This window comes from Nonomuraea roseola, assembly GCF_039535395.1.
In the GTDB taxonomy this organism is placed as follows: Bacteria; Actinomycetota; Actinomycetes; order Streptosporangiales; family Streptosporangiaceae; genus Nonomuraea; species Nonomuraea roseola.
Genome location: NZ_BAAAXC010000014.1, coordinates 615,103 through 727,222 on the forward strand (window position 1 = coordinate 615,103; position 112,120 = coordinate 727,222).

Here is a 112,120-nt window from a genome sequence, read left to right on the forward strand (position 1 = left end):
ACGCGATCTACGGCGCGGTCAAGTACCTGTGCGCCTCCGGCGCCCCCAGCGACGCGCGCCAGGCATTACACGCCTACAACCACTCCTGGGCCTACGTCGAGGACGTACTCGCCCAGGCCGAGCGCTACCGCCAGGTCGCCACGACCAAGCCGCAGGCCCGCCAGGCCTTCGCCCCCGAGCAGCAGGGCGGCGGGGACATGCTCACCCCGCGCACCCGCCGCATCCGGGACCTGATCAAGCAGCAGTTCGGCGTGCCTACGGCATCGGCTGTTACAGAGCGATCGAAGACGGAGGAGAGCATCCCCGAGGCCGCGCCTGCGACTTCATGCTGTCGACTCAAGGCCGGATGCCCTCCCCCGGCGAGTTGGCCCGCGGCGACGCGATTGCCGCATGGGCGCAAGCCAACGCCGACACCTTGGGCGTCCTGTACGTCATCTGGCGACAGCGAATCTGGAACTCAGGCATGGCCGACAAGGGTTGGCGGCCTATGAGCGACCGCGGCTCCATCAACGAGAACCATATCAATCACGTACACATCAGCATGCGCTAGGAGCCCTTTACAGGGTTCCATGCGGTGAGTCAGGGAACATTGTTGCCTTGTGTGATGGTTGATTCTATGCTCGCCCGATCTGCGGGATGATCAGCATGGACATCACGCCGACAGGCCCCCAGTGTCGGGGCCTGCGGCGCTGACGCACCTGTCAGGTCGGCAGCCGCTCGACGAGCCGTTCGAGCACACGGGATGGCCACACCCAACGCAGGAAGCCGACGAGTCCAGCCACCACACCACGGACTCCGATCAGGCTGACGGCGAGGTGGAACGAGGCTTCTTAGCCGAGGTTTCACCCGACCGGGAATTCTGGTCCGACAGCGAAGAGGACGACGAAGTCGAGAACGAGGAACCGTGGGACGATCTGTCCTCCCATCGGCGGTGTGGCCCTACTGATCGGCATCTGGTTCATGGCCAGTACTGGCAATGACCGCCCTGCCGAGTCAGCCGCGACTTCGTCTTCCTCCTCCGGCCCGTCCATCCTGGATTCGCCGCCGCTTCCCGAAGGTGAGCCAACCGAACCGATCAGGACCCTTTAACCCAGCCGTGAACCGGTCGTCTCACCCACGACCAAGGCGGCGACGCCACTCGAGACCAAAGCCGCCCGGCCGACTCACAAGCTCACCGCTAAGCCCTCGGTCAGGCGCAGCCCAACGGCCCGGCCGACCGCACTCAAGGACACGGTGGAGCCGGCGGGCCCAACGGAAGCACCTCCCCCGCCCACCGGCGAGCAGGACGACGAGCCGTCGCAGACCGGCCCCACTGAGATACCAGCCCCACCAGGAGGGTAAAGCGCGGCGGCAGTGTCGTGGGCCCCCAGCCCATTCCTCCGCCTAGCGCGCCAGCTGGGTCTGCTCGGCACCGGTCCTCAACATCCGGTTCCTTAGGACCCCGTGGCCTATCCATGCGCCGCGGTCGACGCGGTGAGGTTACCTTTGGTAAGAAGGTGCCGATCAGGAACCATCTGGGTGGGAGATCACCATGGACGCTCTCGGCCATACCCCTGCGGCATGCCGGGCTCGCGAGATTCTCGACCGTGTGGGCGGCAAGTGGTCGCTGTCCGTGATCTCCCAGCTCGGCGCGGACACCAAGCGATTCACCGAGCTCCACCGCGGCATCGACGGCATCAGCCATCGCATGCTGACCGTCACCCTCCGCGATCTGGAGCGAGACGGCATCGTCTCCAGGACGGTGTATCCGGTCATGCCGCCCCGCGTCGAGTACACGCTCACCCCGCTGGGCCACACCCTGTTCGACCTCGTCAGCGGCCTGGTCACCTGGGCGGAGGGCCACCTCGACGACATCGACGCCGCCCGCGCCGCCTACGACGCCCGCGCCGAGTGAGTCAGCCCTCCACGAAGGCACGGAAGTCGATGATGGACGGCGGCGGCACCGGCTCCTCCTCGGTGCCGGGCGCCGGGCTCCGCTCCAGCAGCCGAGTGCCGACCACGGATCCCGCGAACACCGCGTGCAGCCGTACCTTCCTGCCCGACCTGTTGCGGAACCCGTGGGAGACACCCGGTGGCACCAGGATCACCGCCCCTGGCCCCACCGGCTGCCATTGTCCGTCGTAGAACGCCTCGGCCTCGCCCTCGTCGATGATGAGAACCTCCTCGTTGGTGTGCACGTGCACCGGGATGATCTCGTCTGGCGCGAGATGCTCGAAGTTCAGGACCAGGTTCTTGACGTGGCGGCCGTCGGGGCGAGCGGGGTCCAGCACCAGGGAGTGGAGCGAGTTCGGCTTGTAGTTGTGCGGATCTTCGGGAAAGGGCCTGTAGTCCACGCGAGTGACGATGCTCATGGCAGCAGTCTGAGCGTGGATGCTTCCCGCAGGTAGATCGCACTTTTTCGTAACCTTCTCACACCGGTGTAACCGCCACGGTGCTCCAGTCGTCCAGCCCGTGCCCCGGGTCACCCAGCTCGGTCTGGAACCACGGAAGGCAGCCCATAAGAGGGCTAAGGACCATCATGTCGTAGCTCGATCGTCACCGCCGGGGAACCTGACGAACGGCCAGCCTCCGAACCCGGGCCCTGTGCCGGCATCGGAGGGGGACACAAACCCGTCCGGCGCGGCACCGTGTCCGATCGTGCGGGGGGTGAGGTGGCGGCTCGGGCTGGTCATAGGGATCGCCGTGGGGCTGATTGTGGGGTCTGCCCTGCTGCGGCTCTGCCAGCCTGGGCCGCCTCCGATCACTGAGGCCCCGCTCCGTGCCGCATCAGCAGCCCAGGAGAAGGGGCACACGCCATGACGATGTATCGAGCCAACGGCACCCAGATCAACAAGACCACCGCGGCGACCCTCGTCACGGCCGTCTCGGTCCCCGACCCTCTGGTGAGGGTGACCGAGCATCTGTGGGAGGGCGTCAGGGCGGAAGGCACCACCTTCCCGCCCGCGCGGCTGCGGCTGAAGTACCGCAAGGACCCCGTAAGGCAGCCTCGGCGAGGTCGTCCCGCTCATCCGAGACTTCCTGGACCGCGTCACCCGAACTTCACGTTCTGCTGCTGCCCCACGATCCGGCCCGCCGCGTCATGGACGGTCACGGTGACGGGAGGGGAGTCGATATATCGTGCGGCCCGTCGCCTGGGTCCTTGCTCCGAACGGTCTTGGCGGGCGTCCTGGCTATGAAGAAGCCGCCCGTCACCACAGCGTCCGTGCGCCGCCCAGAGGACCAGTCGATCGTCACCCGGCGCACGTCGGAGGCGACCCGACCAGCGACGACGCGCACGTAGTTGTCGTGTGACTCGCCCTGGCCGGACCAGTAGTGCACCGCGTAGACGTCCACGCTGAACTTGCCGGAGAACCCGGCCAGATTCCCCGGCGCCTTGACCGCCTCAAGATCTGGGACGCCGCCGTCGTCGGCCACGATTTCGGCGCCGCAGTAGCATTCCAGTACGCCAGCCAGTTCCCCGACGACACCGCACACCTCGGCTACCTCGACCTGCCGCTGCCAGGGCCCGCCGTCGATGCGGCCACATACCGCTCACTGAGCTGGCACATCGCCTTCCACTCCCAGCGACGGGTCCCCGAGGCGGTCGTGGGCGACGACGTCCGCGAGTACCTGGCTCTGTTCTACCCCCAGGTCTCGTACGGCGGAACGGCGTTCGGCGGTACCTCAGACCGCTCGCCGTTCACCGACACCGAGATCAACGAGTACGCCCGGACCTACAGCCGGCCAGAGGCCCTGTCTGGTGGCTTCGAGCTCTACCGCGCGCTCGACAAAGACGTCCTTGACACCGCGGCGGCGGCGCCGGTACGTGTCCCTGCCCTGCTCATGACCGCCCAGGGTCAGCTCGAAGCGATCCGGGCCACAGTGGCCCCGCGCATGACCAAGATCGTGCGCGCGGTGGACGTGCCGCACGCAGGGCACTGGCTCGTCGAGGAGAACCCCCGGTTCGTCACTACGGAGCTCATGCGCTTCCTCGTCGGATGAGTTCGGTGGGCCGGCGGCAACCGTGGCGCCTCCGCCAACGGTCCACAGCGCGATGGCCGTGCCCGTTCGGCCGCGTCGGGAAGGGCTGCCGGACGAGGGCCGGCGAGAAGGGCAGCATGATCGTCGCCGCGCTCCCCTGGAGCAGGCCGGCGGCGATCAGCTCGCCCAGCACCGGCGCCAGTGTGCAGGCCGTCGAGGCGAGCGTGAAGACCGCGACGTCGGCGCCGAACGCGCGGTGCGGTCGGAGAACGCGCCCGCGGAGAGCAGGAGCGCGGCGAACATCAGCGTGTAGGCGTCCACGTTGGGGGACGGGGAACAGAAGGCCAAGGGCGCGTGGCCCCCTTGCGGGCCATCGCCGGCACCGATCCGGATGCCCCGGATCTCGCCTCACTCGCGCGGGCGGGCGTCAACCGCGGGAACGCAAGGTAACCGTCACGCTACTGATCACTGACTCGTGTTGTTTGCGGATCACAACGGATGTTGGATGAGATCACTTGTCACTCCTCCCCCAAAGGGGTCAAATGACGCCAAACCTCCCCTCATTCCCTGCCGCTGACGAGAACCTTCTCGATACCTGCATCCGGTTACGGGAGATCGCTCCCGTGGTGGAGGTGGAATTCCCCGGGGGTGTGCCTGCCTACCTGGCACTGACCCACAAGGCCGTACGCGAGATCCTCGCCGGGGACAACAAGACCTTCCTCAGGGATCCCCGGCACTGGCCCGCTCTGCACGACGGATCAATCCCCGAGGACTGGCCGCTTCGCGCCATCGTTCAGGGCGGTCACCTGTCGACCATGGACCGTGGCGATCACAGGCGGCTGCGCGGCCTGGTCGGCAGGGCGTTCACCCCGGCCCGGGTGCAGGCATTGGAGCCGCGGATCCAGCAGATCATCGATGGCCTCCTGGATGACGTGGTGGCCGCCGGTGACGGCGTCGACCTGGTTCCCACCTTCACAGAGGCGCTGCCGATGTGGGTGATCTGCGAGTTGTTCGGTGTGCCCGCCGAGGACCGGCTCCGGCTGCGAAACTGGACCGGCGCGCTGCTGGCGCACACCACTCCGCCGGATGTGGCGTTCACGACGCAGAACAACCTGCAGACCTTCCTGCACGAACTGGTGGAGCGCAAGCAGCGCGAACCGGGCGACGACCTCACCTCCGGCCTGGTTCAGGCCCGTGACGAAGGTGACAGGCTCACCACCGACGAACTGGTCGGCGTGCTGTGGCTCATGCTCGTCGCCGGCCACGAGACCACCGTCCATCTGCTCGGGCACGCTGTCGTGGCACTGGCCCAGAACCCTGACCAGCTCGGGTTGGCGAAGGCCGAGGACCGGTGGGCCGACGTGGTGGAGGAGACCTTGCGCTACCGCCACTCGGTGATGATGACCAGCTTCCGCTTCACGGCGGAGGACGTGACCATCGCTGGGGTGCACATCCCCAAGGGCAGTGCGGTGGGTGTGGTCTACCAGGCGAGCGGCGTCGATCCGGCGGAGTACGGCACCAGCGCGGACCAGTTCGACATCACCCGCGAGCAGGCCGGACGCCTCGGCTTCGGCCACGGCCCGCGGTATTGCATCGGGGCGCCGCTGGCCCGGCTGGAGAGTCGGCTGGCGCTCGCCTCGCTGTACCGGCGGCTGCCGGAGCTCAGCCTCGCGATCGACCCCGACGACATCCCGTACTCCCCGTCGTTCTTCACGGTCGGCCCGATGTCCTTGCCGGTCAACCTCGGTATCGCCAAGCCCTGACGTGGCATCGGATGGCCCTGCAGCCCACGGTTGCCGGGCCGAACCGGTTCCCGCGCGTCCCGCTCACCGGGTCAGCTCTTGACCGGCATGGAGCGGGTGGGCCGACCGGCCTCACGCTCGGCCAAGTGAAGCCAAGATCCACCTCTGCGATGCCGGCTCATCGTCGTTCAGCGGCTTTCTGCAGAAGCGAGAGCAGGCCGCCCACGCGTCGACTCGACCTTCAAGCACATCCGGGGCCGCTGGAGCGACAGCTACTGGAGCCGGGCCCCGATGACGACCTTGCCCGCGGCGTGGCCCTCTTCCTGGTAGGCGATGGCCGCCGGGATCTCCTCGAACGGGTAGCTGCGGTCGATGACCGGCATGACCCTGCCGTCCTCGATGAGTTCGGTCAGCGTCATCAGATTGCGCTTGTTCGCGGTGCAGCGGACCACGTCCGTCAGGACCGTGCGCTGCGACGCGACCAGCGATGCCGCGAGCGTCGCGACCATGCGGCCGGCGGGTTGCAGCCACCGGCCGCCCGGTCCGCCGACGAGGACGTGGATTCCCTTGCGGGTCAGCGCCCGGCGGCAGGCGCGTCCGGAGCGGCTGCCCGCGATGTCCACCAGGAGGTCGTGGCGCCGGCCGGTCCGGGTGAAGTCCTCCTTGGTGTAGTCGACGACCTCGTCCGCGCCGAGCGACCGGACCAGGTCCACGTTGCGGGGGCCGCAGACGCCGGTGACCTCCGCGCCGAACGCCTTGGCGAGTTGCACGGCGAATGTGCCCACGCCTCCCGAGGCCCCGTTGACCAGCACCCTCTGCCCCGGCTGGACCCCTCCCTGGTCGCGCAGCGCCAGCAGGGCGGTGCCGGCCGCCAACGGCACCGCCGCCGCCTGCTCGAAGGTCAGGTTCTTCGGCTTGGGCGCGAGCTCCGCCGCCGCGACGAGGGCGTACTCGGCGAAGCCGCCCTGCTTGGGCATGGCGAACACCTCGTCGCCGGGGCGGAAGTCCGTCACGTTCCGGCCGACCGCCTCGACGTGACCCGCGACGTCGGCACCCAGAACGGCGAACTTGGGCTTTCGGAGCCCGGGCCCGCCGCCCATCAGGCGCGCGATGTACGGCTGCCCTCTCATGAAGTGCCAGTCGTACGGTTGGACGGAAGTGGCCCGCACCCGGACGAGCACCTCGTCGTCGCCGGGCAGGGGTTTGTCGATCTCGGCCAACCGGAGAGAACCGTACGAGCGCAGAACGAACGCCTTCATCACCGTCTCCTCATTCACTGCGGAGCATCAGCGTAGATTGGCCGTCCGCACGGCTCATCAGCCGAAAGTACGCCGGTTCGGCGGCCGATCGGCCGGCTGGACGCGGTCGGTCTCGTAGGCCCACATGGCGAGCTCGACGCGGTTGCGGGCGCCGAGCTTGGCCATGAGGCTCGCGATGTGCGACTTGACGGTGCTGAGCGAGATGCGCAGCTCGTCGGCGATCTCGCTGTTGGTGCGGCCCAGCGCCAGGGCGGCGAGCACCTGTTCTTCTCGGTACGTGAGCGCCTCGACCGGGTGGACCGAGGGCGTGGCGCGTCCGGTGCGGGCGAAGGCGCCGAGCAGCCGCGCGGTGATGCTCGGCGCGATGAGCGCGTCGCCACTGGCCGCGGCGTGGACGGCCTGGGAGAGCAGTGCGGCGCCGGAGTTCTTCAGCAGGAAACCCCGGGCGCCTGCCCGCAGGGCGGCGTACACGTACTCATCGAGGTCGAACGTGGTGATGACGACGACGGCGAGAGGATCGGCGACGGCCGGCCCGGCGAGGGACCGGGTGGCCTCGATACCGTCGAGGCCGGGCATGCGGATGTCGAACAGGCACACGTCGGGGCGCAGGCGGCGGGCGAGCTCGACGGCCCGCCGCCCGTCGGCGGCCTCGCCGACGACCTCGATGTCCGGCTGGGCGCCGAGGATCATCGAGAGCCCCGTGCGGACGATCTCCTGGTCGTCGGCGACGACCACCCGGATGGTCATGTCGCCGTCCCGGCGCGGGGCAGCACGGCGGTCACCGTCCAGCCCCGATCGGGATCGGGGCCGGCCACGCAGGTGCCGCCGAGCAGGCCCGCGCGTTCGATCATGCCGATGAGTCCGTACCCGGACGACCCGCTCTGGCGGCCCGCGTCGTCGCCGTCGTCGCTCACGCGCAGGCGCACCGACGTGGCGTCGGCGGCGACGCGCACCTCGACGCGGGTGGCGTGCCGCGCGTGCCGCCGGGCGTTGGTGACCGACTCCTGGGCGACCCGGTAGATCGCCGCGGCGACCGACGGAGGGAGATCGTCGAGGTCGCCCGAGAGCTCCACGTCGACGGTCAGGCCGGAAGGGTCACGGCCGGCGAGTCGCGGGAGGTCGCCGATGCCCCGGCCGGGTGCCAGGTCCACCGGCTCGTTCCGGCGCAGGACGCGGACCATGGCGTTCATCTCGGTGAGGGCGCGCGCCGCCTCGGCCTCGATCACGCGCAGCGCCTCGATCGCGGAGTCCGGCCGCGACGCCGCGGTGGCCAGGCCCGCCTGCGCGCGGATCGCCATGGCCGAGACGTGATGCGCGACGGTGTCGTGCAGGTCGCGGGCGAGTTGCTCGCGCTCGAGCAGTTTGACCTGGTCGAGCTCGCGCTGCCGTGCCCTGGCCCGGTAGCGGAACGCGGTGCCCAGGGCGATGGCAGCCACCATGACGGCGCCCGCCCCGACCGCGTCGGCGGGGCCGATCCGGCCGACGGCGATCGACAGGCCGAGCGAGACGAGCATCAGGGCCAGCCCGGTCACGGCCGCGCGCCCGGACCCCCACCGGAACAGCGCGTACACCAGCAGCAGCAGGTACGCCAGCGTGTACGTCTCTCCGGCGTCGCCGCCGGTCAGCAGCGCGACCACGCTCGTGACGCCGAAGGCGATCGCGAGCATCGGCAGCGGCCGGGTCCGGCGCCACAGCAGGGTGGGCACCAGCGCGACGGTGACGGCCACCGCGAGGACCCGCCAGGGCAGGTCGGGCCGCAGGAATCCTTCCAGCACCGCGACCGGCACGAGCACGCCCGCGAGCGCCCAGTCGCGCCCCACCCGCGCCGGCGGATCGGGGGGAGGCGGCTCGTTCCACACGGAGCGCATGAGGCCGTGCACGCCCTCATGGTACGGGGGCGTCTGCCGTTCAGCCGGTGGTCAGGTCCCCGAACTACGGCTTCATCGCGGGGCTGCGCCGCACTGAGGTGTGACCTGCTCCATGCCCGTGGGGGCACAGCACACCGGACAAGTCCGGTGCCTCACACAGGTTCGTCCCTGCTCAGTGCGCCAGCAGGTCGTCCAGTTCGGCTGCGAAGAGCAAGGCAGGGTCGAAGCCCATTCCGGTGAAGTGGCCGGCGAGTTCCAGGGACAGGACACCGTGCAGCCGGGTCCAGAAGCTCAGGGCCTGGTGCAGGACCGCGGGCGGGGCGGGGTGGCTGCCCGCCCACTCCCGGTGGTGCTCCAGATGGCTGTCGAACGGCGTGGCGGGGCGTTCCCGGGCTGACGCCGAGCCGGCGTCGAGCAGCATCGCCATGATCTCGGATGAGATGAGCGTGATGTCCTCGGGCGCTTGGTAGCCGGGGACGGGGGTGCCGTAGATGAGGAGGTACCGCTGGGGCAGCACGGTCAACTCCTCCTCGGCCACCCTCGTCACCACCTGCGCCCGAGTGCGGTGCAGCTCCAGGTCGTCCGCCTTGGTCGCAACGTTCGCACCGAAGGTGGATCGGCTCGCGGCCGGTTCTGGCCGTATCTCGGCCGGACCCGGTCTCCAGGCCGTGACCGCCCGCGGCGCGGGCCGCGGCCGTGTGAGGAGGTCGTGGCGGCAGCCCTCCGAGGTCGCCGGCGAGCCGCGAGACCCCGCTGATCACGCACCCGGTGGGGGCAGTTGCGTCGGGTCGTCGCCGTTCAGGATCTGCGTCATTCGATGCTCGACATGCTCCGTCCATTCCGGATGCGTCAGGACGTAGAAGCGCTCCTCGCGAATGGCCTGCAACACCCGCTCGCCGACGGTTCGCGGGCTGAGGCCGAGCTTGAACGCCTGCCGGGCGGCGTCGACGGACCAGCCAGCCGGAGTCGGGCCCGCGTCGGGAAAACGGGCCGGCCGATTGCGCTGGGAATGGAAGATGTTCGTGTCGACCAGACCGGGGCACAGCACGGAGATCCGCGGCTTGAGACCGCCGCCGACGAGTTCGAGATGAACGGTCTCCGACAGTGAGACGACGGCCGACTTCGTCGCCCCGTACAGCGAGCCACCCGTGATCAGACCCGCAATCGACGCGGTGTTGACGATGTGCGCGTCCTCGTCCTGCTCGATCATGGTCGGCAGGAAGGCGCGGATGCCGTGGACGACGCCCATCAGGTTCACCTCGAGGATCCAGTGCCAGTCGTCGAGCGTGCTCTCCCAGCTCGGCCTGCTGCCGGTGTGGACGCCCGCGTTGTTGCACAGCACGTGTACGGCGCCGTACTTCTTGAGCGTCGATTCGGCGAGCGCGGTGACGTCCTCCGCCTTCGACACGTCGGTCACGACGGCGTGGACGTCCGCGCCACTCTCACGGAGATCGGCCGTCGTGGAATGGAGCGCGGCCTCCTCCACGTCGCTCAGCACCACGCGCATCCCCGCGTCGGCGAACGTCTCGGCCATTCCGCGGCCGATACCGCTCGCCGCGCCGGTGATGACGGCGACCTTGTTCTCCAGGTCGTGCATGTTCCCTCCCCATCGCGCCGGGTCAGGGTCACAGGTTAGGGAGCCGACAGCCGCGCGACATCGGCCTGCGGGCCGATGTTTTCCGGCCCCCGCTCGGTTACTGTGAGAATGGCGGAGGAACGCGATGCGCCTGCTGGAGGCCGTAGATCGAGGCTGGAGCAGGGAATCGATGTGGTGGCAACTGTGGCCGAGGTACGGTCGGCGCGAACTCGCCGCTACGTGCGGGAGCGGATGGCGCAGCGCCTTGCATATGAGAACGACCCGCTGGTGCAGTGAGTTTCGGGCATTCGCAGGCGGGCGGCTCGCTTGGTAGCAGGCGGAGCTGGTGACGCATCAGGCCGCGCTTGACGGTCCGTCTCCGCCAGCGTGTCTCCGCCGTGGGGCGCGTTAGGTGATCTAGCGTGAGACTGATCAATTAATTACTGCGCAGGCGCGAAAGTGAAGCCAGACCATGTACATGATGCGCGAGGTCTTCCAAGCTGAACGTGGGAAGGCGCCGGAGATCGTGGCAGCGTTCAAGACCCTCACCAGTGCGTTTGAAGAGGCGGGGTACACGAATCTGCGAATCTACGTGGATTATGCGGGCCCTATGGATACGGTCGTCTGTCAATGGGAGTTCGACAGTCTGGACCAATACTTCGCCATGGAGCGCCAGGCCTTTGTGAATCCAGACGAGAACACGCAGGCAATGATCGACACCATGAACAACAACGCAAAATCCGGCTACAAAGAGATCTATGAGGTCATCCAGTAGCGGACGAGCCCTGCAGGCGTACCGCCGCCGCATCAAGCCACGTTCGCCCAGTTGACGACACTCCGCACTCGTTGATCAACCTGTCGTAGGTCCCCCACTCGGGTCGGCGCCCGGCTGCTGCAGTCCTGCCTGGTCTACGTCAGCGCCCGGCTGATCACCCAGGAAGCCGCACGCCGCACCGCTGCCGGCCGGGCCCCTGACTTTGCCGCCTACCTGCGCGAGCTGAACCTGGAGGTGGATGTCGCAGCGGCGACGGAGGCCGACGTCGACCGGATCTCCCAACTGGCCGCACGTACGACACAGTTCAATCTCCTCTTGCGCCGCCACACCCCGGCCACGGTGAGCCAGCTCCTCACCAGGTCAGGCACCGCGATCACCGTCCGCGTGCGCGACCGGTTCGGCGACTATGGGCTGGTCGGGTTCGCCTTCGCCGACGCTGATTCCGACGCCGGGATCCTGCGGGTCAGAGACTTCTTTCTCAGCTGCCGGGCCCTTGGCCGCAACGTGGAGTGGCGCCTGCTGCAGGCCCTGGGGGAACGAGCGGCCGCCGCGGGCCTGAGCGCGGTCGAGCTGCGCGCCGCGTCGGGTCCCCGCAACCAGCCGGGGCGCATGTTCGTCGGCAGCGCACGAACGCACTTCGCCGCGACGTCGCGGCCTGCCGGCGCCCTGCTCGACCCGGCACGCCTGACACGCGCGGATTGGCGGGAGATCGAGGCACCGCGACAGCATCCACCCCGCCATCAATCGGCCCCTGCCCATGCTCATGACCGCCAGCACGTTCGCTGGCCGGCGTCCCTCGACGCCGCGCACCGCGCGGCCGCCGCCATCCGGCCAACCGAGCAGGGCACCGCGCTGTCCACCGTCTTCGTCGCCCCGGAGACCGCCACCGAGCGCCAGATCACCGCCGTGTGGGAGGAAACCCTCGGGGTTCGGCCCATCGGTGTCATGGACGACCTTTTTGCCCTGGGCGGCGACTCGCTCACCGCGGCATTGATCTGCGTGAGGCTGCGCGACGCCGATCTGCACCTCACCATCAGCGACCTGTTGCAGCAGCCGACCATTCGGGGCTGCGCCCGCCTGTCGCGCCCTGCCGAACCAGCCGGCGCGCCCGCCGCTGTTGTCGCCGATCTCGGCGAGCAGCCGCCCGCGTCCCTTGGGCAGGCGCGGATCTGGGTAGCCGAGAACATCCAGGTGCACAGCAACAACCAGATCATCCCCACCGCCCACCGCATCACCGGACCCCTCGACCTCGGACGTCTTCGCCAGGCGCTCCAAACTGTCGTAGCACGGCATCCGGCGCTGCGCACGGCGCTGGATGACCGTCACGCGGATGCCCCGACGATCCGACTGGACCACTTCGACGGTCCCTGAGTCGGCTTCGACGTGCAGCGCCGCCACCTTGTCGGTGACGTCGTACGACACGACCTCCTCATCCAGCGAGCCGCCGGCGTCGCATCCTGCCAACACCGCCACGAGCCCGAGAAGGCCCGCGGTCACCGCCGTTCTCTGCGTCTTCATGATGTCCAATTCTGAGTGATCCGGCCTGGTCGCCTGGAACGGCTCCTGCGGTGACCCCGCCGCACCGGGCATGGGACCGGTGCGCCGGGAGTCGTGCCTCCATCAGGCGGCGGCGAACTCCTCGGCCACCTGCGGCAGAGCCTTGCGCACCGACAGGTTGTGGTCGACGTCGCCGACGTCGGTGAGGCTCTGGGTGGCGCCCCTGGCCTTCAGCTGCCGCTGGCAGTACAGCGCGTTGTCGAAGGAGACGTCGGCGTCGCCCTTGCCGTGGAAGATGTGCACCGGCACGGCCGGCTTCCAGTTGCAGGTGGAGTCGAGCGCGGTGAGCAGCTGCTTGAGCTTCCCGTCGGCTCGCGCACCTTCTGCAGGAACTCCTCGGTGAACAGCTTCGCCCACGTGGGCGGCAGCGCCTGGGCGATCTCCTGCGGCTTGTGGTCGCCGTCGAAGAGCTCCTCGACCTGCTTGTCGTACGGCTCGCGAAACGCCTCCGCCGAGGCGTCGTAGATGCCGGTGAACCGGTCGGCGGCGATGTCGGGCGCCGACACCGCCTGCCCGGTCGAGGCGAACAGCAACGCCGCGGCCCGGTCGGTGGCGGCCGGGTTCATCGAGGCCACGTCGCCCCGGTAGACCGTGGTGCCGTGCAGCCAGGAGACGACCCGCAGGTTGCGCTTGCCGTTGTCAGGAAGGGCGACAAGCTGGCTGGCCGTGGTCGGCCTGCCGTACGGATCAATGGTGGTGTAAACGACCCGGTAGGCCCGCACGCCGTGCGTGGCCTGAGCCGGGTCCAGGCCGGCCGCCTTGAGCCGCTCGGCCACCTGCTTCTTGTCGAGCTTCTCCACCTGGGTGGCGGAGACCACCGTGCCGCGGGCCGAAGGCGCGGCCTGGGCCGAGGCGCTCGCGGCCATCGCGGTGGTCGAAAGGCAACCAAGCGCCAGCGCGCCGGACATCATCAGCGTGCGAAGTTCATGGGGAAGACTCTAGAAACCGTTGTGAGCGGCGACATTGCCGTTGGCGGGCCACCCGTTGGTAGTGCCTGCCCCACCCTTACGGGAAGCTGGTGGCTCCCCTGTGGTACCGGCTGCTGGTCAGCAACCAGCCGATCAGCCCCGAGTACGGCGACGCCGTGCTCGACACGATCCTGCGCTGAACGACGATTTCTTGAACGGCCCGACGACCCCGCCGCCCGAACCTTCCGCCCATCGACAGGAGCATCCGATGACCGGCACCATCGACAAGATCGCGTGGATCCACCTGGCAGACGGCAAGATCCTCAGTACCCGCTCACGCGGCAAAGACGTCTATTACATCCCCGGCGGCAAGCGCGAACCCGGCGAAAGCGACCTCGACACCCTCACCCGTGAGATCGACGAGGAGCTCGCGATCACCATCATCCCCGCCACCGCCAGGCACATGGGCACCTACCAGGCCCAGGCACACGGTCACACCGACGGCGTCACCGTGCGGATGACCTGCTACACCGCCGAGTACCACGGAACACCCACACCCAGCGCCGAGATCGAGGAACTCATCTGGCTGTCCTACACCGACCGCGGGCGCGTGTCCCCTGTCGACCAGATCATCTTCGACCACCTGCACCAGACCGGACAGCTCCACTGACTCCGCTGCCGGTCCGCCTCCCAGCGCTCGACGCGGCGGATGCGGCGAGGACGGCATGTGCATGGGATGACCGTGCGATCCGCATGGCCGATCGGTGACATCGCGAGGGTGGGGCTTGAACCCGGCCGCCAGCACGCTGGGCGCATGGACAACACCGCTCCCGGCCGCACACGATGGACCGTCGTGCTGCGGCGCTGGCCCACCGCACTGGCCGTCGGAATCGCGATTCTCAGCCTGGGCGGAGGCGGCTCCGACCAGGGCGTCGCCGCGCTCGCGAACGCCCTGATGCTGCTGCCCCTGCTGTACCTGATCGTCGCCAAGGTACGGCGACGCCAGGCGTCATGGCCGGTGCTCGCCGCCCTGATCGTGCCCTTCGTCCTCCTGCGAGCGCTGGACGTGATCGCGCCCTCCGTCTTCTTCTCCGCCGTCGCGCTGGCGGTCCTGGTCTGGGGCGCCGTCGACGGGCAGTTGCACAGGCCAGGGCCGTTCAGGACGCAGGCGCTGGGGATGGCCGGATTCGGCGCGCTCGCGCTGGCCGGGCTGATCGTGGATCCGGACCTTGGCCGCTACCTGGTGGCGGCGGGCTGGCTCTTCCACGGCGTCTGGGATTTCGTCCACCTCAAGCTCGACAAGGTCGTGGCCCGCTCGTACGCCGAGTGGTGCGGCGTCTTCGACGTCCTGATCGCCGTCCAGCTGGTGTTCATGCTGTGACCGCCGCTCCCCCGCCGGTGAACAGCGCCTCGATCTGGCCGGCGCCGCCCCTCCGAAGCCAGGTCTCGAAGTCCAGCAGGCCGGGATGGCGTTCGCGCAGCGCCGCGATGTCGGCTCGCCACAGGCCACGGCCTCCGGGGAAAGTGCGCTCCACCTCGCCCAGGCCGAGGCCGTCGACGGCGACCTGCCGGTAGGTGATCTTCCGCCCGAGGCTCCGGCTGATGAGCTCCACGGCCTGGTCGGGCGTCAGCTCGTCGCCCGCGATCTCGACGGCCTGCCCGATGTAGTCCTGCGGGTGGGTGAAGGCCAGGCGGGAGAAGACGCCGATGTCGGCGACGGCGATGAGCTGCACGGGCGTGTCGGGATCGAACAGGTGCCTGAGCTCGCCGTCGACGATGCCGCCGACAGGCAGCCCCGGAATGGTGTGGTTCTCCATGAACCTGACCGGACGCAGGATCGTCGCGGGCAGGCCGAGCGCGCGAATGTGCTGCTCGATCCGCCACTTGCTCTCCCAGTACGGGATGCCGGTCCCCCGTTCGGCGCCGCCGACCGAGGCGAACACGAAGTGGGAGACGCCGGCCGCCGCGGCGGCGTCGACGAGGGCGCGACCCCTGCGGACCTCCCGCTCGACCTCCAGGTCGTCGGGCGTGACGCCGAAGACGCCGTGGACGCCGGCGACGGCCTCGGCGAGAGAGCCGGGGTCGTCGAGGTTGCCGACGCGCAGTTCCGCGCCTTCCGCCTCCAGCGCCTTGGCCGCCGGAGCGTCGGGGTCGCGAACGAGGGCGCGCACCGGCCAACCCGCCTCCAGGAGCCGGGCGGTGGTGGCGCCGCCCTGGCGGCCGGTCGCACCGGTCACGAGGATGGGCTTGTCGGTGGTGAACACAGGGCTCCTCCTGAGCGCAGAGTAAACTGAGGCTGTCTCGAGAAATATATTGAGACAGCCTCAACTTAGCAATCCCTGGAGCGCCCATGTCGACCACAGGCCCCGCGCCGCAGCGCCGGATGCGCGCCGACGCCCGCCGCAACTACGACCGACTGCTCGCCGAGGCGGCGACGGTCTTCGCCGAGCACGGCGTCGACGCCTCGCTGGAGGACATCGCCAGGCGGGCAGGGGTGGCGAACGGCACGCTCTACGGCCACTTCCCCACCAGGCAGGCCCTTCTGGAGGCGCTGCTGCGCGACCGCATGGACGCGCTGACCGCCACGGCGCGCGACCTGCTCGACCACCCGTCCGCACACGAGGCGCTCGTCATCTGGGCGCGGGCGGCGATGGCACACACCACGACCTACCGGGGGCTGGTCACCGCACTGATGCGCAGCATCGAGGACGAGGGCTCCGAACTGCACGCCGCCTGCCGGGCCGTCCTCGTGGGCGGCGAGCAGCTGCTCACCCGCGCGCAGGCCGCCGGGACCGTACGAGAGGACGCCACGGCCGCGGACCTGTACGCCATGATCAACGCGGTGGCGTGGGCGGGCGAGCAGACCACGCCCGCCCAGGGCGAGCGCCTGCTGACCTTCAGCATCGACGGACTGCACCCCTCCCGCAGCCAGTAGCCACGACCGAGCTGCACTTGATCGATGCACCTGGAGAGCTAACGCCATCAATGTACTTATGCCACCGAGTGGCGCTATATTGGCGACAGGCAACCCGCCCCTTTCGAAAGGTGTACGCCGATGCGTGCTCTGGTCGTCGACCACTCCGCCCCCGCCGGGCTTCGGCTCCAAGAGGTCCCCGATCCCGAACCGGCTCCCCACCAGGCGCTGGTCCGGGTGGCCGCCACCTCGCTGAACTACGGCGAGGTGAGGTACGTCCTCGCGGGCCAGCCCGACGGGGCCGTCCCCGGCTGGGACGCCGCAGGGGTGGTGGAACGCCCCGCCGCAGACGGATCGGGGCCGTCCGCGGGAACGCCGGTGGTCACCCTGGCGGACGGCGGCGCCTGGGCCGAGCTCAGGGCCGTGGACACCTCGCTGATCGGCGAGGTCCCCGCGGGCGCCGACCTCGGCGCCATCGCCACGATCCCGGTCGCGGCAGGCAGCGCGCTGCGCGCCTTGCACAGGATCGGCGCCCTGCCCGGCAAGCGCATCCTGGTCACCGGGGCCACCGGCGGCGTCGGCAGGTTCGCGGTGCAGCTGGCCCACCAGGGCGGCGCGCACGTGGTCGCGGTGACGGGCGACCCCGAAGCGCACGGGGAGAGCCTGCGGCTGCTCGGCGCCGACGAGGTGATCTACGCGCCGGGAGAGCTCGGCGAAGCGGTGGACGGCGTCGTCGATCTGGTAGGCGGCGCCCATCTCGTCGACGCGTACGCCAGGCTCACCGAGCACGGCACCCTGGTCAGCGTCGGTCACGCCGCGCAGGAGGACACGGTCTTCCCCGCGGGATCGTTCCGGGGGAACGAGGGCCTCCACAACCGCACCATCTCCACCTTCTACCTGCTGGCCTGCACCGGCCTCGCCCCCGACCTGACCCACCTCGCGGAGCTGGTCGCCAGGGGCGCGCTCGACCCCGGCATCAGCTGGCGCGGCCCGTGGGACAAGGCCGAGGAGGCCTTCGACGCCCTGCGTGAGCGCCGCCTGCACGGCAAAGCCGTCCTCGACCTGGCCTGACCGACGAACCACACAAGGAGAGACATGCGTGCCATCCGGATCGACCGCTTCGGCGGCCCCGACGTGCTGAACGTGCGGGAGGTCGAGGAACCCACCGGGCCGGGGCCCGGCCAGGTGCTGGTCCGTACCGTCGCGACGAGCATCAACCCCGTCGACGACAAGACCCGCGAGGGCGCCATCGGCGAGGGCACACCACCGCTGCCGATGACGCTCGGCTGGGACCTGGCGGGCGTCGTGGTCGACGGCGGCTCCACGGGCAGGCAGGCCGGAGAGCGCGTGGTCGCGATGTCGCACCAGCTCGGCACGGGCCTGGGGACCTGGGCCGATCTGGTGGTGGTTCCCGCCGGCGCGCTGGCGTCCGCTCCCACGGCGGTCAGCCTCGTCGAAGCGGCGACCCTGCCCCTGCCGGGCCTGGCCGCCCTGCAGACCCTCGACTGGCTGGCCGTCTCGGCGGGCGAAAGGCTGCTCGTCGCGGGAGCGGCGGGCGCGGTCGGCGGCCTGGCCCTCCAGCTGGCCGTGACGCGGAACGTGCGCGTCGACGCCCTCGTCTCCCGCGAGCGCCAGGTCGGCCTCGCCGAGGAGTACGGCGCGGAGTTCGCCACGACCGACAGGTCCGCGCTGAAGAACCGCCACTACGACGCGGTCTTCGACACCTTCGGGGCCTTCGTCACCGACGCCGTGGCCGATCACGGCCGCTACGCCTCCATCGCCACGCAGGCGGGAGAGGTCCCCGATCTGTCCGCACGTGGGGTCCGCACCACCGTCAACCAGGTCCGCGAGGACGGCGCGGGGCTGGAGGAGCTGGTCCGGCTCGTCGACAGGGGCCTCCTGCGGCTTCGCGTCGACTCCACCTTCTCGCTGCACCAGATCCGCGCCGCGCACGAGCACTTCGGCAGGGGCGGCCTCGACGGCAAGGTCACCGTCGCCTTCTGACCTGCCCTTCTCGCCTGGACGGCGAGCCGGGAGCGGTCAGCGAGAGGCGACCGTCGCGGACAGGACGAGGGCGGCGGCCCCGCGGGCGTGGGCGCTGTCGTCCCACGGGCGGACCATGATCTCCAGCCCCGACAGCACGCCGCCCTCCACCGCCGGTCTGAACCCCCTCTCCAGGTACGGCCACAGCACGTGGCTCTCGCCGATCACCGTCAGCGCCCGCACCGCCAGCACGTTCACCACGCCGGCCGCCGCCTGTCCCAGTGCCGCGCCCGCCTCGGCCATCAGGTCGCGGATGCCCGGCGCGTCCACCGCGGCCAGGCGGTGCAGCTCGGCCACCTCCACGACCTCGGAGGTGAGGCCGCGCGCGTGGGCCCGCGCGGCCAGCGCGTAGTCGGCCGCGTACGTCTCCAGGCAGCCGCGCCGCCCGCACACGCACGGCGGCCCCTCCCTGTCGATCGGGACGTGCCCGAACTCCCCCGCCACCCCGTCGGGCCCCCTGTGGATGCGCCTGCCGAGCACGATTCCCATGCCGACGCCGCCGCCCACGGCCAGCACGAGGAAGTCGTCGTGGTCGCGGCCCGTGCCGAACAGCAACTCGGCCATGGTGCTGGCGCGCGTGTCGTTGTCGATCAGCACGGGGACGGGCAGGCGCCCGGCCAGCAGGGGCTGGAGCGGCAGGTCCGACCAGCCGAGGTGGGGCGAGAGCCTGACGACGCCCCTGGCGGGGTCGATCACTCCGGGGACGGCCAGGCCGATGCCGCGGATGCGCTCGCCGGTCCCAGGATCGGCGAGCGCCTGCTCGCACACCGCCACGAGCTGCTCCACCGGTTCGGCGTTCGGGTCGAAGGGCAGCGTGAAGCGGCGCACCTCGCTGCCGTTGAGCCGCATGAGCACGCCGACCAGATGCGTGTGGTGGACCCGCAGCCCGAGCGTGTAGGCGGCGTCCGGCACCACCTCCAGCGGCACCCTGGGCCGTCCCCTTCCCGCCACCTGGGGCGCCAGCTCGCGCAGGTAGCCGAGCTCGATGAGCCGCCGGGTGTGCTCCGAGACCGTCGCCGCCCCGAGCCCGAGCCTGTGGGCGATCTGCGTCCGGTTGAGCGGCTCGGACCCGAGCATGGTCAGGACCTCCGTCCTGACCAAGTCCTCGCGCATGGGCTGCTCCCTCTTGACGGTCTCGCTGATCAAGCCTAGGGTCCGGCATCATAATAATTTCGTCCACGAAATTATAGTTCGTGACGGAGGTACTCGATGAAGGCACTACTGGCCGCGGGACTCGTGATCCTCGTCGGCGCCACCGCGTGCGGAGGCGGCGAGGGCACGGCGGGCGGCGCCAAGCAGGACGACGGCACGGTCACTCTCGACTGGGAGATGTGGGCGGGCAGCGAGGAGGAGAAGGCCCAGCTCGACCATGTGGCGCAGCTGGTCACCCAGCAGCACCCGAACATCAGGATCAAGCTGCGGACCGCGCCGTTCAACGCCTACTTCACCAAGCTGCAGACCGAGTTCGCCGCAGGGAAGCAGGCGTGCGTCGTGTCCATGCAGAGCCTGCGCCTCGGTGCCTACGCCGACCTGCTGGAGCCGCTGACCGCTCCCGAGGGCTTCGCCCCCGCCTCGCTCGACGCGCTGAAGATGGACGGCAAGCAGCTGGCCCTGCCGTACGACCTGTCGCCAATGCTCCTGTACTACAACAAGGACGCCTTCGCGAAGGCCGGGGTGGCCGAGCCGAAGGCGGGCTGGACGATCGCCGACTTCGAGAAGGCCGCCAAGGCGCTGAGCACCGGCGGCAAGTTCGGCTTCGGCATGTCCTTCTCCGACCTGCACACGCTGTCGCTGCTGCTGTCCTACAACGGAGCCAGGCCGGTCACCGACGAGGTGAAGCTGCAGATGGACAGCCAGCCGATGGTCGACGCGGTCACCTGGTACGCCGGCCTCGGCGCCGGCAAGTCGGCCAGCGTGCCCGCCGGCTCGGCCGAGGCGGGCTGGGGCGAGACGCAGTTCATCAACGGCAACGCCATGATGGCCGTCGACGGCTCGTGGAACATCGGCTCCACCATCAAGGACGCCAAGTTCAAGGTGGGCATCGCGCCGCTGCCCGCGGGGTCCGGCGGGTCGAAGACCTACGTGGCAAACTCCGGGTTCGGCGTGGCCAAGGGCTGCGCGTACAAGGAGGAGGCCATCAAGGCGGTCTCCGTGCTCAGCGGCAAGGAGGCCCAGGCCTACCTCGCGGGCCAGGGCCGCGGCTTCCCCGCCAGGACCGAGCAGCAGCCGGTCTACGAGGACTTCCTGGTGAAGCAGAACCAGGACAAGGCCGCCGACGTGCAGGCCGCGATGTCCTCGGTCAAGGAGGGGCTGGCCGGCGGTGTGCCGCTGTTCACCACCAAGAACTGGGACGACGTGAGCAAGCTCATGGCCCAGCACCTGCTCCAGGTCTACACCGGCGCGCAGAGCGCCAAGGAGTCGCTCACCACCATCCAGCAGCAGGGGGCGCGCGGGCAGTGAGATCACGGGAGGAGTGGAGCGCGCTCGGGTTCGCCACCCCGAGCGTGCTCGGGCTCGGGCTGTTCACCCTGTTCCCCGTCGGCATGGCCGTGGTGATGAGTTTCTTCGACTGGCCGATGCTGGGAGAGAGCGAGTTCGTCGGGCTGGAGAACTTCCGCTACCTGTTCGGAGAGGACCCCGACTTCCTGTCCTCGCTGCGCAACACGTTCGTCTTCACCGGCCTGTACGTGCCGCTGAACATCCTCGTGGCGCTCGGGCTGGCCTTCTGGATCAGCAACTCGCGCTGGCAGAACCTGTGGCGGGTGCTGTTCTTCATCCCGGCGATCACCCCGATGGTGGCCAACGCGGTCATCTGGAAGCTGCTCTTCCAGCTCGTCGGGACCGAGCCCAACCTGCTCGCCGACGGCAGCACCGCGCTGCTGTCGGTGGTGGCGATGAGCGTCTGGCAGGGCTTCGGCTACAACATGATCGTGTTCTCGGCGGCGATCAACGAGATGTCGCCCTCCGTCCTCGAGGCGGCCTCGCTGGACGGAGCCACGGGCCTGCGCAGGCTGGTCAGCGTCCAGCTGCCGCTGATCTCGCCCGCGTTGTTCTTCGCCACCACGATGACGGTGATCAGTTCGATGCAGGTGTTCACGCAGCCCTACATCCTCACCGCCGGAGGCCCGGGCAACGCCACCGAGACGCTCGTCATGACCGTCTACCAGGCCGGCTTCCAGTCCCGCGAGCTGGGACTCGCGGCCGCGGGAGCGTGGGTGCTGTTCGCGATCATCCTGGGTGTGACGGCTGTGCAGTTCCTCGGCCAGAAGCGGTGGGTGCACTATGAGAGCTAAGAGCGTCGTCTCCCACGTGCTGCTGGCCGCGGTCACGCTGGCCTTCCTCTACCCGCTGATCTTCGCGGTGGCCACCGCCCTGAAGCCCGCCGGCGAGACGTTCGCCGACCCTGGATCGCTGGTCGGCTCCGAGATCCGCTGGCAGAACTTCGGCGACGTCTTCACCTACGTGCCGTTCCAGCGCTACATCCTCAACGGCGTGCTGGTGGCGGGCGTCGGCACGCTGGTCGTGCTGGCCGCCTCGGCCCTTTCCGCCTACGCCTTCGCCTCCCTGCGCTGGCGCGGCAGGGACGGGATCTTCCTGGTGTTCCTCGCCACCCTGATGGTGCCGCAGGAAGTGCTGGTCGTGCCGATGTTCATCCTCATGCAGGCGTTCGGGTGGGTGGACACCTACCAGTCGCTGATCTTCCCGTGGGCCTTCACCGCGTTCGGGACGTTCCTGCTGCGGCAGTTCTTCCGCGCCGTGCCGCGCGAGCTGCAGGAGGCGGCGCGCATCGACGGCGCGGGCGAGCTCCGGATCTTCCTGCGGATCATGCTGCCGCTGGCCAGGCCCGCGCTCGGGGTGCTGGCCGTCTTCACCTTCATCAACTACTGGAACAGCTTCCTGTGGCCGCTCATCATGATCAACGATGTGACCGCGCGCGGAACCGTGCCGCTCGGCCTCCAACTGTTCTTCGGCCAGAACGGCAACCAGTGGCATCTGGTGATGGCGGCGTCCGTCGTCTCCATTCTGCCGACGCTGCTGCTGCTCATCGCCCTTCAGAAACACCTGGTCAAGGGCATCGCCACCGCCGGTCTGGCCGGCCGCTGAAAGGATCGCAGTGCTGCTTTTCGACCGCCGCGTGGGCCCCGACCTGGGCGCCGACTACCCGGCGAGGGACGTGCCCGACTGGTACAGGGACGCCAAGTTCGGCGTCTTCGTGCACTGGGGGCTGTACTCGGTGTCCGCGTGGGCGACCCCGCGGCTGCCCGGCGAGCACGTGCCGGTGGAGCTGGAGTTCAGCCACCACCAGTACGCCGAATGGCACGCCAACACCGTCCGCATCCCCGGCTCGCCCGCGCGGGCCTTCCACGAGCGGGAGTACGGCGTCGGCACCTCCTACGAGGACCTGGCCGACTCGTGGACGGCGGAGGCGTTCGACCCGCAGGGCTGGATGCGGCTGATCGCCGGCTGCGGCGCGCGCTACGTCGTGCCCACGGCCAAGCACCACGACGGATTCTGCCTGTGGGACACCGCCACCACCGCCTTCAGCAGCGTGCACAGGGGGCCGCGCCGCGACCTGATCGCCGAGATGGCGAGCGCGGCGCGCGAGGAGGGGCTGCGGTTCGGGCTCTACTACTCGGGCGCGCTCGACTGGCACGTCTCCGACTTCCCGCCCATCCAGTCGATGACGGACCTGTTCACGCTGCGCCGTAACGACGAGGCGTTCGCGAGGTACTGCTTCGACCAGGCCATGGAGCTGATCGACGGGCACGCCCCCGACGTGCTCTGGAACGACATCGACTGGCCGGACTCGGCCAAGGCTGCGGGGCCCTACAGCCTGCAGACCCTCTTCGAGCGCTACTACGAGCGCGTCCCCGACGGCATCGTGAACGACCGGTGGGGCGTCCCGCACCTGGGGTCGCGCACCCGTGAGTACGTCTCGGAGGAGCAGACCTCGCCGTGGGTGTGGGAGGCGACGCGCGGGCTCGGCCGCTCGTTCGGCTACAACAGGGCCGAGGACGACAGGCACCTCATGGAGCCGGCCGAGCTGGTCCGCCTGCTGGTCGACACCGTCGCCAAGAACGGCAACCTGCTGCTCAACATCGGCCCTCGCGCCGACGGCTCGCTGCCGGAGTCGCAGGTGGAACGGCTGCGCCACCTGGGCGCCTGGCTCGACGCCCACGGCGGCGCGATCTACGGCACCAGACCGTGGGTACGGCACGCCGAGCCCGCGGGCGACCCCGTCCGCTACACGCTCGCGCAGGACGGCACGCTCCACGTGATCGCCCTCGACCCCGCGGCCGGACGGCTGCGGCTGGCCGAGGACCTGGTGGAGCCGGCGCGCGCCACCGCCTCGTGGGGCGAGGGCCCCGCCGACATCGACGGCTCAGGACAGGTCGTCGTCCCCGAAGGGCTGCGGGGGCTGCCTGCCGCCGTCCTGCGGCTGGAGCCCCGCTCCTGACCCTGCGCGCGGCGAGGCGCGGCATACCGGATCGAGCACGTGCGCGCGTCAGCGGACCGGCGTGCGGGAGGCCACGGTGCCTCCCGCTGGCGTCTGCCATCCCGCCACGACCGTCGGGTGGCCGTCCACGGCGCGGGTCAGGGGCACGCGCACGGTCGAGGTGCCGCGGCTCGCGACGGTGACGACGCGACTGCCCGCCGTTCCCCGCTCATCGCGGACGAACAGGTGCGCCCTGCCCGCCGCGTTGGCGCGCAGCGTCACCTCCACCGCGTTCCTCGTGCTCCTGGCGGAGGTGACCCAGCCGCTCTCGGACCGCTCGGCCGCGGGACCGCCCGCGAGCGGCAGGCCGGTGCGGACCGCCTGCTCCAGCGACTGCGGGGAGTCCAGGCTGGACAGCCCTGTGTCGGGGATCACCGGGTCGGGCGGGGTGGTCGGCCGTCCGGGCGGCGGCTGGTATCCGGGCAGCGTCGCGATGCCCCACCGGTACGGGTCGCCCTGCACGCCGCCCCACGTCGACCAGCCGATCCGGGTCTGGCCGGTCTTGTCCTGGGTGTCGGAGTCGTACACGAGGACGTTCAGCCCGAGGCGTGAGGGGTCGACGGCGCCGGGGAGCGCCTCCATCGGGATGGCCATCTCCACGGTGTACGCCCCCGAGGACAGCGCCGAGGCCACGCGCGTGCCGGGGGCGCCGGGTCCCTGACGGTTGTCGGCGTCGCGCAGGACGCACGGCGGCCCCTCGGCCGTCACGGGCAGCACGGCGGTCTTGAACGTCGTGGAGGTGTTCTCCGACCTCCCTCGCGGGTCGAGCGTCACCTCGACGGAGTCGGTGCGCCAGTGCCGCTTGCAGTCCGACGCCGGCAGGCGGGCGCCGATCACGTCGTCCTTCACCTGGACCAGGACGTACAGCGTGTCGTCACGCCAGGCGAGCTTGGCCGTTCCCGAGCAGTCGGCCGCCGACGAGCAGGCGCCGCCCTCCCACAACCGTGAGATGTCCAGGGAGGGTCCCGGGTACTCGCCCTGGCCCTCGGCGCCGTCGATCGACGGCGCCGAGGCCGCCCGCGCGATGGAGGCGGCGGGGACCAGTTCGAGCGCGGGCCTGCTCACGCTGGAGCCGTCCGCGCTGGTGGTCGTGATGGTGTAGGCGTAGTCGCCGCCCTCGTTCGAGGTCTTCAGCGAGATGTCGGTGTTGGTGACGGTGAACGGCACCGTCGTCGACGCCCCGGCCGCCAGGCCGCTGTAGCCCGCCTCCGCGCGGTCGGCGGTGAAGCCGGCCGGCAGCGCCAGCCCCACGGTCCCCGACTGGGTGGTGTCGCTCACGTTGGTGACCACGACCCCCACCTCGCGCGAACCGCCTGACGGGAGGGTCAGCACGGGCGTGACCAGGCCGCGCAGCTGCGGCACGTCGAGCGCGCCCACCCACATCTCGTACTGCTCGACCTGGGGGAGCGACTGCTGTCCCCCTCGTACGGCGGGGCTGACCTCGACCTGGCGGTCGGTGTAGCCGCCTCCCCTCTCCGTGGTCAGCGTCGCGGCGACGCGCGCCCGATCGCCCGGAGCCCCCGCGGGCGTCACGGTGAAGGTCGCCGAGCCGGTACGGCCCTGCGCCAGCCTGCCGAGGTCGCCTGAGCCGCTGACCTTCCAGCCGTCGGGAACGCGCAGCGCCACGGCCGACCGGCCCAGCGGCTCGCGGGACGGCGCCGTCGCGCTGACCTTGACGGTGAACGCCTTGCCTGGGCGGACGTCGAACGTGCTGGGACGCAGGTCCAGCAGGGTGCCGAGCGGAACGCCGCCGGAGGGTCGCACCAGCGCGCCGTCGAGGATCGCCGTCGGCGCCGCGGCCGCCTCGGTGCCAGGAGCGGGGAACGGCACGCGCGCGTCCACCTGGGTGAAGAAGTCGCAGCCGAGCTGGGCGGGGTCCGTCGGCAGGTCGGGGAAGCCGGCCCAGCCCTGTGAGGCGTACACGCGCTGGGCGTCGCGTTCGATGGCCGCCCAGGTCCTGCCCTGGTTCTCGGAGGCGCGCCCGCTCCACACGCCGTACACGTTCTGTGCGGGGTTGGCGGGGCGGAAGGTCGAGGCGCAGTCGGGGCCGTTCTTGGACGTGCCGCGCGCCCTGCCGAGGAGCACGCGAGCCGGCGCGAAGGGGCGCAGCCCCTCACGGGCGATCTGCTCGGGGAAGGCCTCGGGGTCGGCCGCCGCGTGGAAGGCCTCGACGGCCAGCCGCGCCGCCTGCTGGTGGTTGCCGTGATTGCCAGGAGAGGGCGCGGGGTCCATGGTGAGCAGGATCTCCGGCCTGGTCTGCCGGACGATCCTGACGACCTTCTCCAGCGTGTCGCCGCCCCAGACCGTGTCGGTCAGCGGGGCGCTCACCGTGTAGTAGAAGTCGACGTCGTCGAGGTTGAACACCTCCCGCACGCCCGCCTTGGCGACCGCCGTACGCTCCTCGGCCTCCCTGAGCAGGCCGAGAGCCGGGCCCTCCTCAGGCCCGACCGCGTTCCCCCCGCCCTCGCCCCTGGTGACGGTGACGACGCCGGTGCGGATGTCGTGATCCTCCTTCCACTGCCCCAGCGTCGACAGGGTGAAGGCCTCGTCGTCGGGATGGGCGCCGACGAACAGCGCGTCGAGGTCGGCGGAGGAGCGGTCCGAGGTGGCGGGGGGCGCGGCGGCCGAAGCTGCCTGCGTGGGAGGTACGGCGGCCTTCCCGGCCGGCGCGGGAGGGGCAGCGGCCTTCCCCGCCAGCGCGGGTGCGGAGGGGACGAGGCCGAGGACGACCGCGGCGGCGAGCACCGCCAGGCGTCCGGGCGTACGCGGCACGAGCATGGAACCTCCGGGAGTTACTCGCGAACCGCCCCCTGGAGCAGTCCGCGGATGAAGTGACGCTGGAGGAACAGATAGAAGATCACAACCGGGGTCGCCACGATGACCGACCCCGCCGCGAGGAGGGTGAAGCCCGCGGTGTACTGCCCCTGGAAGAAGGCCAGCCCCAGCGGCGCGGTCCGCAGCGACTCGCTCGTCACCATGATCAGCGGAATGAGGAACTCGTTCCACGTCCACATGAAGACCAGGACGGTCAGGGTGACGATGGCCGGCCTGGCCGGAGGCACCAGCACCTGCCACAGGATGCGCCACGTCGAGGCGCCGTCGATGCGGGCGGCCTCGACGATCGCGCGGCTGCTGGTGCGGAAGTAGGCCCGCATCCAGAAGGTGCCGAAAGCCACCGACATCGCGACCTGCGGCAGCGCGATCGACCAGAACGTGTCCGTCAGGCCGAGACTGCGCAGGTCGAAGTAGAGCGGGACCGCGATGGCCTCGCTGGGCATCATGATCCCGAGCAGGAACAGGTAGAACAGCACCGCCTGTCCGGGGAAGCGCATGGTGCCGAACGCGTAGCCGCTCATGATCGACAAAACGACGCTGACGACCACGACGAACGACGACACCGCCAGGCTGGTCCGCAGGTAGGAGCCGAAGCGCCCGATCTCCCACGCCGCGGCGAAGTTGTCGAGAGGGCCGGATCCGGCGAAGTCGGGACTGTCGTTGGGGCCGAGCGCGGCCGACAGGATCGTCACGATCGGGAACAGCGCGAACGCGGCGAACGCGGTCAGGATGAGGTAGTTGGCCAGGCGCTCGCCTCGAGAGATCACGAGACCTCCCTGTCGGCCACGCGGTTGATCACGAACGAGATCGCGAAGATGACGACGGTGAGGGTGACGCCGACGGCCGCCGCCGAGCCGACCTGGCCGAGCCCGAAGGCGCGGTGGTAGACCTCGTACGACGGCACGGACGTGGAGTTGCCCGGACCGCCCCGCGTGGTGACGTACACCAGGTCGAACGTCCGCAGCGCGGCGATCACGGTCAGCGTCAGCGCGACCGCGATCTCCCCTCGGACGGAGGGCAGCGTGACGGCGAAGAACTCCCTCAGCGCGCCGGCCCCGTCGAGCCGCGCGGCCTCGTACAGCTCCGGCGGGATGCGGCTCATCCCCGCCAGGAGCAGCACGGTCACCAGGCCGGTCTCGAACCAGGTGCCGACCACGCCGACCGCCGGCAGCGCGAAGGTGTGGTCGCCCAGCCAGCCCCTCGTGAGCGAGTCGAGCCCGAGCACGCCGAGCAGGCTGTTCAGCGTGCCGTCGGGGGCGTACACGCGCCGCCAGGCGACGGCCACCACGACCATGGCCACCACCTGCGGCAGGAACACCACCGTCCGGAAGAAGCCGAGCCCGCGCACCTTGGCGTGGTTGAGTATCGCCGCCAGGGTCAGCCCGATGACGAGCGGCCCCACGGCGTAGAACAGGACGAGGACCAGGGCGTGGCCGAAGGCGGCCCGCAGCCCCTCGTCCTCGACGATCGCGAGGTAGTTGTCCAGCCCCGCCCAGGTGCCGAGGCTCAGCCCGTCCCAGTCGAACAGCGACAGGTGCACCGCGCGGCCGATCGGATACAGCAGGAACACCGCGTAGACGGCGAAGGCGGGTAGCAGGTAGAGGAAGGCGACCCGGCGGGGCTCGCCGGGAGGATGGCCTGCCCGCGCCCTCACCGAGGACGAACGGGACCGGATCACCTCGCTCCCCTCATCAGTTGCCCTCGACGAAGGTCTTGTAGTCCTTCTCCAGGGTGGCGAGGAAGTCCTGCGGGGCCGACTTCTTGGCCAGCAGGTCCTGTAGCGCCGCGCCCAGCGTGTCGGCGAAGGTCGGGGTGGCGTAGTCGAGGTAGGGCACCAGGCCGTTCTCCTTGGCCGCTGTGCCGAACGCGGTGAACATGTCCTGCTGAGGGCCCTGCTTCACGTTCTGCTGCTCGGTGTCGGCGATCGGCAGGAGGCCGTTGGCCGTGAGCACCTTCATGGCGTCGGCGTTGGTGATGAAGTCGATGTAGGCCGCCGCCGCGTCGGGGTTGGGGCTCTTGGCCGTGATGGCGAACGGCAGGCCCGTGCCGCCTGTCGCGACGGGCCCAGGGGCCGACCCCGTGCCGGGAGGCAGGACGAAGCCCAGGTCCTTGCCCATGACCTTCTCCAGGTCGGCGATCAGCCAGCTGCCCCCGATCAGGAAGACGCCCTCGCCCTTGCCGAACGCCTGCCAGGAGGCGTCGTAGCCCTGGCCGTTGAAGCCCTTGTTGAAGTAACCCTTGTCGACCCAGCCGACGATCTGCTCGGCGGTCCTGGTGTTCTCCGGCGTGGTCCACGAGGCGCCCTTGCGGCCGAAGCCCAGCGTGGTGATCTGGTCGGCGGGGACGTGCCGTCCCTGCACGGTGCCGAAGACATGGACGGCGGGCCACTTGTCGAGGTTGCCCAGCTGCAGCGGCACCTCGCCCGCGGCCTTGGCCTTGGCGAGCGCGGCCTCGAACTCCTCCCAGGTCTTCGGCGGCCGCAGACCCAGCTCGGTCAGCTTGGCGGCGTTGTACAGGATGCCGACGACCTCGCCGACCTGCGGCAGGCCGTAGACGTTGCCCTGTCCGAAGATTTTGCCGTCCGCGCTGTAGCTGACGTACTGCAGGACCGACTGCGAGTAGCGCTTCTTCCACCCGTAGGCCTCGGCGTAGGCGTCCAGCGGGCGCAGGTGGCCCGCCTTCACGAACGCGCCCATCTGCGGCCTGCCGTTGTTGGCCTGCACCACGTCGGGCGGCTCGTTCCCGCTCAGCGCGAGGCGCAGGGTGGTGTTGAGGTCGTCGAAGGAGCGGGAGACCCGCTTGATCGTGATGTTGGGGTACTTCGCCTCGAAGGCGGCGTTGAGCTGCTTCATCTGGGCGGCCTGCCCGCCGCGTACCTCCTGGTCCCAGATCGTGAGCGTCACGTCGCCGAGGGCCGCGGCGTCGGTGCGCACCGCCGAGGCGCTCGGCTGCGCCGAGGAGGCCACGGGCGGGGCCGAGGAGCCGGGCGCGCACGCGGCCGCGGCGAGTGCCACGACACCGGCTGCGAGTACGGCGCGCGTCCCTGCGCCGCGCGTGTTCCCTGTCCGGACCTCTCGCGTCGAGGCGATCATGGTGTCACTCCTTCTGGGCGGGCACGCGAGGCGACTCGGGGCCTTCGGGCTCGTCGGGACCGGCGTGCGCTCCCTCGGAGGCGGCCTCGGAGCCGGCGCGTGGTTCGTGCGTGGTGGTGTCCCCTGATGCCTCCCCTGTCACCAGGGGCGCCATCTCCAGGTCGGCATGCCTGGCGATGGTGGCGGCGGCCCTGCGCACCGCGCCCACGGGAACGGTGGGCACCAGCCTGTCGAGGAAGGCGTACCTGCGGGCCACCGAGTCGGCGTACGCGCCGCCGTGGCCGGCCTCCGCCCGCACCTCGTGCCACCAGTCGGCGATGTCCCCCCATCCCGGCGCGGCCAGCGATCCGCCGAACTGCTGGACGGCCAGCGCAGCGCAGAGCCCGGCGAAGGCCAGCCGGTCGGCCAGCGGCCAGCGGCACAGGGTGCCGAGCACGAAGCCCGCGCCGAAGACGTCCCCCGCGCCGGTCGGATCGAGCGCCGTGACGCGTGGAGCGGGGACGTACGCCTCCTCGCCGGTGATGGAGTCGATGGCCATGGCGCCGTTGGCGCCGTCGGTGACCACGGCGAGGGGCACCCGGTCGGCGATGGCGTACAGCGCGTCGCGAGGGTTGTCGGTGCCGGTGTAGGCCGTGGCCTCGACCGCGTTGGGCATGAACGCGTGACAGGCCGAGAGCTGTTCGAGGAGCGCGGGCGACCAGGCGCCCGACGGGTCCCAGCCCACGTCGGCGAAGATCAGCGCGCCGTCGCGGTGCGCCAGCTCGGCCCAGGAGCTCGCGCCAGGGACGCCGAGCGGCTCCTCGGCGGAGAGCGCCACGATCACCGCCCTGGAGCGCGGCGGCGATCCGATCATCTCCGACGCCGACATGGGGGCGGCGTGACCGTGGGTGACCATGCTGCGGTCGCGGTCGACGGCCATGGAGACCGTCACAGGCGAGTGCCACTGCTCGAAGCGCCGCGATCTCGACAGGTCGACCGCTTCCTGCTCGGCCAGCGTGCGCCAGCAGAAGTCGCCGTAGTCGTCGTCGCCGAACGCGGCGGCCAGCGAGGTGCGCAGGCCGAGCCTGCTGGTGGCGATGGCGAGGTTGGCGATGCCGCCGGGGCACGAGCCCATGCCCTCGGCCCAGATCTCGGTTCCCGCGGCGGGCATGGCGGGCAGTCCTGTGAAGACGATGTCCAGGAAGACGGTGCCCGCCAAGAAGACGTCGAACTGCGGCGCCTCGGGGGTGCGCTGGTCGGCCAGAGGGTCGTACGCCTGGACAGACACGGGAAGACTCCTCCTCGACAGATCGAGTTGTGCGCAATCTTGCACGATTCGCCGCGCATATCAAGTACTCTGTGCGGGCATTTGCTGAATGATGCTCACTGATGCACGCAAATGACTGATAGGATCCGACCGTGCTTCAGCACCTCAGGCATGCGGAGATCATGCGGCGGGTCCGCCTCTCGGGGGCCACCAGCGTGCGCGACCTCGCCAGGCAGCTCGGTGTGAGCCCGTCGACCATTCGCAGAGACCTCGAGGTGCTCGACCGAGACGGCACGCTGAGGCGCGTGCGCGGTGGCGCGCTCGCCGAGGTCGACGCCGACGACTCCATGCCCTTCGCCGAGGTGGCGGCGCTCGACGAGCGGGACAAGGAGGCGGTGGCCGACCGTGCCGCGCAGGTCGTGCGCGACGGCGACGTGGTCCTGCTCGACATCGGCACGACGACGATGCGCCTGGCCCGCAGGCTCCGCGGCCGCCGCGTCACCGTGGTCACCTCCAGCCTCGCCGTCCTCGACGTGCTGCGCGCCGACCCCGTGGTCGAGCTGCTACTGCTCGGCGGCATGCTGCGCCGGCCGTACCACTCGCTGGTGGGGGTGCTGACCGAGGAGGCGCTGGGCCAGGTCTGCGCCGACAGGGTCTTCCTGGGCGCGAGCGGCGTGCGGCCCGACGGCCAGCTCGTCGACACCACCCTGGCCGAGGTCCCGCTGAAGCGCGCCATGATCGCGGCGGCCGGGCAGGTGGTGCTCCTGGTCGACCGGCAGAAGTTCCCCGGCACCGGCGCCCTGCGGGTGTGCGGCCCCGAGGACATCGACATGATCGTCACCAACGAGGGCGCCGACGAGACGACGCTGCGCAACTGCGCGGCGGCGGGCGCGGAGGTGCTGCTCGCGTGACGGACGCCCGGCGGGCCTGAACGGACGTGGTGCAGGTGAGGGAGGCGCGATGAAACTGGCCGTGGTCGGAGGCGGAGGGTTCAGGGTCCCGCTCGTGTACGGCGCGCTGCTGCGCGACACCGCCAAGCCGCGCGTGGAGGAGGTGGTGCTGCACGACGTGTCAGCCGAGCGGCTGGCGGCCATCGGGAACGTGCTGGACCAGCTCGCCGAGGGGCACGACAGGGCGCCGGAGGTGCGGACCACCACCGACCTCGACGTCGCGCTGCGCGACGCCGACTTCGTCTTCTCCGCGGTCCGCGTCGGGGGCCTGGCAGGCCGCACCGCCGACGAGCGGGTCGCGCTGGAGCTCGGCCTGCTCGGCCAGGAGACCACCGGGCCCGGCGGCATCGCCTTCGGCCTGCGCACCATCCCCGTGGCCGTGCGCCTGGCCGAGAGGGTGGCCGCCGTCGCGCCGAGGGCCTGGGTCATCAACTTCACCAACCCGGCCGGCATGATCACCGAGGCGATGCGGAGCGTGCTCGGCGACCGCGTGGTCGGCATCTGCGATTCGCCGATCGGGCTGATCAGGCGGGCCGCCGCCGCTCTCGGGCTCGACCCCGCGCTCGTCTCGCCCGACTACGTGGGGCTCAACCACCTCGGATGGCTGCGGGGGCTCACCTACCAGGGCCGCGACGTGCTGCCTGGGCTGCTCGCCGACGACGCGGCGTTGCGGCAGGTCGAGGAGGCCCGGATCTTCGGCGACGACTGGGTGCGCACCCTGGGGGCGCTGCCCAACGAGTACCTCTACTACTACTACTTCACCCGCGAGTCCGTCGCCGCGATCGACGGCGCGGGGCGTACCAGGGGCGAGTCCCTTCTCGAGCAGCAGAGCCGCTTCTACGCCGCCGTGCGGGAGCGTCCCCTGCAGGCCCTCGCCGAGTGGGGCAGGGCGCGCAGGGAGCGCGACGCGACGTACATGGCCGAGACCCGCGAGAGCACCGACGCCGGCGAGCGCGAGGCCGCCGACCTGGAGGCGGGCGGGTACGAGGGCATTGCGCTCGCCCTCATGGCCGCCATCGCCAGGGGCGAGCCCTCCACGATGATCCTCAACGTCCGCAACGGCAGCGCGGTGCCCGGCCTGCCCTCGGAGGCGGTGGTCGAGATCCCCTGCGCGGTGAACGGCTCGGGCGTCAGGCCGCTGGCCACCCGCCCGCTCCCCGGCCGTCTGCTGGGGCTCGTGCAGCAGGTCAAGGCCGTCGAGCAGACGACCATCGAGGCCGCGCTGACCGGCTCGGCCCGCCTGGCCGTCGAGGCGTTCGCCCTGCACCCGCTGGTCGACTCGGTCGGCACAGCGCGCAGGCTGCTCGACGGCTACCGCGCCCGCATCCCCGAACTGGCCGCCGTCATCCCGGGCGCCTCGTAGCGCCCGGCTTCGAGGAGCACGGCGGGAGGGCGGGTCGCCGCCCGTCCCGCCGTCCGCGTCAGCTGGTGGCGATGACGCCGGGGAAGCCGTAGTAGGCCTCGTAGACGTCGGTGAAGTACTCACGGCAGGGGTCGAGCGCGCCGCCCCAGCCGTCGGAGCCGCCACCGCCGCCGCCGCTGTGGACGCCCTTGGCCACGACCTTGCCCGCCGAGTTGACGGTGTAGACGGGACCACCGGAGTCGCCGCCCCTGGTGCACTGACCCTGCTTGTAGCCCCTGGTCATGTTCCTGGCGTACTGGCCGCCGCTGTAGCGCACGTTGATCTTCAGGGCGTTGACCTTCCAGCCGCACAGCTCGCCCGCCGTGCTGCCGCCCGTGCAGTACTGGTCGCCGTAGCCGGGACGGCGCGACCACATGCCCGCCACCGCCCTGCTGCTGCCCGAGGTGCTGTTGCCGACGTAGATGCGGGCGGCGCTCTTCTTGCTGCCGCTCAGCCTGATCAGCGACAGGTCGCCGCGGTAGGTGGACTGGCCGTCGATGTAGACGGTGCCCGTGCTGTTGTTCCAGGTGTCCTTGACCACGCTGCCCTGGTACTCGGAGAGCGTGGAGACCGAGCCGTTCAGCGACGTGCAGTGGCCCGCGGTGATCATGGCCTGGTAGCCGCTGTAGCGCCAGGAGAAGGCGTTGGTGCAGGAGCCCACGCTGGTGCTGATGCGGGCGCCGCCGTAGAAGCCGCCGACGCTTGTGTCGTTCCACCTGGCCTGCGCGCCGTCGAACCCTTCGTCGGGCACCTGCCTCACCACAACGGCGTCCGCGCCGTAACGCGTGGCCAGCGCGACGCGGAAGGCCTCCGAGGCGTCGGAGGACTCCACGATGACCCGGTTCTGCTCGGCCTGGATCAGGGCCGCGCTCACCTTCTCCACGCCGGGAAGCACGCCGGGAGAGATCGCGACGATCTCGTCCTTGATGGCGTTCAGCCGGTTCACGCTGTACCTGACCAGCTTCACCTTGGGCTGGACCGTCCAGGTGTCACCCGCGTCCGCGGTGGGCGCGAGGCTCTGCTGGGCGCTCTTGTCGGCGGCCGACAGCTGCTCCTCGGGGGCCGGCGCCTGGGCGGCGATGCCTGCCTCCGGCGGCACCGACTCCTTCTCCTCGGGCGGAGGGACGTTCGAGGGGTCGCCCGTGCCGTCCTCGGGGGGAGTCATCTGGGGCGGTAGCGCGATGAGCGCGCCCGCCTCCGCCTGGACCTCCGCCGCCGTCACCGGCGCGACGATCGTTCCGTAGCTGATGTACGGCGGGCCGTACACGTCGGGCTTCTCCGCGGCGCGCCGCTCGGCCTCCTTGAAGGCGTGGCTCAGCTTGTAGTCGGGGGGCGTCACCTGCGCGTAGGGGTCGTCGGTGATCACCGGAACCGGGGGCACGGGCTCGGCCTGAACCGCCGGCGACGGCACGGCGACGAGCGTCGCGGTGAGCAGGCAGCCCGCCAGTGCGGCGCGCCTGAATAACGTGGGGGGCAAGGCGTTCTCTTCTCGTGTGGGGGGTCATGATCAAGAACCCGCTCAGTGAACCACAGAAGATCACGACATTTCACGCCTCGCCGGAAGATCCCCGCGCATACTGGGACCGTGCCGCTGATCCGACGGTCCGCTCCCCCGACCTCGCCCGGCCTGGTCGTGCCGGCGCTGACGGCAGGGGCGGCCGGACTGGCGCTCGGGGTCGTCGCCGGCCTCCTCCACGACCAGGGCGAGCTGCTGCTGGAGTCGTTGTTCTTCCGCTTCGCCCTGTTCATGGGCGCGGTGGTGTGCGGACGGCCGGCCCGTACGGCCTGGCAGGCGGTCGTGAGCGGGCTGGCGCTGGCCGCCGGAGCCTACGCCGCCATGACGGCGACCGACCTGCTGCGCGGAGCGCCGCCGCCGTACCAGCTGATCCCGCTCGACCCGGTGGGAGGCGCGGCGCACGTCCTGTGGGTGGTCGCGCTTCCCCTGTCCGGTGTGCTGTTGGCCCATCTGACCCGGCGCGAAGGACCGGCGGGGGACCTGGCTGCCGCCGTCCTGGTCCAGGGGCAGTCGTTCCCCGCCGCGCTGGCCCTGCTGCCCTCGGGCCAGGAGGGCTGCTGCGTTCCGGTGGAGGCGGCCCATCCCGGACAGGACTGGGCGGGCCTGGCCCTCGCGGTGGTGCTGGTGGTGCTGCTTCGGCCCACCCCTGCAGGGCGCCTGCGCGCGCTGCTGGGCGGCGTCGTGCTGACGGCGCTGCTGGTGGGCGGGGCGTTGACGACGGGCTGGGCGTGAGCCCACGAGGCCTGGACCCTGCCGCCTTGCGCCGATGTGGATCTTCCCGACTATTGTGATCTCCGTCTGTTGGAGGGGGAAGGCTGACGATGGCGGTGGGCGGAGACGAGGACTCTCTCGGAAGCCGGTACGTCCTTCTGGACGAGATCGGCGCCGGTGCGATGGGAACGGTCTGGAGGGCGCGGCACCGCGACAGCGGGGAGATCGTGGCGGTGAAGCTGCTGCGTGACAGCCTCTCCGGCGACCACGAGCTCGTCCTGAGGTTCGTGCAGGAGCGCAACGTGATGAAGTCACTGCGCCATCCGCACATCGTCGCGGTGCGCGACTTCGTCATCGAGGGCGAGCGCCTCGCTCTGGTGATGGACTTCGTCGAAGGCGGCGATCTGCGTACGCTCCTCCAGCGGCAGGGCACGCTGCCCCCCGCGCAGGCGGCGGGGCTGATGGCCCAGGTCGCCGACGCGCTGGCCGCGGCGCACGCGCTGGACGTCGTGCACCGCGACGTCAAACCGGGCAACGTCCTGATCGACAGGGCCACCGGGCAGGTACGGCTGACCGACTTCGGCGTGGCCCGCATCGTCCACGGCCCCGGGCTGACACAGACCACCTCGGTCATCGGCACGCCCACGTACCTGTCCCCCGAGGTCGCCGACGGCAGCGCGCCCACGGCGGCGGTGGACGTGTACGCCCTGGGCCTGATCCTCTACGAGCTGCTCGCCGGGCGTCCGCCGTTCGTCGGCGACCATCCGATGGCCCTGCTCAGACAGCATGCGACGGCCACGCCCAGGCGACTGCCAGGCATGCCCGACGTCCTGTGGCCTGTCATCTCGGCGTGCACCGCCAAGGATCCGGCTCGGCGTCCGGCCGCCGCGCAGGTGGCTGCGGCGCTGCGCCAGGCGGCTCCTTCGCTGGCGGCCGTGCCTCCGCTGCCTCCCGTCGCCAGAGGAGAGGCGCCCTCCGTCACGTCCGAGCCCCTGCCCACGACGGGCCCCGTCCCTGCGCCCGAGACCGTGGCCTCGGTGGCCTCGGGCCGGCGCCGGTGGCCCAGGCAGCGGCTGGCCGTCGTCGCGGCGGCCGCGGTGGCGCTGGTGCTCAGCGCGGCGGCCGTGGCCGTCGTGGCGCCGTGGCGGGCGCCCGACGCGGGCGCGTCGCCCAGTCTGGCCGTCGCGTCGGCCGAGTCGACCCCGCAGGACCCCAGTCCTCCACAGCCGGCGGCTAGCACGCCGGCCGGCACGGCGGAGAGCACGCCCCCGCCGTCGCCGAAGGAGCGGACGGTGCGCAGGCGTCCGCAGGAGACGACCGTCTCCGAACAGCCCGAGCGACCGGCCACGGCCAAGCAGCCCGTGCCGCGCGTCACGACCCCGCGACCCCGGCGCACGACGGAGGAGCCGGTCGAGCCGCCGCGCGAGAGCAGGCAGGACGACATCGCGGCCGAGGAGACGGAGCCGAACTGGCGCTGCCGTTCGTGGATCACCGCGGGAACCGGCACGGACACGGAGATGTCGCCCTGCATGGCCGTGGTGGGCGAGGTCCTGCACGTCAAGGGGCGGATCAGGGGGTCCACCTCGGTCTCCTCGGACATCCACGTGCAGCTGTTCAACACCGACGCCGACGCCAACGTCTCCCAGCCCTTCATCTGCTCGGGTGTCTCCCCCTCGAGCGCGGGCGAGATCGTCACCTGCGGCCCCTTCACCACCACGGCGGCGCGTACCGGGGCCAAGCTCGACGTACGCCAGCGGTGGAAGAGAACGGGCATGGCCACCTTCGGCGGCGGCGCGGAGAGCCCCTACACCGTCTGGTGAGGGCCGTCCCGGCCGGTGGGGCCTGTCCAAGAAGCGGCAAAGGAGGGCGAGGCGCCCTTCCCGCCGGGTAGGGGCAGCGGCATGGCTCGATGTCTGGTCACCGGCGCGACCGGCTATCTCGGCGGACGGCTCGTGCCCGAACTGCTCGCGGCAGGGCACGACGTCCGCTGCATGGTGCGGTCGGCGGGACGGCTGCGCGACCTGCCGTGGGCCGCGCAGGCCGAGATCGCCGAGGCGGACGCGCGCGACCCCGAGCGCACCGGCGCGGCGCTGAGGGACATCGACGTCGCCTACTACCTGATCCACGGCATGAGCGGAGGACGGGGTTTCGCCGAGGCCGACAGGCAGGCCGCGCACACGTTCGCCGCTGCGGCAGGCCAGGCGGGCGTGCGCCGGATCGTCTACCTAGGCGGGCTCACGCCGGGCGCGCCCGAGGGCCACGGCCTGTCCGCGCACATGAGCTCGAGGGCGGAGGTCGGCGAGATCTTCCTGTCCGCGGGCGTGCCGAGCGTGGTGCTCCGAGCGGCGGTGATCATCGGCTCCGGGTCGGCCTCCTTCGAGATGCTGCGCTACCTGACCGAGCGGCTGCCGGTGATGACGACGCCGCGCTGGGTGCGCAGCCGTACCCAGCCCATCGCCGTCCGCGACGTGCTGCGCTACCTGGTCGCGTGGGCGGGCATCCCCGAGGAGGTCAACAGGGCCTTCGACATCGGCGGGCCCGACGTGCTGACCTACGCCGAGATGATGCGCCGCTACGCGGCCGTCGCGGGGCTGCCGCCACGGCTGATCATTCCGGTGCCGTTGCTGAGCCCGAGGCTGTCCAGCCTCTGGGTGGGGCTCGTCACGCCGGTGCCCGCCGCCATAGCGCGTCCCCTTGTGGAGTCGCTGCGGACTCAGGCCGTCTGCGCCGAACACGACATCGCCCGGTACGTCGCCGACCCGCAGGGCGGCCTGATCGGCTTCGACCTGGCCGTCTCGCTGGCGCTCCAGAGGATCAAGGAGGCCGACGTCGTGACCAGGTGGTCGTCGGCGAGCCTGCCCGGCGCGCCGAGCGACCCGCTGCCCACCGATCCCGACTGGGCGGGCGGCAGTCTCTACATCGATCGGCGCACCGCCACCGTCGCCGCGGGCCCCGAGGACCTGTGGCGGGTCATCGAGGGGATCGGCGGCGAGAACGGCTGGTACTCGCTGCCCATGGCGTGGAGGATCCGCGGCGCGCTCGACAGGCTGGTCGGCGGCGTCGGCCTGCGCCGCGGCCGCCGCGACCCCCTGCGCCTGCGGGTGGGTGACTCCATCGACTTCTGGCGGGTCGAGGAGCTCGAGCGGGGGCGCCTGCTGCGCCTGCGGGCGGAGATGCGCCTGCCCGGTCTGGCCTGGCTGGAGCTGAGCCAGAGCGTCGAGGACGGCCGCACCGTCTACCGCCAGCGAGCCGTCTTCCATCCCCACGGACTGCTCGGCCACCTCTACTGGTGGGCGATCTACCCCTTCCACGGCCTGATCTTCGGCAGGATGCCGAGGAACGTGGCGGCCGCCGCCCGTCGCAGCAGCTCGCGGTAGCGGACTCGACGGTCGCGGTGCAACTTCGCGGGCCTGGAATCCGAAAGAATGACCCGGGGGGTGGCATGGACGACCTGAGCGAGGAGGAGGCGGGCTACGGCATCGGCGCCGTCGCCCGGCGGCTCGGCGTGCCCGCGCCCACCCTCCGCACCTGGAACCTGCGCTACGGCATCGGCCCCAGCCGGCGCAGCCCCGGCGGACACCGGCGTTACGACGCGGGCGACCTGCGCCGCCTGGAGGAGATGAACCGGCTGATCCACGCGGGAGTCGCCCCCGCGGAGGCCGCGCGCGAGGCGCTGAGACTGCGCCCCTCCGAGACAGGCCGCGACGGCATGACCGAGGACGGCGGCCCCGACGTCCGTGCGCCGGTCCGTCAGGTGCCGTCGCCCGCGATGCTGGCGCGGTCGGCGAGCGTGCTCGACTCCCCCACCGTCGCCGACGGCGTGCGCGCCGCGCTCGACCGGTACGGCGTGCGGTGGACCTGGCACCAGCTCGTGTTGCCGGTCTTCGAGGCGATCACCCGCAAGGACCTGGGCATCGATGTCGAGCACCTGTTCTCCAACCAGGTCCTGGCCGCGCTGCAGCCGCTCGTCGAGCCGCCGAGACTGGACACGCCTGCCCGTCCTGTGCTGCTGGCCTGCGCCGAGGACGAGCAGCACAGCCTGCCGATCTACGCCCTGGCCGCCGTCCTGACCGTCGAGCGGGCGGTGGAGACCAGGGTGCTCGGCGCTCGTACCCCCTACTCCGCGCTGGCCGACGCGATGCGCCGCCTCGGTCCCGCGGTGGTCTTCGTCTGGTCGCAGCAGGACTCCACCGGCGACCCCGCCCCGCTGTCCGCGCTGCCGTCGCTGCGCCCCACCGCCCGCGTCGTCGTCGGCGGTCCGGGCTGGTGGGACGGCCTGCCGAGGGGCGTCACCAGGGTGTCCACGCTCGACGCGGCGGTCTCACAGGTCATGGAAGCGCTGGCCTGATCTCCCATGTCTTGGTTGCGCGCCTTCGCACGACCGACTATGAATAGGTTTTGAATAAGTTATCTTCGAGTGGAGGGGATCGCGATGGAGGAGTTCAGCGAGAGCTACCGAGCGCACGCTGCTTCCGTGCGCGCCTACCTGCGGCGGCTGGTGCCCGTGCAGGACCTCGACGACGTGCTGCAGGTCGTCTTCACCGAGGCCTGGCGTTCCCGGCAGCGCTTCGACCCCGACCGGAGCATGCGCGCCTGGCTGCTCGGCATCGCCCACAAGCGGGGCGTCGACCACCTGCGCGCCCGCGCCGCGCCCACCGTGTCGCTGGACGTCGTCGGCGATCCGCCAGGGCACGACGGCCGCATCGACGACCAGGCGCTGGCCGACCGCGACCAGCTCCGCAGGGCGCTGGCCGAACTGCCCGCGCCGCAACGCCAGGCGATCGAGCTGGCCTACTACGGCGACCTGAGCCAACGGGAGATCGCCGAGCGGCTGCACGTGCCGCTGGGCACCGTCAAGGCCAGGACCGCCCGCGGCCTGCACCGCCTGTCCGCCCTGCTGGCCGCGGCATGATCCGCCCCCGCGTCGCCACGTCGAGCTGCCTGCTCGGCGAGCTGGTGCGCTTCAACGGCGGCCACAGCCGCGACCGCTTCCTGAGCGGAGCGCTCGACACCCATGTCGACTGGGTGCGGATCTGCCCCGAGATGGAGGCGGGCCTCGGCACGCCGCGCGAGACGCTCCGCCTGGAGTCCTCGGCGGCGGGGCCTCGCCTGATGACCCGCAAGACCCGCCTCGACCTCACCGACCGCATGACCGCTCTGGCAACCGAGCGCGCCGCGGGCCTCGACGTCGACGGCTACGTGTTCAAGGCCAAGAGCCCCAGCTGCGGCATCCACGGCATCCCGTCCACCGGCGGCGACCGCAGGAACAGGGGCGTGTTCGCCGGGGTCGTCATGGACGCCCACCCGCTGCTGCCCGTCGAGGACGAAGGCCGGCTCCACGACGCGCTGATCCGCGAGACCTTCGTCGAGCGGATCTTCGCCCACGCCAGGCTGCGCACCCTGTTCGCGGCCGGCTGGACACCACGCGACCTCGTCGCCTTCCACGCCAGGCACAAGATGCAGCTGCTCGCCCACGACCCGGTCGGCTATCGCGAGGCGGGCCGCGTGGTGGCCCGCGCGGGCGCGCGGGCGCGCGCGGAGCTGGCCGCCGACTACACCCGGGTGTTCTGTACGACCCTCGCCAGGAAGGCCAGCGTCGGCCGCAACGTCAACGTGCTCCACCACTGCCTCGGCATGATCACTCTGGACGCCGCGCGCAGGGCGGACCTGGTCGAGGTGATCGCCTCCTACCAGGAGGGGCAGGTCGCGCTCAGTGTCCCTGCCACCCTCCTGCGCCACCACGCGCGCGGGGAGGGAGCCTGCTACGTGCGCGACCAGACCTACTTCTCGCCGTATCCCGAGGATCTCGGGCTCCGCAACTACGTCCTGGAACCCGCCTGAGCCGAACCCGGTGTCCCACCCCGCTCCGTAGTCGATGGAGAAGAACATCTCATGAGCGTCACCCTTCCTCCCGTCCGCCGCTGGGCCGCCCTGCCGATGTTCGTCCTCGCCGTCGCCCTGGTGGCCGTCGCGGGCTCGCTGTCGTCGGCCGGCACGGGCAGCCAGTACATCGCCCTGGCCAAACCCACCTTCGCGCCGTCGCCGTGGCTGTTCGGCCCGGTCTGGACGATCCTCTACTGCCTGATCGCCGTCGCCGGCTGGCTGGCGTGGTCGGCGCGCGGCTGGACCCCCGCGATGGGCGTCTACACCGCACAGCTGCTGCTGAACGCGGTCTGGATGCCGCTGTTCTTCACCGCCGACCAGTACGGCCTCGCCTTCGCCGACATCAGCCTGCTGTGGCTGCTGATCGTGGCCAACGTCGTGCTGTTCTGGCCGATCCAGCGCGCCGCGGCGCTGCTCCTGCTCCCCTACCTGTTGTGGGTGACCTACGCCGCGGCACTGAACCTCGCCATCTGGCAGCTCAACTGACGGGCTCCTCCCACCTGCGCCGCTCAGGTCGTCACAGGCCCATGAGCGGGCCGTACTCGTTCATCACCCTGGCGTCGATCGCGGCCTGCCTGGGCGCGTACCGGGCGTAGAACTCCTTGCCGCACTCCAGGTCCTCCAGCGCCGCCTTGATCTCCCGCTCGAGGTACGGCCTGGCCTGCGCGGGTGAGAGGTTCGGCCCGTAGTGGACGCCCGGCTTCGGGTTGTCGAACTCCTTGGCGCCCAGCTTGTCGGACTCCTTCAGGATCTCATCGTGCCCTCTCCTGGCCAGGTCGGTCGGCTTGGTGGAGGAGACCTTGTAGCCCTTGACCGTGAGGCAGTCGGCGAAGCCCGCCGCCAGGCTCACCAGCTCGGAGTCCCCGTCGATCTCGGTGGCCTCCAGCCTGGCCGAGGCCGCGTTGAGCTGCTCGGCCGCGTCCGTCGACGAGCTCGCCTCCTTGCCGAGCACCTCTTTGGCCGCCTGGCGGAAGCAGCCGCTCTCCACCTTCCTGTACGCGGCCAGCTGGGAGGAGTTGAGCTTCATCATGATCGCGTTGTTCGGGTTCTCGACCACGGCGTCGACCCCTCCTGCCAGGCGATCCTTGGGGTAGACGTGGCGCGAGAAGATCCCGAAGCCGTACTTCTGCCGGTATGCCTTCATGCTGTCGTAGCTGGACCGATCGGGCCTTTCCTCACGGGGAAGCACGAAGGGCACGTACTTGAAGCCGCCCTGCTTCATGCAGTCGGCCTTGATCTGCTCCATTCGGGGTCGCGGGTCCTGGCCCCTGCTCGGAGAGGGGGCGGCGGCCTGTTCGGCCGCGCATCCCGAGATCAGGGCAAGCGAAAGCAACCACGTGACACGACGCATAGGGGAACTCCCGATCAGTCGATCGCGCGCGTGCGCGCGCCGTACGGCACCACGGCCGCGAGAAGGGTGAACAAGGCAAGCACGCCCCAGTAGGCCAGGTCCTGGCGCGACTGGTAGAGCAGGTGCTCGCCGAAGGCGGCCGAGGTGGCCGCCAGGTAGAGCGCGGCGGCCAGCGCCCAGCGCAGGTCGCCGGTCAGGCGTCCGGCCCACACGGCTCCTGCCAGCACCGCGGCCTCGGCCGTCACGCGCAGCAGGGGGCCGGGGGCGGCGTCCATCAGCGCCATCCAGGCGGGATCCGCGCCCGCCACCAGCAGGGCGGCGGGCGCCCACCACAGGGATCTGCGCCGCAACGGCCGTCCGCGCCAGGCGAGGATCCCCAGCCCCGCGACGTTCAGCACGGGGCCGGTGGCGGCGCCGAGGAGGCCGCTGTAGCCGTAGAGGGGGTGGTCGAGCAGGAATCCGGGTTCGACGGGCAGCAGGGTGGCGTCGAGGAAGACGGCGCCGGTGCCGATCGCTCCCATCTTGACGGCGGTCAGTGACGCCAGCGGGAGGGCGAGGCGGGCCCGGCCGAGGACGACGAGTGCGAGCGTGAGGGCCGACAGCGCCAGCCATCCGGGGACGGCGGCGGCGAAGGGCAGCAGGGTGGCCAGGTGGGCCGCGCTTAGGGCGGTGACGCCCAGGTGCAGCCCGTCTGTCCAGGCAGGGCCGCGGGCCGCCTGCCAAGCCCGTTCACGCACCCCGTTGACGAGTAGTCCTGCGGCCTCCTTGAGTGGAGGCGTGGTACGCGCCGGGTCGGTGTGGCCGAGCAGGATGTCGAGGAGTTCCTCGCCGTAGGCCGAGCGGTAGGAGCGCGGGTAGGCCCGCATCAGCCGCCGGTAGCGCCGCTCCAGAGGGGTCACGCCGTGCCCAGGTCTGGCCTGGCTCTGACCAGCCCGGCGGCGTGGTGCATGCGCTCGGCCTCCGCGGCGGCGAGGGCCTTGCCGCTGTCGGTGATGCGGAAGTAGCGGCGGTTGCGGCCCTGCACGACCTCTTCGCGGTCGACGGCCAGGATCCCCTGCGCGGTCAGGCGTTCCAGGATGCCGTAGAGAGTGCTGATCGACGGCCTGACCCGTTCGCGGGAGAGCTCGGCGACCTTCCCGACGATGGCGTGGCCGTGCAGCGGGCCGTCGAGCAGCGCGGCGAGCACGAAGTACATCGGCTCGCTGACTTCGGTTGATCTTCGCGGCATGCCGGACAAGATACTCCGTTCAACGGAATCTGGGCAAGTCCGCAGGACCATGGATAATGAAGTCGTTTCTGACGGGAGGTGGCGTTGAATCTGGCCAGCCTCGGGCCGCGGAGCAGGAGCGGGTCTACCGATACTTCCTGCGAGTCCCTCACGCCGATCTCGATGCCGCCGCCGAGGAACTCGGTGTCCACCACCTGTCCGCCGTGGTCGACAGGCTCAAGACGCTGGGCATCATCGACGTCAGCCTGGCCGCGGTCTCGCCCGCGAAAGCCGTCGACCTGCTCATCAGACGCCGCATGGAGCAGACCTCACGCGAGCTCAACCAGCTCAGCGCCGCCTGGGACATCGTGCGCGACCTCGCCGAGGAGCAGCGCAGCGGGCGCCCCGTCGAGCTCGTCGAGCGGATCGAGGGCGTGGAGAACGTCAACCGGCGCATCCGCGAGTTCTCCTCCGCCAAGGAGGTCATGAACATAGCGAACGTGGTGAGAGCCCTGCCGCCCGACGACGAGAAGGTGCGGCGCTTTCGCGGGAGGCTCTCCGCGGGGCTGGTGAGCAGGAGCCTCGTCTCCGAGAAGGCGCTGAGCGTTCCCGGCTGGCTGGAGTCCGCGCGCGAGGGGCACGCCCTGGGGGACCTGTGCCGCGTGAGCCCCGAATGGAGCAGGCAGGTGCTCATCATCAGCAGGTCGGTCGCCTTCGTGCAGATCGACCCCGCCGACAGGACGGTGGGAGCCCTGCTGATCCGCCAGCCCGGCACGGTGGCCATCCTCGTCGACGTGTTCGAGGGCATGTGGGCTCGCGCGCGCGAGCTGAACGAGCCGGAGCTGGCCCCCATCGAACGGCAGGTGCTCCAGTCGCTCGCCCTGCACGACAAGGACGAGACCGCGGCGCGGGCGCTGAACATCTCCGTGCGCAAGTTCCGCACGCACGTGGCCGAGCTGATGGAGCGCCTCGGCGCCGGCAACAGGTTCCAGGCCGCCCTGCTCGCCAAGGAGCGCGGCTGGCTGTAGCCGGGGCCCGGCCCGGCGGCTGAGGGGACGTGAACCTCAGAAGGGCTCGGACGCGACGGGCCCTGACACGACAGGCCCTGACACTACAGGTTTCGACACGACGGGCCCCGGCACGACAGGCTCGGCTTCGGTGCTCGTGAGAGTGGCCTGGTGGGCGACCCTGTAGGCGGCCTTGGTCGCCCTGGCCTCGCGGGCCGTGGCGCACACCGCTCGCAGCGCGGGGCGCAGCCGGTCGCGCGCCAACGGATCGGCGAGCCTGCCGATGATGTCGAACTGCTGGATGCCGGGGCGTACGGGCAGGTCGGCGCGGTGCACGATCGCGCCGCCCGAGGTGAGCAGGCGGTGCAGCTTGGTCTGCGTCCACATCCCCTCATGAGGGCCCACGCAGGAGGTGACCACCGCGGCAGGCTTGCCCACCAGGGCGCCGCCCGCCATGGGCGACGACGCCCAGCCGAGCGCGTGTGCCAGTTGGGGTGGCAGGAGGCTGTGCTCCGGAGCGACGATCACCAGCGCGTCGGCCGCGACCAGCGTCCGGCACAGCTCGGCGGCCTCTGCCGGGAGCGGGCCTCGGCGGAGCGGGGGCATGGCCTCGAGCCCGTCCCATACGTCGATGTCCGCCGGTTCGGGCAACTCCAGCGCCACCGCCTCCAACAGACGGTGGACATACGACCGTCGAAGGAAAACGCCCGCGATTCCTACGATCTTCATCCTGTCCCGTTCGTGCGCCCGCATGGTGTTGAGCCGGTGGTTCCCTGGCCCAGCTGATGAGGAACGCCCGAGCGGGTATCGACTCCGTCGGGAACGGCAATGATGCGGCAAGCCGACGACTCCCCGCCGGTACGGGCCGGTGACCACGTCACCGCCGCGGAGCCGGACAGCCGACGGCCCGGAGCCCCAGCAGGAGTACGGCGGCGCCGCGCGGTCCGAACCCACGATCCGGACCGCGCGGCGCCGGCCGCCTGAGTCAGCGCGTAGGGAGGAGGAGGCCACCGCTCGCGGTGGCGCGTTCGTCACCTGCGCCGGTTCCGGCGACCGTCACCGTGGCGGTTCGGGCTCACCGGCGGATCGCTGGGCGGCGCGGGCCTGCTGCAGTTCGGCGTTGATGCGCAACGCCTCAGCCAGCTGGTCTTCGAGGATGATGATGCGGCAGGCCGCCTCAAGGGCGGTGCCCTGGTCGACCAGCTCGCGCGCTCTGGCCGCCAGACGGAGCTGGTAGCGCGAGTAGCGGCGATGGCCGCCTTCGGAGCGTCGCGGCTCGATCAGCTTGGCGCTGCCCAGAGCCCGGAGGAAAGCGGGGGTGACACCGAGCATCTCCGCGGCCCTGCCCATGCTGTACGCGGGATAGTCCTCGTCGTCGAACTTGTCACCGAACGCGGCACGGGGTGTGCTGCCGATGCCGGTTGAGGACTCCTCGGGCCTGCCGCCCGACGCCTTCACTGCTTGATCCATAAAACCTTCCCACACGCCGACGTGGGCCCCGGCGCCATGCGCCGGGGCCCAAATGAGGTTAAACACCATCTACCGGCCAGTTGGCCGATTTATCTTTTTCCGCCTCGACGCCCACTGCGGGCGAGGACGCGGGGATCGCGGATGTATGACCGTAGACCACCGTCCTGTCTGTGGAACTGCGGTACCCGCGCGGCGCAACCGACCGCGGCGGGCGATCCCAATGGCGTTCAACGCTCCCTTCTCTATCCCTGCATCTGTTCGACTTCATCCGGCAGCGCGCCCACGCGCCAGAGCCCCTTGCGTCCTACTCGGCCCCGGCACGTCCGGCCTTCTGCCCACTTCCTACCTCTACGACAGCGCGTCCACGTTCCGGAGCCCTAACCACTGCCCTGCCCCAGAACGTTCGACCTTCTGTCACCTCTGCGTCAATCCACTGCCTACTGCACTCGTCCACGCTCGTCCGGGCAGGTCGTCGTCCTGCTACCTTCTGCCCTCGTGGATCCGTCCCTTGCGATGTCAGAAACATTAGCGCGATCAACCACGGATGTCTACTCCCGCCACTACAGGTTTTTGGGTGCACGGGAATGAGGGTTCAGCCGGGGTCAGCGGTCGACGGCCAGCCGCACGCCAAGGCCGATGAACAGGCCTCCCGTCGCGACGTCGACGCGACGGCGGACGGCGTGCCGGTGGCGCAGCCATCCCCCGATGCGCCCAGCCAGCACCCCGACCGTGCCGTCCACCACGAACTCCAGCAGGATCAGGATGGCGCCGAGGATCGCGAACTGCAGCCAGACCTGGCCCAGCCGGGGGTCGATGAACTGCGGGAGGAAGGCGATGGTGAAGGTGACCATCTTCGGGTTCAGCAGGTTGGTCACCATGCCGCTGGTGAAGGCCCTGCGCCCCGACATCCTGCCCTCCCCCGCCACGGGCAGCTCGCTCTCCACGCCCTTGCGCTGCCGAATCATCTGCACACCGAGGTAGATCAGGTAGCCGGCCCCGAGGACGCGTACCACCGTGAAGGCCAGCGGCACCGCCTCGAAGAGCGCCGCCAGCCCCGCCGCCGCCACGGCGACGTGGACGGCCTCGCTCGTGGCCACCCCGGCGGTGGCGAGCAGTCCCGCCCGCGGGCCACCCCGCATTCCGCACCCCAGGACGAACAGCATGTCCGGCCCAGGAGTGATCATGGCGACGATCGTGGTCACGGTGAAGAGCATGAGCAGGTTGTGGTCCACAGGCATGGCGAGATCTCCCGGAGGGTCGAAGATGTACCCACCCTGGCACAGAGCCCCGAGGCCCTGGGCAGCCGTCCGCTCGGTGGCTCCGGACCGTCAGTTCCCGCACGCCCAAACGGTCCGGCGCGGGCGTGCAGGTCCACGCCGGAGATTTATCGCGGCACACCCGCCTCGCCGTCGGCCGGTCATACCGTTGCCGTAACTTGACGCAGTGGGTTCGGGGGACGCTCGCCCCGCCGTATCCGCCTCCACCCGCGAATTCTGCGAGGCATCCGAGGGTGTCCGCGCCACCGGTGCGGGCCTGTGGCGGCGGGGCTCGCGGTGAGACCATGGAGGAACCCGTCGCGGAGGGAGCGCGCGTGGTCGATCCGTTCGGTCATCAACCCGAGGGGCCTTCCCCGCCGGGCGGGCTGCTCGACGTGCTGAACGTCGCGGCCGTGGTGGTGGACGCCGGCGGCCGCATCGTGCTGTGGAGTCCGCATGCCGAGCAGTTGTTCGGCTACTCCGCGCGAGAGGCGCTCGGCCAGTACGCCGGCAGGCTCCTGGTCGATCCCGAACACCTGAACCTGGTCATGGAGCTGTTCGACGAGGTGATGCGCAGCGGACGGCCGTGGGTCGGCGTCTTCCCCGTGCGGGTCAAGGACGGCTCCATCCGCCGGATCGAGTTCCGCAACATGCGCCTCCAGGACGACAGGCACAACCTCTACGCGCTCGCGCTGGCCACCGATCAGGCCACCCTGCGCCAGGTGGAGACCGATCTGGCGCTGTCGGACAAGCTGATCGACCAGTCCCCGATCGGGCTGGCCGTCCTGGACACCGAACTGCGTTACGTCATGGTCAACTCGGCGTTGGAGCGCATCAACGGCAGGTCGGCCGCCGAGCACCTCGGCAGGCACGTGCACGAGGTCCTGGTCTTCGTCGACGCGACGGCCGTCGAGGCCGCGATGCGCCAGGTCCTGGCCAGCGGCGTCCCCTTGATCGACATGTACGAGATCGACCTGCGCAACAGGGGGATCGCGTGGTCGACCTCCTACTACCGGCTGGAGGACACCGCCGGTCACGTGCTGGGGGTGGCGGTCTCGGTCGTGGACGTCACCGAACGCCACAGGGCGGCCGTCGAGGCGGCAGGCGCCCGGCGCAGGCTGGCGATGGTCGCCGAGGCGACCGTCCGCATCGGCACCACGCTGGACCTGCAGCGGACGGCGCGCGAACTGGCCGAGGTGGTCGTGCCCGACCTCGCCGACCTGGCCACCGTGGACGTCCTGGAGGAGATCCTGACCAACGGGCGCGCCGAGCCGCAGGCCGGCCACCCCGCTCGCTTCCGCGCGCTGGCGGTGGTGTCGGCCTACCCCACCGAGGCCATCGGCGCCGCCGACCCCGTCGACGAGGTGGTGACCTACGAGGCCGACCGGCTGGCCACCCGGTGCGTGACGTCGGCCGCCCCGATCCTGGTCGAACACGTGGAGGGCGCCGCCCTGCACGACATCGCCAGGGACGCCGGCGCCGCCGCCCACCTCGCGGGGGCCGGGGTGCACTCCTACCTGGCGGTGCCGCTGATCGCGCGCGGCGAGGTCCTCGGCGTGCTGTGCATGGTGCGGGCGCGCAACCCCACCCCGTTCGACGGCGAGGACCTCGTGCTGGCCACCGAACTGGCCGCGCGGGCGGCGGTGTGCGTCGACAACGCCAGGCTGTACCGCAACGAGCGGAACACCGCGCTCACCCTGCAGCGCAGCCTGCTCCCCCAGCCGCCGCCCTACCGGCCTGGGTTGAAGATCGCCTATCGCTACCTGCCCGCCGGCGCGGGCAACGAGGTCGGCGGCGACTGGTTCGACGTCATCCCGCTGGCCGACGGCAAGACCGCGCTCGTCGTGGGCGACGTGATGGGCAGCGGCATCGCCGCCGCGGCCACCATGGGACAGCTGCGCACCGCGACCTCCACCCTGGCCACGCTCGATCTCGACCCCGACGAGGTGCTGCGCCACCTCGACGACATCGCCGCGGGCCTGAGCCGTCCCTTCGTCACCTGCGTCTACGCCGTCTGCGACCCCGCGCGCGGGCAGTGCCGCATCTCCACGGCCGGTCACCTGCCGCCGGTGTTCGTCCCCGCCGACGGCGTCGCCGAGCTCGTGGACATCCCCCCTGGCGCGCCGCTGGGGGTCGGCGGCGTCGACTTCACCACGGTCACGCTCCCGCTGACCCAGGACAGCCTGCTGGTCCTCTACACCGACGGCTTGGTGGAGACCAGGAACGACCCCATCCACCAGCGGCTCGACACCCTTCGCAGGCTGCTGGACGGCCCGCGCCGCCCGCTGGAGGAGACCTGCGACGTGCTCCTTCACGCGCTGCGCCCACCCGACGGCAGCGACGACGTCGTCCTGCTCGTCGCCCACCTGCGCCCCTGCCCCTCGGAGCACCCGCCGGCGTCCGGGTGATCGGCACCCGTCGCCGCGGTGTCGTCGCGACGGTCATCCCGCCCGCCGGTAGACGGCCACGGTCATCGTTCCTGGGCGGCGCCGGTGCTCGTCGATCGTCGCCGTCAGCCGGATCTGGACGGTCACCGTCTTCTCACCGCGCGGCCGCGGCCCGCCCAGTCACCCGGTCCCCTGTCCGCCGTCGGCGTCGTCCGGCAGCCGGGTGCCCTTCTCGTCCCGCACGTCCTCGATCACCTGGAGCCTGCCCACCGGGTTGCCCTGCGGGTCCACCGTCATTCGGTCAGGGCCGCCACCAGGCCCAGCGGTGACCATCCCAGCGGCTCGACCGGGGTGCGCAGCCGCGCGTCCGGCAGCCCGGCGATCTTCCGCATCAGCGCCTCGCGGTACCACTCCAGGTAGCCGAGGAGCAGCTCACGCGGGTCGGAGACCTCGACGCCAGGGCCGTCGAGGGCGGCGGGCGCCTGGTCCTGCCCGCTCAGGGCTTGCCGCTCAGCTGCTGGCGCAGCAGGCAGAACTCGTTGCCCTCAGGGTCGGCGAGCACGTGCCAGGACTCCTCACCCGTCTGCCCCACGTCGGCGGGCCTGGCGCCGATCTTCAGCAGCCGATCCAGTTCAGCGGCCTGGTCCCGGTCGGTGGGGTTCACGTCGATGTGCAGAGGGAGCTTGACCGACTTCGGAGTGTCCGTCGGATTGAACACGATGGTCGGCTGAAGGCCGCCGGATCCCTCCTCCGGGCCGATCTCGACGCCTCCGGCACCGCGGTCGAGCACCACGTAGCCGAGCACTTCACACCAGAAAGCCGCAAGCCGCTCAGGGTCGCGGCTGTCGAGCACCAGTTCGCTGATTCGACATGCCATGAGCTCGCCGTACCCGCCCCGCATCCCGCCACTCCTCACGACCGCGACCCGGGCGACACCCGGACCCATCGGCGCATGGCCTCCCGTCCATGGCGCCTTGAAGATCAGACTCGATCGGCCCTGAACGGGACGCCCAGGGCCCCACCATCGGCTCGACGCAGGCGAGGGGAACGCCCGGCCTCGGCTCAGCCGGTCTCCGCCGCTCGTCGCGCGCGGTAGGCGCTGGCCTTGGCTCGGTTCTGGCAAGAAAGGCCGCAGAACCTTCGGGAGGCGTTCCGCGTGGTGTCGAAGAAGACCGACTCGCAGCCCCCCGCCTCGCAGGATCGGAGCCTGGCGGCCTGGCCCACACCGATGACCATGGCCAGAGCGGTGCCCGCGTCGGAGGTCCAGGCGTCGACCAGGTCGGCGTCGGCGCGGTGGAAGGCCAGGACGGGCTGCCCGTCGGGGTGGCCGTGCAGGTTGGGCACGGCCGCGTGCCGTACCAGCAGCTGATTGAGACCTTCCGCCCTGGACTGGATCCTCTCCCCCAGGTCGAAGACGGGTCGCAGCTGGAGCGCGACGACCGCGAGCCTGTCGGCGTCGGAGTCCGTGAGCGACTGGCTCGTGGGCAGTCCGGCGGTGGCGAGCGCCTGCTGGATGGCCTCACGGCGGTCCTGACCCGTGGCCGGCGGCACGACGTCCCGCCCGCGCGCCCGCGAGATGGCCAGCTCGTTCACCAGAAGCACGGCCCGCCGGACGTGCCGCTCAACGTAACTGTCTATTTGCACTTGACCAGTGATCCGCCAGGCTTCTATAGTCACTGCCATATTCTATCTAGACAGTGAGGCAGCAATGTCGGAGTACGCGGGTCTCTCTCGCAGGATGTGGCACCAGATCGAACCGGTGCACGCCCTGCTGTACTTCTCCCCCCAGGCGTTCGACGAGGCGGCGGGGCTCGGTTACGACATCGGGTCGCGCTGGCCGAGCTACTTCGCCTGGCGCTGGGCTCCGCTGGGCACCCCCGGTGCGCGGCTGGTCACGGGCACCGCCTACAGCTTCAGCCCGACCATGGTCGCTGAACACGTTCCGGCGATCTGGGCGACGGCCGCCCCGGAGAAGGTGCTCGACGCCCGGCTTTCGGCGGTGGACCGCACCTACCGCGACCTGCTCGGCGACAGGCTCGACAGCCCCGACCTCGCCGAGGCGGCGGAGCTGGCCAGGCGGGCGGCGGAGAGCGTGAACGTGGCGCACCGGCCGCTGGCCGCCGCCAATCTGGACCTGCCCTGGCCCGAGGAGGCACACCTGGTGCTCTGGCAGGCGTACACGGTTCTGCGCGAGCATCGCGGCGACGGGCACCTGGCGGCTCTGCTGTCCGCCGGTCTCGACGGCTGCGAGGCGCTCGTCTCCTTCGCCGCGATCGGCGCGGCCCCGGTGGCGAACTTCGCGGGGCGCGGCTGGAGCGAGCAGGAGTGGGCGGCGGCGCGCGACCGGCTGGCCTCGCGCGGACTGCTCGACGACGAAGGGCAGGCGACCGAACAGGGACGGCGACTGCGCGACCAGGTCGAGCGGATGACCGACGAACTGGCGGCGGGCCCGTGGCGGGCGCTCGGGGCCGAGCGCGCCGAACGGCTGGCCCAGCTGAGCCTGCCCCTGCTGGGCGCCGCCTTCGAGTCCGGCCTGCTGCCGATGACCAGCACCCTGGGCATCGGCAAGGTGCAGGCGCCCGCATGACACTCGATCTGCTGACCGGCGCGCAGACGCTCCAGAGGCGGGCCGAGCTGGTGGAGGTCTACCGTGAGGCGTTCACCGGCCCGCCGTGGCACGAGAGCGAGGAGGCGGTCGGGGCCTTCCACGACCGGCTCACCGCCGACTGCGGACGACCGGGTTTCCGCGCCGTCCTGGCCACCGGGGATGCGGGGCTCTGCGGATTCGGGACGGCCTGGCCGACCGCCTCGCCGTTCCCCACCGATCGCAGCTATGGCAAGGTGCTCGCGGCGCTCGGCCAGGACGGGACGGCCCACCACCTCGTCGGCGCGTTGGAGGTGGACGAACTGGCGGTCGCGCCGCACGCGCGCGGGCAGGGGCTGGCCCGTCGCATCCTCGACCTGCTGTGCGATCAGCGCCGCAGCTGGCTGCTGACCTCCCCGAAGGCCCCGGACGCCATCCGGCTGTACGAGCGCTCCGGCTGGCAGCGGGTCGTCGACGATCCCGAACTGGTGGTGTTCGTCAGGCCAGGTCAACACGTTCCCGAGAGCTGAGCGGTGCCGGGGTCAGCCGAGGCCGACGAGCACGAGGGACAAGGCCCCTGCCTGACGCCGACGACGTCAGGGCCTTGCCGTACCACCGATCGATGATCGTGGCCTGCTCCTCCAGTTGAATCCGTCCCCGGACGACCTGGTGATTCTGCGGGACGGCGACCGCCTTCAGCGGGCGCGCAGCTGGCTCAGCAGTTCGGTGGCGGCGTCCGCGATCTCATCGTCCAGGGAGTCGGCCGCCAGTTCCAGCATGGGGACGGCGCCGGCCGCGTCCCCCTCCCGGATCCGCAGGACGCCGAGGTCCAGAGCGGCGGCCTCGCTCACGTCCTCGATCTGGGCCTCCACGAGTTCGACGAGATGGCTCTCCTGCGTGGCTGTGTCGCCTCGCCGTCCCTCCAGGCGTGCGAGTTCCAGCAGCGCCTGCGGGCCGTGCGCGGGGTGGCCGAGGGAGACGGCATCGTCGAACGCCAGCCGGGCCTCCTGGTCATCGCCTCGCTCCTGATACAGGCGGCCGAGGGCCAGCAGGGCCATCGACGCCGACACCAGGTCGGTTCCGGCCGCGACGTCCCGGTAGAGGGGGACGGCCTCGGCTGCGGCCCCGGTGCGATCAAGGAGTGCCGCGAGGTTGTACCTGGCGATGGGCATCGTCCCCGGGGCGGCGTCCCCGATCGCTCGGTGCAGCACCGGCAGCGCCTGCTGCTCGTGGCCGCTGTCGGCGAGGATGGCGCCGAGCCTGCCCAGTTCCTCCGGGCCGAGCGTGTCGTCCGGCTCCGGCAGCGCCTCCCTGCGCTCGGTGACGAAGATCTCGACCAGGTCCTGCGGGTCGTACCGGAGTTCCTGCGACTCCAGCCACTGCTCGAACTGGATGGTCATGGTCTCGCGGTAGAACGACAGCTCCCACGTGGGACCGAGATGGACGATCGCGCGCTCGATCTCGCCGACGAGCATGCCGGCCCTGGCGGCCACGTAGGGATCAGGCAGGATCGGTTGCGACGTGTCACGCACCCGGGCGAACAACGTGGGCGGGCACAGGTCTGCGGGCGGGTCCTCCTCACCGATGTGCGTCCCGGCAGGCAGGAGGACAATCCACACATGGCTGTGGCCGGCTTCCTGGAGCTCCGCCTCGGTCAGCGCCGCCTCGGCGACCTCGTGGTCGCCGGCGGTGTGGGCGTAGCCGCTGAGCTCCCGGAAGAAGTCGGGGTTGTACAGCGCATGGGCGGCGCTGCGCAGGAGCACCTGGTAGGCGTCCGCATCACGGCCGGCGTCGGCGTACTCCTTGGCCACGACGAGCAGATGCAGGTGCGCGCACATCGGGACCACGTACGTCGCGGGGAGCAGCATCTCCATGGTGGCGCCGCCCAGAACCAGATCCAGCAGCCGGTGCAGCCCGTCCAGCCCGACGACAACCTGATACGAGGACGCCAGGATGGTGGCGAACCGTTCTTCGGCGATCTCCTCGGCGAGGTCGTCCAGCAACTCCCTGAACTCCTCCAGCAGAGTCGGGCGATCGGCGTCGGCCACGAAGACCAGCAGGCTGGGCAGCAGATCGACGATCAGAGGCGGCACGATGAGATGCGCGGCGCCGCAGCGGTCGCAGACGACGCGCACCTGGGCCCTGTCCTGCAGCCCGGAGGCGGGAACGTCCTCCTCGAGCGGCAGGTAGCGTCCGCCTTCGAAGAGCTGAGCGTGCCCGCAGCCGGGGCAGGTCCACTCAGTCGTCATCGCTCTCACCGGCCACGGCAGTGCGGCCTCGCCGTACGAGCGCCGTCAGCGCTTCCTCGCTCTTGACGCGGAAGGTCAGCTCGACGGGGCCGAGGGAGGTCTCCTGGGGATCGGCGGAGCCCAGGCGGTGCCAGCCGACCACGAACTCCAGCCGGTACCGCCATCCCTCGGGAGAGGTGACGCGCACCCGGTAGCCCTCGGTCTCGCCGGGGTCCAGGACGTGGTGCACGTCCAGCAGTTCGTAGGAGTCAAGGTGGGGGGTAAGGGCGAGGTCGAGGTCGTACTGTTCGGGGACGCCCTCGGCGAGGCGATGGTGGGGCTTCAGGCTCGGGGACCGGTCGCGTACGAGAGCGCGGACGGAGGTCAGCTTCACCTTCTCGGGGGTCGCGTCGGTGACGGTGAAGAGCACCTCTCCCGGTTTGCCTCCGGGAGACTCCTCCCTGACGCGCCCGAGGTCCACGATCAGCCCTTGCGCGGCGCCAGGGTCATGCCAGCCGGCCCGTTCGGTGTGGAACCGCTCGCTCGCGTCGAAGGCCTCGGGGAAGAGTTGGGCGACGGCGTCCGCCGGGACGCCCCACCCGCCGTGCGGGCTGCCGGGATCGCGGCTGGTTTTGAGTATCCCGCAGACGCCGCCGGTGGCGAGGTTGAGCAGCGGCCCGCCGCTCATGCCGGGCACCGCCTGCCCGCTCGCCAGCTTGAGCAGCGATCCCCCGTCGACCCGGTGCAGCCCTTCGTAGGTGAACGTGGCGGGCTCCGCGCCCGGCAGCCGCGACCAGGTCCTGGTGTGGCCGATGGTGTGAATCCGGTCCTCCACCTGCGGGGGGCCCAGATCGAAACGGACGCAGTCGAGGTCGGCGGGCGCGCCGGGCACCTCGATCAGCGCGAGGTCGGGGAGGGGGAAGGGCTCGCCCGCCGGCGCCTGGGCGGGGTGGCGGGCCGTGACCGTGCCTGCGAACACCTGGCCGCCCATGACGATCCGGACGCTCGAACCGGCCTCATGGCCGATCACATGGGCACAGGTCAGGACCAGGCCTGGGGCCACGAAGAACCCCGTTCCACCGGCGCCCCGCGCCACCACCCGTACGATCGACCCTTCCATGGCGGCGATCAACCGAGCTGCCGTGAAGGGCGGAAGCATGCGAGCGCCCAGGAAGATCACCGCTTTCCGCCTGCCGCAGGGTGTGTGCCGACATGCTAATCGGCCGCGGCACGGCGGCGGGCGATACCCGTGAATAATCGGCGCATGACGAATGAACCCTGGATAGGGCTCGCGGACGCGGTCACCGGCATCCGGCGGGAACTGCAGGCCGCCATGCAGGCCGGAGCCGGTGAGGCACTGCGGTTCGAGGTCGAGGAGGTCGAGATCGACTTCGGTATGGAACTGTCGAAGGAGGCGGGCGGAACGGCGGGCGTCAAGGTCTGGGTGCTGGAGGCGGGCGCCTCGGCGAGCGCCACCAGGGCCACCACTCACCACCTGACCGTGCGGCTCAAGCCGAAGACCGCCGCCGGAGGCCCGGTGGACATCGCCGACTTCGACGAGTGAGGCAGGCCGTCAGGGGCGGGTCCGTCTGAGCCACCACCCGGCCGGGGCCTAAACGAGAGGTTACTATCGCTTGTAGACGCACGGCCGAAGCGACAGTCAGTCCGTCAGGAGATGACATGAGTGAGCCTGTGGCACTGCCCCTGCACATGCGGCGGAACGCGTTCGACCCGGATCCCGAGCTGGCGGCCCTGCGCGACGAGCAGGGCGTCCAGCGGCTGAGCACCCCCTTCGGCATCGACGCCTGGATGGTCACCCGCTTCACCGACGTCCGTGAGGTGCTCGGGGACGCCGAGCGGTTCAGCAACAGCATGCGGGCCGACTTCCGGCCTCCCGGCGCGTCACAGCTCACCGACGAGGAGATCAAGGCCATGCGCGCCGGCAACCTGCTGGCCTTCGATCCGCCCGAACACACCCGGCTGCGGCGGATGCTGACACCGGAGTTCACCATGCGCAGGATGCGCCGCCTGGAGCCGCGCATCCTCGACATCGTCACCGAGCACCTCGACGAGATGGAGCGCGCAGGCTCGCCGGCCGATCTGGTCCCGGCCTTCGCCCTGCCGATCCCGTCGCTGGTGATCTGCGAGCTGCTGGGCGTGCCGTACGAGGACAGAGCCGACTTCCAGCGGCGTACCAGCACGATGCTGGACATCTCCCTGCCCGTGGACGAGCGCCTGGCGGTACAGCTGGAAGCCCGTGCCTACATGGCAGGTCTGGTCGCGCGCTCCCAGGCCGAGCCTGGAGACGACCTGCTCGGCATGCTCGTGCGCGAGCACGGCGACGACCTGTCCACCGACGAGCTCATCGGCATCGCCGGGCTGCTCCTGCTGGCCGGCCACGAGACCACCTCCAACATGCTCGCGCTCGGCACCCTGGCCCTGCTACGCCATCCCGACCAGCTGGAGCTGCTCAGGAAGGAGCCCGAGCGCATCGACTCCGCGGTCGAGGAGCTGCTGCGCTGGCTCAGCATCGTCCACTCCGGCTCGGCCAAGGTGACCACGACCGAGGTCGAGCTGTCCGGCAGGCGCATCCCGGCCGGCGAGCTGGTCATGTGCGTCCTGCCTGCCGCCAACCGCGACCCGGCGCTCGTCCGCGACCCCGACCGGCTGGACATCAGCCGCGGCGACCTGGGCCATGTCGCCTTCGGTCACGGTGTGCACCACTGTCTGGGCGCGCCCCTGGCCCGCATGGAGATGCGCATCGCCTTCCCCGCCCTGCTGGAGCGCTTCCCCGGACTGCGCGAGGCCGGCGCTCCTGCCGCGTTCCGTTCCTTCCACGTCGTGTACGGCCTGAGCACCTTCGAGGTGGCCTGGTAGCCCTTGCCGCGCCGATCCTGGTACGCGCCGCCCGGGGATGCGCCGGGCGAAATGCCCGATGCTAACGTTCCGCCTGTGCAGAGGCAGGGACGGCGGGCTGACGCGCTGCGCAATTCCGACAGGATCGTCAGGGCCGCGATCGTGGTGCTTCGCGACAGCGGCCCCGCGGCGTCCCTGGACGAGATCGCCCGGCGCGCGGGGATCGGCATCGCCACCCTGTACCGCAGGTTCGGCGACCGCGACGGGGTGATCAGAGCCGCCTTCCAGACCTACTTCGCCGAGGAGATCGAGCCGCTGGCGCTGGCCGCCCGTGACGCCCCCGACCCGGGGCGCCGGCTGGTCGACGCGCTCACCGCCACGGTGGACACCCTGGCCGCCCACCACGCGCTGCTGGGCGCGGCCCAGGAGTCAGGCGGGTTCACCGTCGACATCGCCGAGCGGTTCATGGGCCCCCTGGCCGGCGTGCTGGCCGCGGCGCAACGTCGCGGCCAGGTGCGGGCGGACCTGCTCGTTCGCGACCTGGCGGCGATCGTGGTGATGGCGCTGGCCACCGTCCACCCCGGCGACCCCGCTCACGCCGACCCCCGCCGCTACCTGGCCCTCCTGCTTGACGGGCTGCGCCCGTCGGCCGGGACGCTGCCCGCCCCCTCGGACACGCGCCTCCGCGTGGACTCCCCCGATCCCGACCTCGGCGAGGCACGGTCCTCGAGCTAGGCCGAGATCGCCGCCGACGAGGCGGGGCCGCGCCGGCGACGGTCCCGGTCAGCCGTTCAGCTCCGCCATGGCTTCGACGATGTCAGCGTTGTCGGACTGCAGCCGCGGAGACCGGCCCGTCGCGGACGCCGTGCGGGCAGGCGACCTGGTGCTCGACGATCCAGGGGGCCTGGTCGAGCCGCTTCTCCGCCTCTTCCCCCTGCCGGAGCCCGCCGTCCCGCCGAACGACGCGGGGTGACCTTCCAGGCGCTACGAGGTAGGCGGCCAGTTCCTGAGGAGGGCGTCGAGGGCGTCCAGGGCGCTGGACCACGAGGCGTCCACCTCGCGCGCGTGGTGGCGGAAGCCGCCGGCAGTCTCCAGGCTCACGTATCCGAAGAAGGCGCTGTGCAGCAGCCGCACCGCGTCCGTCTGGGCGGGCTCCCGCAGCTCATAGCCACGCAGGATCGCCCGTGTCAGCTCGGAGTGCCGCCGCGCCGCGCTGGCGGCCGCCGTCTCCTGGTCGAGCTCCATGCGCATGGCCGCGTACCTGCCGGGATGCTCCTTCGCGTAGTCCCTGTAGGCGTTCGCGAAGGCCACCAGGGCGTCCTTGCCCGCCCGGCCTGCCAGCGCGGCGGCGGCCCTGTCGGCGAGCTCCGCCAGGGCGAACACCGCCACCCTGACCTTCAACTCGTGCGCGTTCCTGACGTGTGAGTACAGGCTCGCGTCCTTGACGCCGAAGCCGCGCGCGAGCGCCGAGACGGTCACGTTCTCGAAGCCGACCTCGTCGGCCAGGTCCGCTGCCGCCTCGGTCAGGCGTGCGGCGGTCACCCCCGCTCGTGTCATGCGTCGCCCTTCGCCGTTGCCTAGAGACTCTAGGATTCTACTTAATCAGTCGCGATATTGCTCTAGGAAGAGTAGTTTCGTGGCCATGAGAGAGGTTACCGAGCGCGACATCCGCGCGTCATTCGTCAACTGCACCAAGGGGGAGGCGAAGCGTCTCGCCGTCCCCAAGGACCTGGCCGCGCTGCCGTGGGACGACCTGGACTTCCTCGGGTGGCGGGATCCGGGCGCGCCGGAGCGGGCCTACCTGGTCACCGAGTCCGGCGACGGGTTCGTGGGCGTGGCGCTGCGGCTGGCCTCTCCCCATGCCGGGCATGTACGGCGCAGCATGTGCTCGTTGTGCCTGACCATGCACACGGGGGACGGCGTCTCGCTGATGACCGCGCGCAGAGCGGGGAAGAGCGGGCAGCAGGGCAACTCGGTCGGCGCCTACATCTGCACCGACCTGGCCTGCTCGCTCTACCTGCGAGGCAAGAAGGAGGTCGGGCTCGGCGGGCGGCTGCATGAGTCGCTCACGCTGGAGGAGCAGATCGAGAGGACGGCGGGCAACCTGGCCGGGTTCCTGGACAAGGTGGTCGCGTGACGACGTCGAACGAGCCCGCGATGCCCTGCTCGTAGCCGAGGCCGCTACACCGGCCGCGTCGCGGCCTCGGGCAGGACGTCGGGCCTGCGCCGGGCACCGCGCTCGAAGGCAGCGGCGCAAGCCCGCTCACCGAGGGCGAGCCTGACCGTCCGCGTGATGCGGTCCACGTCGCCGCGCTCACCGGGCGGCAGCGGCGCGGACACCGACCGCCTGGCCTGCGCGGCGGTGCCGAGGAGCTCGGCGGCGAGCCTGTGCCGTCCCGCGAGCGCGTGCGCGCCCGCGAGCCCTTCCAGGGCCAGCGCGAGAGCGCGGACGTCGCGCGTCTCCCGCGCGGCGGCATGACCCTCCAGATGTACGGCGAGCGCGGCGTCGGCCTGCCCGCGCAGCTCGTGCACGAACCCGAGCTCGGCCAGGGTCAGCGCGATGCCCGGCTGGTAGCCGATGGCCTGGTTGGCGGCGAGTACCCGGCGCGCGTGCGCCTCGGCGACATCCAGCCGCCCTTGCCGTCGAGCGCCGAGCGCCAGCCCGAACTCGGCGAACTGGACGGCCGGCATGCTGGACTGCTCGGTCGCGAGCCGAAGCGCCTGGGTGTGCAGCCGCTCGGCCGCCTCGTGATCGCCCGTGAGCAGGGCGATCCGGCCCCCGCCTGTTCGCAGGACGCGGATTCACCGTCGCGCTGGTGATCCTCCTGATCGGTCTGGTCACCATCGGCGGCACGTACCTGTTCGTCACGCAGTACGTGCAGACGGTGGCGAACCTGTCGCCCTTCGAGGCGGGCCTGTGGCTGCTGCCCGCCGCCCTCGTGATGATCGTCACCTCGATGCTGGCGCCGATCCTCGTGCGCCGCGTTCGCCCCGCGCACATCGTGGCGGTCGCGCTGGCCGTCTCGGCGCTCGGCTACGGGCTGCTGGCCGTGGCGGGAAACCTGCCCCTGGTGGTGGCGGGATTCGTCGTCGTGTACGCGGGCGTCGGCCCGATGATGGCGCTCGGGACCGACCTGGTCGTGGGAGCAGCGGCTCCCGACAGGGCCGGCGCGGCCGCCGCGCTGTCGGAGACCAGCATGGAGCTGGGCGTGGCGCTCGGCGTGGCCACCCTGGGGACCGTCGGGACGGCGATCTTCCGTGCCGCGGGTGTGGGCGCGACGCTGGAGGAGGCGGTGGCGGCGGCCCGGAGCCTGCAGGGGGTGGCGGGTCAGGAGCTGCTGGAGGCCGCCAGGGCCGCGTTCGGGGCCGGGTTCGGCGCGGTGGCCGCGATCAGCGCCGTCCTGGCCGCGGGGCTGGCCGTGCTGGCGGCGACGGCGCTCAGGCACCTGCCTCCCATCGAGGCGACGCCACCGGCCGAGCGGCAGGACGCCGTGACGGCGGGCCGTCCTGGCGCGTAGGCGGGGGCGGAGGCGCCGTCGACTCAGCCCTTCAGGAAGAGCCGCAGCTTGGCGGCCAGCTGGTCAGGGGCCTCCTCCGCCATGTGGTGCCCGCTCTCGATCGGGCCGCCGTCCACGTTCTCCGCCCAGCCCCGCCAGACGGCGAGCACATCGCCGTAGAGATCTTCCATGTCGTCCCCTGTCGCCCAGAGCGCGAGGAGGGGACAGGTGATCGTGCGGCCGGCGGCGCGGTCGGCGTCGTCAGCGGCCCGGTCGACGCCCAGCCCCGCCCGGTAGTCCTCGCACATGGCGTGGACGGTCTCCGGATCGTGGAGCGCTGCGCGCAGGTCGTCGTACGCCTCCTGCCCCATCACCTCGGGGGTGAGGCCGTACCAGGCGTCCGGGTCGGCGTTGATCACCCGCTCGGCGGGCTTGGCCGTCTGGCCGAGGAAGAACCAGTGCCACCAGGCGCTCGCGAAGCCCGCGTCGCAGCGCGCGAGCGCCTCGCCGATCGGCACCACGTCGAGCACGGCGACGTGGGTCACGGCCGCGGGATGGTCCAGTCCCAGGCGCTGAGCCACATAGGCGCCGCGGTCGTGGCCGACGACGGCGAAGCGCTCATGACCGAGGGCCCGCATCAACCGGACGCAGTCGCCTGCCATGGCCCGCTTGGAGTAGGGCTCGTGGTCGGGGGTGCTGGGCGGCTTGGACGACTGGCCGTAGCCGCGCAGGTCGGGGCAGACGACGGTGAAGTCGGCGGCGAGCAGCGGAGCGACACGGTGCCAGGTGGCGTGGGTGCGGGGATGTCCGTGCAGGAGCAGCACGGGCGTTCCTGAACCGCCGTGCCGTACGCGCAGCCTGGCTTCGCCCACGTCGACGTGCTCGTCGATGAAATCCTCGAACATCCTCTCCGCCGTTCCCCTGAACGGCCGCGCTACTCTCGAAGCTTCGGCGGCGGCGCTCAGCTGAAGTCGGCGAGGTGATCGCGCGCCCATTCGGCGTACGTGCGCGGCGGGCGGCCGGTGACCTGCTCCACGTCCGGCCAGATGCGCATCAGCGCGGACCAGTCCTGCTCGGCGTAGCCGCCGCCCTCGGGCGTGTCGCCGCCGTACTCGACGAAGCCGAGCATGAGGTCGGCCGACTCGGCGGCGAACCCGCCCTGCGCCTTCATCAGCTCCCTCGCCCGCTCGCGCGTGACCTCCTCGTAGCGGACCTCCTCGCCGAGCGCCTGGGCGATGGCCGCGACCTGCTCGCGCACGGTGACCAGGCCGGGCCCCGTCAGGGTGTACGCCCTGCCGTGGTGGCCGTCCTCCAGCAGCGCGGCCACCGCGACGGCGGCGATGTCGGCCTCGTGGATGAGGTTCATCGGCTCGTCGGCGAACGGGTAGCGCACCACCCGCTCGGCGCGGATGGACGGCGCCCAGATCTGCAGCATGTTCGTCATGAACCCGCACGGCCGCACGTGCGTCCACTCCATGCCCGACTCCTCGACCGCCTGCTCCACCGGGTTGGTGTGCAGGCCCGCGGTCACCGACGCCGCCGACAGCACCACGGCGCGCCGTACCCCTGCCCGCTCGGCCAGCGCGACGACAGCACGGGCGCTCTCGTCCACCGAGAACAGATAGACGCGTTCGATCCCCTCCAGCGCCGCCGCCACGGTGGCAGGCTCGGTGAGATCGCCCTGGACGACCTCCACCTCCGGCGGCAGCTTCGCCGCGGCAGGGCGCCGGGTCAGAGCGCGCACGCTCACGCCCGCCCGCACAAGCTGCTCCACCACGTGGCGGCCGACGATCCCCGTCGCCCCACTCACCAGGATCCTCATCCGCGTTCCTTCCGTCGTCTCACTCACGAAGGCCACGCTAGAGTCCCTTCCGGTCACTTTCTGACCGGAAGGAAAGAGATCCTGGAGTCATGGCGAACACGAGCGCGCGCACGCTGCGGCTGCTGTCCCTCCTGCAGACCCATCGGCTCTGGCCGGGACTCGAACTCGCCGAGCGGCTCGGCGTGAGCGAGCGCACCCTGCGCCGCGACATCGACCGCCTCCGCGAGCTCGGCTATCCCGTGCACGCCGGGCGAGGGCTCACCGGCGGCTACCAGCTCCGGTCAGGCGCGGTGATGCCTCCGCTGCTCCTGGACGACGACGAGGCCGTGGCCATCGCCGTCGGCCTGCGCACCGCCGCGGGCGGCACCGTCGGCGGCATCGAGGATACCTCGCTGCGCGCCCTGGCCAAGGTGGTCCAGGTGATGCCGCCGCGCCTGCGCCGCAGGGTCGACGCGTTGCGGGCCTACACCGTCACCTCTCCGCTGGACGGTCCCCGGGTGGACGCGACCGCGCTGACCGTGATCGCCCAGGCGTGCCGCGACGACGAGCGGCTCACGTTCACCTACACCGCCCCCGACGGCGAGCCTGCCACCCGCCTGGTCGAGCCGCACCGGCTGGTCTCGCTGAGGCGCCGCTGGTATCTGGTCGCCTGGGACCTCGACCGCGCCGACTGGCGCGTCTTCAGGCTCGACCGCCTCACGGCGCCGGCCGCCAGGGGAGCCCGGTTCCGCCAGCGCGAGCTGCCCGCCGCCGACGCCGCCGCCTTCGTCGAGGAGCGGCTCGGCTCCCGTCCGACCCTGTGGGACATCACCGTGCGCGTGCACGCTCCCGCCGCCGCCGTCGACCCGGTGGTGGCCGTCACCGGGGGAAGGGTCGAGCCCGTCGACGACCACTCCTGCCTGTTGAGACTGCAGGTGGACGCCTTCGACTGGCCGGTTCTCATCCTCGCCTCCGTGGGGGCGGAGTTCGACGTCGTCCGTCCCGCCGAGTTCCGCGCCTACCTGCGCGACCTCGGCGGGCTCTTCGTCCGGGCCGGTGAAGGCTAGTCGGCCCGCGTCGAGGGGCCCGCCCCGGCCCCCGCCTGCCACAACCCGTCGAACAGGCGCAGCAGGTAGTCGTACATCGCGCTGCCGTTCCTGAAGACCAGACACGGTGAATTACGCCCGTGCGTCTCCTGCAGGTACGGGGTGAAGTACGCCAGCCGGTCGGTGAGGATCACCCGGCAGTTGTGCGGCGCGTCGAACAGACGTAACTCCACCGAGGCGTTCTTGGCGGCCACCGCCGTGACGTAGTCGATGTTCGCCGAGACCTGCTTGGCCAGCAGCCCGCTCTCGATCCCCGGATCCAGGCGCCGCACCTCGTCCTCCCTCGCCCGCAGCCATCCTCCAGGGTCCGCGGGGTCGGGAAGCAGGACGCGGGTCGACTCCAGGCGCGGGTTGCCCGGCCGCCAGGCCTCCTGGAAGCTGTCGCGGGCCAGCTCGTTGCCGCGCCCCGTCAGCACCTTGATCCAGCGGGCCGCGCGCAGGTCGGCCGCCAGGTCGGCGTTGGCCGCCGACTGCTTGGGATAGGAGCGCAGCACGCCCACCCCTGACATCCGTGACAGCAGACGAAGGAGCAGCCGTCGCGGCCAGGACAGGCCGAACCAGCCGGCCGCGACCGTGAGCACGGTCGCGATCAATGAGCTGACGACCCCGATGACCAGTTCCTGCATGTCGCTCCCTCACCCGCCGCCGGTTCCCAGGACATATCGTGATCTGCTGCGCCGTACCAGGTCTAGGGTGGGAACTTATGATCGGCGTCATCACCGCCCTGCCCGTGGAGTCGGTCGCCCTCCTGCACGTGCTGGGTGAGGTGCGGAAGGTCCGGGCGCCTGCCGGTGACCCCAACCAGTACGTGCGGGCCGAGCTGGCGTGCGGCCCTGTGGTGACCACGGTGCTGACCACCACGGGCAACAGCGCGGCGGCCCACGCGTGCGCGCATCTGGTGCGCAGCTTCCCAGGGATCGAGACCGTGATCATGTGCGGGATCGCGCTGGGCGTGCCCAGGCCCGGCGACCCCGAGCGGGACGTCCGGCTCGGTGACGTCGTGGTGGGAAGCGCCGGCGTGGTCCATTACAGCCATGTCAGGGTGACCGACGAGGGCGTCAGGACCAGAGGCGCGACACTGGTGGCGGCGCCCCGGCTGCTGCGCGGGGTGAACGAGCTGCGTGCGGCGTCGTTGCGCGGCCAACACCCTTGGCGCGAGCGGGCGAGCACGCCGCCCTCGCCGCTGTACGAGCGTCCGCCGTCGGAGCGCGACTGGCAGGTCTTCCACGGCAGGATCGGCAGCGGCGACGAGCTGCTGCGCAGCGCGCGGCGCAGGGACGAGCTCGCGCGACGGGAGGACCTGCTCGCCATCGAGATGGAGGCGGCGGGCGTGGCCGTCGGCGCGGCGCTCGACGGCCGCGAGTGCCTGGCGGTGCGAGGCGTCAGCGACTATGGCGACGCCGCCAAATCCGACCTGTGGCACCCCGCCGCGTCGCTGGCGGCCGCCGCGTACGTGCGGGCTCTGCTGGACGTGCTGCCCCCTTCCTCCGCGCCTGAGAGGACGGAGCACCGCCCGCTTTCGCTCCTGGACCTCGTGACGGCGATGGAACGAGTCTCGTCGTTGCAGACCCCGCAGGACCGCGACGAGGTCCTGCGGCTGCTCGGCCCGCCCGTGGAGGGGTTGGTGAAGCGTGACACACGGACGCGCCACGCCCTGCTGAGCCTGGCGAGCGTCTGCGGCACCTACCCCACGGGACTGGCCGACCTGCTGGACGTCCTGGAGCGGCTGGAGGGCCCGGACTCCTCCCCCTTACGTGCTCTGGCGGAGGCGATCGAGCACTACCGCCCCTGACCGTCGTAGTCGAACTCGCCGTCGAGGGCGCCGGCGACGAAGGCGTCCCATTCGGCCTGGGTGAAGACCAGGATCGTGCTGTCCTTGTCGCCACCGTTGCGCATAAGGATATTTTCCCCAACGAAGGCGATTTCTACCGGATCCTCAATTGTCTGCCCGGCTTCGCTCCTCATCCATACAACAGACGAAAGGTCGAAATCTGCCGCTTTCGGCTTGCTTGGCAACATAGTCGCATCTTATGACAAAGATCCTGATTTATATGGAAATGCCATGCCGCCAACCGGCGCACTTTCTCTCTGTAGAGTAGCCAAGTAATCACGTTCCGGAGTTACGGAGGGAGCAACATGCACGACGCACCCGCATGGCGCAAGAGCAGCTACAGCACCGAACAGGAGTTCGGCACCTGTGTCGAGGTGGCGGAGCTCGGCGACCGGATGGGGGTCCGCGACTCCAAGAACCCCGGCGGTCCGCACCTCAGCTTCTCCCGTGAAGCCTGGGCCGCCTTCGTGGGCTCGATCGGCTCACGCCCCATCTGAGCGGAGGGGGCGCTGTGGCGGCGCCCCGTCCTTTACCGGCTCGAACTGCCCCCGTCTGATCCCCTCGATGAAGGCCCGCCACGAACCTAACGACACCAGAAGGTAGGGGCCGGGATCCTTGCTGTCCCTGATCGCGCAGCCGTTGCCGAGATGGGCGACGCTCACGCACCCACCGCCTGTCCCATCGCTCCACGTGCTTTTACGCCAGGGGAACTCAGCACTCTCACTCACGTCGCAATACTCCCGGGTTCTTTGTGGAACCTGTTGGCAACGGGACCACGCTGTCCGCTTTTGGCTCTTACAGCACCCGCTACACGGAGATTGGGTAGATATCGCAGTTTGCCCGCTTTCCTTGGCCACGAGACTTGATCGCGGGATGGTCTTCGCCCAGCACCCGCCGATAGCCGGCCAGCGTCTCGGACAACAGCGTGGCCGCCTCCGCCTCCCTGCCGACCGCCTGCAGGTCCATGCTGAGATTGAAAGCGCAGGCCAGCGCGGTCGGATGGTCGGCGCCCTGTCCCTCACGCAGCTGCTCGAGGGTGCGCTGGTCCAGCTCCAGCGCGTGCTCGTGCTCGCCCAGCTCGTACAGGTCGCTGGCGTAGTTGATCGCGCAGATGAGCGTGCGCGGATGCTCGTCGCCCAGCAGCCTGGTGAGGTCCTCCAGGGCCTGGCGATCCAGATCCCTCGCCTCCTCCACCCGGCCCATGAGCCGCAGGCCGACCGCGACGTTGACCGCCGCGGTGGGCGAGTTGGCGTGGTCGGGCCCGAAGATCTCCTCGTAGAGCTGCTTGGCCCGCAGGCCGAGCTCGACCGACTGGGTCAGGTCGCCGATGTGGCGCAGGTTGATCGCGTGGTTGAGGGTGATGGCCACCGTGGTCTGGGCCTTCTCGCCGTAGCGGGCCCTGAACAGCGACATCGCCTCCTCCGAGAGCTTGAGCGCCTCGTCCTGTCTGCCCGCCTTGCGGCTCATCACCGACAGCAGTCCGATGGCGTCCATGGTGCCGGGGTGGGAGTTCTGGAAGCGGCGGCGCATCTCGTTGGTGTGGATCTCCTGGAGATTGCGCGCCTCCAGGTAGTGGCCGCACTCCATGATGTCGACCGTCAGGGCGACGCGCGAGCTGATGGTGCTGAGGTTGTCGGGCCCGAGCACCTCCTGCTTCCTGCGATAGGTGTCCTCGTCCAGTTCCCTCGCCCTGACGGGGTCACCGGTCAGCCGGTAGTCGATGGCCAGCAGGTGAGCCTGCTCGAGGGTGAGCGGGTCGTCGGGGCCGAAACGGCGGCGCAGCGTCTCGTACGCCTGGCGGTCGATCTCCAGCGCCTCGTCGAAGCGGCCCAGGTAGCGCAGGTCCGCGCCCAGATAGCCCTGCGCCTCCAGCGTGCGCTCATGGTCGGGGCCGAGCCTGTCGCGCAGCGCGTCACGCGCGTGCAGGTGATGGCGGTAGGCCGCCTGGAAGTCGGCGAACAGGCGCAACGCGCGCCCCAGACGCAGTTCGGCGGCGAGCGTGGCGTCGTGCTCGGGCCCCAGGTTCTCGCTCCAGGTGTCGACGGCGCGCTGCGCCATCGAGACGAAGCCGTTGTGGTCGCCCCACAGATAGAGGAAGTCGATGAGGTTGAGGAAGAGCTCCCTGGCCCACGGGTCGGTGCACTCCTCCAGCTTGGAGGCGAAGACGTGCGGGAAGAGCGCGTGGTACTCCGGCCAGCGCGCCCGGTTGCCCGGCGCCTTGGGGTCGGCGTTGGCCAGCATCAGATGGCCGCAGTGGCGGAACAGCATCCGGTCGTCGTCCGACAGCTGGCTGGTCACCACGCGCTGCACCAGCCGGTGCAGCGAGATGGTGTTGTCGCGGTAGTTCAGCTTGGCGAGCGCGTACTGGTTGATCGCACGGGTGGTACGGCTGAGCGCGATCGGGTCGCGCAGCGCCTGCACCAGCTCGGGCGGTCCCTCCATGTCGCGGCTGCTGGTCAGCAGCGACCTCGGGATGGGTTCGGGCGCGAGGAAGGCGCACACCTGCAGGAGCTGCAGGGCCGCGGGGTGGCTCTCTCTCAGCCGGTCGAAGGAGACGTTCCACGCCGCCGCCACCGGCACCTCGGCGCCCTCGACCTGCAGCAGTTCGGTGCTGTGCTCGTCGAAGAGCTGGAGGTACTCCGAGGTCGGCATGCCCGTCTCCGACAGCCAGACCGCGGCCTGCTCGATCGCCAGCGGCAGGTCGCCCAGACGGCTGGAGATCTCGTCGGCGTCCTGGTCGCTCAGCTCGGGCCCGCGCAGGCGCAGCAGCTCGCGGCTCTCCTCGCGGGTGAAGACGTCGACCTCGAGCGGAGCGGCGTAGGAGAACCAGTCGCGCGAACGGGAGGTCACCATGATCTTCCCTGGACCGTTGGTCGGGAAGAACTTCCTGATCTCGTCCACGTTCTCCGCGTTGTCGAAGACCAGCAGCCAGTCGGCGTAGGGGCGGCCCAGCCGCAGGGCCTCCTTCACCGCGGGAACGGCCACGTTCGGCTCGGTGACGTTCAGGTCGAGGTGAACGGCCAGGTCCACGAAAGCCTGCCGCACCATGGTCAGTCGTTCGGAGGGTATCCACCAGATGAGGTCGTACTTGTCCTGATGGCGATAGCAGTACTCAATGGCGATCTGCGACTTGCCCACGCCGCCCAGGCCGTGCAGCGCCTCAGGAAGCACCGCCGTGGTCCCCGCCGACAACCGCTCGTGCAGCAGCGCCAGCATCTCCTCGCGGCCGGTGAAGCTCACGTTCTTCTGCGGGACGTTCCACACCGGCGTCGGCTCGTGGGACTCACGCTTGGCTGCCAGAGGTACGGCGCTCATGTTGATGGTTACTCCAAACGGGTCAGGCGGCGATGGATCTTTTACGACATGCGGGTAGACGGTGTCCTCCGGGCGAGGAAGATCACGGCTGGAGGCGTGCCCCGCCAGGGCCGGCTCACTCGTGCCCTCATGGCCACGAAAGGCATCCCTGATCCGCCGCGCCGGCACGGTGTAGCGCCCCGCCATCGCCTCCAGGGCCGAGACGGTGGGCTCGACGAGTTGCGACAGCTCGCGCGGCAGGTCGGGCACGGACGCGCTGCCTGGCGAGACGATCACGTCGCGCAGCCCGCGTAATTCGTCCACCTCCTGGCCCAGGTGGTCGACGACCGCGACCAGCACCTCGGCCGTCTCCGAACGCCTGCCTGCCTGCAGCAGCTCCGCCCGCACCCCGGGCACGAAGTCGTACGGCACGCTGAGCGGCGTCTCCCCTGAGTCCGCCCGCCGGATCAGATCGCTGCCCAGGACCTCGGCCAGGTGCGCGTCGCTGGCGTGGGGCACCAGCTTGCGCTGCACCAGCCGCATCACCGACATGGTCAGCGGCGCGGCGGCCAGGTGCACGGCCAGCTCGAAGGCGACAGGCGAGACACCCATGCGGAACCGCCAGACCCGCTCCTCGGCCGAGGCGTCCTCCTCCGGCTCCCGCGACTCGTGGTCGGTCTCGGCGGAGGAGCAGGCCAGGACCCCGCAGGACCAGCGGGCACGGCTGCCCATGACGAACTCGGCCCAGCCCTTCACCTGACCGGCCGCCGGCCCGATGACCGGCACCGGCACCATTCCCGCCGGCACGGCCGAGCCGTACTCGACGGCGGCGGCAGCGGGCTTGGTGTTACGCAGCTCGGCCCGCTCCGGCGCGATGCCCGTGCGCCGCCACAGCCGCGCGGGCAGCAGATGAACCACGACCACCGCGTTGTTCTCGCCCCAGCGGGCCAGCATCCTGTGGGCGGCCCCGGTGTGCCAGGCGTCGCCGATGCCGTCGGTGAGGACGACGATGAGCCTGCGCCCGGTACGGCCCGGCAGCGCCAGCGCCGAGGCGGGAGTCGCGGGAGCATCGGCTCGCCCTGTGCGCAGCCTCAGCTCGGACTCCCTTTCGACGTCGGCGTCGAGGAGATGCGTCCGGATCACCCGAAAGGCCGCGACGTCGGTGAAGGCCGCCGCGAACCCGTTGGCGGCGGCCCTGTGCAGGATCGCGAAGCGGCCGTCGTCGATCACCACGTCGAGTTCGAGCAGGCGCTCCCTCGCGGGCGCGAACACCGGCAGCCAGAGGTCGTCACCCGCCGCCTGTTCGGCCGTGGCCTCCTCGTCGACCTCGGCCGCGCCGTACGGCGACTCGACCAGCCGCCGGAAGGCGCGCATCGCCTGACTGACCGCGCGACGTCGCCTGGGTTCGGAGACGGTGAGGTCGGCTCGCTCGCCGACCACCTCCTGGACTGCAGGCTCCAGCGTCACCGCGAACGGCGCACCGGAGCCCGCGGCGTCGCCACCGCTCACGTCGGTGTCGGCGCCCTGGGCCTGCGGCACCCGGTCGGCGGGCGGCGCCTCGGCGGTTCCCGGCGGGTCCCGCCTGGCCCGGCTGGGGGCTGACGGCAGCTCCCCCGCCCGGCCCGCGACGGCATGGGCGGCGAGCCAGAGAAGGTCGGCGGCCTCCTGCCAGTGCGGCGCGCCCTCGCGGCCGAGTGGCGATTGACCTGCCGACCTGCTCACCCCACGCCTGCCTCGTCGAGCCGTCGTAGCACCACGTCGAGCACCTGTTTGTAGAACTGCTCGCTCCAGCCGTCCTGGCCGGTGATGACCAGGTGCAGCGCGTTGAGGAGCTGGTCGGCGGCCACGGAGTTGCGCGTGCGGTAGTCGAGGAACTCCTGGATGATCCGGTCCTTGTACGGCTCGGCGTCCTGGCCGAAGTGCGCCACGACCAGCTCGGCCAGCCGTTCGGCGCTGGGCTCCGGCATCTCGAGCCTGATGCACCTGCGCAGGAAGGCGGGAGGGAACTCGCGCTCCCCGTTGCTGGTGATGACGATGAAGGGGAAGGCCCTGCAGGTCACGGTGCCCTCGCTGATCGCGGCGGTCCGGCCCGCGTCGGCGGTGTGGACGACCTCGGGCTGCCCCGAGCGGGCGCGGAACAGCTCCCTGATCTGGAAGCCGCCCTCCTCCACGACGTCGAGCAGGTCGTTGGCGAGGTCGGCGTCGCCCTTGTCGAACTCGTCGATCAGCAGCACCCGCGGCAGCTCGTAGGGCAGCAGCGCCGTTCCCAGCGGCCCGAGCTGAACGTACTTGCCGATGCTCGGCTCGCTGCCTGCCACCCGCGCGTCCTGGACACGGGCGACCGCGTCGTAGTCGTACAGCCCGGAGCGCAGGGTGCTGCGGCTGTTGACGGGCCAGCGCAGGACGGGGCCGAGGTGCAGCTCACGGCTCACCTGGTAGGCCAGGGTGGACTTGCCCACGCCGGGCGGCCCCGTGACCAGCAGCGGACGGCGCAGGCAGAGCGCGGCGTTGACCGCGATGACCTCCCGCGGGTCGGGCCTGCGCACGGGAAGCGTGTCGACCCTGCCGAGCCTGCGGTCGAGCTCCTCGAGATCTTCCGCCGGGGGGTCGATCACCTGACCGCCGGTGAAGGTACGCCAGGGGGGCGGCGCCGGCAGGGCGTGGCGCAGGGAGATGTCCTGTAGCGGCCGTCCCGTGCCTCGGTAGAGGAGCCACCCCTGGGGGATGGCTGCGAACTCACCGTCCCCATGTGGTGTTTCCACGCTCATCTGTGGATGTTTCCTCACTCGGATACACGGTGCGGCGCATGAAATTGGGCTCTTCTGAAGGATCCCCTTGTTTAACCTACCGCGCAACCCTGAGATGTGGGACAGGCGGAATTGGCCTGTCAGGATCGTCCCAAAGGAGGGCGACGCTCTCACAAGCCGCTGAACTGCGCAATTGAAGGATGCTCTCCGGGAGTTTCTTGAGTTTGACCGGTTGGACGACGTCGTGAACAATCTCCCGAAATTCGACATTCGATGCTACATCGCGACACCAGAGGACAATCGGCAGTCCCGCGTCGATAGCGGCCTCCAGTTGGGCACGTCCCAGCGGATGGTCGGGCGGCGCCGAAAGCACGCAGGCCACCAGATGACAACCCCGTATCAGGTCGTCGTGCATGGCGCCGAGTTCGGCCCCGTCCAGCGGGATCACGTGGGTGCCGCCCTCTCCCCGCATGAACCTGTCCCACCTGTCGCGCCAGTGCCGGTGGCGGTGGCGCGGGCGCAGGCGCGAATCGCTGCGCAGCACCACCTCGTAGTCCTGGCCGAGCGCGCGCGGCGGCAGGTTCTCGCTGATCTGGCGGGGCCAGCGCTCCACGGCCAGATTGACCAGGTCGGGCGCGAGCATGAACTCCAGCAGCAGGGGGCCGCCGGACGTCCACTCCTCCTCCGCCTTCAGGACCAGCTCCACCACGTAGTCCCCGAGCCGCGCGGACGGCAACTCGACGTCCTCGCCGCGCACCGGGCTCCAGCGCGACTGGTCGGCCTGCGTCCAGTGCGTGACGCGATGCGGGTCGGTGCCGTCGTCGGGCACGGGTGACCGGTCGATCTCGACGATGAGGCAGACCGGCAGGTCGGTACGGGTCTGGAAGGGCGGCGGCTGGCGCAGCAGGAGTTCCAGTTCGGTCGCGGCCGCATCGTCGAGCTCCCGCAGCAGGTCTCGCTGGCGGTACAGCCATCTGCCGAGCTCGTCCTTCAGCTCGGGGTCGTTCGCCGGTTCCTGGTGGACCAGCCGTCCTCGCAGCAGCGCCACGAAGCGCAGGTGCGGTGCCAGCCAGCCTGGCCTGCCGTTGACGTCGAGCAGGAACTCGAACATCTCCCACGCGCTGGTCAGCCCCACCGGGCAGAGGGCCCCCTTGCCCTCGGTGACCACCTGGTAGAGGGCGCGAAGGTCGCCGGCCTCGCAGCGCCTGAGCAACTCCTCGATCCGCCGCTCGTCCTCCGGCTCGAGGAGGCTGTCGGCCAGCCCTGCCAGCCTCCTGATCTGCTCCACCTGAGGGAGCCCCGCGGCGAAGAACTCGACCGCCCGCACCAGGGCGCCGCGCGCCTGCTCGCTCGCCAGGCAGTGCAGGGCGATGTTGAGGAAATACACCTTCCGCTTGGCGGAGTAGGGGACGTCGAGCCCGGCTGAGCCCATCTCGGCGATTACCGCGTCGACGAGATCGGCAGGTTCCAGCTGAGGTATCGAGGCAAGCACTCTGGCGACCGCCATGTGATCGCCGAGATTCGCCACGCTTCTCCCCCGCTGCGCACCTTCACCGATTAAATTGCCGTGATTCTACTAAATCGCACATGCATTTCCACTAGTGGTCAAGACAATCTCCACCCACGGCCGCCTGAGCGGCGCCGCAGGCCGGTGACCAGCATCCTTCAAACTGGGACAACTCGCCCATAACCAACAGCATGGTTCAGTGCCGCTCCATCCGGCTCTGGCCTGGTCGCATTACCTGTCGTATTTTTACGGCAAGAGAAGCCATCCAGGGAGTACGTCTATGGACAGCGCGGACGGCCGGGTCCTTCTCATCATTGTGATCGCGATGGTCCTCTTCGTCGTCGGACGCCGTTTCCAGCGAGCGCTCGACACCTGGCGAGGATGGGGAAAGGCGGTCAAGGACGCCGCGTCCGCGGCGGGAAGGGTGCCGGACGCGAAATCGGCGGCATGGGCGGCGCTCTGGAGCATGGTCCTGGTCGGCGGGGTGACAGTCGTCCTGATCGCCCTGGCGGTGAACGGGATCAGGTCGTAGGACCCTTCACGCCTCCTGCCACGCGCGGAAGAGCCTGATGCTCTCGGCGAGCTGCGAGTGCAGGGGGGACGGCAACGCCTCCGGAGAGAACCAGCCCAGTTCGTCGAACTTGTGCGGTTCGCCGATGGCGGCCTCGGCGGGGTCGACCCTGACCGCGAAGATCACCGCGACCCAGTGAGAGGCGGGCTCCTCCCTCAGGACGTTGCGCACGCCGATGGTCTCGATCTCCAGCGGACGGGTCACGTACTCCTCGGCCACCTCCCTGGCGACGGCCGCCTCGAACGACTCCCCGTACTCCAGGGCTCCCGCGCCGCAGTCCCAGGTGCCGGGCTCGTCCCGCGCGCCGGCGCCGCGTCGGGCCAGGAGCACCCTGCCACGGCCGTCGTGGCAGAGGAAGACGCAGGAGACGCTGGGCGTCCTGCGCACCTGGTCGGTGCCGGGCCGCTGGTCGCTCATGGGGAGGATCCTTCCGCTTCTCAGAGGTGGCGCCGCGGCTCGGAGAGCCTCGCCGAAGCTGGCGCCGTCATCTGTCGGTCCCTGCTCCGCGCGGATACCCGGCCAGGGCGTCCTTGTCTCTCAACGCCTGGAGCTCGCCGCGCGACAGGGCCGTGGTGAACAGGCCGGGCTCGGTGCCCGCCTGGGTCAGCCTCCTGCCGTCCGGGTGCCAGGCTCCGCTGCCGCCGCACGAGCGCCACCCCGGCCCCGTGCCCGCATGATTGGCCATGACGGAGAACATGCGGTGGTCCATGGCTCTGGCCGCCATGTGGATGTCCATGCGCCGCGCCTCCTCCTGGGTGTAGAGGGCGGACGCGGCGTACACCTCGGCACCGTCGCGGGCCGCGTCCTCGGCGTGCCTGGGCATGCCGGCGTCGAGGCAGAGAGCCAGGGCGACGCGCCAGCCGTCGACGTCGAGGAGCTCGCCCTTGCCCGCGGGCCGGAACAGGTCTCGCTCCAGGCCGTGCAGGTTCCGCTTGCCGTGGACGAGCATCTCCGCGTCAGGGCGCATCACCAGGGAGGCGATCCAGGGCGTGCCGTCCGGCCAGCGGTAGGCCGCGCCCACCACCGCGGTCACCCCGGCTTCCTGGACGGCCTTGCGCACGACGTCGAGCCGCGGATCGTTCTCTGTCACCCAGCAGGACGGGTCGGCGAAGAGGGCGAGGTCGTAGCCCACCAGCGAGAGCTGGGGGAACATCAGCAGCCTCGCCCCCGCATCGGCGGCGCCGCGTACCACCGCGGCCGCCGACAGGGCGTTCGTCTCCACATCCCCCGGCGTCGCGGAAAGCTGGGCGACCGAGACGACCAACGACTCTGAGGGCATGCCTGGCATCGTATCGACCGTGATCTCGTCACCATCCTCCGGCTCCCCCAGTGCATGGCGGTGCTCGCTCCCGCCGCGCCGTGGGCCAGCGCACGTGGAGGCCGAGCGGGGCCGGCGGCGGCAGGGCGTCGGCCCGGCCGGCGTGATCGGCGCGCAAGGGCTGCGGAAACCACGTCGTCCGGATCGCGTGAGCCCGGTCCAAGCACATGTTTCTCATCGACACGGCCGCTGCCGTACGTCACCTGAAGCCGTCACCGGAGGTGTCGAACACCGGACCGCTCCCAGGACGGCACAGGCACGCGCCTTCAGCGTCCACGTCCCGACCGCTCGGCCTCCGATGAAAGTCGTTTGTCGATCTCTGGGAGAGTCCTCAACAATCATGGGCATGGCAGCAGCGCTGACGGCAGATCCTTCCACGGCGGGCTGGACGCCGCCCTCCCGCTGCTGGCCGCGCATCGGCTCGATGTCACCTTCGGCCGCTGGCATGGCACGACCGGTCACGTACCGGGAGGTTCGGAACACCAGCTGATCCGGTACGAGCGGATCTCCGTCCTCCTGCCGGAACGCCATCCACTCGCCGCGTGCGCCGAGGTACCGCTGGCCGCCCTCCGGGAGACCGACGCCTGCTGGCACTGCGGCGACCATGCCTCCGCCGAGTGGGAACGCACCATGCTCCAACTGTTCGCCGACACCAACATGCCGCCCGCCCCGGCCCAACGTGCGGGGCATCGACGAACTGGCCTATCACGTCCAGCAATGGGACCTGCCGGTGCTGACCATCAGCAGCCAACCGGACGTCCCAGGCGCGGTCATCCGCCCGCTCGTGCAACCCGTCGCGCTCTACCCATGGAGCATGATCTGGCGCCAGGGCCTGCACCATCCCGGCCTGACGGCGCTTCGGGACGCCGCCCGCGACCTCGCCGATGCCGAAGGATGGCTGCACCTGACTGATGACGCCTGGCTGCCCGAACCCGAGGCGAGCCGTCCTCCCGTCCACAGCGAGCACCCCGAATCCAGGTAAGGTGTCCCCCGCTCACCCTCGGCGACGCGGCCCGCGGCCGTCACGCGCCGTTGCGCGGGCAGCTTCACCACGAGCCCGCCGTCGACGAGCACGGCGAAGATCCTGCCGCCTGTCCTGAGCGAGGCGATCACGGTCACGGAGGTGGGCGGCCGGCTCGGCTCAGGCGTCCTCCTCAGCGGCCCCGATCGCCGGCCGGGCGACACCGCGCCTCGGGACAAGGGGCGCATGGCGGGTACGCCTGTCGGAGCCCGACGGACTGCTGGGAATCCTCGAGTGAAACGTCCCCGACGGCGTCGCGGTTTCCCCGCCTATTCGTGCCGATGGACCGTGACGGCCTGCACGGCCGACAGGGCGACTGTGTGGACGGGGGATTCGTGGGCCGCCACCGTGGAACCGTGCGCGTATTCGTCGAGTACGACGACTTCGTTCACGTCGTCGAGCTCGACGACCACGCCCTTGAGGGACTGGCCGCCGTACAGGTGCACGGTCACCCGCTGGCGGGTGCCTTTGACCTCGGACAGCAGGTCACGCCACACCGTCGGAGCGCTCATTACTCCTCCTCGCCCAGCCTCAGCCATCCGGCCACGGTCATCTCGTACGCCTCTTCGGGACGTGGACCGGCGAAGTGCGCCGCGCCACGTCGACGCCTCCCGCGCGGGAAGCGATCATCCGGGAGGTGGATGGGAGGATGACGTCCCTCCAGTCTCCCATGTCAGGCGTGACCGGACATGGACTCGTCGAGCGCGGCCGGCTGCCTGGTCCGGCGCCGTCCGCGGGGGTCGCGGCGGCTCGTGCCTGGCCGTTCCCCGAGGCCCGTCCTGCGCCTATTCGGTCAGCGTGTCGAGGAGCCTCGCCCAGAACGCCGCCAGCTCGTCGCCGGTGTATCGGCGGTAGTGGATGCGGTCGACGCCCCGGTAGACGGTGACTTCCATGTACGGCTCGGCGGCGTCGTCGAAGGAGGTGTAGAAGCTCGGCCAGTCGTCGGGGCCGGACGTCCAGTCGGGGAAGGCGAGACGTGCGGCGTGTTCCCGCAGCACGCTCAGCCAGCGCTCCTCCCCCGAGGCGTCCATACTCCACGATGGCAGGGTGGGCGTCATGAGCGGGCAAAACGCTTGTCGATCTAATTGCGGGGTCGGGTCGCTGCCACGTACCGCCCAGCCGAATCGACGCGGTCAGGGGGTGGGGCTGGGCCGGGAGGTAGGACCTCGCCATGAGTAGTGGACGTTCTTCTCTTGCCCGATGACCCGGCCCGCCTGGTCGTAGGCGGTCACCGTGGCTGATGGCGTGTCCACTATCTGCTTGGGTTTGAGCGGCCCTTCCCCGAGGCCTTCGGGAGCAGGAACCAATCCCGTGAGCATCCGTCCGAGGAAGAAGCCGTTGGCCACCCGCGCGTCGGTGCGCCGCCCGCCCTTCCAGACGATCTCCACCCGCTGCACGCCAGGGGCGACACGCCCCGCGATGACCAGGTAGGAGTCGTTGCGCTGCCTGCGCTCGGGCCCTACGGGTGGAGGATCATGAGTCTCGTAGGCGTCCACGGTGAGGTTGCCAGCCAAGCGGGTCAGGCTTCCGGGAGGCTGGTAACCCCAGTAGGTGAACACCGCGGGCTCCGTCATGTCCTTCTGCTCGGTCGGCGTGCAGAGGACGAAGCCCGCGGTGCTCCCGACCAGCGCGGTAGATCCTTCCTTGTCGCGATACTCCGTTAGCACGCGGAAGTCCTCGGCTCTACCCTCTTCAGGGATCCGCAGGCCGGGGTCCATGTTGTGCACCGGACCTCCCATGGGCATGCAGTCGCGAACCAGCCGCAGTTGCTCAGGAGTGTTCCGCGGAAGTGCGGCGACCTGCGCGGCGATGTCCCCGCCTTCGCGCAAGGGGGACACGACGAAGACGCCGGCGACGAGCGCCGTGGCGGTCACGAGCCCGGCCAGCGACCAGGACAGCCGGCGGCGCCTCGACGCTCCGGCGCCCGCCCGGGTGGCGTAGCCGACCGGGTCGACCGGCTGGGCCTCGTCCGCGATCAGCCGTAGTTCCTCGGCGATCCGCTGTTCGTTGATGGGCATGTCAGGCCTCCAGGATGAGGTGTTCGCCGACCAGTTCACGCAGCCTGGCGACCGCTTGATGGGTCTGGCTGCGGACGGTCCCCACCGAGCAGCCCATGATCTTCGCGACCTCCGACTCGGGCAGGTCCTCGTAGTAACGCAGGACCAGGACCGCGCGCTTGCGCACCGGCAACGCCCGCAGCGCCTGCCGCAGGGTGAGACGGTCCTCGACCTCCCGCGTGCGGTCCTCGACCAGCTGCTCGGGAGGCGCGTGGACCACGCGTTCCCGCCCCCAGCGCGGACTTCGCCAGCGGCCGACCTGCTCGTGGTACATCACCTTGCGCACGTACGCCTCGGGGTTGCCGCGAATCCTCCGCCAGTGGCCCGCGGTCTTCATCAACGCAGTCTGTAAGAGGTCCTCCGCGGCGTGCTGGTCGTTGGTCAGGACGTAGGCGAGTCTGATCAGGCTGTCCGATCGGCTGGCCACGAATGCGGCGAACTCGTGTTGCTGGCTGGGTTGCAAGGCTCTCCTCGGGTCTCATCCGCGTAGACGCGGCCAAGACCGTGTATCTATGGCGTGAGCCTCTCAAAGGGGAGCCGCAGGCGGGCGCGGGGCGGTCCTCGGACGAAACATGAGTAGGCGATTACTCAGGACCGCGCTGCGGCCCACGCATAGCGTCGGGGCGAACCGAAAGGGAGAGCCCATGATGGTGCGCAGTACCCTGGTGGCCGCCTTGCTGATGACGGCCGCGCACGTCCCCACGCCAACGGCAACGGCCCACGCCGGCCCGGACTGGCCCACCTGCCCGAACGCCGGTCCCGTCTTCCACGCCAAGCTCAGTGTGAGCGGAAGGTCCGGCGCCCTCGTGCAGGACGGCGGCGCCCAGGTGGTCACGATCGGGAAGGGCGGGGGGATCACGGTGACCGACGTGGGCGGCCAGATCGGCTCAGGCGTCTTCCTCAGCGGTCAGAACGGCCCCGATGGCTGGCCGGGCGACACCGCGCCCTGGGACAAGGGACGGCATGGCGGGTACGCCTGGCCGATGCCGGGAAGCCCGCGTTTCTCCCTGGTGGGTGTGTTCTACGACCGCGCCACCGGTGTCCGCCGCACGACGTACACGCGCAAGGCCACCAGCGGGACGGCCGCGGTGTCCAGGGGCGCGTTCTACGTCGGGTACGGCACGCCGAAGTGCGTCCCCGCGCCCCGCGACCGGGAGACCATGGTCCGGTTGATGGTCAACGACGATGACTCGCTGGACAACGACGGCGCGTTCACCGCGATCGTCCGCGTCCACCGCAGGTGGCGTTGACGGAGCAACCGCCTGCAGGAAAAGGCCGGGAGCGCTGCGCGGTAGCCGGCCGGTAACCGCCTGGTAGCCGGGGCGGCGCAGGGTTCTCGCACGAAGGCTCACACGCTCAGGAGGGCCGCCCCGCCGTCGCCCTGCTGGTGCTCACCGGGTGCGGGGCGGGCCCCGCACGGACGGCCGCCGCACCCCGTCCCCTCCCCGCGCTCGCCGACCTCCTGGCGGCCAACACGGTGATCGTGCACGGCATGTCCTCCACCGAGACCCGGCGCGCGGTCGAGGGCCCGGCCCAGAGGGCGGGGCTGTCGCTGGAACCGGGCCTGCTCGACGAACTCGTGTCCGAGACGTCGGGTGCGCTGCCGCTGCTGTCGCCGCCATGCTCGGCCTCTGGCAGCGCCGCGAGGGAACCACCCTCACCAGGGCCGCCCTCCAGGAGATGGGCGCGCCTGCTGCATCGCCTCCCGATCTGACCCGCCATAAGATCAACTGTTTGCGGTATCCCGTTGCTTCTCCGGCCGAGCCAGACCTCGCGAGGGCAGACCTCGTTGATCTCGCGATGCCACGTCCGCAGGCACCAGGCGGCCGACACGCCCCATCGATCATGACCGCGCATCTCCGTCCGATCGGAAGGTCACTGCGCCGGGGGTTTCAGTCCGGGCTGCCCTCTTCCGACGCCGCGGGTGGATCACCGTCGAAGCCGTTGGCCCAGTACCTTCCGCGCAGCGACAGCTCCAGCAGCATGTGGGTCACCGCTTCCGCCGACAGTTGCTGAGGCTCGGCCTCCAGCCACCAGCGCAGTACGGCGATCTGCTCGCCGACCCATGCTCTGGCCAGCACGTCGATGTCGATGCGTGGGGTCACCTCCATGGCGCGGGCCCGATGCCCGAACACCGTCGCGGCGGCGGCGCTGCGCGCCTCCATGAGCTCCCGCAGGGCGCGGCCGTCACCCTCACCTCGCAGGATGACGCGGTAGGCGTCGCGTTCCTCCGCGGCGTGGCGGAACATCTCCAGGATCGGCTTGCCGCTGAAACCGACCGAAGGCGCTCGCAGCAGCGGCTCCAGACGGCTGTCCAGCTCGGCCTGCAGGTCGGCGACGATCTGGCTGAGCAGCGCGTCCTTGTCCGTGTAGTGGCTGTAGAACGTCGCCCGCCCCAGGTCGGCGCGCTCGGTGATGTCCTCCACCGTGATACCGGCATACCCGCGCTCGAGCACCAGAGCCACCAGCGCGTCACGCAGTAGGCGGCGGGTGCGCCGCGTGCGGCGATCTTCCTGCGGCATCTGGCCCCTCTCCATGGTCAACCAGGCCGCAGTCTATCCGCCCATTGACGTGGTGCATGTTTTTAAACATGCTGTCCACTATCAATCATAGCGACCAAGATTGAGGACCACCACGTGAATCTGGGCAGCTATCTCAGCCGGAGCAGCATGTTCTGGCCCGACCGTGAGGCGCTGGTCTGTGGGGAGCGCCGTTGGACCTACCGGCAGCTGGAGGCGGTCACGAACCGGCTGGCCTCCGCCCTGCTGGCTCGCGGGGTCGCTCCTGGGCAGGCCGTGGCGACGTTCGCGGGCAACAGCGATCAGGTGGTCGTCACGGAGATGGCCCTGTACAAGGGCGCGTTCCTCAGGGTGCCCATCAACGCCAAGCTCGCCACAGAGGAGATCGAGCACATCCTGACCGACGCCGCCGTCCGGGTGTTGTTCACCGACGCGCCCCGCGCCGAGCCGGCCCGGGCGGCGGCCGGGCGCGGCGCCACGGACTGCTTGGTGATCGACTACGACCGCGACCTCGCGGACCTGCTGGCCGAGGGTTCGGACGAGCAGGTGGCCATCGACGTGGACGAGCACGACCCGGCCGTGCTCAACTTCACCTCCGGATCCACCGGCAAGCTCAAGGCCGCCGTCCAGACCCAGGGCAATCGGCTGGCCAACATGCGCAAGCTCCTGATGAACCCGGACGGCGCCCCCTCGACCGAGGAGCGTTACCTCGCGGCCGGCCCCATCACCCACGCCACCGGCATGGGCATTCTCGCCGCCCTGTCACGCGGCGCGACCGTCGTGGTACTGCCGCAATGGGATGCGGGGCAGTTCCTGCGCACCATCGAAGCCGAGCGCATCACCTCGACGTTCCTCGTGCCGATCATGCTGAACATGGTCCTGGCGGACGCGGCGATCACCGCGACCGACCTGTCCAGTCTGGAGAGGCTGGCCGTCGGCGGCGCGCCGGTGTCCCCCCAGCGGCTGCGCCAGGCGGTGGAGGCGTTCGGGCCGGTCATCATGCAGGGCTACGGGCTGGGCGAGACGACCAGCGGCGTCACGGTCCTGACCAGGCAGGACGTCCTGACGGGCACCACCACCGACCCCGAGCTGCTGCTGTCGTGCGGCAGGGCGATGTTCGACACGGAGGTCCGCGTCGTCGACGGCGAAGGCCGGCCAGTCCCCGCCGGTGTGCACGGCGAGGTGGTGGTGCGCGGTCCCGACTGCGTCCGCGAGTACTGGAACGAGCCCGAGCTGTCCGCCGAGACCTTCCGCGACGGGTGGGTGCACACCGGCGACGTCGGCTACCTGCGCGAGGACGGCTACCTGTTCATCGTCGACCGCAAGAAAGACATGATCATTTCAGGCGGCTTCAACATCTACAGCAGCGAGGTCGAAGCCGTTCTGTACGAGCACCCCGACGTGGCCGAGGCCTGCGTCGTGGGCGTCCCGGACGAGAAGTGGGGCGAGGCCGTCAAGGCCGTGGTGATCACACGTCCGGGCGCCGAGGTGAGCGCGGAGACGCTCATCGACTTCTGCGGCGAGCGCCTGTCACGCATCAAGAAGCCCAAGTCAGTCGAGTTCGTCGCCGGCCTGCCGATCAACCGCAACGGCAAGATCGACCGCCGCGCCGTACGAGAGCCCTACTGGAGCGACACCGCTCGGAACGTGCACTGAGGAGCAACCGATGCCTTTCACCCTGACCCCCACCTACGACGAGACCCCGCGCCTGCGGGAGCTCGTCACCAGGCTTCGCGACTACCTCGACGGAGAGCTCGCCGACTACGAGGCGAAGCTCGGCCTCACCCATGAGTCCCGCTACACCAGAGACGTGCTCGAGCCTGTCTGGCGACGTAGCCGCGAGCTCGGTTTCTATGGCATCCACCTGCCGCCGGAGCACGGCGGACAGGGGCTCAGCTTCACCGAGCTGGGCGCGCTGAAGGAGGAGGTCGGCGCTTCGGGACGGGTCCTCCAGCTCAGCGTGCTCGGCGACATGGGCGGGCCGTTGCGCGCGGGCTCCATCCTCCGGTACGCCACCAGGGAGCAGCTCGACAGGTACCTGCTCCCTGTCATCCGAGCCGAACGGGCGTGCTGTTTCTCGCTCACCGAGACCGGCGCGGGCTCCGACGTGCGGGCCATGACCACCACGGCGACGCCTGACGGACAGGGGTGGCGCATCACGGGCCACAAGGTGTTCTCCTCCGCGGGACCGTTCGCGGACTTCTCCGTGCTGATCGCCAGAGTGGCAGGCTCCGATGACTACGCCGCGTTCCTTGTCGACCTCGACTCGCCTGGCTGCACCGTCCGCGACGCGGAGACTCCCATGTCAGGCCAGCACATCGAGAGCGACATCATCCTCGACGACTGCTACGTCGGCCCTGGCCAGCTCCTCGGTGAGGTCGGCGACGGGCTGCGCATCGGACTGGGACGCGTCACGGCCAACCGCCTCCTGCACTGCCCCACCGTCCTCGGCCTGACTCGCCGCGCGCTCGCCCTCACCCTGGACTTCGCCAGGACGAGGGAGGTCTTCGGCGGTCCTCTCGCCGCTCTGCAGTCCATCCAGCACAAGGTCGCGGACATGGCAACCGGCTACTACGCGGCGCGGAGCATGACCTATGACGGGCTGGCCGCGCTCGATGCGGGAGGCAGGCCACGCGCCGAGGCCTTCATGAGCAAGCTCTTCGTCGCCGAGACGGCCTTCCGCATCGCCGACGAGGCGGTCCAGATTCACGGCAAGGCCGGTCTGGTCCGCGGGTCGGAGGTGGAGTGGCTGTTCCGGAGCCTGCGCATGTTCCGCGTCCTCACCGGGTCCTCGGAGATCCAGAAGAACGCCATCGCCCACCAGCTGTTCCTCGGCGACCGGAACTGAGCGCGCGTGGACACCGTCACCGCCAGAACGCTGGGAGATCGCCTCGACCGGCTCCCGCTCACGTCCTTCCATCGCAAGCTGGTCCTGGCCCTCGCCGGCATGATCCTGTTCGAATGGGTGGAGACCCATTCGTTCGCCTACGTCCTTCCCGTGCTGCGGACCCAGTGGCAGGCCCCCATCTCCGCCTTCGCCGCCGTGGCGGCCGTGAGCTCGCTGGGCGCCTTCAGCGGAGGTGTCCTGGGCGGATACCTGGCCGACAGGCTGGGTCGCCGGCGCAGCATGCTGATCTTCAGCACGGTCTACTGCGTGGCGGCGGTGCTGTGCACGCTGGTGCAGTCGCCCGGCCAGCTCATGGCCGCTCGCACGCTCACCTTCTTCGGCGCGCAGGGCACCGCGGTCGTCGCCATCGTGACCCTGTCGGAGTTCGTGCCCGCCGCGATGCGCGGGCGCCTGCAGACCTACAAGGTCGTCGTGGGGTCGCTCGGCATCCCGCTCGCCGCCTGGCTGGGCTACTTCCTGATCCCGCAGTGGCCCGCGGGCTGGCGCCTGCTGTTCGGCATCGGGATCCTCGGCGCCGTCTTCACCGTGCTGGTGTGGCGGTGGGTGCCCGAGAGCCCGCGCTGGCTGCTGGCGCACGGGCAGGCAGCCCGCGCTCACGAGGTGGTCTGCGAGATCGAGCGCCAGTGCGGCGTGAACCCGGCCGCGGCCCGCACGGACTCGGATGCGCAACCCGCCGCGCCGCCCGCCCGCGTCGCCGAGCTGCTGAGCGGCTCCAACAGGGGCCGGTTCCTCCTGGCCTCGCTCATGTGGGTCACCGGACTGCTCGCCTACTCCGCCTTCACGACCTGGACGCCCACCCTGCTGGCGGAGAACGGCCTGCAGCTCGACGACACCCTGCTGCTCTCCGCGACGCTGGCCTCCATGGCACCTGTGGGCGCGCTGCTGGCCATCCCCCTCATCGACCGGTGGGACCGGCGCAAGACCCAGCTCGCCATCGGCACGCTGCTCGCGCTGGTGCTCCTCATGTTCAGCGTCGCCAGGGCGCCGTGGGCCATCCTCGTCTTCGGCTGCCTGGTCAGCCTGCTCTTCCAGATGGCGGTGCCGTTCCTCCAGGTCTACTCGGCGGAGATCTTCCCCACCCGCGTGCGGGCGCTGGGCGCCGGCACGGCCAACGCGCTGTCACGCGTCTTCAACTTCTCAGGGCCTTTGCTGGTCACCGCCATCTACGCCGGCCTCGGCTACACCGCCGTCTTCGTCTTCCTGGCGATCCTCGGCGTCATGGGCGGCTGCCTGGCCATCCTGTTCGGGCCGCGGACGACGGGCGTGAGCCTGGAGACCGTCGGAACCGGCAAGGAGGACGGCCATGCGTGACGACGCGTGGAAGCAGGTCGGCCCCGCCGAGCTCTTCGATCTCGCCGAGCTGTACGACGCCGCCGGGCTGGACGTCGTCGTCGAATCCGATCAGCTCCAGGAGAGCCTGGCGCGCCCCGGCTCCAGGGTTCGGAAGATCTCGCTGTCTTTCACCAGCCAGGAATGGCATGGGATGACCTGGCGCCACCCCGTCCACATCTACGCTCCGGAACACGAGCAAGGCCACGGGCTGGCGGGAATCGTGGCAACGGAGGCCGAATTCTGGACGAACCCGGACCACCGACGCCGCACCATCCCGGAGACAGGGAGGTCGACCGAGGCAGAGTACGCCGAAGGCGCGGCGCTGGATCTCGGCCTCCCCGTCATGATCTACGCGACTCCGCCGCACCTCCTCGGCATGAACGAGTCGGACCTCAACGGCTACGCCAACAAGAAGCTCTTCGAGACCGGCGACTTCACCTGGTACGGCTACTACCCCGTCGCCGTGTCCTACCTGCGGGCCATCACCCTGCTCCAGAACCTTCCCGGGCTCGGCGTCCGCCGGGCGGTCCTGCTCGGTCATTCCAAGCGGGGCCTCGGCGCCGGCATCCTGACCGGCGTGGACCCTGAACGGCTGGCCGGCATCATGACCACGGGGACCAACGGCATGAACATGTTCGAGGCCACGGCCAGGAAGGTCACCCAGCTGGGGCTGGATGTCGCCGGCCCCTCGATACGGCGGGGCGGGCTCGGCTTCCAGACGGCGGGCGACCAGATGACGATGTTCAACAGCGCCCTGGGGTTCGAGGCGGTGAAGCGGTTCGACCCCTACTTCTGGAGGGAGACCATCACGACGCCCTGGTTCGTGGTGAACGGCACGAACGATCCGTTCTTCGCCGTTGACGTGGCGCAGACCATGCGGCATGCGCACGGCCCGACGACGGTGCTCGCCGTCGACAACCTCACGCATACCTGGGTGTCGCAGAAGGTGCTGGCCGCCTGGCGGATGTGGCTGGCCCACCTCGCCCACGGCCATGACCTGCCCGCTCTCGAGGTGAGGGGCGAACGAAGCGCACGCGAACTCGTGGTGACGGCGCGGGCCGGCGGCCCCGCCACCACGGTCCGGCTCGTCACCGCGCGGAACCGCGGCATGGACTGGCGCTCGGCGGCCTGGTCCATGACCAGGCTGCACCTCGAGGCCGACGGGGAGTACGGAGGCCGGATCCCGCTTCCGCCGGACGAGAACCTCGCCTGGTACGTGGAGGTCCAGAGCGGCGACCCCGCCGACCCGGGGTTCGTCAGCAACGCGGTGAAGATCGAGCCGGCCTGCCCGCCCGGCGAGTAAGGCGTGCTCCGCGGCTGTCCGCGCGAGCGGCCCCGGCGTCTCGTTCGAACGAGACGCCGGGGCTGGGGTGACCCATCAGGTCAGGTGTGCTCCGCCGGCAGCCTCGGCGATGCGCCGGTTCCAGCCGACTCCCGAACGGCAGCACGCGAGGACTTGGCACGTCTCGCGGATCAGGTGACAGGGCTCCGTCACACCCAGCCTTCTCAGATGGACGCCCCTGTCCGCACGAGGCTACGTTGATCATCGGGTCCTGGTCGGTGAGCGCGCGACGCGGAAACTCCGAACCGGCACCACCCCGTGGGCCAGGGCGCGAGAGCGGCGTGCGGCCAAGGCGACCGCCGCCGCCCGGACGCTGCCGCAGCGGGTGTCACCGAGGCAACTGGCACGGGAGGTTCGCAAGTTCGAGCTCCCGGTCGTGCCAGGGCTGGAATACAGCCAGCGGGAAGTCGACGACCTCGTCAGCCGGACCGTCTCAGGCCTCGAAGGAAAGGGGCCCGCCGTGGACCGGAGGGAGATCGCCTCGTTCCTGTCCACCCCGACTCTGAGCCCGCCCGGATACGACTCATCGTCCGCCAAAGTCTTTCTGACGAATCTCTTCGGCTTGATGGGCAGGATCTAGGGCCAGGTGACGACATCTTCGGGCAGGCCTCGGCTCACGAGATCACCCAGCGAGACCGCCGACTCCCCACGCGCCACGCCGGATCGCTCTGCCGCTCTCGATCGTCTCCCCTGCGTCTCGTCGGCGATCCGGCCTTCCCCGACGAGACGTCCGTTCTGGACGCTTTGGGGTCGCGCCTCCTGCAGCTCACAGGTGCCTCGTCCGATTCCTCAGTCAAGGGAATTCCCTTCCAGGCCTTGCAGGAAGCGGGCCGCGATCGGCGCCGCCATGGCCGAGCCCGCGCCGCCGCCCTCGACGACGACCGAGAAGGCGAGATCGTCCCTGTAGCCGATGAACCAGGCAAGTCTCCTGCCCGAGCCGTGCTCCGCGGAGCCGGCCTTTCCCACGGTGCCCCGAGGGAAGCGAGCGGCGCGGGCCGGGTCCTCGGAGACCACCGCGGGCAGCAGGGACCGCAACGCCTTGGTCACCGAGGGCTCCAGCGGACGCCGGGCCTCGCCTTCGGTGGGCACCTTCTCGGCGGGCACCAGCCTGGGCGGCTGCCAGATACCGTGGGCGATGGCGGCGGCGACCGCCGCCATGTTCAGCGGGCTCGCCCGCACCCGCCCCTGCCCGATCGAGGCGGACGCCAGGGCGGCGTCGTCCTTGGGGACGGGGAAGTCGGCGCGTACGGCGGGCACGCCCGGATCCATCGGCGCGCCGAACCCGAAGTCGCCCGCCACCCTCGCCAGCCGTTCGGCCTCGAGCGAGCTCACCGCCAGCGCGCCGACGGTGGTGTCGCACGCGTGGGCGAAGGCGGCACGGAACGGCAGGCCGCCGTACCCGCGAGACGACGGGTTGCGCAGCCGAACGCCGCCGATGTTCCGCCTGGCCGGGCAGCTCACCACCTGGTCGGCGGAGAGCCCGTCGGCGAGCAGGGCCGATGCCGTCACCACCGTGAACGTGGAGCCCGGCGGGTACCTGCCCATGAGCGCCCTGTCGAAGCCGCCCCGGCTGTTGACCGAGGCCAGGATCTCACCCGTGGAGGCTTTCAACGCCACCAGCGCCGCCGGCTTCCCTGTCAGCGTGAGCGCGTCCGCACCGGTCCGCTGGACGCGCGGGTCGAGCGTGGTGGTGAGCGGCATGCGCTGGCGGGCGCTGTTCTCGGCGAGCGTCCTGACCGGCCTGCCGTCCTCGACCAGCTCGATCCGGGTGGGACGTCCCACGCTCAGCCAGTCGCGGAACCTCGTCTTGAGGCTGCCGGCCAGTTGCCGCACCGACCTGGGCGCGTCGGGGGTGTCGATGCGACTGCCGTCTGCCGCCAGGATCGGCACCGATTCGGGCTCTCCTGTGACCAGCCGCAGCGTGCGGCCAGGCTTGAGCTCAGGGTGGACGGTGGCCGGGCTCCAGGAGACCTTCCAGCGGTGCTCGTGCTCGACGAGGTCCAGCCGGCTCGCGTAGGCGAAGTCGGGTCCAGGGCCGGTGAGCGTGGCGGTGAAGGTCGCATGACCGAGATCCTCGGTTGAGGCGGCGAAGACCCCGCCGGGGGTGTGGATCCTGAAGGCCATCGCGTCGAGCTCCAGAGCGCTGAACACGCCCTGGTGCACCTGCTCGAAGTCGGCAGGCGGATCGAGCACGAGCTCGCGCATCACCGCGTATTCCTGCGCCGACCACGCGTCCAGGTATCTCCGGGCCGTCTCGTCGGCCGATCCCCGCGTGCGCGGCTGCGCCCAGATCACCCCGGCGACCGCGACCACGAGCACCAGCCCCGCCGCGATCACCCATGTCCGCCCGCGCCCAGGACGCCGTGGCGGTGTCTCCGTCCGCGGCTGCGCGAACACCTCCCCTGTCCTGCCATGCCACTCACCCGCGCTCCGCACGCCGCGGACGCCTCCCGTCACTCGCCACGGCGCATCGGGAGGTCTCCGGCAGGCGGCGCGGCGGATCCCGCACCGAAGCCGGGACCGTCGTCCCCGATGACATCGTCCCCGTCTTCGGGACGAGGCTCCCTGGCGTCATCGCCGTCGCCGTCCGTCGGCCGCGACGCGGGTCGGCAGTCCTGGGAGCACCCCTCGAACCTGTCCTTGTCGATGGGGGTGAACGACGTCGGCGGCACACCCTTCAGCGCGCCGATCATCGTGTCCTTCCAGATCGGCCCTGGAAGGGTGGCCCCTGCCACCGCCCCGTAGTACCGCCCGCCGATCGTCACCCCTGTCAGCTTGTGGTCGCTGGAGCCGCGCGGGTCCCCGATGCTCACCGCCGCCGCCATGTCCGGGGTGAAACCGGCGAACCACGCGGTCGCGTAGGCGTCGGTGGTGCCCGTCTTACCCGCCGCGTCGCGCCCGATGCCGCCGACGCCTCGCATCGTGCCCTCGGTGAACACCCCGGACAGCACCTCCGCCGTGGCGTCCGCGATCCCGGGATCGAGCGCCTGGCGGCACTTCGGCCGGTACGTGGTGGCCCTGCCGTCGCGATCGGTGATCCGGGTGATCGCCATCGGCGCGCAGTACTTGCCGCGCGCCGCGATCGCCGCGTACGCGTTGGCCACCGTCACCGGGTCCATCTCGTTGATGCCGAGCGTGAACGTCTCGTACTCCTGCAGCTTGCGCCCGTCCGAGCGGCGGATTCCCAGCGACTTGGCCGTGGTGACCGTCCCGCAGAGCCCCACCCGCTGCTCCAGCTCCATGAAGAAGGTGTTCACCGAGGTTCTGGTGCCGGTCCTGAGGGTCTTCCAGCCTGGGGAGCCCTCGTCGTTGGTGACCGTGTGCGTCGGGTCGCCGATGCTCTCGCCCTTGCAGTTCTTGAACGCGGAGTAGCCCGGCGCGCGGTACCCGGCGCCGGCGCTCAGGCCGTCGTCGAGCTTCATGCCCTTCTTCAGCGCGTTGATCAGGGTGAAGACCTTGAACGTCGAGCCTGCCTGGAAGCCGACGCCTCCGCCGTGCTCGGCGTCCGCGACGACGTTGTAGGAGATCTCGTTCTTGGCCCTGCTTCCGCCGTACGGCCTGCTCGCCGCCATGGCCCTGATCGCTCCTGTGCCCGGCTGGACCAGGGCCTCGGAGGCGACGGCGCGGTCGGAGGCGTGCACGTACTTCCTGATCGCCCGATTCGCGGCCGCCTGCGTCACCGGGTCGAGCGTGGTCCTGATCGTCAGGCCACCGCGGTTGAGCATCTCCAGGCGTGCGCGGGCCGTCCTGCCGAAGTCGGGGTTGCTCAGGATCTCGTGCCGGACGTACAGGCAGAAGTACGGATGCGCACTGGACTCGCAGCCGCCGGGGATCTTCGTGCCCTTGTAACCGAGCTTGGTGGCCTTCGCCGCGGCGGCCTCCTGCGGGGTGATCCTGCCCAGCTCGGCCATCCGGTCCAGCACGACGTCACGACGCTTCAGCAGCCGCTCGCGGTGCTTCCTGCCCAGGTTCGGATCGGTGGCGTTCGGGTCCTGGACGGCGCCCGCCAGCGTCGCCGCCTGCGGCAACGTAAGCTTGCCGGCCCTGACGCCGAAGAAGCGTTCGGCCGCCGCCTCGACGCCGTAGGCGCCGGCGCCGAAGTAGGCGATGTTCAGGTACTTCTCGAGGATCTGCTCCTTGGTGTACTTCCTCTCGACCCCCATGGCGTACCGCAGCTCGTTCAGCTTGCGCGCGTAGCTGGCCTCCAGAGCGGCGTTGCGCTGCGCGTCGGTGGTGGCGGAGTTGAGCAGAACCTGCTTCACGTACTGCTGGGTGATGCTCGACCCGCCCTGGCTCACCCTTCCCGACTGCAGGTTCTTGGCCAGCGCCCGTATCGTGCCCTCGACGTCGATGGCGCCGTGCTCGTAGAAGCGGTCGTCCTCGATCGCGACGATCGCCGTCTTCATGACCTCGGCGATCGCGTCGAGGGAGACGACCTCCCTGTACTCCTCGTAGAAGCGAGCGATCTCGCGCCCCTTGGCGTCCTGCACGATCGTGACCTCGGCCGGCGGCGGCTCGACGAGGTCGACCGGCCCCAGGCCGACCGCGCCCTCCGCCGACACGAAGCCGAGACCCGCGCCCCCCACGGCCGGAAAAGCGATCCCCGCCACCAGCACGCCCGCCGCCGCGCCCGCGACGGCGAGCCGTATGATCTTCGTCCCCCGACGTGACATCAGAGTCTCCCGCGCCCACGAGCCAGGATGGTGGCGGTGTCAGCGATGACCTTCTCGTCAGCGGGGGCGTTCGCGGCCTTCCGGTTGGTGTAGATGGACATGATGATCGGCGCGCCCGACTTGCCCGGCCACACGACGGCGATGTCGTTGGCGGCGCCGTACGCCGAGGTGGTGCCGGTCTTGTCGCCGACGGCCCAGCTCTTCGGCAGGCCGGCGCGGATGCGGGCGTCGCCGGTCTTGTTGCCGATCAGCCAGGCGTTGAGCCGCTCCCGGTCCTTGACGTGGAGCGCGTTCCCGGTGGTGAGGGCGCGCAGGTCACGGGCCATGACCGCGGGCGTGGTGGTGTCGCGCCGCTCCTTGGGGTTCCAGTCGTTGAGCTCGGTCTCCCAGCGGTCCAGGCGCGAGATCGGGTCCTTCAGCGTCCTGAAGTACTTCGTCAGGCCCGCGGGACCACCGATCTGCTTGAGCAGCACGTTCGCCGCGGTGTTGTCGCTCAGAGTGATGGCCGCCTCGCAGAGCCGGGCGACGGTCAGGCCGTCCGCGACGTGCTTCTCGGTGACAGGTGAGTTGGGCTTCAGGTCGGCGGCCGTCCACTTGACGACCTTGTCCATGAGGCCCGGCTCGGAGGTGCGCGCCTTCTGCAGGACGGCAGCGGCGACGACCGCCTTGAAGGTGGACAGCAGCGGGAAGCGCTCGCCTGACCGGTACGCGATCGTCCTGCCGGTGGCCGTGTCCACGGCATACGCGCCGATGCGGCCCTTGAAGGACACCTCCAGCGCGCGCAGTTCCTTCCGGGCGGCGGCCTCGGCGGGCTCCTGCGGCTGTACGGCGGTCGCGGGCGTCGCCGCAGCCGAGGCCGTGCCCGCGCCGAGGGCGCCACCCGCCAGGAGGGAGATCGTCAACGCGACGGCTTCCAGCGCTCCCGGTAGACGCCGGGCGCGGAGGTTTCGCATGTCATGTCCTTTACCTGTCGATCGCCAGAAGGCAGGAGCAAAGCAGATCCGACGAGACGATGTCTAATAGCGATATTGGGACGGGGTTCATATCCGATCACGTATGAAGCCTGGTCAGAGGCTTGGACGCTGCTCGCGATCGGCCGCGCCCGGCCATCGCCCGCCCATCGGTGAAGCGGTCTTCGATACAGGCCGGTGCTGATGCGCGCTTCTGGCTACCGACAGGCGACGTGGCTCCGGGGAACCGGATGCGGGGCGGCTGCCGCGCCTCCTGCGGCCGCCCCGAAGCCGGAGCGGCTTGGCCGCGCTCGCCGCGCACCCCGAGGATGGCCTACGGCAGCGGAATGAGCTCGATGGCATTGCCCGCCTTTCACCCGCGTAAGTTCCCGAATCTTTGGGACGCATGACCGAATACGCAGCTAATCTCAAGAGATGGCCCGCCAAAAGGCAGAAGAGTCGCCAGCAGACAAAGATCACAGATACCCAGGCAAGATCGTGCTATTCACCGGTGGGCTGACATTCTTGGGAACGATGGTTTCAGCGGTTGCCGTTGTGGTTGCTGCCGTTATCAATGCTCCGGACACGGTACGAGATGTTTTGGGGGACAATGTCGTGGTCACCCATACCGTTACCGCTACCGCGACCGTCACGCCTTCAGGAACAGCTTCGCCGGGCGAGGCAGACAGTTTCCCACACGGGGCTGAAGTGGCCCTCAGCACCAGGAAGGCACTCACCCGGGTCGGCTGCGGCGAGACAGGCTTCAATCGGACCGAGGGTTACTGGAATGACAGAAGCGACTTGATAGGGGGTGCAGTCAACCCCGCACCTGGCATCGGATGCGACGTGATGGACGGTAAGTCCGCCAGCGGCACACTGGACTTCTTGGTCCCGAACGGGGCCACAGAGTTCACCGCAGAGGTGGGAATCGACCGGGAATCACCGAACACCTCGCCACAGGTTGAATTCTCCGTTCTCGGGCTCGACGGCCAGGTCCTGGCCAAACAGGCGGCCACATACACGACGTCCGCCACCGTGACCGCCCGCATCTCGGGCACTCCACGGATCACGCTCAAGATCCTGGTTTTGAAGAGCGACGGCACCTCGATGGACAACTCCTTCCGCGTGGCATGGATCTCTCCGAGATTCAAGCTCGGCACCTGAACGCGCAGACGAACGCGGGGCTGGTCAGCGCACACGGCTGAGCGTGGGGCGGGGTGCTCGTCGAAGCCGAGGCTCGACGGAGGCTCTTTACTGCCGGGGTTGACCTTGAGTGCCACCCCGGTTCAGGCCGCCCGGCGAACCAGGCGAGCAAGCCGAACAAATAGGTGGCCGCCTGTCGGCGTCAAGGATCAAGGCAATAATCAGGTCAGCGCAGGAGGCACATCCGGGAGCGCGGGCCGCTAACGAGCCCAACGGAAGGAGTGCCATGATTGTCGAACTCAGCCTGAAGCGGCGACGCCGTTCTTCGCGCATCGTGGCGCATGGCGCCATCGTCCCCCGCCAGGCTTCAGGGTAACCCCGCACGGGGATTCACCCTGAGAAGCCGCCCGGGATATCCAGGCGGCCTTTTCGTTCCACGCGAAGCTTCGAAAACTCCACAGTGAAAGACAGTTTTGCTGCCGAGAGAGGCCGTGAAAGGGTAATCCAGGGCTGATGGCGAAAAGGCATCACACCTGCCTTGCAAGCAGGAGTTCGGGGTTCAAGTCCCCGCCGGTCCACGCGAAACGCGCCTCCGCGATGTGGCCCAGATGGTCAGAGAGCCCGGTCTAACGCCTTCTGCCATCGCTACGTCCTCGGTGAATGACGTGATCCAGGCCACGGCGTCTGGACGGGATATCACGGAGAATCGGATCATGAGCACCGCCCATTGGCGGCGGGGTCGCGGTTGCGAATGCCGCGTTCCGACGTCACGCCATTGAATCTCCGAGGTGGGGAGGCGCCCGTCGTTCGGGCGAGATGGCGGGTTCGACTCCCGCCAAGGGCTTTTCCTGCGGCTCGCCGTACGGCACCACCGGACGGCGACGCAATGGTCACCACGGGCACCGGCCAACCGCCTTGGTGATCGCGAGCCGCAGGATCTCGTGGGTGAAGTGTCAGCGGCCGCACGCGAGCACGCCACGCTCGTAGGACGGGTTCGAGTCCCGTCACCCACTCTCGCCGGATGCCGCCCAGGGGAAGCTGTCCTTGTGCGGCATCCGGCGACCTGCTCAGGCGCACGTGGCGAGCGCATCCGGCTGAGTTGTGGGAGTTGTTCCGGCGGGTGGTACCGCCGACGGTCGTGCAACGGCCACAGGGTGGCGGCCGGCGTCGCGCCGCTCGGCCAGCCCGGAGTGCGGGCCCGTTCGAGCCCCTCGGCCGGCACCCTGACCACCGAGCCGCGGTCTGCGACCAGGGTGAGGGTCTTGGTGGACAGTGGCAGACGGCACTGGTAGAGAGCAGACGGCGCGTCTTCGGCGGGTGTTCTGGTTGTTCTCACACACCGCCAAGCCCCTGCCGGGGCGCCACGTCGCCGCCGTATCGGCGTCCGCAGGCGTCGCCCTCTGGTCAGGGGCGCCAGATCTCCACCTCGGGGTGCCGGTCAGGTCGGCGGGGCGAACGCTCCGGCCGGAGTCTTGCGCAGCCAGCCCCGCTCGACCAGCCGATTCAGCTTGGCCCGGGTTCCTTCGACCTGGCCCGGTTCGGTGGACAGTCCCAGCTGCTCGCAGATCGTCTTGACCGGCAGCGGAGCCTGGCCGGAGCACACCGCGGACAGCAGCGCCTGGTAGTCAGCGGGCAGCACGTGGGCCCCGGCGGCCTCATGCCGGAAGCAGATCAACCGGCCGCCGGTCAGCAGTTGCGCGGCGCGGGCGGCGGCGCGGTCGGCGGGTAGCGCCACCTGATACACCGGCGCCGGCTCATCGGCCGGCTCTTCGGCGAGGATTTCCTTGACCACCTGCTCGGCCACCCGCAGCCGGTCCAGGTCGTCTTCGGCCTCGGCCAGCTGGGTGCGCGGTCCAGCAGCGACATGGCATCCCTCGACAGACCCACGACGGTTACCTGGTGAAAGCATCTAGACACGGACGATAACGAGCCCGGATGGGGCGGCGCAGTCTGCGGTGGCGGCGGCAAGGACACCACTCCTCCGCCGCCCAAGCCATCCAACCTGTACACCCCCGAGAAGGTCTGCGGTGCCGGCTTCGGTCGCGTCGACTCGGCCTCGCTCGGCTCGGCCGGCACCGTCTACCTGCTCTACAGGTGTGCCACCGGCGAGAACTGCGTCGCCACGATGCGCAACGGCGCCAGCAGGAAGGTCGCTATGACGGCCTACCTTGAGGTGAAGAGCAAGCGGTCCGCCGACAGCGGCAGCTCTACGCGGGCCCCGTGCGCGCCAAGGCCAAGGGCGTTTGCGTCAAGTGGGGCGGCGCCGTCGGCTCAGCGAAGACGACAGCCCCTCGAACACTGCGGCACCTGATAGCGAGCCCGCCGGTTGACCGGGCGGGCTCGTTCCTTCTATCCGGCCAGCGGGTCACGGCAGGCCGCGCCGTGCGGAAGGCTCAGGACCACTGCTGGTGGGTGCCTCCGTGGCATTTATTGAGGCGTACACCCAACTTGGTGCTCCCGTCGAGGCAGAGACCGCTCTGCAGATTCGGAATACTGCCCGAGTCGTAGGTGTACCAGCCCTGGTGGACGCCGCCGTGGCATTCGAGGAGGCGTACGCCCTTGGTGGTGCTCCCGTCGAGGCACAGACGGCTCTGCAGATGAACGATCATCACCCCATTGCGCCTCGACTCCTTGTACCACCGCTGGTGGTCGCCCCCGTGGCATTTATTGAGGCGTACACCCAACTTGAGGCTCCCGTCGAGGCACAGACCGCTCTGCACGTGCTTCATTTCCGGGAAATCGACCTTAGCGGCCAGCTGCGACGATCGTGATTGCTGTTCGGCGGCTGCCGGCGTGGCGACAGCCATGGCGATCATGGTTGCTGCCACAGCTGCGGTTCGGATAGTGGCCCGGGGACCCATGGTTCTCCTTGGGGTATAGCGGCAAGGAACGTCTGCCGCATGCCACTGATGAGGGGATGACCTGGGTGAAGCGCCTGACCATGCGCCCCGAGGCATACGGGCTGTTGACCCGGAGAACGCTACTTAGGGACGGTATATCGCTGGTATAGCACTGATTCGCGCGATCCAACCCTGAAACCTCCTGTCACCCGCTTCGCGGATGCAGGCGGGCTCGTTCCTTCCACTCGACCAGCGGGTCGCTTCTACCCGATCAGTGGAGTGGTGACGTCATGGGCCGAGATCCAGGCATCCCGGTCCTCCGACGGCAGCGTCGACCGCTCAAGCTCCTGCTCACCCTTCGCCCGCGCCGCGGCCCATCGGCATGGGAGGTGCTCCTGCTGGACGGGACCTTGATCCCGCCGCCCGCCACGACGACCTGTGCGCCAAACTCCGCGAGCACGGCCTGGGCGCCATTGCCGACCTCGGTTTCATCGCCTGGACGATCAATCAGGCGACGACGCCGTGATCATCACTGGGTTCAAGGCCAGCCGCTGGCGCCCGCTCACCACGGCACAACGGCAGGCCAACCGTCTGCTCGCGACCGAGCGCGCGCCCGTCGAGCACGGCTTCGCCCACCTGAAAGCCTGGCGAATCCTGACCCGACTACGCACTGATCTCGCCTGGGCCACCACGCTGGTACGTGCCCTGCTCGTCCTGACCGCCCTCGAAGTCAACCGCTGACAGATGATCACACGCCATGATCCGACGTCGCCACCTGCACGAAGCTCCAAGCAAACTCAGGCAAGGCCCTCCACCTGCAGATTCAGGATGGAATTGGCTCAATGAATCAGGTCAGGTGCAGGTAGGAGTCCTGCTGGGGTCACTGATGAGCTGAACGGCCTGCGGGCCACCGTGGTGATCGTGGCGTAGTGGAAGCACACCAGGCACTCCCCGTCATACCGAGTCCCGGCCTGATCACGGATGTCCACGCCGATGCCGGGCGGCTATGGTGCGCCGTACCCGATTTGATCTAGATCGCAGGAGCGCGGCGATGAACGTGAGGGAGCCCGACTGGGCGTACGTGGCCAGGTCGCTTGCCAAGGTTCTGGCCGTCACCGTTGCGCTGCTCCTGGCCCTCAGCGCGATCGATCGGGTTCTGTGGCTGTTCATCGACTTCGACGACGAGCGGACGGCCCTGGTGTACGGCACGGCCGCCCGCGTCGCGAACCCCGACAAGCGCCTGTCGCACGGTCACAGCGATGGCGGAAGAGTGCTGGGGACGACCTACACGCTGTGGGGGGAGCCGCGCAGGGCGGGTCCGAGCGAGGGCGGCACGGAATACGAGATCGTGGAGAACCTGTTCGGCGCCGTCCGGGCCCCCTCCCTCGACGGGCCGTCCGGCAGCCTGGGCGAGGCGATCGCCTACGTGGACGTGGACCCTGGTGTCGACAGGGAGCGGGCGGAAAAGGTCAGGAAGACCATCGACGGGCTCCCCCAGACGCTCGACGCCGTCGCGGTCGTGGAGTTCGCGCACTCGATGACCACCGAGCGGCTCGTCTCCTTCAACCGGAGGCACAGGATCTGCGGAGGGGCGGACGTCTCCTACATCTACTCCCCCTCCTTCTACGACGACTCCAGTGATCCGGCCTCGTTCAACGCGGTCGTCTGGAACCGCGGCATGACCCAGGAGCGCAGCCGGCCGGCTCTCAGCTATCAGTGCGAGACCGAGCCCGAGGTGGCGTTGGCGGAGTTCCGCAGGTGGGTCGGGCTGTTAGACGAGGGCGACGACTTCAGCGAGTTCGAGCTGGACTACGGCTGGCTCGCCGGAGCTGCCGAGGAGGGCGTCGTGCACGGGCTCGTCGTCGACCGCTGGAAACTGGCCGACCTGCGCGAGCTCCTCGACGACCCGGAGGTGCGGACGGTTCATCTCGCCGACGTCGCCTTCGACCTCGGCGAGATCGGATAGCGGCCTTCGGTGGGCGCTCAGCGGCGCGGATGCAGGCTCCAGCGACCGGCCCGTGTTCGGGGATACCCGTTCGGGGCCAGGCGATCCGCAGGTTGGAGGGGATGCCGCCCCGCGTGACGAAACAGCTGACCAGACCGAGCAGGAATCGAGAAGCGCAGGCCACCGAGCCGCACCTAGCGTGACTGCCATGGACATCACCCTTCACGCGAGCTCGGCCCTCTCTCGCGACCGCCCGGAGGAGGAGTGACCATGAGCGCCGTGGGTGCCACCGTGGCGGAGCCCGTGCGCGACGTCGGCGGCAGCCTGGTGGCGACCCGTCACCGACCCGGGTGGTAACGTCCACGGGCTACTTCAGGACCGATACGTGCCGATCCCGCCGCGCTGCCGCAGCAGCGGGTGACGGTCGCGCGCACCGGCTTCGACGCGCGGACTCCCGCCATGCCGTACCGCTGGTTCGGCGTCTCCCCCGCCGTATCCGGGCTGGGCGCGGGTGAACGAGCTGCTCGACCTCTGCCACCTCGGCGGGCACGCCGCGTGGGCGGGCCCGGAGGCGCCACAGGCCGAAGCGAAGGAGCAGCAGACGTACTGCTCAAAGCTGGTTAGATCGAGCCAGGCGACGCCGACGGAGACCGCGAGAGCGGCCCCCGTGTAACAGATGTAACAGATGGAGACACGATGAGCATGGCCCCGAGGCCGGACCCGCATTCGCCTGCGCTGCACGCTGCCGACAGCCACGATCTGATCCGCGTGCACGGCGCGCGCGTGAACAACCTCAAGGACGTCAGCATCGAGCTCCCGAAGCGCCGGCTGACGGTGTTCACCGGCGTCTCCGGCTCGGGCAAGAGCTCGCTGGTGTTCAGCACGATCGCCGCGGAGTCGCAGCGGCTGATCAACGAGACCTACAGCGCCTTCGTGCAGGGCTTCATGCCGACGCTGGCGCGGCCCGAGGTCGACGTGCTCGACGGGCTGACGACCGCGATCATCGTCGACCAGCAGCGGATGGGCGCAGACCCCCGCTCCACGGTCGGCACCGCCACCGACGCCAACGCGATGCTGCGCATTCTGTTCAGCCGGCTCGGCAAGCCGCACATCGGCTCGCCCCAGGCCTTCTCCTTCAACGTCGCCTCGATCAGTGGCGCGGGTGCGGTCCGCCTGGAGCGTGCGGGAAAGACCGTGAAGGAGCGTCGCGACTTCAGCATCACCGGCGGTATGTGCCCGCGCTGCGAAGGCCGCGGCAAGGTCTCCGACATCGACCTCAGCCAGCTCTACGACGACTCCAAGTCGCTCTCCGAGGGCGCGTTCACGATCCCCGGCTGGAAGTCGGACAGCTTCTGGACGGTGCGGGTCTACGCCGAGTCGGGCTTCGTCGACCCGAACAAGCCGATCCGCCAGTTCACCAAGAAGGAGATGCAGGACTTCCTCTACAAGGAGCCGACCAAGGTCAAGGTCGAGGGCGTCAACCTCACCTATGAGGGCCTGATCCCGAAGATCCAGAAGTCGTTCCTCTCCAAGGACAGGGAGGCGATGCAGCCGCACATCCGGGAGTTCGTGGATCGAGCGGTCACCTTCGCCGTCTGCCCCGAGTGCGACGGCACCCGGCTCACCGAGGCGGCCCGCTCCTCGAAGATCGCGGGCATCAGCATCGCCGACGCCTGCGCGATGGAGATCCGCGACCTGGCCGAATGGGTCCGCGGTCTCGACGAGCCTTCGGTCGCGCCGCTGCTCGGCAAGCTGGTGCACACCCTCGACTCGTTCGTGGAGATCGGCCTGGGCTACCTCTCGCTCGAGCGGCCTGCCGGCACGCTGTCGGGCGGCGAGGCGCAGCGCACCAAGATGATCCGCCACCTCGGCTCCGCGCTCACCGACGTCACCTACGTCTTCGACGAGCCCACCATCGGGCTGCACCCCCACGACATCCAGCGGATGAACGACCTGCTGCTGCGGCTGCGGGACAAGGGCAACACGGTGCTCGTCGTCGAGCACAAGCCGGAGGCGATCGCGATCGCCGACCACGTCGTCGACCTCGGACCCGGCGCCGGTACGGCAGGCGGCACCATCTGCTACGAGGGGACCCTCGAGGGCCTGCGCGCCAGCGGCACCATCACCGGCCGCCACCTCGACGACCGGGCCGTCCTCAAGGAGACGGTGCGCACCCCCAAGGGCACGCTGGAGATCCGCGGCGCCACCCGCCACAACCTCAGGGACGTCGACGTCGACATCCCGCTCGGCGTCCTCTGCGTCGTCACCGGCGTCGCGGGCTCCGGCAAGAGCTCGCTGATCCACGGATCGATCCCGGCCGGCGCGGGTGTCGTCTCGGTCGACCAGGGAGCGATCAAGGGCTCGCGACGCAGCAACCCTGCGACCTACACCGGACTGCTCGACCCCATCCGCAAGGCGTTCGCGAAGGCCAACGGCGTCAAGCCGGCGCTGTTCAGCGCCAACTCCGAGGGCGCCTGCCCCAACTGCAACGGCGCCGGCGTCATCTACGTCGACCTCGGGATGATGGCCGGCGTGGAGACCCCCTGCGAGGAGTGCGAGGGCAAGCGGTTCCAGGCAGCGGTGCTGGAATACCACCTGGGCGGCCGCGACATCAGCGAGGTGCTCGCGATGTCGGTGACCGAGGCCCAGGAGTTCTTCGGCGCCGGTGAGGCGCGCACGCCGGCCGCGCACGCCATCCTCGAGCGGCTCGCCGACGTCGGGCTCGGCTACCTCAGCCTCGGCCAGCCGCTCACCACGCTGTCCGGCGGCGAGCGGCAGCGGCTCAAGCTGGCCACCCACATGGCCGACAAGGGCGGGGTCTACGTCCTCGACGAGCCGACCACCGGCCTGCACCTCGCCGACGTCGAGCACCTGCTCGGCCTGCTCGACCGGCTCGTCGACTCCGGCAAGTCGGTCATCGTCATCGAGCACCACCAGGCGGTCATGGCGCACGCCGACTGGATCATCGACCTCGGCCCGGGCGCCGGCCACGACGGCGGCCGGATCGTCTTCGAGGGCACACCCGCCGACCTCGTCGCCGCCCGCTCCACCCTCACCGGCGAGCACCTCGCGGCCTACGTCGGCATCTGACCGAGGCCCTCGCGGGCGCCAGAGGAGTTCTCTCCCCTGTTTCGACTCGTCCCCGGCGAACCGGACCGGGGCGAGTTCGACAGGGGCGAGCGGCTCCACCCGTCGCGCCACGTGCGCGGACCTGCGAGCCTGCCCATGCGTCCCCTGCCACCGGGCTCGTCCAGCTCGCCGGCCCAGCCGAGGGAAGCATCCTGTCACCCTTCGGGGAGCTGTTTGCATTGCTATAGTCAAAAGCAAACAGTTGGAGGTTGGGCCATGTTCATCCGCGTGTCGCCTGCGTCTCCCCGTCACCCCGATCACGCCGCGCCTGGCAGGCTCCGTCGCCTCATCCTGACGGCCGCTCCGCCGCTGCTCCTCCTGGTCGTCCTCATGGCCTTCACCGCCTCGTACGGCGGGCACCTTCCCGACCGTGTCCAGGTCGGCGACTGGGGCATCGACACCAAGGGCGCGGCCACCTGGCAAGGCTGGGTCTCGCAGCCCCTCTTCGGGGTGATGATGTGGTCGGAAGCACTGCTGGTGATCTCGTTCCTGCGCTACTGGCGCCTGCCCCAGGTTCAGCGGGGCCTGGTGGCGGGCAGCTTCTTCATCAGCCTGTCCAGTACGGTCTCCGGCGCGTTGTGGCTGGTGGAGCTGGCCGGCGCGCCGGGCGCGGTGGCCCGTCCCGCCTGGCACCTCGCGGTGGAGATCGTCGCCGCCGCGGCGGCGACAGCGCTGGGCTGGGTGGCGGCGGGTCCGCTGCCGTCGGCGCCCGTGGCCACCGCCGCGCCACCGCCGCACGCGCCCACCATGGCGCTCGGCCCGTGGCAGCGCGCCATGTTCGTGACCTCCGCCTGGTCGGCACGCGGGCTGCTGGTCGCCGTGGTGATGGCCGGCCTCACCGCCTGGGCCGTGCTCCACGGCCTCGGCGGATGGCAGGGGGTGGCCTTGCTGGCGCTGTTGACGATCTTCGAGGCGGCGCAGGCGCGCACCCGCCTGCAGATCGACAGCTCGGGGGTCACGGTGCGGATCCCCTGGATGCCCGCCCTGCGCAGGACGCTGCCGTATCCGCGCATACGGTTCGCCGAGGCCAGAAGGCAAGCTCCTGCCGGGCGGTACAGGCTCGACGACAGCGAGGCGGGCTGGGGCATCGTCGCGGGGAAGGGACCGGTCCTCGCCCTGTCCCTCACTGACGACCGGTGGTTCGTCTACTCCATGCGCGAAGCTGAAACGGCCGCCGCGCTGGTCAACGGATGGCTGAGCAGGCAACGGCAGGAGACGGCATAGTGCTGATCACAGTCGATCCCGCATCGGCCCAGCCTCTCGCCGACCAGGTGGCAGGCTCGGTACGCGCCGCGCTGGCCCAGGGCATGGCCGCACCGGGAGACCGGCTGCCCTCAGCGCGCAACGTGGCCGCCACCCTCGGCATCAACCTGCACACCGTCCTGCGCGGCTACCAGCAGCTGCGCGACGAGGGGCTGGTGGAGCTCCGCCGCGGCCGGACGGCCGTCATCACCGCGACAGCCGACCAGTTCCGCCTCCGGCTCGCTGCGGCGGCCGAGGAGTTCGCCAGGAGCGCGCTGCGCGCCGGAGCCTCCGATGAGGAGGCACTCGCCGCAGCTCGAGAGGCCCTGCTCACCCTGCGGGACTGACCGGGGAGCGGGCCGCGTTCGCCTGGAGGGCGGGGTCAGCGACCTTCCCAGGGGGCGGTGAGCTCGGCGGCCACCCTGGCGGCGGTCTCACGCAGCCACGTGTGCGCCGCGTCGTGGGTGTGGACGGGGTGCCCCCACAGGGCCTCCTGTAGCGGCACCGCCTCGAACGGGCACGGCAGCGCCCGGACCGGCGCGAGATCGCGCAACAGCTCGGCCAGCCTGCGCTGGATCAGCGCCACCCGCCGGACGCCGGCCACCAGGGTGGGCAGCAGCTGGAAGCGGCCCCGCACCCGCCCGTAGGAGGGGCCTCCCGGCCCGGCGCGGGCCGGGAGGCGGCGCCCGCTAGAGCGGGCGCGAGCAGGCGACGCCGCCGCCCGCGTGGTTGATCAGATCCTGGTAGACGACGCTCTTGACGATCGGAGTGTCGCTCGTGACCGTCTGAATGACCTTGCCGTCCCGCTTCAGCTCGAAGACGGGGGTCGTCCCTGGCACCATCGGCGCCTTGAAGGACACCATGCCGGGCCCGGTCACCTCCTTGGTCTGCACGTCGTCGCCCTGCTTGATGGTCAGGGTGCCCGCTTCCTTGACGAAGGCGAGCAGTTCGACGTTGTTGGTGGCCGCGTCACCGTATGGGATGGCGATCGGGCCGATGGTCTGCTTCGACGCGTCGAACGGCGCGTCGGTGCGGTGGCTGCGGTGGAAGTAGTACAGCGCGTCCCGCTTGACGCTGGGCTCCTTGCCGGTCTTGAACCAGGTCGTGTAGTAGGCGACCACGTCGGCCGGCGCGTATCCGCGCTCGACTGACGGGGCCAGCCACGACTCGGCGTAGTCGTTCCAGGTCAGCAGGTTGACGATGTCGGCGTCACCCTCCATGGCCTTGACGAAGGACTGCCGCAGCGTGCCGCTGTTGGACGGCTCCCAGTAGCGCTTGTCACGCGGTCGCACGTCCTCCAGGGCCGCAGGGGCCATGTAGAACTTGCCGCGCTTGGCCGCCTCGATGCCCGACTTGCGGTATCCGTCCGTCGAGCTCTGCCAACGGACGCCCCAGGATGAGTAGCCCGCCACGGAGTTGTTCCACTCGGTCTTGCCCGAGCCGCTCCAGTCCAGGAAGATCGGCACCAGCACCGTCTTCATGCCCTGGGCGGCCAGCTTCTCGCGCAGGTCGTCCCACCAGGCCGGGGGCTGGCGCTCGGGGTAGAACGGCGCGAGCGGGATCGTCCCGTCGGGCAGCGTGTAGAGCGACGGGTGCCCCTTGGCCATCAGGATGTCGGAGATCACCTTGTCGTGCGCCGCGCCCTTCGCGGTCGGGAAGTCCGGGCTGAGCATGATCCGGAAGCCGGGGTCCACCGCCTTGGCCGCCGCCAGCAACTTGGGGAACTGGTTGAAGCGCTGGTCACTGGCCGAGGTGTGGTGCTCGTAGATGAAGCCGTCCAGCCCCATCGCGATGGCCTGGCGCACCTCGACCTCGAAGTCCGCCTGCCGCCAGTCGCCCGTGCGCACCGGGCGGGTCAGCGGCCGGTCCCGCGAGTGGCCACCCTGTGCGGCGTACATGCCGTTGGAGCCCGCGGGGTCGAGCCATGAGGCGTACTGGTCCTTCGCCGGGTCCTTGTTGTCGATGGACAGCGGGTAGGGCGGGAAGTAGAAGGCGAAGACCTTCTTGTCGTACGAGCGCAGCGTCGACGCAGCCGGCTTGTCGAACGGCAGGCAGGGCACGCTGCCCGTCGCCGTCGGGCTGGCGGTCGGGCTCGCGGTCGGGGACGCCGTCGGGGTGACCGTCGGAGTGGCCGTCGCAGTGGGGGACGCGGTGGGGGACGCGGTGGGGGACGCGGTGGGGGTGGCCGTCGCGGTGGGGCTCGCGGTCGGGGTGGGCGTGGCGAGGGTGTAGGTCACCTTGAGAGTCGGGCCCTTGCCCGTGGTGCGCGAGGAGTACAGCACCGCCACCGGGCCCTTGGACGCGGTGAGGCCGAAGGAGTAGGTGCCGTTGCCGGTGTACGCCCTGGAGACGTCCAGGCCGGCCACCGCGTTCGAGGTGAAGCCGGTGTGGGTCGCCAGCGCCGTGCCGAATGTCGGCCGGGAGTTCCACGAGGTGGCGCTCTGCGACCAGCTGCCGGTGACCTTGTGGGCGCTGACCGTGGTGTCGGTCGTCCGGGTGGAGCGCACCTGGAGCGTCAGCTTGACGTCCTGGGCGCCGGCCGGGATGCCGGAGACCTTGAACCCCATCAGGGCTCTGCGCTCGGCGTTCGTGGCGTCGTTGCACGTCTTGACACAGACCGACATCCACTCGGCGGCGCTGTAAACGATTTCTGGAGCCGCCTGACTGATGAACACGTCGTTGGTCGAGGGGACCACGACGCTCACCGGCGCCGTCTTGGCCGACGCGTGCGTCACACCTGTGGTGAACACGCAGGCCAAGGCGACGAGAGCGGCGGGCACCGCCCGTCGATGGGTTAACAAAGGTCCTCCAGTCGGGGGTTCCCTGATGCGAACGATGATCACCTTAGCCGTGGCATATGGGGCCAAGGGGACAATCTCGGCTCCATATTTCATGTCAATACACAGTGGGATATGGGCGCTGATTCGGTTGGAACGGGCCACAATTCGGGATGCGATCGACTCGTCACGTGACGAGACCACACTGAGCCTCCATCAGCGAACCGCGGGCCGGTGACCGCACAGCCGAGATCGCGATTCTGTCGGTCACCGCTGTTATGACTTACGCCATAACCCGGTATTTCACACGGAAGCAGGGTGTTCGATGGCGTTGGTGACGTTTCGCGATGAGACGGCGACAGGACGGGCGTTGGAGGAGTTCTCCCTGCCAGACCTGCCCGAGCGGATCTCGGCCCGGGAGCTGGTACGGCTGCGCGTGCGCGAGGAGGTGGCCCGATACAACGCCGCCCCCTCCCACCATTTTCGCGGCCTGGTCAAGCCCAGCGACGCCGAGGCCGAGCTGAACGGCTACCGCATGCGCACCGCGCGCAAGCTGGACTGGGAGAAGCAGGCCGACGCCGCCGAGACCGCGTTCGCCCGCAACGGCTTCCTGCTACTGATCGGCGACCGCCAGATCGAGGACCTGAACACCCAGATCGATCTGACCGTTGACCAGGTGGTGTCCTTCGTCAAGCTCGTTCCCCTGGTCGGAGGCTGACATGGGCGTTCTTGACGCGCTCCCCGCACAGTTCCGCACCTGGCTGGACGACCTCGATGCCGCAGCTCTCGACGTCTTCCAGCAACTCGACACGGTCTACAAGCCCTCCGGTTTCTCCTGGCCACCACCCACATTCGCCGACACTCCGATGGGGAAGCTGGCCCAGAACTGGAGCGATGCCCAGTGGCGGGCCATGGGACTCTGGCTGCAGATGCGTCTCCGCATGGTGTGGACCAAGGTGGACAGCTTCGCCGAATACTGCACGGTCCTGAACACCATGCCGGTGGCCATCGCCCGCCGCAAACTCGGGTGGACGAACCCGGAGCTGGACCTGCTGTGGCGCACCGCGCTCAACCCGCCCGCCCGAGCCGAGTATTTCGAGGATCTGTACCGGCTTCCGGTGGCCGCTGCCAAACGGCTGTCCGTGATCGAGCGTGAGCCGCTGCTGGAGCATATGCGCCAGGTTCATCGTGATCTCGATGGCAATGAGTACGCGGCTAGATGGACAGTCAAGCGGGTGCTGGACGGACTATTGGCCGAGCATCTTGCTGAGGACGCCACGAGCGCGGTCCGTTCGCTCGTTCCCGGTCATGATGATTTCGCTCTGGCCATCCAGGCGGAGTACGGCGAGCGCCTCGGCGGCCCCTCGGTGCTTCCGATCCTGCGGCACTGGATCGAGGCCACCTCCGCCAAGCCCACCGCGAAGTGGTTGAAGCAGGCGGCCACTTTGTTGAGCCCCGAGGTCGTGGCGCTGGCCCGGGAGGTGCTCGGCAGGCTTCCCGCCTACCGCGAGAAGGTCGAACGGCGTCGTCGCAATGACTATGAGTGGACCGTCGTCACCTATCTGCACGAACGGACCGCCGTACTGCTGCGCGGCATGGTGTGGACCTGTGAACTGATCGACGAGCCGTGGGTGACCGCGCTGCTGGGCGACGTCGCGATGACCACGGGGACCGGGATCGGCGGCTCTGGCGCCAACGCCCGCAGCGAACTGCTGGCCAACGCGGCGATCGGGGTGCTGGCCCGGCGTGGTGGACTGGAGGTGGTGGCGCAGCTGGCCCGGGTGCAGGCCAAGGTGCGCAAGAAGACCATCCTGGCCGGGGTGAGCCGCACTCTTGACGCGGTAGCCGTACAGACCGGGCTGTCGCCCGAGCAGCTGCTGGAACGCACCGTCCCCACCTTCGGCCTGAGCCCCGACGGCACCCGCACCGAGCACGGCCTGCGGTTGAGCATCGACGGCGCGATCACTTTCGTCGACCCATCCGGCAAGATTCGCAAGACCGTCCCCAAGGCCGTCCGCGAAGAACACGCCGAGCTGCTGGCCGAGCTCAAGGCCACCGCCAAGGAACTCAAGAAGGCCCTGCCCGCCGAACGCTTCCGCGTCGAGCGCGCCCAGGCCTCCGAGCGGATCTGGCGCTGGCGGGACGTGTGCGAGTTCTACCTCGATCATCCGGTCACCGGCTCCTTCGGCCGGACGCTGATGTGGGAGATCCTCCAGGGTCCGGCCGGACTCCCCGTCCTGGTGGACGGCGCCTGGGAACTGACCGACCCGGCCGGGCGCCGCATCCACCCTCGCCCCGACACTCCGGTCCACCTGTGGCATCCCATCTCCCACACCGCCGACGAGGTACGCGCCTGGCGCGATCACCTCATCTCGAACGGCCCACGCCAGCCGTTCAAGCAGGCCTTCCGCGAGGTCTACCTGCTCACTCCGGCCGAGGAGGAGACTCGCGACCACTCGCGCCGCTTCGCCGGACATCTTCTGCGATACGGCCAGGCCAAGGCGCTGCTGACCGGACGTGGCTGGACCGGCATGTCGCTGGGCCACTGGGGCTGGGAGTACGGCTCCGACCAGGCGGAAGCCACCAAGGAGTTCGCCGGCCTGACCGCGCACTGGGCCTTCAGTCTGGACTGGGAGTCCGGTGACCGGGACAACTTCGGCACCGTCTCCATCTGCGTCAGCGGTGACCTTCACTTCACCTCTGCCGACGGCCACCGGGTCCCGCTGGCCGAAGTACCGCCACTGACCCTGTCGGAGGCCCTGCGCGACGCCGACCTGGCCGTCGGGGTCACCTCCAGCGGCCTGGACCCCTCGGGCAGCGGCGAATATTGGCAGTCCTACGGATTCGGCGACCTCACCGAAACCGCCCGCATCCGCCGTGACGCCCTCACCCGGTTGCTCCCTCGTCTGGGCATCGCCGACCGCTGCGAGCTGCTTGACCGGTTCCTGCGCGTCCGCGGCGACCTGCGCACCTACAAGATCCACCTCGGCTCGGGCAACATCCTCATGGAACCCAACGACGCCTACCTGTGCATCGTCCCCCGCGGCTCCGGCGACCAGGTCTTCCTCCCCTTCGAAGAAGACGGCGGCATGCTGTCGATCATCATCTCCAAGGCCTTCCTGCTGGCCGCCGACACGGCGATCATCGACCCGTCCATCACCCGCCAGATCCACCCGTGACAGGAAATATCGGCATGCACCTCTCCCCCCTCGCGGCACGCCTGCTCAAGCTGCTCGACGGTTCCGCACCCGACGCCACCCACTGGCCGGTCACCTCCCAGCTGACCACCGCGATGGCCGGCAGGCCCGGTGACAGCGCGGTCGTCGACCAGACCTGGCGGAACATGGTCGCCCCAGCGCGCGAGCTCGCCGACTACCTGCTGCGGGACAACCGTCTGTCCTACGCCGTGCTGGTGGCCGCAGGGCTGGCGGGCATGGATCCGGAGGTGAGACCGCGGTTCGCCGAAGCGCTCGGCCCCATCGCGATGGCGGAGGTGGACCTGCTGCTCGGCTGGGACGTGGAGTTGCGCGCCCTGTTCGCCGAGGCGGCCCGGGCACCGGTCCTCGACGAACCGCGGCCGACCGGCTTGGCCGAATGGCTCGACGGCCTGCCCGGCTACCCCGCCTTCGGCCGCGACGCCCTGGAGCAGGCCGAGGCCCGCGTCGCGGCGGTCCAGACCGGCGAGATCCCCTACCAGGCGGACAAGGCGTTCGACAGTTGGGAGACGAGAACTCTCGGGCGTGCCGTACGGCTCGCGCTCTACCGCGACGAGCCCTGGCTGCCCGCCCTGCTGGACCGGCTGCTGCACGGCGTCGCGGTCGCGCCCACCAAGGCCAAGACCCTGCCCTCCCAGGCCCTGCTGTTCGAGATCGCCCGCGCGGTGGAGGACCACCCGACCCCTGAGGCGATCTCCTCATTGCGCGCCGCCCGCCAGACCACCCGGCATGCCGGGGTGCCCAAGCAGCTCGACCGCATGTTCAAGCGCATCGAGCCCGCGCTGGCCGAGCGGCTGGAGGTGGCGTTCCGGCTACCCGACGGGCGGGTACGGCAGGCGTTCGGCGAGCACGCGGCGGTGATCTCGATCGACGGCGAGGCCGAGCTGTCATGGTGGCACGGTGACAAGAAGCTCAAATCTGTCCCTGCGGCCGTCAAGCGGGAGCATCCCGAGGAGGTGAAGCGGCTGCGCGAGCAGGTCAAACTGGTGCAACAGCAGCAGACGACCCTGGCCAGGGCGCTGGAGGCGAGCTACACCGCCGAGGAGGCTCCGCCGTACCGGCAGCTGGAGGGTCATCCGATCACCGAGCGGCTGATCTGGGAGTTCGAGGTCTCCCCCGGCGTGTGGCGCAGCGAGCTGGGGCTGAACGTGCCGGACGTGCCGGTGCGGCCGTGGCATCCGGCCCGCGCGTCGGTGGAGGAGGTTCGGGCCTGGCGCGAGGTCGTGCAGGACAAGGAGCTGCGCCAGCCGTACAAGCAGGCTTTCCGCGAGGTCTACCTGCTCACGCCCGCGGAGGAGGAGACGCGCGACCATTCGCGCCGGTTCGCCGGGCATGTGGTGGACTACCGCAGGCTCCGCGCGCTGTTCAAGGCACGGGGCTGGAAATCGAACTACCTGGGGCCGTGGGACGGCGGCTTCGACGGCGGCGACGGGCGGCGGCTGCTGGCCGGCGGGCAGTGGCGGGCGACGCTGGACCACGATCTCTACGACGAGGGTTACGCGCTGACCGGGCAGGTCCTCTTCCACCGGCTGGTCGAGGGCAGGTGGCACCTGGCCCCGCTGGCCGAGGTCCCCGCGCTGGTGTTCAGCGAGGCGATGCGGGATGTGGACCTGTTCGTAGGGGTCTGTTCGATCACGGCAGATCCCCAGTGGGCCGACAGCGGGCCGGACCGGCTGCAGGACTACTGGCGGACCGGCTCGTTCGCGGCGCTGCCGCCCTCCGCCGAGGTGCGCCGGGACGTGCTGTCCCGGTTGATCGGGCGTACGGCCATCGCCGACCGGTGTGCCTTGACCGAGCGCTTCCTGGTGGTCAGGGGCGACCTGCGCACCTACAAGATCCATCTGGGGTCGGCCAACATCCTGATGGAGCCCAACGACGCCTACCTGTGCATCGTCTCCGCCCGCGACCCCCACGCCGGACTGTTTCTCCCGTTCGAGGAGGACGGCCGGTTGGCGCTCATCCTCAGCAAGGCTTTCCTGCTGGCGAACGACACCGCCATCACCGACCCCTCGATCACCCGTCAGATCCGAGCCTGAGCCACGTACGGGAGGCTGTGCAGTTCACCTCTCTGAAACCACCGGGCGCGTGGCCGCAAGCGCCCGGCGCAGATCATGCCAGGTGGAACGACAGCAGCCGCACCGCTTGACCTGCCCGCGCCGCGGCCAGCAGCTTGTGGTGCCCGTCGAGCAGGAAATGGAACAACCCCCAGTGCTCACGGTCGGAGAAATAGGGGCCGCTGATGTCCAGCACACCGAGCGCGACCGCAGTGCCGTTTTCGCCGGTGTCCGCGTAGCGGGCCAGGGCGGACTGCTCCATCGCGTCCGGGGGCCGCATCGGAACGGCGAACTGGAACAGGCGATGCCGTTCACGACAAGGACCGGCCTGACCTCCAGCAGCATCACGAGGTAGTCGTCCTGCGGCAGACGCGTACCGAAAGCTTTCCTGCGCGAATCCGATGACCGCATCAGGGGTTCCCAAGGTCATTCGCGGCATGTCAGTCCTCATCGGTGGCGGCGAGCACGGAGACCCGCAGGCGATCACCATGGAGAACGGCGACGCCGACGTCCCAGGCGACCTGGCAGAACCAGTTGGTCGAGGCGTCGAACAGGGCCCACGAGCGGTCGGCGACCTCTTCGATGCGCACACCGCCCATAGGCCGCCGTTCGCTAGGAAATGCACCCTATTGGCAGGCTCAGGTCTGTGACGAGTCCGGGCACAGCATGTGTCGGCCGTCTCTCGATGCGCGGGCCGGTCCCGCCCGTACGCCGCCGCAAGCCGACCGGCGCTGGAGCCGGCCGACGGGCGGCCCTGTCTCGGCGGTGAGCAAAGCCTCTCCCGGTGTTCGCGGGGGGCCGCGGCAGGGAATCCCGCAGGAGGTCCAGCCGGCGACGAGAAGAGGCATGGTCATGGCGGAGAAGTTGTACGCGTCCTGGGCGTCGGGATACACGGCATTCCCCGAGACCGCCAATCTGCGGACGTTCCGCCAGGGCTTCGGGGTGACCTTCACGATCCCGCCAGGCCGGAGCGAATGGATCCATCTGCCGATCCCCACGCCGGTGATCGTGGAGAACGACCGCGCCACCCTGGAGAAGCTGATGGTCCTGTTCCACGCGCGTCAGAACAGCGCGATCGCGGAACTGCACGTCTTCGATGGGCCCCGCCGCATCAACACCTTCAAGGAGATGCGCAAGCAAGGCGATCATTCGCAGGGAGTGGACAGCGTGAACTCCTTCACCGTCCGCCAGGCCAACATCGCTTTCGGCATCGGCGCCACA

General features: G+C 70.2%; 107 protein-coding genes and 2 tRNA genes (1 of these 109 cut by a window edge). 57 read left to right on the forward strand and 52 right to left on the reverse strand.

Features of this window, described 5'->3' with window-relative positions; translation table 11 throughout:
- The first annotated feature begins 28 nt into the window (after positions 1 to 28).
- Positions 29 to 550, forward strand: a complete 522-nt coding sequence (locus ABFX55_RS50145; RefSeq protein WP_487047399.1) for a VldE C-terminal domain-containing protein — start codon at positions 29 to 31, stop codon at positions 548 to 550.
- 981 nt (positions 551 to 1,531) lie between these two features.
- Complete coding sequence (locus ABFX55_RS21250) at positions 1,532 to 1,894, forward strand: winged helix-turn-helix transcriptional regulator (RefSeq protein ID WP_346123539.1); 363 nt, start codon at positions 1,532 to 1,534, stop codon at positions 1,892 to 1,894.
- A 1-nt stretch (position 1,895) separates the two neighbouring features.
- Here the strand turns inward: ABFX55_RS21250 and ABFX55_RS21255 are convergent, their stop codons facing one another.
- Positions 1,896 to 2,351 carry a cupin domain-containing protein gene (locus tag ABFX55_RS21255; RefSeq protein WP_346123541.1) on the reverse strand — a complete coding sequence of 152 codons (456 nt, stop codon included), beginning with the start codon at positions 2,349 to 2,351 and terminating at the stop codon, positions 1,896 to 1,898.
- Positions 2,352 to 3,312: 961 nt separating this feature from the next.
- On the opposite strand from ABFX55_RS21255, the gene ABFX55_RS21260 reads away from it, so the two are divergent.
- Positions 3,313 to 3,981 carry an alpha/beta fold hydrolase gene (locus ABFX55_RS21260; RefSeq protein ID WP_346123542.1) on the forward strand — a complete coding sequence of 223 codons (669 nt, stop codon included), beginning with the start codon at positions 3,313 to 3,315 and terminating at the stop codon, positions 3,979 to 3,981.
- A gap of 602 nt (positions 3,982 to 4,583) precedes the next feature.
- Positions 4,584 to 5,723 carry a cytochrome P450 family protein gene (locus tag ABFX55_RS21265; RefSeq protein ID WP_346123544.1) on the forward strand — a complete coding sequence of 380 codons (1,140 nt, stop codon included), beginning with the start codon at positions 4,584 to 4,586 and terminating at the stop codon, positions 5,721 to 5,723.
- Positions 5,724 to 5,974: 251 nt separating this feature from the next.
- On the opposite strand, the gene ABFX55_RS21270 is transcribed toward ABFX55_RS21265, so the two are convergent.
- The 5 genes from ABFX55_RS21270 to ABFX55_RS21290 all read right to left on the reverse strand — a co-directional run bounded on the left by ABFX55_RS21270 (position 5,975) and on the right by ABFX55_RS21290 (position 10,426).
- Positions 5,975 to 6,961 carry an NAD(P)-dependent alcohol dehydrogenase gene (locus ABFX55_RS21270; RefSeq protein ID WP_346123546.1) on the reverse strand — a complete coding sequence of 329 codons (987 nt, stop codon included), beginning with the start codon at positions 6,959 to 6,961 and terminating at the stop codon, positions 5,975 to 5,977.
- 57 nt (positions 6,962 to 7,018) lie between these two features.
- On the reverse strand, positions 7,019 to 7,708 hold the full coding sequence (locus ABFX55_RS21275) for a response regulator (protein WP_346123548.1): 690 nt from the start codon (positions 7,706 to 7,708) through the stop codon (positions 7,019 to 7,021).
- Complete coding sequence (locus ABFX55_RS21280) at positions 7,705 to 8,841, reverse strand: sensor histidine kinase (protein ID WP_346123550.1); 1,137 nt, start codon at positions 8,839 to 8,841, stop codon at positions 7,705 to 7,707. The genes ABFX55_RS21275 and ABFX55_RS21280 overlap by 4 nt, the downstream gene beginning before the upstream one ends.
- 160 nt (positions 8,842 to 9,001) lie before the next feature.
- Positions 9,002 to 9,379: a TetR-like C-terminal domain-containing protein gene (locus ABFX55_RS21285; RefSeq protein ID WP_346123552.1), complete on the reverse strand. Its 378-nt coding sequence runs from the start codon at positions 9,377 to 9,379 to the stop codon at positions 9,002 to 9,004.
- Between the two features lie 207 nt (positions 9,380 to 9,586).
- Positions 9,587 to 10,426 (reverse strand): SDR family NAD(P)-dependent oxidoreductase, encoded by an 840-nt coding sequence (locus ABFX55_RS21290; RefSeq protein WP_346123554.1) that lies wholly within the window; start codon positions 10,424 to 10,426, stop codon positions 9,587 to 9,589.
- A gap of 457 nt (positions 10,427 to 10,883) precedes the next feature.
- Here ABFX55_RS21290 and ABFX55_RS21295 point away from each other — a divergent pair, with 457 nt between their 5' ends.
- Entirely contained in the window at positions 10,884 to 11,180 is a 297-nt protein-coding gene (locus ABFX55_RS21295) for a hypothetical protein (protein WP_192775198.1), read from the forward strand.
- Positions 11,181 to 11,414: 234 nt separating this feature from the next.
- A complete protein-coding gene (locus ABFX55_RS21300; RefSeq protein ID WP_346123556.1) occupies positions 11,415 to 12,551 on the forward strand; it encodes a phosphopantetheine-binding protein in 1,137 nt (378 codons plus the stop codon).
- A gap of 249 nt (positions 12,552 to 12,800) precedes the next feature.
- Here the strand turns inward: ABFX55_RS21300 and ABFX55_RS21305 are convergent, their stop codons facing one another.
- Together ABFX55_RS21305 and ABFX55_RS21310 are read right to left on the reverse strand one after the other, a co-directional pair.
- Positions 12,801 to 12,986 carry a hypothetical protein gene (locus tag ABFX55_RS21305; protein WP_346123557.1) on the reverse strand — a complete coding sequence of 62 codons (186 nt, stop codon included), beginning with the start codon at positions 12,984 to 12,986 and terminating at the stop codon, positions 12,801 to 12,803.
- Positions 12,908 to 13,603, reverse strand: coding sequence for a hypothetical protein (locus ABFX55_RS21310; RefSeq protein WP_346123559.1), 696 nt, complete (start codon positions 13,601 to 13,603; stop codon positions 12,908 to 12,910). The genes ABFX55_RS21305 and ABFX55_RS21310 overlap by 79 nt, the downstream gene beginning before the upstream one ends.
- Before the next feature lie 310 nt (positions 13,604 to 13,913).
- On the opposite strand from ABFX55_RS21310, the gene ABFX55_RS21315 reads away from it, so the two are divergent.
- Together ABFX55_RS21315 and ABFX55_RS21320 are read left to right on the forward strand one after the other, a co-directional pair.
- Positions 13,914 to 14,315 (forward strand): NUDIX hydrolase, encoded by a 402-nt coding sequence (locus ABFX55_RS21315; protein ID WP_346123560.1) that lies wholly within the window; start codon positions 13,914 to 13,916, stop codon positions 14,313 to 14,315.
- A 144-nt stretch (positions 14,316 to 14,459) separates the two neighbouring features.
- Positions 14,460 to 15,026: a hypothetical protein gene (locus ABFX55_RS21320; RefSeq protein WP_346123562.1), complete on the forward strand. Its 567-nt coding sequence runs from the start codon at positions 14,460 to 14,462 to the stop codon at positions 15,024 to 15,026.
- Here ABFX55_RS21320 and ABFX55_RS21325 read toward each other — a convergent pair.
- Positions 15,016 to 15,909 (reverse strand): NmrA/HSCARG family protein, encoded by an 894-nt coding sequence (locus tag ABFX55_RS21325; RefSeq protein ID WP_346123564.1) that lies wholly within the window; start codon positions 15,907 to 15,909, stop codon positions 15,016 to 15,018. The two genes, ABFX55_RS21320 and ABFX55_RS21325, sit on opposite strands and share 11 nt — an antisense overlap.
- A gap of 86 nt (positions 15,910 to 15,995) precedes the next feature.
- Here ABFX55_RS21325 and ABFX55_RS21330 point away from each other — a divergent pair, with 86 nt between their 5' ends.
- From ABFX55_RS21330 to ABFX55_RS21340, 3 genes are all read left to right on the forward strand, one after another.
- Positions 15,996 to 16,580, forward strand: a complete 585-nt coding sequence (locus tag ABFX55_RS21330; protein WP_346123566.1) for a TetR/AcrR family transcriptional regulator — start codon at positions 15,996 to 15,998, stop codon at positions 16,578 to 16,580.
- A 120-nt stretch (positions 16,581 to 16,700) separates the two neighbouring features.
- A complete protein-coding gene (locus ABFX55_RS21335; RefSeq protein WP_346123567.1) occupies positions 16,701 to 17,630 on the forward strand; it encodes a zinc-binding dehydrogenase in 930 nt (309 codons plus the stop codon).
- 24 nt (positions 17,631 to 17,654) lie between these two features.
- Positions 17,655 to 18,563, forward strand: a complete 909-nt coding sequence (locus ABFX55_RS21340) for an NADP-dependent oxidoreductase (protein WP_346123569.1) — start codon at positions 17,655 to 17,657, stop codon at positions 18,561 to 18,563.
- A 36-nt stretch (positions 18,564 to 18,599) separates the two neighbouring features.
- On the opposite strand, the gene ABFX55_RS21345 is transcribed toward ABFX55_RS21340, so the two are convergent.
- On the reverse strand, positions 18,600 to 19,715 hold the full coding sequence (locus ABFX55_RS21345; RefSeq protein ID WP_346123571.1) for an ROK family protein: 1,116 nt from the start codon (positions 19,713 to 19,715) through the stop codon (positions 18,600 to 18,602).
- Positions 19,716 to 19,811: 96 nt separating this feature from the next.
- On the opposite strand from ABFX55_RS21345, the gene ABFX55_RS21350 reads away from it, so the two are divergent.
- The 4 genes from ABFX55_RS21350 to ABFX55_RS21365 are packed head-to-tail and all read left to right on the forward strand — an operon-like array spanning position 19,812 to position 24,060.
- On the forward strand, positions 19,812 to 21,062 hold the full coding sequence (locus ABFX55_RS21350) for an ABC transporter substrate-binding protein (protein WP_346123573.1): 1,251 nt from the start codon (positions 19,812 to 19,814) through the stop codon (positions 21,060 to 21,062).
- The gene (locus ABFX55_RS21355; RefSeq protein WP_346123575.1) at positions 21,059 to 21,895 is read left to right on the forward strand and encodes a carbohydrate ABC transporter permease; all 837 of its coding nucleotides are present in this window, start codon (positions 21,059 to 21,061) and stop codon (positions 21,893 to 21,895) included. The genes ABFX55_RS21350 and ABFX55_RS21355 overlap by 4 nt, the downstream gene beginning before the upstream one ends.
- The gene (locus ABFX55_RS21360) at positions 21,885 to 22,706 is read left to right on the forward strand and encodes a carbohydrate ABC transporter permease (protein WP_346123577.1); all 822 of its coding nucleotides are present in this window, start codon (positions 21,885 to 21,887) and stop codon (positions 22,704 to 22,706) included. The genes ABFX55_RS21355 and ABFX55_RS21360 overlap by 11 nt, the downstream gene beginning before the upstream one ends.
- A gap of 10 nt (positions 22,707 to 22,716) precedes the next feature.
- Complete coding sequence (locus ABFX55_RS21365) at positions 22,717 to 24,060, forward strand: alpha-L-fucosidase (protein WP_346123579.1); 1,344 nt, start codon at positions 22,717 to 22,719, stop codon at positions 24,058 to 24,060.
- Between the two features lie 48 nt (positions 24,061 to 24,108).
- Here ABFX55_RS21365 and ABFX55_RS21370 read toward each other — a convergent pair whose 3' ends face one another.
- Genes ABFX55_RS21370 through ABFX55_RS21390 form a run of 5 tightly spaced genes read right to left on the reverse strand, consistent with a single transcriptional unit; the run spans position 24,109 to position 31,293 of the window.
- Positions 24,109 to 26,877: a sugar-binding protein gene (locus ABFX55_RS21370; protein WP_346123581.1), complete on the reverse strand. Its 2,769-nt coding sequence runs from the start codon at positions 26,875 to 26,877 to the stop codon at positions 24,109 to 24,111.
- Positions 26,878 to 26,891: 14 nt separating this feature from the next.
- A complete protein-coding gene (locus ABFX55_RS21375; protein WP_346123583.1) occupies positions 26,892 to 27,701 on the reverse strand; it encodes a carbohydrate ABC transporter permease in 810 nt (269 codons plus the stop codon).
- A complete protein-coding gene (locus ABFX55_RS21380; protein ID WP_346123585.1) occupies positions 27,698 to 28,612 on the reverse strand; it encodes a carbohydrate ABC transporter permease in 915 nt (304 codons plus the stop codon). Before ABFX55_RS21380 ends, ABFX55_RS21375 begins: the two co-directional genes overlap by 4 nt.
- Positions 28,613 to 28,625: 13 nt before the next feature.
- Positions 28,626 to 30,026: an extracellular solute-binding protein gene (locus ABFX55_RS21385; RefSeq protein ID WP_346123587.1), complete on the reverse strand. Its 1,401-nt coding sequence runs from the start codon at positions 30,024 to 30,026 to the stop codon at positions 28,626 to 28,628.
- A 4-nt stretch (positions 30,027 to 30,030) separates the two neighbouring features.
- A complete protein-coding gene (locus ABFX55_RS21390; RefSeq protein WP_346123589.1) occupies positions 30,031 to 31,293 on the reverse strand; it encodes a PfkB family carbohydrate kinase in 1,263 nt (420 codons plus the stop codon).
- Positions 31,294 to 31,424: 131 nt separating this feature from the next.
- Between ABFX55_RS21390 and ABFX55_RS21395 the strand changes: the two genes are divergently transcribed.
- Together ABFX55_RS21395 and ABFX55_RS21400 are read left to right on the forward strand one after the other, a co-directional pair.
- The gene (locus tag ABFX55_RS21395; RefSeq protein WP_346123591.1) at positions 31,425 to 32,183 is read left to right on the forward strand and encodes a DeoR/GlpR family DNA-binding transcription regulator; all 759 of its coding nucleotides are present in this window, start codon (positions 31,425 to 31,427) and stop codon (positions 32,181 to 32,183) included.
- Positions 32,184 to 32,232: 49 nt separating this feature from the next.
- Positions 32,233 to 33,585 (forward strand): 6-phospho-beta-glucosidase, encoded by a 1,353-nt coding sequence (locus ABFX55_RS21400; RefSeq protein ID WP_346123593.1) that lies wholly within the window; start codon positions 32,233 to 32,235, stop codon positions 33,583 to 33,585.
- 58 nt (positions 33,586 to 33,643) lie between these two features.
- On the opposite strand, the gene ABFX55_RS21405 is transcribed toward ABFX55_RS21400, so the two are convergent.
- Positions 33,644 to 35,101: a chymotrypsin family serine protease gene (locus ABFX55_RS21405; RefSeq protein ID WP_346123595.1), complete on the reverse strand. Its 1,458-nt coding sequence runs from the start codon at positions 35,099 to 35,101 to the stop codon at positions 33,644 to 33,646.
- A gap of 108 nt (positions 35,102 to 35,209) precedes the next feature.
- Here ABFX55_RS21405 and ABFX55_RS21410 point away from each other — a divergent pair, with 108 nt between their 5' ends.
- The 7 genes from ABFX55_RS21410 to ABFX55_RS21440 all read left to right on the forward strand — a co-directional run bounded on the left by ABFX55_RS21410 (position 35,210) and on the right by ABFX55_RS21440 (position 42,220).
- Positions 35,210 to 35,872 (forward strand): hypothetical protein, encoded by a 663-nt coding sequence (locus ABFX55_RS21410; RefSeq protein WP_346123596.1) that lies wholly within the window; start codon positions 35,210 to 35,212, stop codon positions 35,870 to 35,872.
- 89 nt (positions 35,873 to 35,961) lie between these two features.
- Positions 35,962 to 37,671, forward strand: coding sequence for a serine/threonine-protein kinase (locus ABFX55_RS21415; protein ID WP_346123598.1), 1,710 nt, complete (start codon positions 35,962 to 35,964; stop codon positions 37,669 to 37,671).
- A gap of 81 nt (positions 37,672 to 37,752) precedes the next feature.
- Entirely contained in the window at positions 37,753 to 39,228 is a 1,476-nt protein-coding gene (locus ABFX55_RS21420) for an SDR family oxidoreductase (protein ID WP_346123600.1), read from the forward strand.
- A 65-nt stretch (positions 39,229 to 39,293) separates the two neighbouring features.
- Entirely contained in the window at positions 39,294 to 40,199 is a 906-nt protein-coding gene (locus ABFX55_RS21425; RefSeq protein ID WP_346123602.1) for a MerR family transcriptional regulator, read from the forward strand.
- A gap of 84 nt (positions 40,200 to 40,283) precedes the next feature.
- On the forward strand, positions 40,284 to 40,763 hold the full coding sequence (locus tag ABFX55_RS21430) for an RNA polymerase sigma factor (protein WP_183645505.1): 480 nt from the start codon (positions 40,284 to 40,286) through the stop codon (positions 40,761 to 40,763).
- Positions 40,760 to 41,692, forward strand: coding sequence for a YbgA family protein (locus ABFX55_RS21435; RefSeq protein WP_346123604.1), 933 nt, complete (start codon positions 40,760 to 40,762; stop codon positions 41,690 to 41,692). The genes ABFX55_RS21430 and ABFX55_RS21435 overlap by 4 nt, the downstream gene beginning before the upstream one ends.
- Before the next feature lie 51 nt (positions 41,693 to 41,743).
- On the forward strand, positions 41,744 to 42,220 hold the full coding sequence (locus ABFX55_RS21440; protein WP_346123606.1) for a TspO/MBR family protein: 477 nt from the start codon (positions 41,744 to 41,746) through the stop codon (positions 42,218 to 42,220).
- A gap of 31 nt (positions 42,221 to 42,251) precedes the next feature.
- On the opposite strand, the gene ABFX55_RS21445 is transcribed toward ABFX55_RS21440, so the two are convergent.
- The 3 genes from ABFX55_RS21445 to ABFX55_RS21455 form a co-directional block, all read right to left on the reverse strand.
- Positions 42,252 to 42,980, reverse strand: coding sequence for a hypothetical protein (locus ABFX55_RS21445; protein WP_346123608.1), 729 nt, complete (start codon positions 42,978 to 42,980; stop codon positions 42,252 to 42,254).
- Positions 42,981 to 43,099: 119 nt separating this feature from the next.
- The gene (locus ABFX55_RS21450; protein ID WP_346123609.1) at positions 43,100 to 43,984 is read right to left on the reverse strand and encodes a hypothetical protein; all 885 of its coding nucleotides are present in this window, start codon (positions 43,982 to 43,984) and stop codon (positions 43,100 to 43,102) included.
- On the reverse strand, positions 43,981 to 44,313 hold the full coding sequence (locus ABFX55_RS21455; RefSeq protein ID WP_192778014.1) for a PadR family transcriptional regulator: 333 nt from the start codon (positions 44,311 to 44,313) through the stop codon (positions 43,981 to 43,983). The genes ABFX55_RS21450 and ABFX55_RS21455 overlap by 4 nt, the downstream gene beginning before the upstream one ends.
- A 56-nt stretch (positions 44,314 to 44,369) precedes the next feature.
- Here ABFX55_RS21455 and ABFX55_RS21460 point away from each other — a divergent pair, with 56 nt between their 5' ends.
- Positions 44,370 to 45,320, forward strand: coding sequence for a helix-turn-helix transcriptional regulator (locus ABFX55_RS21460; RefSeq protein WP_346123611.1), 951 nt, complete (start codon positions 44,370 to 44,372; stop codon positions 45,318 to 45,320).
- A gap of 36 nt (positions 45,321 to 45,356) precedes the next feature.
- Here ABFX55_RS21460 and ABFX55_RS21465 read toward each other — a convergent pair whose 3' ends face one another.
- From ABFX55_RS21465 to ABFX55_RS21475, 3 genes are all read right to left on the reverse strand, one after another.
- Positions 45,357 to 46,028 (reverse strand): NAD(P)H-dependent oxidoreductase, encoded by a 672-nt coding sequence (locus ABFX55_RS21465; protein ID WP_346123613.1) that lies wholly within the window; start codon positions 46,026 to 46,028, stop codon positions 45,357 to 45,359.
- A gap of 327 nt (positions 46,029 to 46,355) precedes the next feature.
- Positions 46,356 to 46,649 carry a helix-turn-helix domain-containing protein gene (locus ABFX55_RS21470; RefSeq protein ID WP_346124110.1) on the reverse strand — a complete coding sequence of 98 codons (294 nt, stop codon included), beginning with the start codon at positions 46,647 to 46,649 and terminating at the stop codon, positions 46,356 to 46,358.
- Positions 46,650 to 47,371: 722 nt separating this feature from the next.
- Positions 47,372 to 48,007, reverse strand: coding sequence for a LysE family translocator (locus tag ABFX55_RS21475; RefSeq protein WP_346123615.1), 636 nt, complete (start codon positions 48,005 to 48,007; stop codon positions 47,372 to 47,374).
- 323 nt (positions 48,008 to 48,330) lie between these two features.
- Here ABFX55_RS21475 and ABFX55_RS21480 point away from each other — a divergent pair, with 323 nt between their 5' ends.
- Complete coding sequence (locus tag ABFX55_RS21480) at positions 48,331 to 50,433, forward strand: SpoIIE family protein phosphatase (protein WP_346123617.1); 2,103 nt, start codon at positions 48,331 to 48,333, stop codon at positions 50,431 to 50,433.
- 475 nt (positions 50,434 to 50,908) lie between these two features.
- Here ABFX55_RS21480 and ABFX55_RS21485 read toward each other — a convergent pair whose 3' ends face one another.
- On the reverse strand, positions 50,909 to 51,289 hold the full coding sequence (locus tag ABFX55_RS21485) for a VOC family protein (protein WP_346123618.1): 381 nt from the start codon (positions 51,287 to 51,289) through the stop codon (positions 50,909 to 50,911).
- Positions 51,290 to 51,474: 185 nt separating this feature from the next.
- Complete coding sequence (locus ABFX55_RS21490; RefSeq protein ID WP_346123620.1) at positions 51,475 to 52,005, reverse strand: CGNR zinc finger domain-containing protein; 531 nt, start codon at positions 52,003 to 52,005, stop codon at positions 51,475 to 51,477.
- 115 nt (positions 52,006 to 52,120) lie between these two features.
- On the opposite strand from ABFX55_RS21490, the gene ABFX55_RS21495 reads away from it, so the two are divergent.
- Together ABFX55_RS21495 and ABFX55_RS21500 are read left to right on the forward strand one after the other, a co-directional pair.
- The gene (locus ABFX55_RS21495) at positions 52,121 to 52,999 is read left to right on the forward strand and encodes an SCO6745 family protein (protein ID WP_346123622.1); all 879 of its coding nucleotides are present in this window, start codon (positions 52,121 to 52,123) and stop codon (positions 52,997 to 52,999) included.
- The gene (locus tag ABFX55_RS21500; protein WP_346123624.1) at positions 52,996 to 53,526 is read left to right on the forward strand and encodes a GNAT family N-acetyltransferase; all 531 of its coding nucleotides are present in this window, start codon (positions 52,996 to 52,998) and stop codon (positions 53,524 to 53,526) included. Before ABFX55_RS21495 ends, ABFX55_RS21500 begins: the two co-directional genes overlap by 4 nt.
- A 165-nt stretch (positions 53,527 to 53,691) precedes the next feature.
- Here the strand turns inward: ABFX55_RS21500 and ABFX55_RS21505 are convergent, their stop codons facing one another.
- Together ABFX55_RS21505 and ABFX55_RS21510 are read right to left on the reverse strand one after the other, a co-directional pair.
- Positions 53,692 to 55,245, reverse strand: coding sequence for a tetratricopeptide repeat protein (locus ABFX55_RS21505; protein WP_346123626.1), 1,554 nt, complete (start codon positions 55,243 to 55,245; stop codon positions 53,692 to 53,694).
- Complete coding sequence (locus tag ABFX55_RS21510) at positions 55,235 to 56,344, reverse strand: S1 family peptidase (RefSeq protein ID WP_346123628.1); 1,110 nt, start codon at positions 56,342 to 56,344, stop codon at positions 55,235 to 55,237. The genes ABFX55_RS21505 and ABFX55_RS21510 overlap by 11 nt, the downstream gene beginning before the upstream one ends.
- Before the next feature lie 144 nt (positions 56,345 to 56,488).
- Between ABFX55_RS21510 and ABFX55_RS21515 the strand changes: the two genes are divergently transcribed.
- From ABFX55_RS21515 to ABFX55_RS21530, 4 genes are all read left to right on the forward strand, one after another.
- Positions 56,489 to 56,788 (forward strand): trypco2 family protein, encoded by a 300-nt coding sequence (locus ABFX55_RS21515; RefSeq protein ID WP_346123629.1) that lies wholly within the window; start codon positions 56,489 to 56,491, stop codon positions 56,786 to 56,788.
- A 116-nt stretch (positions 56,789 to 56,904) separates the two neighbouring features.
- Positions 56,905 to 58,101 carry a cytochrome P450 gene (locus tag ABFX55_RS21520; RefSeq protein WP_346123631.1) on the forward strand — a complete coding sequence of 399 codons (1,197 nt, stop codon included), beginning with the start codon at positions 56,905 to 56,907 and terminating at the stop codon, positions 58,099 to 58,101.
- Positions 58,102 to 58,176: 75 nt separating this feature from the next.
- Complete coding sequence (locus ABFX55_RS21525) at positions 58,177 to 58,815, forward strand: TetR/AcrR family transcriptional regulator (RefSeq protein WP_346123632.1); 639 nt, start codon at positions 58,177 to 58,179, stop codon at positions 58,813 to 58,815.
- An 88-nt stretch (positions 58,816 to 58,903) separates the two neighbouring features.
- Entirely contained in the window at positions 58,904 to 59,053 is a 150-nt protein-coding gene (locus ABFX55_RS21530) for a hypothetical protein (protein WP_346123634.1), read from the forward strand.
- A gap of 11 nt (positions 59,054 to 59,064) precedes the next feature.
- Here the strand turns inward: ABFX55_RS21530 and ABFX55_RS21535 are convergent, their stop codons facing one another.
- On the reverse strand, positions 59,065 to 59,637 hold the full coding sequence (locus ABFX55_RS21535) for a TetR/AcrR family transcriptional regulator (protein WP_346123636.1): 573 nt from the start codon (positions 59,635 to 59,637) through the stop codon (positions 59,065 to 59,067).
- Between the two features lie 85 nt (positions 59,638 to 59,722).
- On the opposite strand from ABFX55_RS21535, the gene ABFX55_RS21540 reads away from it, so the two are divergent.
- Complete coding sequence (locus ABFX55_RS21540; RefSeq protein WP_346123638.1) at positions 59,723 to 60,217, forward strand: FBP domain-containing protein; 495 nt, start codon at positions 59,723 to 59,725, stop codon at positions 60,215 to 60,217.
- A 44-nt stretch (positions 60,218 to 60,261) separates the two neighbouring features.
- On the opposite strand, the gene ABFX55_RS21545 is transcribed toward ABFX55_RS21540, so the two are convergent.
- Positions 60,262 to 60,771, reverse strand: coding sequence for a hypothetical protein (locus ABFX55_RS21545; protein ID WP_346123640.1), 510 nt, complete (start codon positions 60,769 to 60,771; stop codon positions 60,262 to 60,264).
- A 125-nt stretch (positions 60,772 to 60,896) separates the two neighbouring features.
- On the opposite strand from ABFX55_RS21545, the gene ABFX55_RS21550 reads away from it, so the two are divergent.
- Entirely contained in the window at positions 60,897 to 61,598 is a 702-nt protein-coding gene (locus ABFX55_RS21550; protein WP_346123642.1) for an MFS transporter, read from the forward strand.
- A 23-nt stretch (positions 61,599 to 61,621) separates the two neighbouring features.
- Here the strand turns inward: ABFX55_RS21550 and ABFX55_RS21555 are convergent, their stop codons facing one another.
- Positions 61,622 to 62,482: an alpha/beta fold hydrolase gene (locus ABFX55_RS21555; RefSeq protein WP_346123644.1), complete on the reverse strand. Its 861-nt coding sequence runs from the start codon at positions 62,480 to 62,482 to the stop codon at positions 61,622 to 61,624.
- Between the two features lie 56 nt (positions 62,483 to 62,538).
- Positions 62,539 to 63,399 carry an SDR family oxidoreductase gene (locus tag ABFX55_RS21560; protein WP_346123646.1) on the reverse strand — a complete coding sequence of 287 codons (861 nt, stop codon included), beginning with the start codon at positions 63,397 to 63,399 and terminating at the stop codon, positions 62,539 to 62,541.
- Positions 63,400 to 63,488: 89 nt separating this feature from the next.
- Between ABFX55_RS21560 and ABFX55_RS21565 the strand changes: the two genes are divergently transcribed.
- The gene (locus ABFX55_RS21565) at positions 63,489 to 64,445 is read left to right on the forward strand and encodes a helix-turn-helix transcriptional regulator (protein ID WP_346123648.1); all 957 of its coding nucleotides are present in this window, start codon (positions 63,489 to 63,491) and stop codon (positions 64,443 to 64,445) included.
- On the opposite strand, the gene ABFX55_RS21570 is transcribed toward ABFX55_RS21565, so the two are convergent.
- Positions 64,442 to 65,110, reverse strand: coding sequence for a DUF5919 domain-containing protein (locus ABFX55_RS21570; RefSeq protein WP_346123650.1), 669 nt, complete (start codon positions 65,108 to 65,110; stop codon positions 64,442 to 64,444). The two genes, ABFX55_RS21565 and ABFX55_RS21570, sit on opposite strands and share 4 nt — an antisense overlap.
- Positions 65,111 to 65,187: 77 nt before the next feature.
- On the opposite strand from ABFX55_RS21570, the gene ABFX55_RS21575 reads away from it, so the two are divergent.
- Positions 65,188 to 66,276: a phosphorylase family protein gene (locus tag ABFX55_RS21575; protein WP_346123651.1), complete on the forward strand. Its 1,089-nt coding sequence runs from the start codon at positions 65,188 to 65,190 to the stop codon at positions 66,274 to 66,276.
- On the opposite strand, the gene ABFX55_RS21580 is transcribed toward ABFX55_RS21575, so the two are convergent.
- On the reverse strand, positions 66,264 to 66,503 hold the full coding sequence (locus ABFX55_RS21580) for a DUF397 domain-containing protein (RefSeq protein WP_346123653.1): 240 nt from the start codon (positions 66,501 to 66,503) through the stop codon (positions 66,264 to 66,266). The genes ABFX55_RS21575 and ABFX55_RS21580 overlap by 13 nt on opposite strands.
- A 117-nt stretch (positions 66,504 to 66,620) precedes the next feature.
- Here ABFX55_RS21580 and ABFX55_RS21585 point away from each other — a divergent pair, with 117 nt between their 5' ends.
- Entirely contained in the window at positions 66,621 to 66,812 is a 192-nt protein-coding gene (locus ABFX55_RS21585) for a DUF397 domain-containing protein (protein WP_183645527.1), read from the forward strand.
- Here the strand turns inward: ABFX55_RS21585 and ABFX55_RS21590 are convergent.
- The 4 genes from ABFX55_RS21590 to ABFX55_RS21605 form a co-directional block, all read right to left on the reverse strand.
- Complete coding sequence (locus ABFX55_RS21590; RefSeq protein WP_312895432.1) at positions 66,798 to 67,172, reverse strand: DUF397 domain-containing protein; 375 nt, start codon at positions 67,170 to 67,172, stop codon at positions 66,798 to 66,800. The genes ABFX55_RS21585 and ABFX55_RS21590 overlap by 15 nt on opposite strands.
- Positions 67,123 to 71,331, reverse strand: a complete 4,209-nt coding sequence (fxsT, locus tag ABFX55_RS21595) for an FxSxx-COOH system tetratricopeptide repeat protein (protein ID WP_346123656.1) — start codon at positions 71,329 to 71,331, stop codon at positions 67,123 to 67,125. Before fxsT ends, ABFX55_RS21590 begins: the two co-directional genes overlap by 50 nt.
- Positions 71,328 to 72,377, reverse strand: a complete 1,050-nt coding sequence (locus tag ABFX55_RS21600) for an AAA family ATPase (protein ID WP_346123658.1) — start codon at positions 72,375 to 72,377, stop codon at positions 71,328 to 71,330. Before ABFX55_RS21600 ends, fxsT begins: the two co-directional genes overlap by 4 nt.
- Positions 72,378 to 72,453: 76 nt before the next feature.
- Positions 72,454 to 73,884, reverse strand: a complete 1,431-nt coding sequence (locus ABFX55_RS21605; RefSeq protein ID WP_346123660.1) for a VMAP-C domain-containing protein — start codon at positions 73,882 to 73,884, stop codon at positions 72,454 to 72,456.
- A 259-nt stretch (positions 73,885 to 74,143) separates the two neighbouring features.
- On the opposite strand from ABFX55_RS21605, the gene ABFX55_RS21610 reads away from it, so the two are divergent.
- Positions 74,144 to 74,395: a hypothetical protein gene (locus tag ABFX55_RS21610; protein WP_346123662.1), complete on the forward strand. Its 252-nt coding sequence runs from the start codon at positions 74,144 to 74,146 to the stop codon at positions 74,393 to 74,395.
- 6 nt (positions 74,396 to 74,401) lie between these two features.
- Here ABFX55_RS21610 and ABFX55_RS21615 read toward each other — a convergent pair whose 3' ends face one another.
- On the reverse strand, positions 74,402 to 74,851 hold the full coding sequence (locus ABFX55_RS21615; RefSeq protein WP_346123663.1) for an NUDIX domain-containing protein: 450 nt from the start codon (positions 74,849 to 74,851) through the stop codon (positions 74,402 to 74,404).
- A gap of 67 nt (positions 74,852 to 74,918) precedes the next feature.
- Entirely contained in the window at positions 74,919 to 75,713 is a 795-nt protein-coding gene (locus tag ABFX55_RS21620; RefSeq protein WP_346123665.1) for a carbon-nitrogen hydrolase family protein, read from the reverse strand.
- A 718-nt stretch (positions 75,714 to 76,431) separates the two neighbouring features.
- Here ABFX55_RS21620 and ABFX55_RS21625 point away from each other — a divergent pair.
- Positions 76,432 to 76,734, forward strand: coding sequence for a hypothetical protein (locus tag ABFX55_RS21625; protein WP_346123667.1), 303 nt, complete (start codon positions 76,432 to 76,434; stop codon positions 76,732 to 76,734).
- A 308-nt stretch (positions 76,735 to 77,042) separates the two neighbouring features.
- Here ABFX55_RS21625 and ABFX55_RS21630 read toward each other — a convergent pair whose 3' ends face one another.
- The 4 genes from ABFX55_RS21630 to ABFX55_RS21645 all read right to left on the reverse strand — a co-directional run bounded on the left by ABFX55_RS21630 (position 77,043) and on the right by ABFX55_RS21645 (position 79,257).
- Positions 77,043 to 77,285, reverse strand: coding sequence for a hypothetical protein (locus ABFX55_RS21630; protein ID WP_346123669.1), 243 nt, complete (start codon positions 77,283 to 77,285; stop codon positions 77,043 to 77,045).
- Between the two features lie 273 nt (positions 77,286 to 77,558).
- On the reverse strand, positions 77,559 to 77,804 hold the full coding sequence (locus ABFX55_RS21635; RefSeq protein WP_346123671.1) for a hypothetical protein: 246 nt from the start codon (positions 77,802 to 77,804) through the stop codon (positions 77,559 to 77,561).
- 102 nt (positions 77,805 to 77,906) lie between these two features.
- Complete coding sequence (locus ABFX55_RS21640; RefSeq protein WP_346123673.1) at positions 77,907 to 78,791, reverse strand: hypothetical protein; 885 nt, start codon at positions 78,789 to 78,791, stop codon at positions 77,907 to 77,909.
- Between the two features lies 1 nt (position 78,792).
- Positions 78,793 to 79,257, reverse strand: coding sequence for a SigE family RNA polymerase sigma factor (locus tag ABFX55_RS21645; protein WP_379478970.1), 465 nt, complete (start codon positions 79,255 to 79,257; stop codon positions 78,793 to 78,795).
- 217 nt (positions 79,258 to 79,474) lie between these two features.
- Here ABFX55_RS21645 and ABFX55_RS21650 point away from each other — a divergent pair, with 217 nt between their 5' ends.
- Together ABFX55_RS21650 and ABFX55_RS21655 are read left to right on the forward strand one after the other, a co-directional pair.
- Positions 79,475 to 80,080, forward strand: a complete 606-nt coding sequence (locus ABFX55_RS21650) for a hypothetical protein (RefSeq protein WP_346123677.1) — start codon at positions 79,475 to 79,477, stop codon at positions 80,078 to 80,080.
- Positions 80,081 to 80,217: 137 nt separating this feature from the next.
- Positions 80,218 to 80,544 carry an nSTAND1 domain-containing NTPase gene (locus ABFX55_RS21655; RefSeq protein ID WP_346123679.1) on the forward strand — a complete coding sequence of 109 codons (327 nt, stop codon included), beginning with the start codon at positions 80,218 to 80,220 and terminating at the stop codon, positions 80,542 to 80,544.
- A gap of 178 nt (positions 80,545 to 80,722) precedes the next feature.
- Here the strand turns inward: ABFX55_RS21655 and ABFX55_RS21660 are convergent, their stop codons facing one another.
- A complete protein-coding gene (locus tag ABFX55_RS21660) occupies positions 80,723 to 81,352 on the reverse strand; it encodes a TetR/AcrR family transcriptional regulator (RefSeq protein WP_346123681.1) in 630 nt (209 codons plus the stop codon).
- Positions 81,353 to 81,466: 114 nt separating this feature from the next.
- Between ABFX55_RS21660 and ABFX55_RS21665 the strand changes: the two genes are divergently transcribed.
- From ABFX55_RS21665 to ABFX55_RS21680, 4 genes are read left to right on the forward strand one after another with little or no spacing between them, the layout of a single operon-like run.
- Entirely contained in the window at positions 81,467 to 83,005 is a 1,539-nt protein-coding gene (locus tag ABFX55_RS21665; protein ID WP_346123682.1) for an acyl-CoA synthetase, read from the forward strand.
- Between the two features lie 10 nt (positions 83,006 to 83,015).
- Positions 83,016 to 84,197, forward strand: a complete 1,182-nt coding sequence (locus tag ABFX55_RS21670; protein WP_346123684.1) for an acyl-CoA dehydrogenase family protein — start codon at positions 83,016 to 83,018, stop codon at positions 84,195 to 84,197.
- A 6-nt stretch (positions 84,198 to 84,203) separates the two neighbouring features.
- On the forward strand, positions 84,204 to 85,568 hold the full coding sequence (locus tag ABFX55_RS21675) for an MFS transporter (RefSeq protein ID WP_346123686.1): 1,365 nt from the start codon (positions 84,204 to 84,206) through the stop codon (positions 85,566 to 85,568).
- Entirely contained in the window at positions 85,561 to 86,892 is a 1,332-nt protein-coding gene (locus ABFX55_RS21680; RefSeq protein WP_346123688.1) for a PhoPQ-activated protein PqaA family protein, read from the forward strand. The genes ABFX55_RS21675 and ABFX55_RS21680 overlap by 8 nt, the downstream gene beginning before the upstream one ends.
- A gap of 828 nt (positions 86,893 to 87,720) precedes the next feature.
- Here ABFX55_RS21680 and ABFX55_RS21685 read toward each other — a convergent pair.
- From ABFX55_RS21685 to bla, 3 genes are all read right to left on the reverse strand, one after another.
- Positions 87,721 to 89,268, reverse strand: coding sequence for a penicillin-binding transpeptidase domain-containing protein (locus ABFX55_RS21685; RefSeq protein ID WP_346123689.1), 1,548 nt, complete (start codon positions 89,266 to 89,268; stop codon positions 87,721 to 87,723).
- A gap of 116 nt (positions 89,269 to 89,384) precedes the next feature.
- Positions 89,385 to 91,604 carry a transglycosylase domain-containing protein gene (locus ABFX55_RS21690; protein ID WP_346123691.1) on the reverse strand — a complete coding sequence of 740 codons (2,220 nt, stop codon included), beginning with the start codon at positions 91,602 to 91,604 and terminating at the stop codon, positions 89,385 to 89,387.
- Positions 91,604 to 92,557 (reverse strand): class A beta-lactamase, encoded by a 954-nt coding sequence (bla, locus tag ABFX55_RS21695; RefSeq protein WP_346123693.1) that lies wholly within the window; start codon positions 92,555 to 92,557, stop codon positions 91,604 to 91,606. Before bla ends, ABFX55_RS21690 begins: the two co-directional genes overlap by 1 nt.
- A 432-nt stretch (positions 92,558 to 92,989) precedes the next feature.
- Here bla and ABFX55_RS21700 point away from each other — a divergent pair, with 432 nt between their 5' ends.
- The 3 genes from ABFX55_RS21700 (at position 92,990) to ABFX55_RS21710 (ending at position 94,710) form a co-directional block, all read left to right on the forward strand.
- Positions 92,990 to 93,718: an NPCBM/NEW2 domain-containing protein gene (locus ABFX55_RS21700; RefSeq protein ID WP_346123695.1), complete on the forward strand. Its 729-nt coding sequence runs from the start codon at positions 92,990 to 92,992 to the stop codon at positions 93,716 to 93,718.
- Positions 93,719 to 94,204: 486 nt separating this feature from the next.
- Positions 94,205 to 94,275, forward strand: a tRNA-Ala gene (locus ABFX55_RS21705).
- A 363-nt stretch (positions 94,276 to 94,638) separates the two neighbouring features.
- Positions 94,639 to 94,710 (forward strand) — tRNA-Gly (locus tag ABFX55_RS21710).
- A gap of 425 nt (positions 94,711 to 95,135) precedes the next feature.
- Here ABFX55_RS21710 and ABFX55_RS21715 read toward each other — a convergent pair.
- Both ABFX55_RS21715 and ABFX55_RS21720 read right to left on the reverse strand, forming a co-directional pair.
- A complete protein-coding gene (locus ABFX55_RS21715; RefSeq protein WP_346124129.1) occupies positions 95,136 to 95,606 on the reverse strand; it encodes a hypothetical protein in 471 nt (156 codons plus the stop codon).
- Between the two features lie 484 nt (positions 95,607 to 96,090).
- Positions 96,091 to 96,513, reverse strand: a complete 423-nt coding sequence (locus ABFX55_RS21720; protein WP_346123696.1) for an RICIN domain-containing protein — start codon at positions 96,511 to 96,513, stop codon at positions 96,091 to 96,093.
- Between the two features lie 546 nt (positions 96,514 to 97,059).
- On the opposite strand from ABFX55_RS21720, the gene ABFX55_RS21725 reads away from it, so the two are divergent.
- The 5 genes from ABFX55_RS21725 to ABFX55_RS21745 all read left to right on the forward strand — a co-directional run bounded on the left by ABFX55_RS21725 (position 97,060) and on the right by ABFX55_RS21745 (position 103,200).
- Positions 97,060 to 97,278 (forward strand): transposase family protein, encoded by a 219-nt coding sequence (locus tag ABFX55_RS21725; RefSeq protein WP_346123698.1) that lies wholly within the window; start codon positions 97,060 to 97,062, stop codon positions 97,276 to 97,278.
- A 310-nt stretch (positions 97,279 to 97,588) separates the two neighbouring features.
- The gene (locus ABFX55_RS21730; RefSeq protein ID WP_346123700.1) at positions 97,589 to 98,503 is read left to right on the forward strand and encodes a hypothetical protein; all 915 of its coding nucleotides are present in this window, start codon (positions 97,589 to 97,591) and stop codon (positions 98,501 to 98,503) included.
- A gap of 675 nt (positions 98,504 to 99,178) precedes the next feature.
- The gene (locus tag ABFX55_RS21735) at positions 99,179 to 101,572 is read left to right on the forward strand and encodes an ATP-binding cassette domain-containing protein (RefSeq protein ID WP_379478972.1); all 2,394 of its coding nucleotides are present in this window, start codon (positions 99,179 to 99,181) and stop codon (positions 101,570 to 101,572) included.
- A gap of 255 nt (positions 101,573 to 101,827) precedes the next feature.
- Complete coding sequence (locus ABFX55_RS21740) at positions 101,828 to 102,835, forward strand: hypothetical protein (RefSeq protein WP_346123702.1); 1,008 nt, start codon at positions 101,828 to 101,830, stop codon at positions 102,833 to 102,835.
- Positions 102,835 to 103,200: a GntR family transcriptional regulator gene (locus ABFX55_RS21745; RefSeq protein ID WP_346123704.1), complete on the forward strand. Its 366-nt coding sequence runs from the start codon at positions 102,835 to 102,837 to the stop codon at positions 103,198 to 103,200. The genes ABFX55_RS21740 and ABFX55_RS21745 overlap by 1 nt, the downstream gene beginning before the upstream one ends.
- Positions 103,201 to 103,235: 35 nt before the next feature.
- Here ABFX55_RS21745 and ABFX55_RS21750 read toward each other — a convergent pair whose 3' ends face one another.
- A complete protein-coding gene (locus tag ABFX55_RS21750) occupies positions 103,236 to 103,490 on the reverse strand; it encodes a type 2 periplasmic-binding domain-containing protein (protein ID WP_346123706.1) in 255 nt (84 codons plus the stop codon).
- Between the two features lie 52 nt (positions 103,491 to 103,542).
- On the reverse strand, positions 103,543 to 105,603 hold the full coding sequence (locus ABFX55_RS21755) for an endo-1,3-alpha-glucanase family glycosylhydrolase (protein WP_346123708.1): 2,061 nt from the start codon (positions 105,601 to 105,603) through the stop codon (positions 103,543 to 103,545).
- Positions 105,604 to 105,955: 352 nt separating this feature from the next.
- Between ABFX55_RS21755 and ABFX55_RS21760 the strand changes: the two genes are divergently transcribed.
- Genes ABFX55_RS21760 through ABFX55_RS21770 form a run of 3 tightly spaced genes read left to right on the forward strand, consistent with a single transcriptional unit; the run spans position 105,956 to position 110,881 of the window.
- Complete coding sequence (locus ABFX55_RS21760; protein ID WP_346123709.1) at positions 105,956 to 106,348, forward strand: hypothetical protein; 393 nt, start codon at positions 105,956 to 105,958, stop codon at positions 106,346 to 106,348.
- Between the two features lies 1 nt (position 106,349).
- Positions 106,350 to 108,809: a DUF4132 domain-containing protein gene (locus tag ABFX55_RS21765; protein ID WP_346123711.1), complete on the forward strand. Its 2,460-nt coding sequence runs from the start codon at positions 106,350 to 106,352 to the stop codon at positions 108,807 to 108,809.
- Between the two features lie 14 nt (positions 108,810 to 108,823).
- Complete coding sequence (locus ABFX55_RS21770) at positions 108,824 to 110,881, forward strand: DUF7737 domain-containing protein (protein WP_346123713.1); 2,058 nt, start codon at positions 108,824 to 108,826, stop codon at positions 110,879 to 110,881.
- Between the two features lie 73 nt (positions 110,882 to 110,954).
- On the opposite strand, the gene ABFX55_RS21775 is transcribed toward ABFX55_RS21770, so the two are convergent.
- Complete coding sequence (locus tag ABFX55_RS21775; protein ID WP_346123715.1) at positions 110,955 to 111,338, reverse strand: hypothetical protein; 384 nt, start codon at positions 111,336 to 111,338, stop codon at positions 110,955 to 110,957.
- A gap of 1 nt (position 111,339) precedes the next feature.
- On the reverse strand, positions 111,340 to 111,489 hold the full coding sequence (locus ABFX55_RS21780) for a DUF6183 family protein (protein ID WP_346123716.1): 150 nt from the start codon (positions 111,487 to 111,489) through the stop codon (positions 111,340 to 111,342).
- 256 nt (positions 111,490 to 111,745) lie between these two features.
- Between ABFX55_RS21780 and ABFX55_RS21785 the strand changes: the two genes are divergently transcribed.
- Positions 111,746 to 112,120, forward strand: the 5' portion of a protein-coding gene (locus ABFX55_RS21785; protein WP_346123718.1) for a DUF6623 family protein. Its footprint extends 84 nt past the window's final position; only the first 375 of its 459 coding nucleotides appear in the window; the start codon lies at positions 111,746 to 111,748; its stop codon lies beyond the right edge, outside the window.

Coding starts and splice junctions, on each gene's coding strand:
- ABFX55_RS21250 (WP_346123539.1), top strand. CDS start 1,532: ATGGACGCTCTCGGCCATACCCCTGCGGCATGCCGGGCTCGCGAGATT.
- ABFX55_RS21255 (WP_346123541.1), bottom strand. CDS start 2,351: ATGAGCATCGTCACTCGCGTGGACTACAGGCCCTTTCCCGAAGATCCG.
- ABFX55_RS21270 (WP_346123546.1), bottom strand. CDS start 6,961: ATGAAGGCGTTCGTTCTGCGCTCGTACGGTTCTCTCCGGTTGGCCGAG.
- ABFX55_RS21275 (WP_346123548.1), bottom strand. CDS start 7,708: ATGACCATCCGGGTGGTCGTCGCCGACGACCAGGAGATCGTCCGCACG.
- ABFX55_RS21290 (WP_346123554.1), bottom strand. CDS start 10,426: ATGCACGACCTGGAGAACAAGGTCGCCGTCATCACCGGCGCGGCGAGC.
- ABFX55_RS21295 (WP_192775198.1), top strand. CDS start 10,884: ATGATGCGCGAGGTCTTCCAAGCTGAACGTGGGAAGGCGCCGGAGATC.
- ABFX55_RS21310 (WP_346123559.1), bottom strand. CDS start 13,603: ATGGCCGCGAGCGCCTCGGCCCAGGCCGCGCCTTCGGCCCGCGGCACG.
- ABFX55_RS21315 (WP_346123560.1), top strand. CDS start 13,914: ATGACCGGCACCATCGACAAGATCGCGTGGATCCACCTGGCAGACGGC.
- ABFX55_RS21320 (WP_346123562.1), top strand. CDS start 14,460: ATGGACAACACCGCTCCCGGCCGCACACGATGGACCGTCGTGCTGCGG.
- ABFX55_RS21330 (WP_346123566.1), top strand. CDS start 15,996: ATGTCGACCACAGGCCCCGCGCCGCAGCGCCGGATGCGCGCCGACGCC.
- ABFX55_RS21335 (WP_346123567.1), top strand. CDS start 16,701: ATGCGTGCTCTGGTCGTCGACCACTCCGCCCCCGCCGGGCTTCGGCTC.
- ABFX55_RS21340 (WP_346123569.1), top strand. CDS start 17,655: ATGCGTGCCATCCGGATCGACCGCTTCGGCGGCCCCGACGTGCTGAAC.
- ABFX55_RS21345 (WP_346123571.1), bottom strand. CDS start 19,715: ATGCGCGAGGACTTGGTCAGGACGGAGGTCCTGACCATGCTCGGGTCC.
- ABFX55_RS21350 (WP_346123573.1), top strand. CDS start 19,812: ATGAAGGCACTACTGGCCGCGGGACTCGTGATCCTCGTCGGCGCCACC.
- ABFX55_RS21360 (WP_346123577.1), top strand. CDS start 21,885: ATGAGAGCTAAGAGCGTCGTCTCCCACGTGCTGCTGGCCGCGGTCACG.
- ABFX55_RS21370 (WP_346123581.1), bottom strand. CDS start 26,877: ATGCTCGTGCCGCGTACGCCCGGACGCCTGGCGGTGCTCGCCGCCGCG.
- ABFX55_RS21385 (WP_346123587.1), bottom strand. CDS start 30,026: ATGATCGCCTCGACGCGAGAGGTCCGGACAGGGAACACGCGCGGCGCA.
- ABFX55_RS21400 (WP_346123593.1), top strand. CDS start 32,233: ATGAAACTGGCCGTGGTCGGAGGCGGAGGGTTCAGGGTCCCGCTCGTG.
- ABFX55_RS21415 (WP_346123598.1), top strand. CDS start 35,962: ATGGCGGTGGGCGGAGACGAGGACTCTCTCGGAAGCCGGTACGTCCTT.
- ABFX55_RS21420 (WP_346123600.1), top strand. CDS start 37,753: ATGGCTCGATGTCTGGTCACCGGCGCGACCGGCTATCTCGGCGGACGG.
- ABFX55_RS21425 (WP_346123602.1), top strand. CDS start 39,294: ATGGACGACCTGAGCGAGGAGGAGGCGGGCTACGGCATCGGCGCCGTC.
- ABFX55_RS21430 (WP_183645505.1), top strand. CDS start 40,284: ATGGAGGAGTTCAGCGAGAGCTACCGAGCGCACGCTGCTTCCGTGCGC.
- ABFX55_RS21435 (WP_346123604.1), top strand. CDS start 40,760: ATGATCCGCCCCCGCGTCGCCACGTCGAGCTGCCTGCTCGGCGAGCTG.
- ABFX55_RS21440 (WP_346123606.1), top strand. CDS start 41,744: ATGAGCGTCACCCTTCCTCCCGTCCGCCGCTGGGCCGCCCTGCCGATG.
- ABFX55_RS21445 (WP_346123608.1), bottom strand. CDS start 42,980: ATGGAGCAGATCAAGGCCGACTGCATGAAGCAGGGCGGCTTCAAGTAC.
- ABFX55_RS21455 (WP_192778014.1), bottom strand. CDS start 44,313: ATGCCGCGAAGATCAACCGAAGTCAGCGAGCCGATGTACTTCGTGCTC.
- ABFX55_RS21460 (WP_346123611.1), top strand. CDS start 44,370: ATGAAGTCGTTTCTGACGGGAGGTGGCGTTGAATCTGGCCAGCCTCGG.
- ABFX55_RS21465 (WP_346123613.1), bottom strand. CDS start 46,028: ATGAAGATCGTAGGAATCGCGGGCGTTTTCCTTCGACGGTCGTATGTC.
- ABFX55_RS21470 (WP_346124110.1), bottom strand. CDS start 46,649: ATGGGCAGGGCCGCGGAGATGCTCGGTGTCACCCCCGCTTTCCTCCGG.
- ABFX55_RS21475 (WP_346123615.1), bottom strand. CDS start 48,007: ATGCCTGTGGACCACAACCTGCTCATGCTCTTCACCGTGACCACGATC.
- ABFX55_RS21480 (WP_346123617.1), top strand. CDS start 48,331: ATGGAGGAACCCGTCGCGGAGGGAGCGCGCGTGGTCGATCCGTTCGGT.
- ABFX55_RS21485 (WP_346123618.1), bottom strand. CDS start 51,289: ATGGCATGTCGAATCAGCGAACTGGTGCTCGACAGCCGCGACCCTGAG.
- ABFX55_RS21495 (WP_346123622.1), top strand. CDS start 52,121: ATGTCGGAGTACGCGGGTCTCTCTCGCAGGATGTGGCACCAGATCGAA.
- ABFX55_RS21500 (WP_346123624.1), top strand. CDS start 52,996: ATGACACTCGATCTGCTGACCGGCGCGCAGACGCTCCAGAGGCGGGCC.
- ABFX55_RS21505 (WP_346123626.1), bottom strand. CDS start 55,245: ATGACGACTGAGTGGACCTGCCCCGGCTGCGGGCACGCTCAGCTCTTC.
- ABFX55_RS21510 (WP_346123628.1), bottom strand. CDS start 56,344: ATGGAAGGGTCGATCGTACGGGTGGTGGCGCGGGGCGCCGGTGGAACG.
- ABFX55_RS21515 (WP_346123629.1), top strand. CDS start 56,489: ATGACGAATGAACCCTGGATAGGGCTCGCGGACGCGGTCACCGGCATC.
- ABFX55_RS21520 (WP_346123631.1), top strand. CDS start 56,905: ATGAGTGAGCCTGTGGCACTGCCCCTGCACATGCGGCGGAACGCGTTC.
- ABFX55_RS21535 (WP_346123636.1), bottom strand. CDS start 59,637: ATGACACGAGCGGGGGTGACCGCCGCACGCCTGACCGAGGCGGCAGCG.
- ABFX55_RS21540 (WP_346123638.1), top strand. CDS start 59,723: ATGAGAGAGGTTACCGAGCGCGACATCCGCGCGTCATTCGTCAACTGC.
- ABFX55_RS21545 (WP_346123640.1), bottom strand. CDS start 60,771: ATGCCGGCCGTCCAGTTCGCCGAGTTCGGGCTGGCGCTCGGCGCTCGA.
- ABFX55_RS21555 (WP_346123644.1), bottom strand. CDS start 62,482: ATGTTCGAGGATTTCATCGACGAGCACGTCGACGTGGGCGAAGCCAGG.
- ABFX55_RS21560 (WP_346123646.1), bottom strand. CDS start 63,399: ATGAGGATCCTGGTGAGTGGGGCGACGGGGATCGTCGGCCGCCACGTG.
- ABFX55_RS21565 (WP_346123648.1), top strand. CDS start 63,489: ATGGCGAACACGAGCGCGCGCACGCTGCGGCTGCTGTCCCTCCTGCAG.
- ABFX55_RS21570 (WP_346123650.1), bottom strand. CDS start 65,110: ATGCAGGAACTGGTCATCGGGGTCGTCAGCTCATTGATCGCGACCGTG.
- ABFX55_RS21575 (WP_346123651.1), top strand. CDS start 65,188: ATGATCGGCGTCATCACCGCCCTGCCCGTGGAGTCGGTCGCCCTCCTG.
- ABFX55_RS21580 (WP_346123653.1), bottom strand. CDS start 66,503: ATGTTGCCAAGCAAGCCGAAAGCGGCAGATTTCGACCTTTCGTCTGTT.
- ABFX55_RS21585 (WP_183645527.1), top strand. CDS start 66,621: ATGCACGACGCACCCGCATGGCGCAAGAGCAGCTACAGCACCGAACAG.
- ABFX55_RS21600 (WP_346123658.1), bottom strand. CDS start 72,377: ATGAGCGTGGAAACACCACATGGGGACGGTGAGTTCGCAGCCATCCCC.
- ABFX55_RS21610 (WP_346123662.1), top strand. CDS start 74,144: ATGGACAGCGCGGACGGCCGGGTCCTTCTCATCATTGTGATCGCGATG.
- ABFX55_RS21615 (WP_346123663.1), bottom strand. CDS start 74,851: ATGAGCGACCAGCGGCCCGGCACCGACCAGGTGCGCAGGACGCCCAGC.
- ABFX55_RS21620 (WP_346123665.1), bottom strand. CDS start 75,713: ATGCCCTCAGAGTCGTTGGTCGTCTCGGTCGCCCAGCTTTCCGCGACG.
- ABFX55_RS21630 (WP_346123669.1), bottom strand. CDS start 77,285: ATGAGCGCTCCGACGGTGTGGCGTGACCTGCTGTCCGAGGTCAAAGGC.
- ABFX55_RS21635 (WP_346123671.1), bottom strand. CDS start 77,804: ATGGACGCCTCGGGGGAGGAGCGCTGGCTGAGCGTGCTGCGGGAACAC.
- ABFX55_RS21640 (WP_346123673.1), bottom strand. CDS start 78,791: ATGCCCATCAACGAACAGCGGATCGCCGAGGAACTACGGCTGATCGCG.
- ABFX55_RS21650 (WP_346123677.1), top strand. CDS start 79,475: ATGATGGTGCGCAGTACCCTGGTGGCCGCCTTGCTGATGACGGCCGCG.
- ABFX55_RS21660 (WP_346123681.1), bottom strand. CDS start 81,352: ATGCCGCAGGAAGATCGCCGCACGCGGCGCACCCGCCGCCTACTGCGT.
- ABFX55_RS21670 (WP_346123684.1), top strand. CDS start 83,016: ATGCCTTTCACCCTGACCCCCACCTACGACGAGACCCCGCGCCTGCGG.
- ABFX55_RS21680 (WP_346123688.1), top strand. CDS start 85,561: ATGCGTGACGACGCGTGGAAGCAGGTCGGCCCCGCCGAGCTCTTCGAT.
- ABFX55_RS21690 (WP_346123691.1), bottom strand. CDS start 91,604: ATGTCACGTCGGGGGACGAAGATCATACGGCTCGCCGTCGCGGGCGCG.
- bla (WP_346123693.1), bottom strand. CDS start 92,557: ATGCGAAACCTCCGCGCCCGGCGTCTACCGGGAGCGCTGGAAGCCGTC.
- ABFX55_RS21700 (WP_346123695.1), top strand. CDS start 92,990: ATGGCCCGCCAAAAGGCAGAAGAGTCGCCAGCAGACAAAGATCACAGA.
- ABFX55_RS21715 (WP_346124129.1), bottom strand. CDS start 95,606: ATGCTTTCACCAGGTAACCGTCGTGGGTCTGTCGAGGGATGCCATGTC.
- ABFX55_RS21720 (WP_346123696.1), bottom strand. CDS start 96,513: ATGATCGCCATGGCTGTCGCCACGCCGGCAGCCGCCGAACAGCAATCA.
- ABFX55_RS21730 (WP_346123700.1), top strand. CDS start 97,589: ATGAACGTGAGGGAGCCCGACTGGGCGTACGTGGCCAGGTCGCTTGCC.
- ABFX55_RS21735 (WP_379478972.1), top strand. CDS start 99,179: ATGAGCATGGCCCCGAGGCCGGACCCGCATTCGCCTGCGCTGCACGCT.
- ABFX55_RS21740 (WP_346123702.1), top strand. CDS start 101,828: ATGTTCATCCGCGTGTCGCCTGCGTCTCCCCGTCACCCCGATCACGCC.
- ABFX55_RS21760 (WP_346123709.1), top strand. CDS start 105,956: ATGGCGTTGGTGACGTTTCGCGATGAGACGGCGACAGGACGGGCGTTG.
- ABFX55_RS21765 (WP_346123711.1), top strand. CDS start 106,350: ATGGGCGTTCTTGACGCGCTCCCCGCACAGTTCCGCACCTGGCTGGAC.
- ABFX55_RS21770 (WP_346123713.1), top strand. CDS start 108,824: ATGCACCTCTCCCCCCTCGCGGCACGCCTGCTCAAGCTGCTCGACGGT.
- ABFX55_RS21775 (WP_346123715.1), bottom strand. CDS start 111,338: ATGCCGCGAATGACCTTGGGAACCCCTGATGCGGTCATCGGATTCGCG.